Genomic DNA, 115,343 nt, shown 5'->3' with positions numbered 1-115,343 from the left:
TCCCGGCGAGCCCTGGCATCTGCCAACGAAATTTCAGGATATCTCCCCAGCGCCAGCATCTTCTCTTTACCACCGAAGCGATAACGTAGCCGCCAGTATTTAGAACCGTTAGGGTGAACCAGCAAAACCATGCCTTTACCGTCGGTCAGTTTACAGGCTTTTGCTTCAGGCTTAGCCGAACGAACCTTCACATCACTCAGAGCCATGATGAGTATCCTTTCAAGGGTTCTGTGTGGGTACAAACATTATCGAACCGGGATATACTCGTAGATGTACCTACATCAGTATGTTGATGTAGATTGAATCAGGTTTATTTAGGTGAAGTGAAAAATAGTAAACGCCTTGCGGATACTGGATCTCAGACACAAAAAAAGCCGCTCTTAAGCGACTTGATTGCATCATTTGGTGCCGGAGGCCGGACTCGAACCGGCACATCTTTCGATGGTTGATTTTGAATCAACTGCGTCTACCGATTTCGCCACTCCGGCACGGAAGGGATGCGGAAAACGTTGGCAATTATACCGTTACCGCCCGGCCACGCAACCTTAATCCTTCTGGCGCTTCACTGGATGATGAAAAAAGCACCTCCCCCGCCCGGAACCCCGATTATCCCCGGCACCGTACCGCATCGGCAAGCTGAAAAAATAGCCAACTGAGCCGTATCCGATTATGATCCCGCCTGGTTGCTCGTAAATATAAAGGATTATGTTATGTTGCTGCGCCCTGCACTGCCCTTCCCTGCCCGTTCGGGCATTCTCTTTACTGGCTTTCTCACCGGCATCTTGTGGGCCGCGCTGCTGCACTACCAGCCTGACGCCATCTGGACACTGTATGCTCTGGTATTGGTAAGCGGCTTTAACAGCGTGCTGGCCTTTACCGTAACGCGCTTTCGCACTCTTGCGCCCTGGCTATGGGCACTCAGCGTACTGCCGTTCCTCGCCCTGATCACCGGTTGGCTGCACTGGAATTTCGCCACCCGGGACACGGCAAACTTTGCCGTCAGGGTGGGTTCAGTTGTCTTTTTCTGGCTGTTTCTGCTCATGCCCTTTTTGCAGGTGCGCGCTGGCGGTGAAAAAGGCGCGACGGCGATTATCGCCGCGCTGTGGAACAACACCTTCACCCTCGCTGCAACCGCACTGCTGACTGGCCTGTTCTGGCTGTTTTTACTGCTCTGGAGCCAGCTGTTCGGGCTGATTGCCATCCACTGGTTTGATCGGCTGTTTTTTGACAACGTGATTTTCCCGCCGGTGGCTACCGGTATGGCCATCGCAGCGGGTATTGTGCTGTGTCGTAGCCTGCCTGCCGCAGGTGAGGTGTTTCGTCGTTTTGTTACGCTGCTGGCCAGCGCGGTTTTACCCGCGCATGCGTTGATCTCACTGCTGTTTCTCGCCTCTCTGCCCTTTACCGGCCTGGCGATAATTCCCGGCCACCTCTCTACCGCAGTCTTGTTAACCATCATGTCATTAATTATGGCGATATTAACTGCGGTAACCGGCTCGCCAGGCGCGCGGACACTGAACTATCCCGGCTGGCTGGCGAAGTTGATCGGCCTGGCGCAGTGCCTCTCCCCGCTGTTCGTCCTGTTAGCCAGCTATGCGCTCTGGCTGCGCGTTGCACAATATGGCTGGACGATGGATCGTATTCACGCTGCGGTATTGATAGCGCTAATGCTGGTCTGGTCGCTGGGTATTGCCGGATTAACGGGGCGGCGAGCACTTGCTCATAACGACCGACTGAGTGTATTGATGCTGAGCCTGATCGCGCTGTTCTGGCTGCTGTTACACAGCCCGCTACTTGATCCTTATCGTATTACGATTAATCAACAGCGTTCTCAGCTGGAACGCGGCATCAAACATGCAGATACCACCGACCTCTATCTGTTTAGTCAGGCCGGGCGCCGCGGTCATCAGCTGCTGCTGACATTACAGAAGCATCCGCAATGGCTGGACGATGCGCAAGGTACGCGTACCACGCTGGCTCAAATGCTGGCAAGCACCATCCGCCAGCCCCCGGCAGCGCCTGCTGAATCCAAACTGCGTCAGTCTGTTAAGTTACGTCCGGGCAGTATGCCGCTGCCGGAAAGCTGGTGGCAGCGTATGGTCGAAAACAAAGGCTATATGATAAACGGCTGCCTGTTGGAGAGTGCCTTCTGTCTGGCATGGTTGATGGATCTGAATGATGACGGCAGGGCTGAAGTATTGTTATATGACCGTGGCCAGCAAAAAATTCAGGTGTTTGTCTGGCAACAGGAGAGGTGGCAACCGGCAGGAGAGATCACGCCAGCGAGTGATGATAAGGAATTTGCCCGGCTGGCTGAGCACGGCAAGACAGAGACAGTGCAAAAGCCATGGCGGGACCTGCTGCTTAACGGTAAACGTTATCCGGTGCACTATTACGGCGTCGACTAAGCGGAAAGGCGACTTATTCAGTCAGAACCCTTGAGTTAAAATAACCGGGCCAGCCTGCTGGCTGGCCCTTCCTGGTGTTGATGCTTAAAATGGGGCTTATCTGTAAGCAAAGGGATTAGGTAAGCGCGCTATAGCCCTTACGTCCCGCCCATCAGTGATGATGGTCGTAATCGCGCTGCTTAAACTTGTCTTCAACGTTATTCTTTATTTCGCCTGCTTTATTGCTGATTTTATCCGTGACGCCGGGCGTAGAGGTCTTATCTGGCGCCGCGCTCATATTGCCCCGCGTATTCACCCCTTCTGTTGAGGCGGACGCTGCGGGCCGGGTGCCAGTGTCATCGTTAACAGAAGTATTAACCCCACTGCTCAGCATGTCCTGATTGATGGCATTCTGCCCTGTCGCACCGACGCGCTCTGTTGCGCTGGCTGACAGTGCCTGCTCGTTCACCTCTGGCGTGGTTCTGTCGATATCCACCTCCTGACGACGCACGGTATCGTTTACCGTTTCCGTACGCTCGTTAGTATCAGTACGCACTACGACTTCTTCTTTCACATGGGCCGTTTTGTTAATCACCGGCTGCTCATGGGATTCCGCCACTTCCACGGTTTTCTCGGACCAGTCAATATCGCCCAGGTAAGCGGGCTCGTTGATGGCGCGACGGAAAACATCAGCGTGCTGTTCATGCAGCGATACATCTTCAGAGACTTCATCGGTCACGGTATAACGCCGTACCCGCGTTGAGCCTTCACTCACCAGACGTTTACCCACTTCAATCTGCTCTTCTGCCAGACGCAGGATTTCCTCTTCGGACTCATCACCGGTCAGCGAAGTACGCACCGGCTCTACCTGGCGGTCATTGGTTTGTCCGGCAAACTCCCCGCCCACCGGCGGCGCGGCATTTTCGCCGGTCATCAGCTCACGATCGCGGGAATCAGACAGCGAACTCTGCATACGTGACGGCATATCCACTGATTCATGGGAATGCAGGATGGTCATCGCACGCGCCAGTTGCTCTTCTTCGGTACGCAGCGTCAGCACCACACCGCCGGTATCCATGGCGCGCGTATACACATCCGCCTGTTCGTCATCAACGGTATTACCAAACAAACGCTGCCAGATACTGGGATGCCGGATCGCTTTCCCTTCTGACTCTAATTGCTCACCACCGATCAAACTAATGTCCCGATCGGGAAAACCCGCTTTGACGAGATTTCTTTTCGCGGCCTCAGCCTGCATTGCAGAATCGAACAAAGTTACGATTTTTTCATGTGCCATGATCATTCCTCTCAGTTTTAGCGTTACTTACCGATCGCTTTCTTTCTCCACAGTGACATGCTGTTCACGTCGTGTTACCACGTCCTCAAAAGGTACAGACTCCTGCACCTTGCGTATGTGTATCTCTTCCTTAAGCACCAGCTTTCTGACTATCTCAATCTCTTCTTCAACGACCGGGACAATAAGTACCCCGTTTTCTTCCCGTACTTCTGGCATGGACGCTACCTGTTGTGCCTTTGCTACATGCTCAATCTCAACATTTTCCCTGTTCAGCAGCGTACTTACCCTTTCATCATGTTCAGACGTTGAGCGGGTGACGGTGACCCGGCCATCCACAACCTGCCGTTTGCTCAGCGTGACCTGCTCTTCGGCCACCTGGAGCACTTCTTCAGCAGTTTTATTGTGTTCCGGCTGATTCCCCATAATTTCTCCGCTTTATTACAGGAATATTTTTCCCGATAAGTTAAATATTCCCGCCAACTCTGTTTCACAGTAATAATGATAGCCAAAAAAACTGAAAGGCGGAGCAAATAAGATAATTCCTCACCTGAAAACATCATATTTAAATGCAGGAATAAAACTGCAAACTGTTTATTTAATTTCAGAAAAAACCGCCGCCAAAAAACGATAAAAATATTTTAAAATCAGGCTTATAAACAATAAAAAACTGCCAACAGACTGGATAATAGTCACCCATCAGGCCAGCGCCGACCTGGCTTCAGGCCAAAAAAGTTATTATTAACTTTACTTTTCCCAGGACAACTTACAACATTATCCCTACAACAATGAATAAGTATTAAATAATGTTTCCAGCTGAATAAAAGCATTACCGAAACCTGATAACTCTTTGTTATTAACGGCAGCGTAAATAAGCGCAGCCGGTAAATACGATTCTTTATTTTTTGCCACGATACAGAATAATCTCAAAGCAAGCCGGGCCTGCTGACAAAACCTGAACTTTTGCCTCTAAGACTTCTCTTAACCAGGGCTGATAATGATCGTGAAACCTGAGGTAGTGATGAATAACACAACACAACGTATGATTTGGGGATGGGGAGTGGCAGCGGCACTGGTGGCAGGTAGCGCCTCAGCGGCAAGCTGGCAGGATCAACTGAGCAGCGCGGCCGCACAGCTCAGCCAGCAAAACAGCAGCACCACAACGAGCAATACCACTCAGGCCAGCACGCAGACTGGCGGTCTCTCGCTGGGCACGCTTACCGGCCTGCTGAACGGTGGCGACAAGGCAGTGAGCGCCAGTAATATGACCAATGCCGCAGGCGTGCTGCAATATTGCGTCCAGCATAACGTGGTGGATAACAATGTGCAGTCGGTGAAGGATCAGGTGCTGAGCAAGCTCGGCCTCACCACCCCCACTGCCCAGGCGCAGCAGACAGATTACCAGCAGGGCATAGCGGGCCTGTTAAACACCGGTAACGGCCAACAGCTGAACCTGCAGACCCTGAGCAACAGCCAGCTCGGTGAAAAACTGAAAACCAAAGCCTGCGATGTGGTACTGAAGCAGGGTAAAAACTTTATCTCCTGATACCCCGGGATGGCGCGTGCTGCGTCATCCCTTCACCCTCTCCCCGGCACCGCTTTCTCCCGGTTGTGCGGGTTATGACGCATCGCGCCGACGGGCGAAACGTTGCTTAAGCTGCGAGAACAGTCCGCGAAACACCACAATGCCGATAATGATCGCGCCCCAGGTGGCAGTAATGGTGAAAGGATCGAGGCGCAGCAGGTTCAGGCCGCTGGAGATCAACTGCAGAATCACTACCGCCAGCACCACACCAGAGATCCGTCCAAAACCGCCAAACGGACTCACCTTGCCGAGAAACGCAGCCAGCACCGCCACCAGCAGATAAGAGTCGGCGTAACTGGCCTTTACCGAGTTGAGTTGTCCAATCATCACCAGCGAGGTCAGCGCGGCAAAGCTGGAGGAGAAGATATACTGCATCACGGTGATCTTCACCAGGTTAACGCTGGCGTACTGCGCAGCAGTGGGGTTAGAGCCCATCATATACAGGCTGAAGCCAAAGCGCGTCTTGTTTAAAATTACGGAGGCGATGACGCTGGCGATAAGAAACAGGATCAGCGCATTGGGTATACCAAAACTGGCCCCGTTACCGATGCTGAGCAGCGACTCCGGAAAACCGGACAGCGTATAGCCTTTGGTCAGGACCACATTCACCCCGGCGATCAGCGTCATGGTGCCCAGCGTCACCAGGATATCGGGGATCTTCAGCAGGGAAATCAGCAGCCCGTTAACCACCCCCACCAGCACACAGCTCAGAAAACCGAGCAGCACCGCCAGCAGCACCAGTTCGCCGCTGGCCAGCTTCATGCCCTGCGCCGAAATATGTTGCAGGCAGAGCGCGATGATAATGCCGTTGAGGTTGGCGGTAGCAATAATCGACAGGTTAATCCCGCCGGAGAGCATAGAGATCATCATGCCAATCGCCAGCAGACCAATAATCGGCAGCTGATAGGCCATGGAGATCAGGTTCTGGCTGCGGATAAAGCGCTCGCCGTTCAGCAGATACATCAGTACAAATACCGCAATCAATACCAGCCAGAGCGACAGATTATCCACCAGGGCGGCAGTCAGACGCAGGCGCGCAGGCGTATAGGTTTTCATGGATTTGCTCCTCATGGTTCCACCACAACCCGTACCTGGGCCCGTTTCTGACGCAGCAGCTGCAACGCGTTAAGCACCACGCTGAACAGGATCACCAGCCCGGTAAAGACGTTGTAGTAATAAGGAGAGACTTTCAGCAGCGTCAGACTGTTACTCAGGATGGCGAACAGCAGCACCCCGAGCAGCGTCCCCGGCACGCTGCCGCGTCCGCCGGTTACCGATGCACCGCCCAGCACCACAGCAGCGATCACCTGCAACTCCGAGCCGACAATTGAGTTGGGGATTACCGTCTGAACAATGGACACCTGAATGATGCTGGCAAAACCGGAAATGGCACCAACGAAGGTATAGATAAACAGCGTAGTGCGCCGCAGATTAAAGCCGACGCGCTCCGCCGACAGGGCATTGCCGCCCACGGCATAAATGCTGCGTCCCAGCACCGTATGCTTTAAAAACAGATGGAGAAAAATCGCCAGCAGAAACCACAGGCAGGTAATCAGGCTCAGGCCATACCAGGCGCCATTTTCTGCCTGCAGCGGGAAGATCTTTATCTCCGCCAGGCTGAGCAGCGAGGGAGGAATGTCATAGATCAAATCTCCCTGGGTCACCACATAGAGCGCGCCATAAAACAGGCTGTTGGTGGCGATGGTGACGATAATGGCGGTAATGTTGAAATAGTAGATAATCACCCCGTTCAGCAGTCCCATCAGCGCGCCCAGCATCAGGCTGCAGAGGATCGCCAGCCAGATATTGTCCAGCCCGAGCTGCAGGAACCAGAACACCACTACGTACTGCACCACCTGGGCGATCGCGGTAAAGGAGACATCAAAACCGCCTGACAGCAGCACCAGCAGCACGCCGAGCGCGAAAATCCCCAGTACCGTCCAGGACTTCAGCAGGCCGGTGAGATTATCGAAGGTCATAAAGGCGGGGTTAAGGCGGGTGATCACAATCGACAGGATGACGATCAGCACCAGCAGCAGCGTCTCCCTGGCCTTCAGGTATTTCATCACATCCACGGCAACCTCCTCAGGCGGGCATTACAGCTCCAGTTCACGTTGCAGCGTATCGTTATCGATCTCATCGCTCAGCCAGCTTTTGCCCAGCCTGCCGTTCCGCATCATGATGATGCGATCGCAGTTCGCCAGCAGTTCGGGCAGCTCATCCGAGATAAAGATAATGCCCATCCCCTCTGCGGCCCTGGCCTTCACCGTCTGGTAGATATAGCTTTTGGCACCCACATCAATACCTACCGTGGGGCTGTCGAGGATAAATACCTGCGGCTTCATCGCCAGCCACTTCGCCAGCACCACCTTTTGCTGATTGCCGCCGGACAGCATACGCACCGGCTGATCCTGACTGCCATATTTCACCTGCATCGCTTTCAGCAGCCCTTCAACAGTAGCGCGCATCTTGCTGCCGTTCAGCAAACGCAGCGGCGTCAGATAATGATCGAGTGTACAGATCGCCGTGTTGGCCGCGATGCTCTGATCCATCACCAGCCCCTGTGCCAGCCGATCTTCCGGCACATAAGCGATGCCGCGTTTCACCGCATCCTGTATGCTGTTCAGCCGCACCGGCTGCCCGTTCAGACGCACCTCCCCGCTCTGCGCAGGCTCGACGCCAAACAGCGCCATCGCCAGCTCGGTGCGTCCGGCACCCAGCAATCCGGCGATGCCCAGCACTTCGCCTTTATGCAGATCAAAACTGATATCCTGAAAGCTGTTGCGCTTGCTCAGGTTGCGCACGCTGAGCAACACCTCGTTGCTGGCGTAAGAGGCCCGTTTCTCGTAAGTGAGGGCGTAACCCAGCATCTTCGCTTCGATCGCGGCACTGGTGAGCTGCGCGGTGGGCTGACAGTCGATCACCTTGCCATCGCGCATCACGGTGACGCGATCGCAGATCTCCAGCAGCTCATTCAGCTTGTGGCTGATAAAGATAAAGGCGATGCCCTGGCTTTTCAGATGGCGCAGGATGGTAAACAGGTTGTTGATTTCGCTGCGCGTCAGGGCGGTGGTGGGCTCATCCAGAATGATCAGTTTTGACTCGTTCACCAGCGCCCGGGCGATCGCTACCAGTTGCTGTTTGGCGATCGGCAGTTCATCAACGGTGGCATTCAGATCGAGGCGGATCCCCAGCTGATCGAGAATGGCGATCACCTTATCGCGGTAAGCGCTGGCGCGCACCAGCGGCTTTTTCTCGTTCAGCATCTGGCTGATATAGATATTTTCCAGCACCGTCAGGTTAGGAAACAGCGACAGATCCTGATAGATAATGCCGATCCCCTGCTTTCCCGCTTCGATGGCGTTATAGCGCGTGATCGGCTGATTTTTGATGGTGAGAGTGCCGCGATCGCGCGGCAGTACGCCAGCGATGATTTTCATCAGCGTTGATTTGCCGCAGCCGTTTTCCCCCACCAGCCCGTGCACTTCGCCCTGATGGATATCGAAGCTGACATTGTTCAGCGCAGTGACGCCACCAAACTTTTTCGTGACGTTTTCGACTGCCAGAAATTGCATAGTGCTCTCCTGGTGCCCTCCTCCCACAGGCAGGAGGAGGGGAAACGCGATCAGAAGTTATACTGCCCCATATTTTCTTTGGTCACCGTCAGCGGCTTATCAAAAATGATGTTCTGGCCGTTGATCTCCGGCACGCCCAGTCCCGGGATCTCCAGCCCCTGTTTGATCTCATCCCGCTTGCCGTCCAGGATCATTTTGGCGAGATAGGCCATGGCGTAAGAGGCTTCGCCCGGACTCCAGAGGATCGCTTCGGTCATTGAGCCATCCTTCAGGAAGGCGGCACTCTCTTTCGGCGAGGTGGTGCCAATCACCGTCAGTTTGCCGACCAGCCCTTTCTCACGCAGCGCCTGCGCGGCTCCCGGCGCCCCCTGGCTGCCAAACGCCAGCACGCCTTTCAGGTTGGGATAAGTAGAGAGCAGCTCCAGGGTTTTCTGCCGCGACGCGTTGCGGTCTTCGCTCACCGGAAAACGCTCCGCCACCAGCTTCATCTGCGGATACTTCTCTTTCAGCTGCTTAATGGCAGCGTCCGCCCAGATGTTATGCGCCGGTACGGTCAGGGAGCCGACAAAAATGGCAAACTCCCCTTTGCCGCCGGCATGCCTGGCAAACTCATCCATCATGTAACGGCCGAATTTATCGTTTTCGATCATCTCCACATCGAAGTCGGCTCCGGGCTGATTCACCGACTCATGGGTGATCACCACAATTTTTTGCTGGCGGGCGCGGTTAAACACTGGCTCTACCGAGCTGGCGTTATTGGGCACCACCAGCAGCGCATTGGCACCCTGAGAAATGCTGTCTTCGATAATGCGCACCTGCTGCGCTTCATCCGCAGACGCCGGGGCCTGCTGATACGCATCGATATCGAAATCCTTCGCCGCTTTTTTCAGGCCGCTTTCATAATCATTGAACCAGGCGGATCGCAGTTTGGGAATGCCAACCATCGAGTATTGCTCGGCGGCCAGACTCAGCGTAGAGCTGCACAGCGTGGTGACACCAAGCAGCAGCGCCAGCGTAAAAGAGTGTCGCGTTTTCATCAGCTAAATCCTTATCACAGGGAGAAGAGTCAGGCGGGGTAGCGCCGTTCAGGTTCGGGAATTGAGCCGGCATTGCCAATCTCAATGACTGCACCCTGAAAACGTTCCTCGGTGTCGAGGTAATAAAAGACGTCATCGCCAATGTTGCCGCTCTGCACCACCTCATAACCGCGTGCCTGAAAGCGCGCCAGCGCCTGGTCGCAGTCGGCAAAATAGAGCTTGATGTGATGCAGGCCGTAGCCATGCTTCTCAATATATTCGTCGTAGATGCTGTAACCCGAGACCGGCTGCATCAGCTCCATCTGCACGCCATTTACCCAGCAGACGGCAATCTTATAGACATGTTCGGCGGGCTGACCGCGGTAACGCGAGTTAATGATGTTGTGCGGGCCATAGGTATACACATCCCAGGGGCCAATATTGAACGCTTGCCAGTAGTGCTGCATCGCGGCATCAAGGTCAGAGACCAGGTGAGCGACCTGGATAATATCGCCATCTTTCATGCTCAGGTTCTCCCGGTTTAAGCAAATTTATGCGGCAAGCCTTCCAGATTGGTATGGCTGGCTTTCATCGCTTCCATGGAGATGTTGCACTTCTCAATCAACATCATGGTGACGATATCCGTGAAGAGAAACAGCGCCTGTTCCAGCAGGGTGGACATCGGCTGAACAGAGGGGATCTCCTGGTCGCCGCCAAAAATTTGTCCGGGCACGCGTACCGCAAGATCTGCGTACTGTCCATGTTCGTTTTCGGGATGCGCGGTCAGCAGTACGATACGTGCGCCCGCTTCTTTCGCCAGCCGGATAATGTTGAGTTCCACATTGGTGACGGCGCAGTGCACAATCAATAAGTCCCCCTTGCCCAGATAAGGCGAGGTGGTGTCATACACCACATAGCTGTCAAAACCCATATGTTTAAGACGCATGGCGAAACCGCGTACCGACAGCTGCATACGTCCCATGGCATACAGCTGAATGGTTTTCGCCTGACAGATTTCATCCATTAACTGCGCGATCTGCTGCGGATCCACCGCCATCAGCGTGGCGCGGTTCTCGTTAATCACCTTGTCGACAAGATCCTGGTAGTGTGACATGTGAAGTTCCTCAATTGGCTACGGCTACAGAGCAGGAATGGCGCACTGAGTTGACAAATTTATAAAATTATCTGAACGGTAACTCTCCGTTACCTTACGCAACATTTTCCGCCGCTCTTTTGGTTCCGATCACAATAATTCAACATTAAAACGCTGCACTAAAGGAAATGTGGCGAATAAGTGAGCTGAATCACAGGTATTTACGGATCTGCTGCGTTATGTTGCGGGTGATATCAGGACATCAGGCACGTAAAAAAACGCACAATTCTCTGCCGCATGAAATTTACAACCTGGTAATTTTTCTTCCGGATTGTTTTTACTTATTATTTTTATTAATGTATTCCGGCATATTCCCTGATAAGGGCGTCGTAATAACTCCGATAAAAACGGGCGCAAAACAGCAGGTAAAATGACTATGGCAAGATCGGGCAAGCTGGAGCGGATCGTTCAGCAACTTGAACAGCGTATCCGCAGCGGGTACTACAGTCAGGGAGAGCGACTGCCCACGGAAATTAACCTCTGTACCGACTTCGCCGTTTCACGGCCCACCCTGTCGCGCGCACTGGCCCGCCTGCGCGCACAGGGCCTGATCCGCAGTACTCAGGGTTCCGGCCACTATGTCACCTTTGCGGAACACACCGCGCCCGCCTCAGCTGCCGATCCCCTGACGCTGGGGATCCTCTCGCCACGCATGGAAGCCAACGAAAGTGGTTTTCTGTTTGAACAGATTTTTAAATCTATTGCCGCCCTGTCGCAGAGCTTTAATTTCGATCTGGTGTGGAATGGCGTCATGACCCTTGGCGCAGGCGCCACGCGCCAGGCCATCATCAGCAAGATTGATCATGTGATTGAGCGCTATGTACGCAGCAGCGTAAAAGGGGTTTTCTTTATTCCGGTGGAATTTCACCCCTCTGCTGGCGCGATCAACGAGCTGATCCTCAGCCAGCTGGACCGCTACGGCATCGGCGTGGTGCTGCTGGACAGCGATGTGGCGCGCTGGCCTGCGCGCAGCCGCTGGGATCTGATCGGCATCGATAACGTGGCGGCGGGCATGGAAGTGACGCGCCATTTGCTGCAGCAACAGCCCAGACGCATCGACTTCTTGTGTGAACGTTTCTCTGCCAACACCGTCAATATGCGCAGGATGGGCTATCGCCTGGCGCTGCTGGAAGCGGGACTCACCCCCTGCGCGGCCTGGGAGCATGAAGGCGAGCTGCAGGATACGACTTTTGTGCAACACCTGCTGGCCAGCGGCATGCAGGATATCGTCTGTGCCAATGATTTTACCGCCATGAAGCTGCTGGCGGTCTGCGCGCAACAGGGCATCAGGGTGAATGTGGTGGGTTTTGATGACAATGCTTATTCCGCACTGCTTGGCATTCCGTTAACCACCTATAAACAACCTTTTAGCGATATTGCGCGTAATGCCGTTCTCACGCTGCTGAACCGGTTGCAGTATCCGCAGGACAGCGCGTGCCATCTCACCTCACCGGGCGAACTGATTGTACGCGCCTCCTGTGGCGTGCGTCTGCCGACCTGCTGAGGCAAAAGCGCGTATAAAACCTGTCCGCTGCTTTCATTCTCTGCTGCCTTGCCTGTTTATCTCCGCAGAGCAGCGCTATAGTAACTTTTTGCTCACACAGGATGGACAGCATGAAAAGCATCACTTATATCGGCATTTATTTCGACCCTGAGCTGGTGCAGGTGGGCGTCCATCAACCTGACGGGACTTTTAACAGTCACAATTTTGTGTATGACGAAGCGGTGATTGACGAAATTGAAGCCTGGCTCGGCGCTTATCCGGCGGCGACCACTCATATTTGCCTGATCGAAAACGACAGCGCCGTGATGCTGGCGGATGAGCTGGCTGACCGGAATTACCCGGTTTTTCAGATCACCTTTCATCAGTTGCTCGACTGGTTTGCTACCTCGCCGCCTGCTACCCCGGATGGTTCACCGGTGAAAGCGATGATTCGCTATATGCAGAGCGAGAAACCGCCGCGCTATGAATCGCGTACGCCGCAACTGGAAGTCCTGTTTACGTTGCTGGATGAGCTGGAAGCCTTTGAGGATGCCAGCGAAGAGGATGAAGGTAGCCTGCTGGAGCCGGAAACCATCAGCATGTACCGCAAAAAAGGACTGACCATCACGGAAATGGTGGACAGGCGCATGAATGAACTGCATGAGCAGATCCGCGAACACCTGATGCACTACCCGGAACTGATGACGCCGGAACTCTTTCAGGAGTTCTTCCCGGACGTGATTGATGCGCTGGAGCAGCCCAAACACTGATCACGCTGGCGCTGCAATGGCAGACGTAAAAATCTGCCTTTATAGAAGGCGGATTTGATTGCACCCCATAGGGGTGTACCAAAAACCTTAAAAAGCAGTCTCTGCCTGTTCCGTAAGATTCAAATCCAGAGACGATAAGGCAGAGCCAAAACGTATTGATGACTGCGCCCACAGGACGTGGTTTTAAGCTGGCAGTAAAAATCCGCCTTCATAGAAGGCGGCTTTGTTTGCACCCCATAGGGGTGTACCAAAAACCTTAAAAAGCAGTCTCTGCCTGTTCCGTAAGATTCAAATCCAGAGACGATAAGGCAGAGCCAAAACGTATTGATGACCACGCCCGCAGGACGTGGTTTTAAGCTGGCAATAAAAAAGGGGCGAATCGATCGCCCCTTTTCTTTTCTGTTGCGTTACTCGCCGTGCTTCAGCGATTTACGCACTTCCGCTACCTGCGCCGGCGTCACAGCCGGCGCGTTGTTGCTCCAGCCCTGACGCACAAAGGTCGCCAGCTGCGCCACTTCTTCGTCGTTCAGACGCTGACCAAAGCCCGGCATCGCCAGAGTGGATGGCGCTTTGGCCGTGGATGGCTGCTGCGCACCCTGCAGGATGGTGTGAATCAACCCGGCAGGATCTTTTGCATTCACGATGGTCGCCTGATCCAGTTCCGGGAAGATGCCCGGCGCGCCCTTACCGCTGACAAAGTGGCAGGCGCCGCAGTTGTCGAGATAGAGACGCTCTCCTTCTGTCAGGTTTTTCGCGGCGGTCAGCTTCGCTTCCGTTACCTGCGCGGCCTGCATGTCATAGGCCTGCAGCGGCGGGTTGCCGCCCAGGAACTTCAGGTAAGCGGCGATCGCTTTCAGATCGGCATCGGTCATGTGCGAGCTGCTGTGCTCAACCACCGCCTTCATTTCGCCGCCGGTTGCCGCTTTGTCGTTACGCCCGGTCTGCAGATAATCGACGATCTCCTGCTCGCTCCAGCGCGGCAGGCCACGCAGCGACGGTACTTCCCAGTTGTTCAGGCTGCCGCCCGCCAGGAACGCCGCATTGCTGCTGTCGAGCGCTTCTTCGTTCATAGCAAAGCCGCGCGGCGTATGGCAGCTGCCGCAGTGGCCCAGGCTCTCGACAATATAAGCACCGCGATTCACCTCAGCCGAGGCGCCGCCAATCGGCTGGAAAGGTTTCTCTGCGGTAAACGCCCAGTTCCAGAAACGCATGCCCCAGCGCTGGCTGAACGGGAAACTCAGTTTGGTTTCCGGTACCTGCTCTGCGCTCGGCTGCACGCCTTTCATAAAGTAAACGTATAGCGCGTGGAGATCCTCATCGCTGATTTTGGCGTAGGCCGGGTAAGGCATGGCCGGATAGAGACGCGAGCCGTCCGGCAGGATCCCTTTGCGCACCGCATCAGAGAACTGCTGTTCGCTGTAGTTGCCGATACCGTGCGTTTTGTCCGGCGTAATATTGGTGGCGTAGATGGTGCCGAGGTTCGACTCAATCGCCAGTCCGCCTGCGAAATCGGGCTTGCCGGGCAGCGAGTGACACGCCATGCAGTCGCCGAGGCGTGACAGATATTCGCCCCGTTTGATCAGCTGACTCTCATCCTCCGCCTGTGCCTGCAGGGCAAAACCACTGGCCAGCAGCACGGCGCTCGCAACGAATAAAGGTTTCAGATTCAACATTTTCATGCGCTTACACCTGTACCAGTGGGCCGGGGTTTTTCAGATAGTGATCTTTGATCGCCTGTGCTGCCATCAGGGTAATGGCGCCGATGGTATCGGTGGGGTTCGCCTGGAAGTTCTGCGGGAAGGCATTGCCACCCGGAACAAAGACGTTATGCACGTCCCAGCTCTGCAGATAACGGTTCAGCGCAGAGGTTTTCGGGTTATCGCCCATCACCGCACCACCCACGTTATGGGTAGAGACATACTTAGTGATATCGAAGTCGGCACCCATCGGCAGGAAGCTCATGCTCATGCTGTCCGGGTTCAGCTCTTTGGCGATATTGCCCACAATCCCTTTCAGGTACTGCTGCAGGCGCAGTTCGTTCTCTTTCCAGTTAAAAGTCATACGCAGCAGCGGCTGACCGCGATGATCGGTATAGTTCGGATCGAGATCGAGGTAGATATCACGATAAGACTGACAGGTGGTGGTGATGCTGACCTTCATGGAATGGCCATACCACTCTTCCAGCCCCTCTTTCCAGCCAGCGCCCCAGGCCGGCGTGCCTTTCGGCAGTGCAGTGCTGATTGGCGTGCCGGTGGCCTGAGAACTGTGGATCTTCGCCCCGCCGAGGAAGCCCAGCCCCGGACCATCAAAGTTACCCGGTGAGATGTCGTTAAACATCTGGCCGGTGGCACCTGCGGTAGCAAAGGGGTTGAAGTTCTTGTCTTTAAAGAACAGCGTCGCGCCGCCGTTGGAGAGGAACGCGTAGTTACGTCCTACCACACCCTCTTCAGTGATTGGGTTATAAGGCTTGCCAATACCGGAGAGCAGCATCAGGCGCACGTTATAGAGCTGGAAGCTGCTCAGCACCACAATTTTCGCCGGCTGGAAGCACTCGTCGCCATTCTCATCGATGTAGATCACCCCTTTCGCGGTTTTCTTATCATCGTGCAGCACCACTTTGATCACTTCCGCATTCACTTCATAAGAGAAGTTCGGCATACGCTTCAGTGAATCCATAATCGCAGTCTGCGGCGACGCTTTGGAATAGTTCAGGCACGGATACTTACTGCAGTAACCACAGTAGTTACAGGGCGCGATCTGGTTGCCGTACGGATTAGTCCAGGCGCGTGAAACGCAGGCGGACGGGTTCGGGAACGGGTGATAGCCGAGCTTTTTCGCTGCTGCCGCGAACATTTTGGTGTTCAGGGTATCTTCCAGCGCAGGCAGTGGATAAGGTTCTGAGCGCGGGCCTTCAAAGGGATCGCCGCCTTCCAGAATCTGACCGCGCAGGTTGCCGGTGGTGCCGGACTGGCCGCAGATCAACTCAAACTTGTAGTAGTAAGGTTCGATCTCATCCCAGGTGAACGGGAAGTCCATGACGCGCATGTCATCCTGCAGAATGCCCGGCTTGTACGCTTCGTCGACATAGGTTTTCAGCTTGATGTCCGTCGGGGTAGGACGGAGCAGAACGCCGGTCCAGTGCAGCCCCGCGCCGCCTACACCAGTGCCCGGGGCAAAGGCTCCCCACTTACGTGTCGGCAGTGCCGTCTGATCGGTGGTGTAGCGTACGGTGACCGCCATTTCTGCCGGGGTAGCGAACACTTTGTTACGCACGGCGTAGCCATATTCGTCAGCCGGTTTCGGATATGCGAAATCGTCATAGGTGCGGTCGGGGCCGCGCTCCAGCGCACGCACTTCAAGGCCAGCCAGCGCCAGTTCGATGCTCATCAACGAGCCTGCCCAGCCGAGGCCGCAAACAACGACGTCGACTTCTTTTTTTGTAATCTGTGCCATGTTAATCCTGTCTCAAATACCTGATACGGCGAGATTGCGCACTCAGGCGCGCTCGCCTTTAACGCTTACCGGGCCCAGCGGGTAAGGAATGTTGTGCTGTTTTACCCATTCCAGATAACTGGCACGCGCGCCGGGAAAACCGAGGGCGATCCAGGCTTTCATGCCTTTGTTGCCGCCATACATGGGATCGGCCAGATAGCCGTGTTTGGTATTGGAGAGCAGCTGGCTGAAGAAGTGTGAAGCTTTCATGTTGGGTTCGCCGAGGGCAGCGAAATCGATACCGTTCTTGTTGACCTTCGTCAGGGTGTCATCTTTTTCTTGCTGCGACAGGGCATGGAAAGGTTTTTGATACCTCTCCTGACACCACTGGTTCACCAGTTTGATGCCCGTTTTATAGAGCTGCTGCGGGTTATAAGGGATCTGATAACCCAGGGTAGCGGGCGCCTTAATGTCAAAGGGTCCTTGCAGGTAGATCTCCTGACCATAATTTTCATCATGCAACTGTTGATCGATAAAAATCGGTACGTTGGTTTCCAGCGCGCCAGGCGCTTTACCTTTGCCGCCTGCCGGGATCAAACGATCGGTCGCGGCAAGGATAAACTGCCATTCATCAGCACTGAAAAAAATCGGTGTGTAATCGGTTAATTCTGGTGCGGCCATTTCCGCAGCCTGGGCGGCGGTTAAACCTTTAAATACCAGCTCGCCTAATGGCAAAGCCAGTAAGGTCCCCAGTAAGAACTTACGTCTTGAGGTTGGTTTTTGTAGAAGCATTGCCGTACGACTCTCACATGCTATAAAAGTAATGTTTTTGTTAATTATCTAACTCATCGGTAAACAGCCCGGCAATCTTAGGGATACAAAGGTTTCAAAATGTAAAAATAAAATTAAGTATGTATCTGGACAAAAAAATATAATCGTCTGAAAGAGTAGCAAAAGCGGGATAACGACCTGAAGGGAAAGAAATTTCACTTTAATTAAGATAAATATTAGTTTTTTTTATTTAATTAAGCGCTGAAACTCTGCATGTAATAACGGGAAGGGATAGTGTCGCTTACTTATCAATAAAAAAATATCATACTTCCATACCAGATATTATGCCTCGATTTAACATTATATTTACCATATGAAAACATTAAATCAATAATAAGAGAGGCAGCCTATGCATGGTAACGCGCTTAATTTTTATTCTGCGCTCAATAACGGTATATAAAATAAGCGCAGATTGCCGTTATCGGGATCGCTTTCTGGTTAAAAACCCCGCGCGACAGACATAACACCTTGCTATCCTTGAAACACCTTTCCCTGTTCAGAATGGAAGAATGCTATGAGCGCGCCGCTGCTGATTGCTCAAACCCCCGATGTTCAGTTGCATCTGTTACCGCAGATGGCTAACCGTCATGGCCTGATTAGCGGCGCTACCGGCACCGGTAAAACCGTGACCCTGCAAAAGCTGGCCGAATCTTTCTCCCGCGCGGGCGTGCCGGTCTTTATGGCCGATGTGAAAGGCGATCTCAGCGGTGTGGCGACGCAAGGCGAAGCGAGTGAAAAATTGCTGACGCGCCTGCGCGCTATTGGCGTCAGCGACTGGCAGCCGCAGCGCAACCCGGTGGTGCTGTGGGATGTTTTTGGCGAACAGGGCCACCCGCTGCGCGCCACGCTCTCCGATCTGGGCCCCCTGCTGCTGGCGCGCCTGCTGAACCTTAATGAAGTACAGAGCGGCGTACTGCAGATCATTTTCCGCGTGGCTGACGATCAGGGCCTGCTGCTGCTCGACTTAAAAGATCTGCGCGCCATGACGCAATATATTGGCGAAAACGCCAAAGCCTTCCAGACCCAGTATGGCAATATCCACAGCGCGTCGATCGGCGCTATCCAGCGTGGGCTGCTCACGCTGGAACAACAGGGCGCAGAGCACTTTTTTGGCGAGCCCATGCTGGATATCCACGATCTGATGCGTACTGATGAACAGGGGCATGGCTATATCAATATCCTGGCGGCGGACAAACTCTGGCAGATGCCGAAGCTCTACGCCACCAGCCTGCTGTGGCTGCTCGCCGAGCTCTATGAACAGCTGCCGGAAGCGGGCGATCTGGAGAAGCCGAAGCTGGTGTTCTTTTTTGATGAAGCGCATCTGCTGTTTGACGACGCGCCTGCGGTGTTACTCGATAAAATTGAGCAGGTGGTGCGCCTGATTCGCTCCAAAGGGGTCGGCGTCTATTTTATCACCCAGAATCCGGCCGATGTGCCCGATGTGGTGCTCGGCCAGTTGGGCAACCGCGTCCAGCATGCGCTGCGCGCTTTTACCCCGAAAGATCAGAAAGCGCTGAAGACAGCGGCGCAGACCCTGCGCGCCAATCCCGCTTTTGATACCGTCAGCGCGCTGCAGGCGTTGGGCACCGGTGAGGCGCTGATCTCCTTTCTCGACGAGAAAGGTCGCCCCGGCATCGTGGAGCGCGCCATGGTGATTGCCCCCGGCTCGCGCATGGGACCGATCAACAGCGACGAGCGCAACGGCCTGATTAACCACTCTTCCCTCTATGGCAAATATGATACGGCGCTGGATCGGGAATCGGCGTTTGAGCGGCTGCAACAGGGAGTACAGGCGGCCAGTGAACAGGCCAGGGCGCCCGCCGCGCCGGGCGATAAGGTGGCGGTAGACAACAGCGTTCTGAATGGCCTGAAAGAGATCCTGTTCGGCAGTACCGGTCCGCGCGGCGGTAAGCGGGACGGCGTCGTTCAGACCATGGCGAAAAGCGCCACGCGCCAGATCACCCGTCAAATCATTCGTGGCGTGCTGGGTAGCCTGCTCGGCGGTCGTAAGCGTTAAACCAGGCCCAAAAGGACGGCAGTGAAACCGTGGATAAAATAACTGAACTGAAACGCACCAAACGGCTGGCGTTACTGTTGCTGCTGCTGGCGGCAGCCACCTTTATTACGACGCTGTTTCTGCCCGCCAGCTTCTGGGTAAGCGGCGTAAAGGCGATTGCCGAAGCGGCGATGGTCGGGGCACTGGCGGACTGGTTCGCCGTGGTGGCGCTGTTCCGCCGTGTGCCGGTGCCCTTTATCGCTCGTCATACGGCCATTATTCCCCGTAATAAGGATCGCATTGGCGATAATCTGGGGCGCTTTGTCCAGGAGAAATTTCTTGATACCGATTCGCTGCTGGCGCTTATCCGTCGCTACGATCCTTCGCAGATGCTGGCAAGCTGGCTGAACGCGCCGGGCAACGCTGACCGGGTGGGACGTCATCTGATCCAGGTGATGCGCGGTTTTCTCGATCTCACTGACGATGCGCGTATTCAGTTGCTGCTGCGTCGCGCCGTCCACCGTGCGATCGACAAAGCGGATCTGACGCAGTCGGGCGCGCTGATGCTGGAGAGCCTGACCAAAAACAACCGCCATCAGGAACTGCTCGATGCCGCCGTTGAGCAGCTGCTGCGTATTCTGCACAAGCCCGGCACGCGCGAGTTTATTGCCCGCCAGATCGTGCACTGGCTGAAGCGGGAACATCCGCTGAAAGCCAAAGTGTTGCCTACCGAGTGGCTGGGGGAACACAGCGCCGATTTGGTGGCAAATGCGGTGAATACCATTCTGGATGAGGTGGCGCTCGATCAGGGGCATGAGTTTCGCCTCGGTTTTAACCGGGCGGTTGAGCGCCTGATTGTCCGGCTGAAAAGCGATCCCGAGATGGCGCAACGCGCAGAGGTTATTAAATCCTGGCTGAAAGAGGATGAGTCGCTGAATCGCTATATCGGCGAGCTGTGGCAGGACCTGCGCCTCTGGTTAAAGCAGGACCTTAACAGCGAGAACTCCCGGGTTCAGGATAAGGTACGACGCGCCGCACTCTGGCTGGGTGAAAACCTGGCGGCGGACGAAGCGTTACGTCATTCGCTAAATCAGCATCTGGAAGAGGCGGTGCGCAGCATGGCGCCGGAATTTTCCCGCTTTCTGACGCGCCATATCAGCGACACGGTGAAAAGCTGGGACGCAAGCGAGATGTCACAGCAGATCGAGTTGAATATCGGCAAAGATTTGCAGTTTATTCGCATCAACGGCACCCTGGTGGGCGGCACCATCGGGCTGATTCTCTTTCTGCTGTCACAGCTGCCAGCACTGCTGTGAATCCGCTACCCGTTATCTTCTCGCTGACGGAACGCAGGGCTTTTAGCGGGCAGCCAAAACAAGAAACCCCGAATCGTTGAGGGTTCAACTTTTCGGGGTTTTTGTAAGGTGACGCTCTTTTCCCGGGCCTTTAACGCCGCTTCAGCAGCAGGAACAGGCTGATGGCGAAGAACGCGCCGCTGGGCAGAATGGCACCCAGCACCGGCGGTAAGCCATACACCAGGCTGAGCGGGCCGAAAATCTGATCCAGCACGTAGAACAGGAAGCCGAAGCTGATGCCGGTAACCACCCGCACCCCCATCGATACGCTACGCAGCGGGCCAAAAATAAACGACAGCGCCATCAGCATCATCACCGCTACGGAGAGCGGCTGGAAGACTTTCCCCCACATATTGAGCTGATAACGTCCCGCTTCCTGACCGCTCTGCTTCAGGTATTTGCTGTAGTTGTAGAGACCGCTGATCGACAGCGCATCCGGATCCAGCGCCACTACGCCCAGTTTGTCCGGCGTCAGATTGGTTTTCCACTCACCGCGCAGGCTCTGCGATCCGGTAATCTGCTGAGGATTTTTCAGATCGGATTCATCCACCTGCGACAGGGTCCAGCGTTTCTCAGTGGCGTCCCAGATGGCGCTGGCCGCATAGCGCACACTGAGCAGCCGACGCTGATCGTTAAAGTTGTAGATGCTGACGCCATCCAGCTGATCGTTGCCTTTGATACGCTCGATATAGATAAAGCTGTTGCCATCTTTCGCCCACAGGCCATTCTGCGTCGAGACCAGGGAGCCGCCATACAGCTGCTGAGCGCGGTAGTTACGCGCCATCTGCTCCCCCTGCGGCGCAACAAATTCGCCAATCGCCATGGTTAACAGCACCAGGGGAATCGCGGTTTTCATCACGGACAGCGCCACCTGCATACGGGTAAAGCCCGAAGCCTGCATCACGACCAGTTCGCTGCGCTGCGCCAGCATACCCAGCCCCAGCAATGCGCCCAGCAACGCCGCCATCGGAAAGAAGATCTCGATATCTTTCGGCACGCTGAGCAGCGTGTAGTAGCCGGCATCCAGCACGCTATAAGCGCCCTGGCCGGTTTTTCTCAGCTGATCGACAAATTTAATAATACCGGAGAGCGATACCAGCATGAACAAGGTCAGCATGATGGTATTAAAGATGGTTCTGCCGATATAACGGTCAAGTACACCAAACATCAGACTGATCCTCCGCGGCTAAAGCGGGCGCGCAGACGCCGCATCGGCACCGTATCCCACAGGTTCAGCGCCACAGCCAGCAGCAGGTAAGCCCCATTCACCACCCACATCCAGAGGGCCGGATCAAGACGACCTTTTGACGCATTCGACTTCAGTGAGCTCTGGAGCAGGAAAAAGATCAGATAAAGCAGCATCGCGGGCAGCATCGAGAGTACCCGTCCCTGACGCGGGTTCACCACGCTCAGCGGTACCACCATCAGCGCCATAATCAGCACCGAGAAGATCAGCGTAAGACGCCAGTGCAACTCCGCACGGAAAGCGGGGGTCTTATTCTGCAGCAGCGTGGTAAAACTGGACTGCTCAGCATCGTCAGGATCCAGCGTGGCGGTTTTGTAACCGACAATCGCCTGATAATTCACAAAGTCAGTGATGCGGAAATCGCGCAACAGCGCGGTTCCTTCAAAGCGCGTGCCTTTATCCAGCGTCACCACCTGGGAACCATCAGGACGCTGATCCATATGGCCACTGTCCGCCAGCACCACCGACGGACGGGCGTTGCCTTTGGGACGCAGTTGCGCCAGGAACACGTTGCCAAACTGATTGCCCTTCACATCTTCAATGAACAACACCGTGTTGCCGTCGCTGGAGGTCTGAAATTGCCCCGCCGCCAGCGCCGCCGCTCCCGGGTTCGCCCTGGCGTTCTGCGTCACTTCATCCTGATAGCGTGACGACCAGGGGCCGAGCCAGATCACGTTGACCGCCGCCACAGATGCCGTAAACAGCATCAGGATCATGGCCGCTTTTACCAGCACACCTTTACTCAGGCCGCAGGCGTGCATCACCGTGATTTCACTTTCCGTGTAGAGCCGCCCCAGGGTCATCAGGATCGCTAAAAACAGACTGAGCGGTAAAATAAGTTGTGCCATTTCCGGCACGCCGAGCCCTAACAGGGTCAGAACTAAATTTGTCGGGACCTCGCCATCGACTGCTGCCCCCAGAATCCTGACTAACTTCTGACAAAAGAAGATTAATAACAGGATAAACAGGATAGCCAGCTGGCTTTTGAGCGTTTCCCGAACCAGATATCTAATGATAATCACGCTTATTACGCCTGTGAAAACTTGTCTTTTTGCAGGAAAATCGATAGTTTCAACGCTTATTTGCCATTTTTCTTCATCAATGGCGGTCGTCGCAGCTAAAATTGTATGACTAAAGCGTTAGTGTGGTGGAAAAACAACACAATGTCACCCTGACTCATTATGACCGTCTCCGGCTAAATGTCATGGCGCCACGGAGAAATAATGAGTTACGAGCGCGCTACATTCTAGCGACCGCAGCCGCCGTTGTCTTTAAGATTCAGGAGAGTGCATGGAGTTCAGTGTAAAAAGCGGTAGCCCGGAAAAGCAGCGCAGCGCCTGCATTGTTGTTGGCGTCTTTGAACCGCGCCGTCTGTCACCGATTGCCGAACAGCTGGACAAAATCAGCGACGGTTATATCAGCGCCCTGCTGCGCCGCGGAGAACTGGAAGGCAAAGCCGGCCAGACGCTACTGCTGCATCACGTGCCCAATATCCTCTCAGAACGCATTTTGCTGATTGGCTGCGGCAAAGAACGTGAGCTGGATGAACGTCAGTATAAGCAGGTTATCCAGAAAACCATTAATACGCTGAATGATACCGGCTCGATGGAAGCAGTCTGTTTTCTCACCGAACTGCATGTCAAAGGCCGTAACACTTACTGGAAAGTGCGTCAGGCGGTTGAAACCTCCAAAGAGGCGCTTTACAGCTTTGACCAGCTGAAAAGTAACAAAGCCGAGCCGCGCCGTCCGCTGCGTAAGCTGGTGTTTAACGTGCCGACGCGCCGGGAATTAACCAGCGGCGAGCGCGCCATCCAGCATGGCCTGGCAGTCGCCGCCGGCGTGAAAGCGGCGAAAGATCTGAGCAATATGCCGCCGAATATCTGTAACGCGGCCTATCTCGCCTCGCAGGCGCGCCAGCTGGCGGACGCCTGGAGTAAAATCACTACGCGCGTGATCGGCGAACAGCAGATGAAAGAGCTGGGGATGAACGCCTATCTGGCGGTGGGTGCCGGTTCGCAGAATGAATCGCTGATGTCGGTGATTGAGTACAAAGGCAGCCCCGATGCGGAGGCGCGTCCGATTGTGCTGGTGGGCAAAGGGCTGACCTTCGACTCGGGCGGTATCTCCATCAAACCCGCCGAAGCGATGGATGAGATGAAGTATGATATGTGCGGCGCGGCTTCGGTCTACGGCGTGATGCGTATGGTGGCCGAGCTGGATCTGCCGCTGAATGTGGTTGGCGTACTGGCGGGCTGTGAAAATATGCCGGATGGCCGCGCTATGCGTCCGGGCGATATCCTGACCACCATGTCCGGTCAGACGGTCGAAGTGCTGAATACCGATGCGGAAGGCCGTCTGGTGCTGTGTGATGCCCTGACCTACGTGGAACGCTTTGAACCTGAAGTGGTGATTGATGTTGCGACCCTGACCGGTGCCTGCGTGATTGCGCTCGGCCATCATGTCAGCGGCCTGCTGTCGAATCATAATCCGCTGGCGCATGAGCTGATCGGTGCGTCTGAACAGTCCGGCGACCGTGCCTGGCGTCTGCCGATGCTGGACGAGTTTCAGGAGCAGCTGGAGTCCAATTTTGCCGATATGGCCAATATTGGCGGACGTCCGGGGGGCGCGATTACCGCGGCCTGCTTCCTGGCGCGCTTTGCACGTAAATATAACTGGGCGCACCTGGATATCGCCGGTACTGCCTGGCGTTCCGGCAAGGCGAAAGGCGCAACCGGCCGTCCGGTGCCGATGCTGTCACAGTTCCTGCTGAATCGCGCCGGACTGAACGGCGACGACTGAGGTTTTACCTGTGCCTCCGCTACCCTCTTCCACAGGGAGAGGGACGAAGCGAGTCGCCTTCGCCCACAGAACGAACAGACCGGCATCGCTGCCGGTTTTCCCCTCTCCTCCGGGAGAGGGTCGGAGTGAGGAGCAAAGCAACGTTTCCTCATCCATATTCAGAAAAGCAACACCTTAGCGTCAAGGCAACATCATGAAAAACGCCACCTTTTACCTGCTCGATCACGATACGCATGTGGATGGCCTTAGCGCTGTCGAAGCGCTGGTATGCGATCTGGCCGCCATGCGCTGGCGTGAAGGCAAACGCATCCTGATCGCCTGTGAAGATGAGCAACAGGCGATTCGGCTGGATGAAGCGCTGTGGCAGCGCCCGGCGAACGCTTTTGTCCCGCATAATCTGGCAGGTGAAGGGCCGCGCTACGGCGCACCGGTGGAGCTCGCCTGGCCGCAGCGCCGCGGCAACGCGCCGCGCGATCTGCTGATCAGCCTGCTCCCGCAGTTTGCAGATTTTGCTACTGCTTTCCATGAAGTGATAGACTTCGTACCGTTCGAAGAATCTCAGAAACAGCTGGCGCGCGACCGCTATAAAGCCTATCGCAGCGTCGGCTTCCACTTGAATACGGCAACGCCGCCTCAGCCGCAAACGACATAGCAGAAATGGAAAAGACATATAACCCGCAAGATATCGAGCAGCCGCTTTACGAGCACTGGGAAAAGCAGGGCTACTTTAAACCTCATGGCGATACCAGCCAGGAAAGCTTCTGCATCATGATCCCGCCGCCGAATGTCACCGGCAGCTTGCATATGGGTCACGCCTTCCAGCAAACCATCATGGACACCATGATCCGCTACCAGCGTATGCAGGGGAAAAATACCCTATGGCAGGCGGGTACGGATCATGCAGGTATCGCGACCCAGATGGTAGTAGAGCGGAAGATCGCCGCTGAAGAGGGCAAAACGCGCCAGGATTATGGCCGTGACGCCTTTATTGACAAAATCTGGCAGTGGAAAGCGGAATCTGGCGGCACCATTACCCGTCAGATGCGTCGCCTGGGTAACTCCGTGGACTGGGAGCGTGAGCGCTTCACCATGGATGAAGGGCTCTCCAACGCGGTGAAAGAAGTCTTTGTTCGCCTGTATAAAGAGAACCTGATTTACCGCGGCAAGCGCCTGGTAAACTGGGATCCGAAACTGCGTACCGCCATCTCTGACCTTGAAGTGGAAAACCGCGAGTCAAAAGGCTCCATGTGGCACATCCGCTATCCGCTGGCAGATGGCGCGAAAACCGCTGACGGGAAAGATTATCTGGTGGTCGCTACCACGCGTCCGGAAACCCTGCTGGGCGATACCGGCGTTGCGGTAAACCCGGAAGATCCGCGTTATAAAGATCTGATCGGCAAGGACGTGATCCTGCCGCTGGTGAATCGTCGTATTCCCATCGTGGGCGACGAACATGCCGATATGGAAAAAGGCACCGGCTGCGTGAAAATTACCCCGGCCCACGATTTCAACGACTACGAAGTGGGTCGCCGTCATCAGTTGCCGATGATCAACATCCTGACCTTTGACGGCGATATCCGCGAGCGCGCTCAGGTTTACGATACCAACGGTATTGAAAGCGACATCTACAGCGATGAAATTCCGGCAGCTTTCCGGAAAATGGAGCGCTTCGCCGCGCGTAAAGCGATCGTCGCCGCCGTTGAAGATCTTGGCCTGCTGGATGAGATCAAACCGCATGACCTGACCGTGCCTTACGGCGACCGTGGCGGCGTGGTGATCGAACCGATGCTGACCGATCAATGGTATGTGCGCACTGCCCCGCTGGCGAAAGTGGCGGTTGAAGCGGTAGAAAATGGCGACATCCAGTTCGTGCCGAAGCAGTACGAAAACATGTACTTCTCCTGGATGCGTGATATTCAGGACTGGTGTATTTCACGTCAGCTCTGGTGGGGCCATCGTATTCCCGCCTGGTATGACAACGACGGCAACGTCTATGTCGGCCGCAGCGAAGAGGAAGTACGCGCGGAAAACCAGCTGGGCGCGGATGTGGCGCTGCGTCAGGATGATGACGTGCTCGACACCTGGTTCTCTTCCGGGCTGTGGACCTTCTCTACCCTGGGCTGGCCGGAAAACACCGAAGCGCTGCGCACCTTCCACCCGACCAGCGTGCTGGTGAGCGGTTTCGATATCATCTTCTTCTGGATTGCCCGCATGATCATGCTGACCATGCACTTCATCAAAGATGAAAACGGCAAGCCGCAGGTGCCGTTCAAAACCGTCTACATGACCGGTCTGATCCGTGACGAAGAAGGGCAGAAAATGTCCAAGTCCAGGGGGAACGTTATCGACCCGCTGGATATGGTCGATGGTATCTCCCTGGAAGCGCTGCTGGAAAAACGCACCGGCAACATGATGCAGCCGCAGCTGGCGGAAAAAATCCGCAAGCGCACCGAGAAACAGTTCCCGAACGGCATTGAGCCGTCCGGCACCGATGCGTTGCGTTTTACCCTGGCTGCGCTCGCTTCTACCGGTCGCGATATCAACTGGGATATGAAGCGCCTGGAAGGCTACCGCAACTTCTGTAACAAGCTGTGGAACGCCAGCCGTTTTGTGCTGATGAACACGGAAGATCAGGATTGCGGTCAGAACGGCGGTGAGATGACGCTGTCGCTGGCGGATCGCTGGATCCTCAGCGAGTTCAACCGCACGGTGAAAGCCTATCGTGAAGCGCTGGACAGCTACCGTTTCGATATCGCTGCCAACCTGCTGTATGACTTCACCTGGAACCAGTTCTGTGACTGGTATCTGGAGCTGACCAAGCCGGTGATGAGCAATGGCAGCGAAGCTGAGCTGCGCGGTACGCGTCATACGCTGGTAACGGTGCTGGAAGCGCTGCTGCGCCTGGCGCATCCGATCATTCCGTTTATTACGGAAACCATCTGGCAGCGCGTGAAAGCACTGAAAGGCATCAGCGACGACACCATTATGCTGCAGTCTTTCCCGCAGTATGATGCGGCCAATGAAGATGCGGCAGCGCAGGCGGATATCGAGTGGATGAAACAGGCGATCGTGGCGGTACGTAATATCCGTGCTGAAATGAATATCGCGCTCAGCAAGCCGCTGGATGTGCTGCTGCGTAACGCCTCGCCGGACGCTCAGCGTCGCGTAGAGGAAAACCGTAGCTTCCTGGCGCGTCTGGCGCGTCTGGAGAGCCTGACGGTGCTGCCGGCTGGCGAGAAAGGCCCGGTGTCCGTAACCAAAATCGTTGAAGGCGCCGAACTGCTGATCCCGATGGCGGGTCTGGTGGACAAGACGGCTGAACTGGATCGTCTGGCGAAAGAGTTGGCTAAACTCGACGTCGAGATCGAAAAAATCCAGGCGCGGCTGGCTAACGAAGGCTTTGTTGCGCGCGCGCCGGAAGCGGTGGTTGCCAAAGAGCGTGCTCGCATCACCGAGCTGGAACAGTCAAAAGCAAAACTGATTGAACAGCAGGGTGTGATTGCGGCATTGTAAAGCTTCGCCAGCTGTCACGTAATTAACGCTAAGCCGGGCTCGCCCGGCTTTTTCTTTTGGATGAGATATCAATGACGACCAACACTGCAACCCAGCTCGCGCTTCAGATGCGCCCGATTACTGCGGCGGATAATCCCCATATCGCCCGGGTCATCCGCACGGTTTCCGCCGAGTTCGGCCTTACCGCAGACAAAGGTTATACCGTTGCCGATCCACAGCTGGACCAGCTGTTTGAGCTCTACAGTACGGATAACAGCGCCTATTGGATTGTCGAACAGCAGGGGAAGGTAATGGGCGGTGGCGGTATTGCTCCCCTCGCCTGCAGTGCGCCAGATATTTGCGAACTGCAAAAGATGTATTTCTTACCTGACGTGCGTGGCCGCGGGCTGGCGCGTAATCTGGCGTTACGTGCAATGGCCTTTGCTCAGGAGCGCGGCTTCAAACGCTGCTATCTGGAAACCACCGGCAACCTGACGCAAGCGATTAAGCTGTATGAGTCGCTGGGGTTTGAGCATATTGAAAGCGCGCTGGGTTGTACCGGCCATGTGGATTGCGAAGTGAGAATGTTGAAGGTGTTGTAAATAGCCTTTTTAATGGCTTCATTATGATTTTATATTAACCTCAGGTTGGTTGAACCATAATAAGCCATCAGGAAATTCATGCCAGGGAGGCATTATGAATCCTTTTTGTAAAGCCGATCGTGAAGGTTTCCTGTACTGGAACGGAGTGGATTTTTTACACTTCCGGGCCATGCCTGATAATCAAAAATATCTTACTGGCATGAATTACCTTTGGGCCTGTAAATCCTCCTGGCTCGTTTACAATAAAGACCGAATTCTTACAATAGCTACACAAGAGAAAATTCCCGCCATGTTACTGGCGGGCGTTGCGGTTGCTGAAGTTGCTGGAACACCAGAAAGACTAAAAGGATAGGGTGTATTACAGTTCAGACAGTGCATTGAATGCCCCATACGCAAAGATAATTAATGATCTAATGCTGTGTCAGTGGGTGCTGTGGCTATACAATCAGGCGTAGTTGCAAAGACACTGGGGTTGAATCCTGATAACCTTAGTTCTCTTCAACAATTTCAGCTGGCTAATTTTTTATATAATAATGATTTCAACCTTCGCGTAGTTGCTCAGCATTTAAATTATCTTATAAAGTATGATTTTCCCGATTCTGATACAACAAAACTTAGCGAGGCGCAAATTATCCTGGCTGGCTAAAGGTACAATCGAGGCATCCAGCAAAATAAACAGGATTTTATTGATTCCATCAATGCGCCTGAAGGTACACCACAACGGGAGTATAGTTCTTATGGGAGAAGAACCCTGGAGAAACGGAAAACGCTTAACCTTATATCAGCAATTAAAGAATGAAATGGAAAAAGAATCTTTTTATTCTTTATCTATGGGTTATTTTGCGATTTTAACATCGCTTACCTTTCTTACTTTAAAGAAGAACGATACATTGATGGTAATGAAATAAAAACTACCTGTGATGCGTATCGGGTTTTTATGGTTGATGATATCAGAGCATTTACTGCTTCCTTCACGCTGATACTTATATTGCCCTTTATCTTGCCAGTCCTGCGACGCAAGCACGCTACCCGCTGGCTGACACTTGCCATTTTACTGTTACTTCTTTTTTGGTACTGGCGTTTCTTTGGCCGGCTGCAATGGTGTGTCTGAATATACACGCTTAACAACACCATACAGAAAGCAATCAGAACCTGACGTACTATCCTGACATTAAATCCCGTTTGTATTCGTTTCGTTTTCGTGTAAAGCTCAGCCTCTTATTATTTTTCTTATTTTTGTCTGGCTGTGGATCTGATACCCTGGCCTTCCGTGATAAAGGCGATGCGGCTATCAGTAATAACACTCTCTGTATCTCTGCCGGACCCGGCGATGTCCTGAGCTATTATTTACTCAGTGCCTCAACAAACAATTATCAAACCCCCTGGCAGTAGAAACCAATGTAAAACGCCGCTGGCCGGATACCTGTATTCCTTACATGATGAAATATCCAGCGGACTATGATCTGATGTACATATTAAATAACAAAAAATATCGCTTAGCTTTTAAAACCGGCCTGAACGGAGAAATTATCTGGCAGGAGAGGTAACTTACAGCAGGCCTGTTACGCCTGCTGTTTTCGCTGCCATTCAGGAGGCCGTGGTAGCCGCCGCCGCTGTCCATGCCGGGACACCGCTGTGAAAACGCAGCTCATTATCCGGCCCGGAAATCAGTCGGGCTTCGGTTTCGCCAATTTTCTGCACGCGTGGGGCGATATCTTTCGGTGAAATCTGCGCCGCCAGCATCAGGTAATCCTGGTAATGACGCGCTTCCGAACGCAGCAGCGAAATATAAAATTTCTCCAGTTCGGCATCGAGATAGGGTGCCAGGCTGGCGAAACGTTCGCAGGAGCGCGCTTCGATATAAGCACCACAAATCAGCTTATCCACCAGCGTGTCGGGTTCGTGGGTCGTCACTTCCCGCAGCAGGCCTTTGGCATAACGGCTGGCGGTGATCTTCTGATAAGGGATCCCGCGCGCCTGCATAATCTCCCAGACCTGATAAAAATGATGCAGTTCCTCTTTGATCAGCAATACCATTTTTTCCACCAGATCGTCCGCCCATGGCAGTTCGTTGCGTACGATAATGCTCTTCGTCAGATTTTTATGGGCGTTGATAAAATTGCTGTCGCGATCTTCACGGTAGATAAAATCTTCATAGGGCTTCAGCCAGGCAAGGATCGCATCGCCGCTCGGTTTGTCGGCGACATACTTGCGGATAAGCCAGGTTGCGGTTTGCGCGGCTTTCAGCTCGCAGACCATATGATCAGTGAGCAGCAGGGTTAAATTTTCCGGCTGGCGCGCGGCATCAATCCATGCCTGCGGCGTACGGCAGTGGAGAAATTGCCAGATGGGTTCAAGCAGAGCAGCGTAATTCATGGCGTGTATCAGAATCTGAAAAAACAAAAACGCAGGGGCGGCTCAGCGGCCGCCCCGACTGTCAGTGGCGAATACCGTCATCTTCGTCGTCGACGAACTCGTCATCATCGCCATCTTCAGCATCGGGATCTTCAAAATAGGTGCCCCAGCCGTCATAGTCGACGTTGTATTTGCCCGCCAGGTTCACTAACTGCTCCACCTGGGCGTCAATCAGTTCCGGATTGAGCGCCGATTCGCTGAGAATGTCCACGCACATGACCGTGGTGCCATCTTCCAGCTCCAGCTCTTCCGGCTCCGTTACCTCATAGCCCAGTTTGAAAGCATCGACGGCCGCTTTTTCCAGCGAATCGAAATTGTTGCAGGAGAGATGGTGCTCAATAGTATAGAGCGCATCAGGGTCGCTGCCGTCATCCAGCAGTTCCTCAATGATCAGGCGCGTCTCTTCACGCTGCTCTTCCAGCAATTCTTCGTATGCCATGGTGATGTCCTCATGTTCGGCAAATACAGGCGATGTCCTGCAATTATTTTCCCACACTGCCCCGCGCGCCACTACACAAAAGAGAAAGTTTATTTCTGTCGGGGTTGAAAATGCATATTCATACGTTTAAATTGAATTTTAATTCAATTATTCGCTTATCCGGAGCACGCTATGTGTCAGCTTTATCACCGTCATTTCCTCAGACTGCTCGATTTTACCCCTGCCGAGATTGCGCATCTGCTCAGCCTCGCCGCTGAATTGAAACAGGCAAAGAAAAGCGGTCAGGAAACCCAGTATCTGAAAGGGAAAAACATTGCGCTCATCTTCGAAAAAGACTCGACCCGTACCCGTTGCTCTTTCGAAGTTGCCGCTTACGATCAGGGTGCCCATGTGACTTATCTCGGCCCGAGCGGCAGCCAGATTGGTCATAAGGAATCCATTAAGGATACTGCCCGGGTGCTGGGCCGCATGTATGACGGCATTCAGTATCGCGGCTACGGCCAGGAAATCGTCTCCACGCTGGCGGAGTATGCCGGTGTGCCGGTGTGGAACGGCCTGACCACGGAATTCCATCCGACCCAGCTGCTGGCGGATCTGCTCACCATGCAGGAGCACCTGCCCGAAAAACCGCTGCAGGCGATGACGCTGGTTTATGTGGGCGATGCGCGCAATAACATGGGCAATACCATGCTGGAAGCGGCTGCGCTGGTGGGGCTGGATCTGCGCCTGGTGGCGCCAAAAGGCTGCTGGCCCGAGGCGGCGCTGGTGGAAAGCTGTCGCCAGGCGGCAGAAAAAACCGGCGGCAAAATCACCCTTACCGAGCAGATTGCCGAGGGGGTTAAAGGGGCCGATTTTATCTATACCGATGTCTGGGTGTCGATGGGCGAGCCAAAAGCGGTCTGGGAAGAGCGTATCGCGCTGCTGCGTGACTATCAGGTCAACAGCGCCATGCTGGCCCTCACCGGCAATCCACAGGTGAAATTCCTGCACTGTCTGCCCGCTTTTCATGATGACCAGACCACGCTGGGCCGACAGATGGCACAACAGTATGGTTTCCAGGATGGCATGGAAGTCAGCAATGCAGTGTTTGAATCGGAACAGAGCATTGTGTTTGATCAGGCGGAAAACCGTATGCACACCATTAAAGCGGTAATGGTCGCCACCCTGGCTCAGCCGTAATTGCCACCCTCTTCTGCCGAAGGGGGGCGCGCTCACCGGCGACGCAAACGTTTACTTTTTTCGCTTGAAGCAGCACGGCGAATGCGTATAATGCGCCACAATTTGCCGGGAGGAAGCATGCAACAGCAGCGCAGCGTACATCATCACGCCACATCTCGCCTGAACGCAGGCGGCGCGCCTGTTGCTTTTCGTCACCGCATTGATCGTCAGCAAGCCCCTCACGCAGGGGCTTTTTTTTGCCCGCAATCCGGCACGCGTAGAGGAGAGAGACATGGCTAACCCGCTATATCGCAAGCACATTATTTCCATTAACGATCTCAGCCGTGAAGAGCTGGAGCTGGTGCTGCATACGGCCGCGCAACTTAAAGCGCAGCCCCAGCCGGAGCTGCTGCGCCATAACGTGATTGCCAGCTGCTTTTTTGAAGCCTCCACGCGCACGCGCCTCTCGTTTGAAACCGCCATGCATCGTCTGGGCGCTTCGGTGGTCGGCTTTGCCGACGGCAGCAACACCTCGCTCGGCAAAAAAGGTGAGACCCTTGCCGATACCATTTCAGTGATTGGCACCTATGTAGATGCCATTGTGATGCGCCATCCGCAGGAGGGGGCCGCGCGCCTTGCCACCGAGTTTTCTGGCGGCGTGCCCGTTCTCAATGCCGGCGACGGCGCCAATCAGCACCCGACGCAAACACTGCTCGATCTCTTCACCATCCGGGAAACCCAGAGCCGTCTTAACCAGCTGAACGTGGCGATGGTCGGCGACCTCAAGTATGGCCGTACCGTCCATTCGCTCACCCAGGCGCTGGCGAAATTCGCGGGCAACCGCTTCTTCTTTATCGCTCCCGATGCGCTGGCGATGCCAGCCTACCTGACCGATATGCTGGATGAGCAGAATATTCCCTGGAGCCGTCACGACAGCATAGAAGAGGTGATGCCGCAGCTGGATATTCTCTATATGACGCGCGTGCAGAAAGAGCGGCTCGACCCCTCCGAATATGCCAACGTCAAAGCGCAGTTTATCCTGCGTGCCGCCGATTTAGCGGGCGCGCGCGACAACATGAAGGTGCTACATCCGCTGCCGCGCGTGGATGAAATCACCACCGACGTGGATAAAACGCCGCACGCCTGGTATTTCCAGCAGGCGGGCAATGGTATTTATGCACGCCAGGCCCTGCTGGCCCTGGTACTGAATAGCGAACTGGCTCTGTAAGGAGGAACACCGCATGACTCACGATAACAAACTGCAGGTTGAAGCGATTAAATGCGGCACGGTCATCGACCATATTCCGGCGCAGGTAGGTTTCCGCATCCTGTCGCTGTTTCGCCTGACGGAGACCGAGCAGCGCATCACCATCGGCCTGAATCTGCCCTCGCGCGAACTGGGGCGTAAAGATCTGATTAAAATTGAGAATACCTTCCTGACGGAGGATCAAATCAATCAGCTGGCGGTGTATGCGCCGCACGCCACGGTGAATCGTATCGATGAATATGAAGTAGTGGCGAAGCTGTCGCCGACGCTACCGGAGCGCATCGAACGGGTGCTTACCTGCCCGAACAGCAACTGCATCAGCCGCACGGAGCCGGTGAGCTCCAGCTTTGCCGTGAAGGCGCGCGGCGATGAAGTGCACCTCCAGTGTAAATATTGCGAGAAAGCGTTCGCCCGTCATGTGGTGCTGGGTCACTGGTAATCCCTTTTGACCTCCCTATAATGGGGTCCGCGGGCGGTGAAGGCGCCGCCCATTCGGGTTAATCAAGGAGAAGCTATGTCGCGCGAAATCAGTACCGAAAAGGCTCCTGCCGCCATTGGTCCCTATGTACAGGGCGTGGATCTGGGCAGCATGATCATCACCTCCGGTCAGATTCCGGTTGATCCCACCACCGGCAGCGTTGCCGATGATATCACTGCCCAGACGCGGCAGTCGCTGGAGAACGTCAGAGCGATTGTGGAAGCTGCTGGCTTGCAGGTGGGCGATATTGTGAAAACCACGGTCTTTGTAAAGGATTTGAATGACTTCTCCACGGTAAACGCCGCCTATGAAGCCTTTTTCAGCGAGCATAACGCCAGCTTCCCGGCGCGCTCCTGCGTGGAAGTCGCGCGTCTGCCGAAAGATGTCAAAATCGAGATTGAAGCGATCGCGCTGCGTCGCTAACCGCTGCCTTTTCCGCTCTCTCCTGTCAGCGGGAGGGAGCGAGACCACTCCTCTCTCCCGCGCGCTGATATTTTCCGCCTGTTGCCGTGATGCGTTATCGTCCTGATATTGCGCTTCTTCCTGCTGACCGCCCGCAGTTTTTCTCCTGCTTCACTCTGAAATTTGCGTGCCCTGGTTGGCAGTCTGCCTTTCATGGCTAACCTTAGAGATATGAAAATAAGCAGTACGCGAAACTTATTGGCCCGACAGCGGCCCTTTCTACGCAGGCAGGACTGAGCATGATGAACACGCTTCCCTGGTGGCAAAACGGCGTTATCTATCAAATTTATCCCAAGAGCTTTCAGGACACGACCGGAAACGGCACCGGCGATCTGGCCGGGGTGATCCACCGCCTGCCCTACCTGAAAACCCTGGGCGTAGACGCCATCTGGCTTACCCCCTTTTATATTTCGCCACAGGTGGATAATGGTTACGACGTCGCGAACTATACCGCTATCGATCCGCTCTTTGGCACGCTTAACGACTTCGATAATCTGGTCGAACAGGCGCACCGGCACGGGCTGCGGGTAATCCTGGATATGGTGTTTAACCACACCTCAACGCAGCATCACTGGTTCTACGAGGCGCTGAACCGGGAGAGCCCCTATCGTGACTACTATATCTGGCGTGACGGCTCGCCGGGCACCCCCCCGAATAACTGGAAGTCGAAATTTGGCGGCTCCGCCTGGCGCTGGCACCCGGAAAGCGGTCAGTACTATATGCACCTCTGGGCACCGGAGCAGGCCGAACTCAACTGGGAAAATGATCACGTACGCGCCGAGCTGAAACAGATCGTCAACTTTTGGGCCGACCGCGGTATCGACGGTCTGCGTCTTGATGTGATCAATCTGGTATCCAAGCATCAGGACTTTGCCGATGATCCTCATGGCGACGGCTTGCGTTTCTACACCGACGGGCCGCGCATTCATGAGTTTATGCGCGAGATGAGCCGCGATGTCTTCCGTCCACGCGAGCTGATGACGGTAGGTGAAATGTCATCGGCCACACTGGAACATTGTCAGCAATACAGCGACTGGAGCGGTGAAGAGCTGTCGATGGTATTCAGCTTTGATCATGTGGAAGTCGATTTCTGGCAGGGACAGAAATGGACGCTGACGCCGCTCGATCTGGTGGCGCAAAAGGCGATTTTCACGCGCTGGCAACAGGGCATGCATAATCGCGGCTGGAATGCCCTGTTCTGGTGTAATCACGATCAGCCGCGCGTGGTATCGCGCTGGGGCGACGAAGGCGAATATCGGGTCATATCCGCGAAAATGCTGGCCATGACGCTGCACGGCATGCAGGGCACGCCCTATATTTTTCAGGGCGAAGAGCTGGGTATGACCAACCCGCACTTCACGCGCATTATCGATTACCGTGATGTTGAGAGCCACAGCATGTTCGCCGAACTGCGTGCGCAGGGGCGTGACAGCGATAACCTGTTAGCGATTCTCGCCAGCAAATCGCGTGATAATGGACGTACGCCGATGCAATGGGACGCCTCACCCAACGCGGGCTTTACCGAGGGAACGCCGTGGATCGGCATGTGCCCGAATTATGAAAGCATTAATGCCGAGGCGGCGCTGGCTGACCCCGACTCGGTGTTTTATACCTATCAGAAGCTGATCCAGCTGCGCAAAAGCCTGCCCATTCTGACCTTTGGCGATTATCAGGATCTGCTGCCGGAGCATCCCCATCTCTGGTGCTATCGGCGTCACTATGCGCAGCAGAATCTGGTCGTTATCGCCAACTTCAGCGGCGAGGCGCAGACCTGGCACCCGGATCCTTTTAGCGGCAGCTGGGACGTGCTGTTAAGCAATTACCCGGACGCGCATCCTCAGCCCGGGGAGATGATGCTGCGGCCGTGGGAAGCGATCTGGTGGCTGCAAACCCTGCGCTGAACATCTTTCCGACAGCAAGCGCGCTTCCTTGCGCCAGGTCAAACCGCCGCTGATTAATTTGCGCACAAACGCTATATGTGGTGATTACAATCCTTAAAGGCACAATATATTGACTTTAAGGAGAAAGGGCATGGCGAAGCAGGTAGTGAAACGCGATGGCCGCCGCGTCAGTTTTGATGCACAGCGTATTCAGACTACGGTAGAAGCCGCGGCGCAGGCGGTACAGATTGCAGATCGCCGCTGGGGGGCAGAAGTCGCGCGCCGCGTGAGCGAACAGCTGGCGGCGGTTGATGAGGTGGATATTGAGCAGATTCAGCAGGCGGTGGAAAACACCCTGCTGCAGGGGCCTTATCCCGCGCTGACCGCGGCCTGGATCGCCTGCCGCCAGCAACGCGATCGGTGCCGTGATGAGCGCAGCCAGCTGCATCGGGCCATCCGTGGCCTGCTGCTGCAGAGCGACGCCAGGCTGTTAAATGAAAATGCCAATAAAGATGGCAAGGTGATCCCGACACAGCGCGATCTGCTGGCGGGCATCGTCGCCAGACACTATGCGCAACAGCACCTGTTGCCGCCTGACGTGGTCGCGGCGCATGAACGCGGTGAGATCCACTATCACGACCTCGACTACGCGCCCTTTTTTCCGATGTTTAACTGCATGCTGATCGATCTGCACGGGATGCTGAACCAGGGCTTCAATATCGGCAATGCGGAAATCGAACCGCCCCGTTCCATTGCTACCGCAACGGCAGTCACCGCCCAGATCATCGCGCAGGTTGCCAGTCATATTTACGGCGGCACCACGATCAATCGCATTGATGAGGTGCTGGCGCCCTTTGTTAAACTCAGCCTGGCGAAACACCGCGTCGTGGCGCAGCAGTGGCAGATCCCCGATGTGGACGCTTATGCCCACGCACGCACGGAAAAAGAGTGTTTTGATGCTTTCCAGGCGCTGGAGTATGAAATCAACACGCTGCATACCGCCAACGGCCAGACCCCCTTTGTCACCTTCGGTTTCGGCCTCGGCACCGACTGGGCCGCCCGTTTAATCCAGCAGTCCATTCTGCGTAATCGCCTTGTCGGGCTGGGCAAACATCATAAAACCGCGTTGTTTCCCAAGCTGGTGTTTGCCATACGCGACGGGGTTAACCGGCGACCGGGAGATGTGAACTACGACATTAAGCAGCTGGCGTTAAAGTGTGCCAGCAAGCGCATGTATCCCGACATCCTCAATTATGATCGGGTGGTAGAGGTTACCGGTTCGTTCAAAGCCCCGATGGGCTGTCGCAGCTTCCTCGCGCCTTATGAAGAAAACGGCGAACTTATCCACGAAGGCCGCAACAATCTTGGCGTGATCAGCCTGAACCTGCCGCGTATCGCCCTTGAAGCCCGGGGGGATGAGCCGCGCTTCTGGCGTCTGCTTGATGCCCGCCTGGCGCTGGCAAAACAAGCTCTGATGACCCGTATTGCCCGCCTGGAGCATACCAAAGCGCATGTGGCGCCGATTCTCTATATGGAGGGAGCCTGTGGAGTGCGCCTGGCGGCGGATGAGGCGATTGGACCACTTTTTCGCAACGGGCGCGCGTCGCTGTCACTGGGCTATATTGGCCTGCATGAAACCCTCAATGCCCTGAGCGGCGGTGAACACCATCCCTTTGATGATGCGCAACTGCGGAAAAAAGGCGTAGCGATTGTGGCGCATCTGCGACGCGCGGTGGACAGCTGGAAAGCGGAAACCGGCTACGGCTTCAGCCTCTACAGTACGCCGAGCGAAAACCTGTGCGACCGCTTTTGCCGTCTTGATGCCGCACAGTTTGGCCTGATTCCGGGCGTGACGGACAAAGGCTATTACACCAACAGCTTCCATCTCGACGTAGCAAAAAAGGTCAATCCTTACGACAAGATCGATTTTGAAGCCCCCTACCCGGCGCTGGCCAGCGGCGGCTTCATCTGTTACGGCGAATTTCCTGATATGCAGCACAACCTGCAGGCGCTGGAGGATGTCTGGGATTACAGCTATGACCACGTGCCCTATTACGGCACCAATCTTCCCGTCGACGCCTGTTACGACTGCGGCTACAGCGGTGAGTTTACCTGCACCAGCAAGGGTTTTGTCTGCCCTGCCTGCGGCAATCACGACCCGGCGCGCATTTCGGTAACGCGCCGCGTCTGCGGCTATCTCGGCAGCCCGGAGGCCCGCCCGTTTAATGCTGGCAAGCAGGAGGAGGTGAAACGACGCGTCAAACACCTCAGCGCGGGAGCGGCACAATGAATCCGCTCTATTATCATCGCTACTATGATGTCGACATGGTGAACGGGCCGGGCACGCGCTGCACACTGTTTGTGTCGGGCTGCGCGCATCAGTGTCCCGGCTGCTACAACCAGCGCACCTGGCGTGTGGATTCTGGCCAGCCCTTTACGCCGGCGCTGGAGGCGCGGCTGATTGCGGACCTGCAGGATCGCCGCATTCCGCGCCAGGGATTGTCGCTGAGCGGCGGCGATCCGCTTCATCCCTGTAATGTTCCTGCCATTTTGCGCCTGGTGCAGCGGGTACGCAGGGAATGCCCCGGTAAAGATATCTGGCTGTGGACCGGTTATACCCTGGCGGAGTTAACGCTGTCGCAGCGCCGGATCGTCGCAGAGCTGGATGTGCTGATTGATGGCCGTTTTATTGCCGAACAGAAAGATCCTGCTCTGCCGTGGCGCGGCAGCCGTAATCAGGTGATTCATTATCTGCGTTCGCGCGACGCCTGCTGTGCCAGCCGGGGAATATCGGCGGACTCAATAATCGTCACCGCTTCCTGACCGGCTGAAAACGCCGCTGTCATCATCGCTTTTGCCACTGCTTGTGCCGGTACGGCACGCCAGTTGCCGGGCAGCATGCTGAACAGCGGCGTCATCAGGCTCTCGCCGCTGCGTTTCTGACGGCGCTCGCCCAGCAGCAGCGAGGGGCGTATCAGCGTCAGACGTGGCCAGCCCTGATGACGCAGGGCGTTTTCCATTTCGCCCTTCACACGGGAATAGAAAAAGGGGGAGTGCCGGTTAGCGCCATGGGCGCTGACCACCAGCAGATGTTTCGCCCCCAGGCGCAGACCGGTCAGGGCGCTGTCGACCACCAGCGTATAATCAACGTGCAGGAAAGCCTCCCTGCTGCCCGCCTGCTTGCGTGTGGTGCCGAGGCAACAGAAAACCATATCCAGAGCCTGATCCATCGGGCGCAGCACATCAGTAAGATCCTCCTCTATCGGATTGATAACCTTGCGTATTGCCGGCAGTGGGCGGCGTGTTGGCGCGATAATTTCATCCACGCGCGCATCATCAATCAACAGACGCAGCAGGTGAGCGCCGACCAGGCCGGTCGCACCCGTCAGTAATACGCGGTTCATCATAATTCTCCCTCAGCATGGTCGCCGTACAGGCACTCTGATTTAAAAGATAGCTCTGTTTTGCGTACTGAAACGCAACGGTGCAGTGCTGCACCATGACTGTGCTCACAAATTCGCTGTCGGACCGCCAGCACTGGCGCCAGCTCTCTGAATACCTGGCACAACTTCTGCATAGTAGTTAGCAACTTGTATACATGATCGCATACCAGTGAGCTGAATCGGGGGAGAATGAAATGGCTAACCATAACAACGATAAGATCAATACACAGCGTCGCCAGTTGATGAAATATTCTGCACTGGCGCTGGGCGGCATCGCGCTGGGCGGACTGCTGACCAGTCCGGGCGCGCGCGCGGCAGATGAAGAAATCCTGATCGGCTACTGGCCGATTGTCGGAGGTCTGCCGCTCTATGTCGGAATAGAAAAAGGGCTGTTTAAACAGGCGGGGTTGAATGTCCGTGCGGTGAAATTTGCCAGCCCGCAACAAGTGGTGGAGGCGATGATCACCGGGCGCATTCACGGTTGTGCCAACGGCACGGCAACCGGCGCGCTGGGCCTCGGCGCCATCACCAGCCCGGATCTGTTTAAAATCATCTGTTCAAATCCATCCAATGAAAACATGGTGCTGGATGAGTTTCTGGTCCCAACGAACAGCAGCGCGAAAAGCATCGCGGATTTAAAGGGAAAACGCATCGCCTGCGGCCCCGGCATTCAGAACGTCACCATGGCGAAAATCATTCTGGAGAAAAACGGCTTCAGCAATACCAAAGTCATTGAACTGCCGGTCGGACAGCATGCGCCGTCGCTGGCTGCCGGGCAAATTGACGGCGTTTACACCCTGGAGCCTGTCGGCACCGTAGCGCGCATGAAAGGCATGGGCAAAGTGCTGGAAACCGGCGTGATTGCCAGATATGTGCTGGGCGATGCCAGCGCCCCCTGGTTCGGCGGCGCGGCGGCGTTAACCACCCCATTCATTAATGCCAACAAAGCACGGGCGCAAACACTGGCGGACGCCTATGGCGCGGCGGTGACATTTATCCAGCAACAGCCGGAAGAGGCGCGCCAGTTTGTCGCCAGTTATACCGGCATCGACGCAGCGCTGGTAAAAGAGGTGCCGCTGCCAGGTTTTGTCATGTACGACCAGCTCAACGGCGACAATCTGCAGTGGTTCCAGAAGTTCTATGACGTCTTCACCGAGCGCAAAATTTTCAGCAAGCCGCTTGATGTCGCATCTTTAATCTATAAAGCCTGAGGAGAGCAATCATGACCGGACGCTTCAGCCAACGCTTACTGCCCATTGTCGGCCCACTACTTCTGTTTCTGCTCTGGCAAACCGCTGTCAGCGCCCACTGGCTTAATCCGGTTCTGCTCCCCTCGCCCGGCGCGACGCTGAGCTACCTGTCTGGCGCGCTGGTGGATGGCAGCATGAATCAGGATATCAGCGCCACTCTCTATCGCACGCTGATGGCCTTTCTGTTTGCCGCCCTGATTGGCGTGCCGCTGGGCGTGATGCTGGGCAGCAGCGAAAGTTTATACCGCAGCGTAGAGTTCCTTGTGGATTTCTTCCGTTCTACGCCCTCTTCGGCGCTGATCCCGCTCTTTTTGCTGATATTCGGCATTACCGATACCAACAAAATTGCGATTGCCGCTTTTGCCGCCGTGCTGGTGATCCTGTTTAACAGCGCCTACGGCGTCATGAATGCGAAGAAAACGCGCATCATGGCTGCGCAGGTGATGGGCGTCTCGCGCTGGCACATCTTCAAGGACGTAATGTTGATGGAGAGCCTGCCGCAGACCTTTGTTGGCCTGCGCACCGGGGTATCGATGGCGCTGGTCATCGTGATTGTCGCGGAGATGTTTATCGGCTCGGAAACCGGGCTTGGCCATCGCATCATTGATGCCCAGCAGCTGTTTAACATTACCGATATGTACGCCTCGATTCTCATCACCGGCGCGTTTGGTTATTTACTGAATCTGGCCTTCCTGCTGATCGAAAAACGCTGTGTTCACTGGAGTGGTAAAGCATGAAAAATCCTGTTTATCCCAAACCCAATACACACGTCACGATACGTGGTCTGGATAAAACCTTTGCCGGACAGCCGCTTTATCAGAATCTCAATCTGGATCTGCCTAAAGGTAAAATTGTCTCCATCTTTGGTCCTAACGGCTGCGGCAAATCCACCCTGATGAATATGGTGGCCGGGCTGATCCCGATCGATAGCGGCGAGGTTTTATTTGAGGGCAAAACGCTGGCGCAAACCAATATCGGTTATGTGTTTCAGAACTATCGTGATGCGCTTTTCCCCTGGCTCAGCGCCTGGCAAAATATCGCCTATCCGCTGAAACGACACGGCATGGCGGCAGAGGCGGTGAAAAAACGTGTCGCGGAACTGGCCGACATGTTTGATATTCGCTTCGATCTGCAGCGTTATCCCTATGAACTCTCAGGGGGACAGCAGCAGACGGTGTGCATTATGCGTGCGCTCGCGACCGAACCGGAGGTAATGTTTCTGGACGAGCCTTTCTCCGCGCTCGATTTTGAGATGACGCTGTTTATCCGCGATAAACTGCAGCAGGTGCAGCTGGCCACCGGCGTCACCATGCTGATTGTCTCGCACGACCTGGAAGATGCCGTGTTCCTCGCCGATGAGATCCTGTTACTGACCCGACGGCCAACCCAGGTGGCGGAAATCGTGCCCTTCGATTTGCCGCGCCCGCGTACCGCTGAAGTCATGAGTCATCCGGAATTCATTCGCGTGAAAGCGCATACGCTGGAGGTATTTAAACGGGAAATGGCCGCCAGCTAAGCGCAGCGTATCGCCGCCTTGACAACTGCTGGCGCGGAACTCTCTGTTGCCGCCTGACTTGCATTTTCAGCACAGGCGGCCAGGCTTAACAGACGCTTCAGGAGAGTTCGGTAAAGCGCTTCACGTTTAAAGGAGGAGAAAATGAGCAAGAAAGTAGCGGTGTTGATCACCGATGGATTTGAAGACTCAGAATTTACTTCACCCGCTGAGGCCTACAGCAAAGCAGGACATGAAATTGTCACTATTGAGATGGAGGCAGGAAAAACCATCAGGGGCAAACAGGGCAAAGCCGAGGTGAAAATCGATAAGTCTATTGATCAGGTGAGCCCGGCGGAATTTGATGCCTTGTTGCTGCCAGGTGGACACTCACCCGATTCGCTGCGTGGCGACGACCGTTTCGTCAACTTTACCAAAGAGTTTGTTGCCAGCGGCAAGCCGATTTTTGCCATTTGTCACGGGCCGCAGTTGCTGATCAGTGCCAATGGCGTGCGGGGCCGCAAGATGACCTGTGTGAAAGCGATCGCTATCGATCTGCGCAATGCCGGTGCGGATTTTTACGATAAGGAAGTGGTGGTGGATGACGATATTCTGGTCACCAGCCGTACTCCGGACGATCTGCCCGCCTTTAATCAGGAATCACTGCGCATTCTGAATGCATCTTAAGATCTTATTCCCTCTCCTCCGGGAGAGGGAGCTATTCCGCCACCCGCTATTCCCGTCGCCAGACGATTTTCTTGCCAAAGCCGAGCGCATTATCGGTCATTTTTAGCTCATCCAGCACGATTTCCCAGACAGGCGCAGCAAGCTTACGCGCCACCGGGAAGCGTTTCTGGTAAGCGCTACGCGCCTGCTGTTCAGCTTCCCCGCTGAGACGCTGAATGCGGCCACGGTATTGCACGCCTTTAATCAGCAACACCGTTTTGGGCTGGCCATTGATGGTGCCCGCCACCTGCGGGTTAGCCTGCATCAGACTGCCGTGACGCGTTTCCGGCTCCGTCATCAGCCAGAAGGCCATGCGGGGGGCATCAAGCAGGTAAAAACAGTTCGCGCTCCAGATCTCCTGCGCGCTGTGACAGCTCAGTGACAGCACATGCTGTTTTTTCAGATAACGAATCAGATGGGGCAGATCGGACACCATGTTACTCCATGCAGGCAATATCAACCGGGCTGCCAGATAGCCGTCGCGCCTGATCCACGCTACACTCCCGGCAAAAAGATTAAGGGGTTGGTTATGAGTCAGAGCTGGCAGCTCTATATTGTGCGCACCGCCAGCGGCGTACTGTACACCGGCATCACTACCGATGTACCACGACGCGTCGCGCAACACCAGAGCGGTACCGGCGCACGCGCATTACGGGGAAAAGGGCCGCTGACCCTGGTGTTTCATTGTGAGGCGGGCGATCGCGCCAACGCGTCACGTCTGGAGTACCAGGTCAAACAACTCAGTCGTCAGCAGAAGCTGCTTCTGGTTGAGAAACAGCCCCCTTGCGTAGCGGAATGGCTCAGACAAAGCGACTGAAAGGCGCGGAATAGACCACCTCACCTTCCACATCGTTAACTGCACCATCGGCCAGTTTATAGATTTGAAACGCGGCTTCGGCATCCGGCCAGCGACAGCGTAAACCATAGCGCGCCGCCGGTTCAAACCCCAAAGGCTGATAACAGGCAGGATCGCCCAGCACCACCACCGCACTGTAACCAAACTCATTCAGCGCATCGAGACCTTCATAGACCAGCTGCTTGCCGATCCCCTGTCCGCGTACGCTCTCATCCACTGCCAGTGGCGCCAGGGCAACCCAGCCGCGATCTTCACCCTGCACGCTGACCGGACTGAACGCGGCATAGCCTAATACCTGGCCTTCATCGTCAGTGGCTACCATTCCCAGCGTTAACAGACCATCTTCTCGCAGCTGATGTATCAGTTCCGCTTCAGCTGCGGTTGCAAAGCATCGGTGTAACAGGCTATTGATGCTGGCTGCATCTACGCCAATTTCCGTACGAATCAACATGAGACACCTGCGCGCGCCTGTACAGTCGTCGCGTCCTGTTTCGTTCCCGTCCTGCCCGCTGCAGCCAGTGGCTGCACGTCCGTGCCTGACAGTATTAGCCTGGCGTCGGTATAAATGACGTTCATCGGTTTTTCACCTCCAGTCCCGTATCGCCTTGTGTTGCTTGTTGACGATGAAAAAACAGCCTGTTGCTTCCGTTTGTGGTGCAGACAGGCACTGTGCCGGTCATGCCCGGCAGGCAGAAACTGACCAGCCTGTTCCGTAATGCCTTCAGAGACCCACGCTCTGGCGCGTTGCTTCCGGTTACGCCAGGGAACCCCCTGATACCGAGGCGACACCCTTGCAGAAAGTCTAACTCACCTGCAGCTAAAACAGGGCAAAATTGCCAGATTAAGAGTTGTTGCAGGCCATCTTTCTTTTTAATACCAGACGCGAGGTGTAAAGATAACCCCAGAATTCTACCGTCTTTTAACCGCCAGGTCGCCCGTCAGGGGTCTGACACTCACGGCTACCCCGGCAAAAATTTTCACTTATATTGCCACATCCGCGCGTCAGCACCTTTGATGAAATCAATAAACGCGCTTTTGTGACCAGGGAAACAGCGCGCAGCAGCAGGCTTTTGACGCGCACCTCCAGGCCCGGCGTTCCTGTTACGCCTGTCACCAGGGCACATAAAGGCTGGCTGGTTCCGCCTGCATGCCAGCCATCTCAGGCAGAGCCGGGGCAGTATGCCGCCGGAAGGCACAATCAGGCTATATTCCCTCCGCCTTTAGCAGTTTTAATATGCGGAATGATGCGTAATACTGATAGTGCAGGAGGAAAGTGTTCACCTGTGCCATTTATTTACTGGAGTGCCCATGTCTGAAAACAACAATGTTCGCCTCTCCGTACTGGATTTGTCCCCGGTCCCACAAGGTTCTTCGCCGCGCGATGCGTTTCATAACTCGCTGGCATTGGCGCGTCAGGCTGAAACCCTGGGCTTTCACCGCTACTGGCTGGCTGAGCATCACAACATGACCGGCATTGCCAGCGCGGCGACTTCGGTGCTGATTAGCTACCTGGCAGCGAACACGCAAACCCTGCGTCTTGGCTCCGGCGGCATTATGCTGCCGAACCATGCACCGCTGGTAATTGCCGAGCAGTTTGGTACGCTGGAATCCCTCTATCCAGGCCGTATTGACCTTGGCCTTGGCCGTGCGCCCGGTTCCGATCAGCGCACCATGATGGCGCTACGCCGTCATCTCTCCAGTGCCCAGGCGGACAGCTTCCCGGAAGATGTCGCCGAGTTGATTAACTGGTTTGATGCTGCGGAAGGGGAACATCCGCCGGTTCAGCCGGTGCCGGGACTGGGATTAAAGATCCCCGTCTGGTTGCTGGGCTCGAGCCTCTACAGCGCCCAGCTGGCAGCCAAAATGGGCCTGCCGTTCGCCTTTGCCTCCCACTTTGCGCCCGACCTGCTGTTCCAGGCGCTGCATCTTTATCGAGAGCAGTTCCAGCCCTCGGCGCGCCTCGACAAGCCTTATGCCATGGTTTGCATTAACGTAGTGGCGGCTGACAGCGAACGCGACGCCCGTTTCCTGTTCACGTCTATGCAGCAGCAGTTTATTAACTTGCGTCGCGGCAAACCTGGCCCGCTGCCTGCACCAGTGGAAAATATGGATAATCTCTGGTCGCCTTCAGAGCAGTACGGCGTCCAGCAGGCGCTGAGCATGTCAGTGGTCGGAGACAAAGATAAGGTGCGCCATGGTCTGGCGAGCATTATGCGTGAAACGCAGGCAGATGAAATCATGGTTAACGGTCAGATTTATGATCGTGATGCACGTCTGCACTCCTTTGCCCTGGCGATGGAAGCGGCACGCAGCCTCTGAGGCTGTCACTCACAGGCATAAAAAAAGGAGACCCGGAGGTCTCCTTTTTTATCTGCGTTGTTCGGGACGCTGCGCATCCCGGTTCAGCCATCAGATATCGCGACGACGTGGTGCTGCTGCGCCTGCATCGTCACGACGCGGGCCGCGGTTGCCATCACGGCTGAAACCGCCACGACCGCCTTCACGACGCTCTGAGAAACGGCGTCCGCCTTCACGATTACCCTCACGACCACCGCCACGACGCTCGCCGCCGAAGTCACGGCCACCGCCACGACGTTCGCTACGCTCACGCGGCTGCGCATCGCCCAACAGCTGCATATTCATCGGTTTGTTGAGAATACGCGTGCGGGTAAAGTGTTGCAGGATGTCACCCGGCATACCTTTCGGCAGTTCGATAGTGGAGTGCGAATCAAACAGCTTGATGTTACCGATGTAACGGCTGCTGATATCGCCTTCGTTAGCGATAGCACCCACAATGTGACGCACTTCTACGCCATCATCACGGCCCACTTCGATACGGTACAGCTCCATTTCGCCAACGTCACGACGTTCACGACGCGGGCGGTCACCATCACGGCTGTCACGGCCCGGACGACGCTCATCACGCTCGCGGAACTCACGACGCTGCGGACGCGGTGCATCCGGCGGCAGAATCAGCGGACGTTCACCCTGGGCCATTTTCAGCAGTGCTGCGGCCAGCGTTTCCATATCCAGCTCTTCCTGCGGAGCAAGTTGCGCCAGCAGCGCACGATACTGATCCAGATCGCTGCTTTCCAGCTGCTGCTGCACTTTCGCGGCGAATTTTTCCAGACGGCGTTTGCCCAGCAGTTCTGCATTCGGCAGTTCTACTTCCGGAATGGTCAGTTTCATGGTGCGTTCGATGTTGCGCAGCAGACGACGCTCACGGTTCTCAACGAACAGCAGCGCACGACCAGCACGGCCCGCACGACCGGTACGACCGATACGGTGAACGTATGATTCAGAATCCATCGGGATATCGTAGTTCACCACCAGGCTGATACGCTCAACGTCCAGACCACGCGCCGCTACGTCGGTCGCGATCAGGATATCAAGACGACCATCTTTCAGGCGTTCCAGCGTCTGCTCACGCAGTGCCTGGTTCATATCACCGTTCAGCGCTGCACTGTTATAGCCGTTACGTTCCAGCACTTCAGCCACTTCCAGCGTCGCGTTTTTGGTACGAACGAAGATAATCGCCGCATCAAAATCTTCCGCTTCAATGAAGCGTACCAGCGCGTCAGACTTACGACCATACACGGTCCAGTATGACTGGCTGATGTCCGGACGTGTGGTCACGCTGGACTGGATGCGCACTTCCTGCGGCTCTTTCATAAAGCGACGGGTAATGCGACGGATCGCTTCCGGCATGGTGGCAGAGAACAGAGCAGTCTGATGACCTTCCGGGATCTGCGCCATGATGGTTTCGACATCTTCAATAAAGCCCATACGCAGCATTTCATCCGCTTCGTCGAGCACCAGGCCACGCAGGTTGGAGAGGTCGAGTGTACCGCGTTTCAGGTGGTCGAGCAGACGACCCGGAGTGCCCACCACAATTTGCGGGCCCTGACGCAGCGCGCGCAGCTGGACGTCATAACGCTGACCGCCATACAGGGCCAGCACGTTCACGCCGCGCATATGTTTAGAGAAATCGTTACAGGCTTCCGCCACCTGAACCGCCAGTTCGCGGGTCGGTGCCAGCACCAGAATCTGCGGTGCTTTCAGTGACGGGTCGATGTTGTTTAACAGGGGCAAAGCAAATGCCGCTGTTTTGCCACTACCAGTCTGTGCCATACCCAGAACGTCACGCCCTTCCAGCAGATGTGGAATACAGGCAGCCTGAATCGGCGATGGCTTCTCATAGCCCATGTCGTTCAGTGCAGACAGAATGGATTCGTTAAGGCCCAGATCAGAAAAAGTGGTTTGGATATCAGTCATGTAGTACACGTGCCTCTTAGATTGCGGCGGCCAGTCTACATAACTCGACATGAAAATCTTCAATCATTTTCATCGAAAAGTGTGAACCGGCTCAAATTAGAAGTTTCGACGAACAGAAAGGCCCTCATCCCGGAAGATGATGACTTGACCGGTACTTTGGGCAATAAAAGTTCGTCAGCTATTGCTGGTCGGATTCTGATAAATCGTCTTGTGCCTGGCCGAGTTGCGCCAGTTCCAACAATGCGTATCGGTGTTCAACAAAGTTGTTTACATTGTTGGCCACCGCCAGTTTGAACAACGCTTTCGCGTCGTCCTTCTCCCCCAGACTTAGGTAGTACTTACCTAAATAGAAGTTGGTTTCACTGAGATGTTCAGCGAGCGAGGTGTTATCCGTTGTTTCCGCCTTGAGACGTTCCATCAACGTTTTTTCGCTGATGTCGCCCAGGTAGAACTCGACAATATTCCATCCCCATTGATCTCTCACCGCCTTGTCATAACGCTGTTTCAGCGCCACTTCTGCCTTATCGGCATCCATCTCGCGTTCAGCGATATAGAGCCACAGGCTACGGAAAGGATCGTTAGGATCGTCTTGATAAAACGCCAGCAGATCATCTTGCGCTAACTTGTATCGACCGCCGTAATAGAGGGCGATACCACGGTTTAAATGCGCATAGTTGTAAGTTGGATCAAGCTCAAGTACAGAATCAAACGCTTCATAGGCGGCATCAAAATTGCCCGCCTGCGTTAAGTATATACCAAGATAGTTAAATACCTCTGGCATATCGGGTCTGACAGAGAGCGCTTGTGAAAAATCATTTCGCGCCAGTGCTCTCAGACCAAGACTATCATACAACACTCCGCGCTCATATAATAGCTGTGCGCGTTCATCATCGGTCAGGGCGTGACTGGCAAGTATTTGTTCCATGCGCGCCAGAATCACTTCCTGCTGCAGTGTGGGCTGCAAAGGTACTGCCAGAACTTCGTTCTTACGCCAATTGGAGTTGCTGCATCCTGCCAGCGTCAAAGCTGTTGCAACAAAACACCAGCGCAAAAAAGGCTTCATTTCCCACTCCCGAATACAAACATTGGGATGAACATCCTCTCATCCGCCTGCTGTGCACAAGGATTCCTGCCCTCGCGATGACACAAACGCCTCTCCCCGTCAGGCAGGGAGAGGCCAATCAGCTGTTTACTCGGCGTCAGGTGCAGTCACTGCAGCAGTTTCTTCTGCCTGCGGTTTCTGCTCTGTTGCTTCTTTGATGCTAAGACGTACACGGCCCTGACGGTCAACTTCCATCACCTTAACCGGTACTTCCTGGCCCATCTGCAGATAGTCAGTGACTTTCTCTACACGCTTGTCAGCGATTTGAGAAATATGCACCAGACCTTCTTTACCGCCGCCAATCGCAACAAAGGCACCGAAATCAACGATGCGGGTCACTTTACCGTTGTAAATACGTCCCACTTCGATTTCAGCGGTGATCTCTTCGATACGACGAATCGCTTCTTTCGCTTTCAGACCATCAGTCGCCGCGATTTTCACGGTGCCATCATCTTCGATTTCGATCGTTGTGCCGGTCTCTTCGGTCAGCGCACGGATAACCGAGCCGCCTTTACCGATCACGTCTTTGATCTTATCGGCGTTGATTTTAATGGTATAGATGCGCGGCGCGAACTCAGAAATTTCGCCACGCGGCGTACTGATCGCTTGCTCCATCACGCCCAGGATGTGCAGACGGGCACCTTTCGCCTGATTCAGCGCAACCTGCATGATTTCACGCGTGATACCTTCGATTTTGATATCCATCTGCAGCGCGGTTACGCCATCACGACTACCCGCCACTTTGAAATCCATATCGCCGAGGTGATCTTCGTCGCCCAGGATGTCAGACAGTACTACAAACTTCTCGTCTTCTTTCACCAGACCCATCGCGATACCGGCAACGGCAGCTTTGATCGGCACACCCGCATCCATCAGCGCCAGTGAAGCACCACATACGGACGCCATTGACGAGGAACCGTTGGATTCGGTGATTTCCGATACCACACGTACGGTGTAAGGGAATTCGTCGCCTCTCGGCATTACTGCCAGCACGCCACGTTTCGCCAGACGACCATGACCGATTTCACGGCGCTTCGGCGAACCGACCATACCGGTTTCACCCACGGAGTACGGAGGGAAGTTGTAGTGGAACAGGAAGTTGTCAGTACGTTCGCCCATCAGCTCGTCCAGACTCTGCGCGTCACGCGCGGTGCCCAGCGTAGCGGTAACCAGCGCCTGCGTTTCACCACGGGTAAACAGCGCTGAACCGTGAGTACGCGGCAGCACGCCAGTACGCACATCCAGACCACGGATCATATCTTTTTCACGACCATCGATACGCGGCTCGCCGTTCAGGATACGGGTACGTACCACTTTCTTTTCCAGGCTGTGTACGATGTCGCCAATTTCCGCTTCATCCAGGGTTTCATCTTCCGCCAGCAGGGCAGCGATGGTTTCGTCTTTAATGACGCCAACCTGGGTGTAACGCTCTTGCTTGTCTGTGATGCGGTAAGCGTCGCTGATGCGCGCTTCAGCCAGCGCAGATACGCGTGCAATCAGCGCATCGTTTGCCGCTTCTGGCTGCCAGTCCCAACGCGGTTTGCCCGCTTCAGCAACCAGCGCATTGATGTTTTCAATCACCACCTGCTGCTGCTCGTGACCGAACACCACGGCGCCCAACATCTGATCTTCAGTCAGGATATCCGCTTCAGATTCCACCATCAGTACCGCATTCTGCGTACCCGCTACCACCAGATCCAGACGTGAAGTTTTGATTTCGTCTGCGGTCGGGTTCAGCACATACTGATCGTTGATATAACCAACGCGTGCCGCACCGATCGGGCCGTTAAACGGAATACCGGAGAGCGACAGGGCAGCAGAAGCACCGATCATCGCGACGATGTCCGGGTTAACCTGCGGGTTAACGGAAACCACAGTAGCGATAACCTGCACTTCGTTAACAAAACCTTCCGGGAACAGCGGACGCACCGGGCGGTCGATCAGACGCGCAATCAGGGTTTCGCCTTCGCTCGGACGACCTTCGCGACGGAAGAAGCTGCCCGGGATACGGCCAGCAGCGTAGGTACGCTCCTGATAGTTAACGGTCAGCGGGAAGAAGTCCTGACCAGCTTTCGCTTTTTTCTGGCCAACAACGGTAACAAATACTGCGGTGTCATCCATGCTGACCATAACAGCTGCAGTGGCCTGGCGTGCCATCATGCCGGTTTCCAGCGTGACGGTATGTTGACCATATTGGAATTTACGTACGATCGGGTTCAGCAAAATTAAAGTCCTTAACTTCTGGCAGGCCATTTTGCGCCTGCTATGGATTACCGATCTTCAGTTGCATCCTCGCGACTAATGACAACCCTTAACCGCCCCTGCGGTAAAGCCTCTCATTAGCCGCGCGAACCTCTGCAAGCGAAGATCACTCTTAGCAACAATACATGAGTTTGGACCGGATTGCTGCGCATTGCCTGAAAAAAGGGGCCATAAAGGCCCCCTTTTCGCGAAACTCGCACAAATCTGATCGCCAGAGGCGTTTTTTTGCATATTGCGTCAACTACGCCCTTGATCAGATTCTTCAGACTTAGCGACGCAGACCCAGGCTCTCGATCAGGCTGGTGTAACGTGCAACGTCTTTACGCTTCAGGTAGTCCAGCAGCTTACGACGCTGGGAGACCATGCGCAGCAGACCGCGACGGCTGTGGTGATCTTTTTTGTGCTCAGAAAAGTGACCCTGCAGGTGATTGATCTGAGCAGTCAGCAGAGCAACCTGAACTTCAGTTGAACCGCTGTCGTTAGCACCACGACCGTATTTGGCAACGATCTCTGCTTTAGCTTCTACGCTTAGAGACATATTAAACTCCAGTAATAAATGAATGTAAGGGTGCCGATCTCTAATTCAGCAACCCGCTTTAAAGCCGCGCTATTCTACTCTTCACCCGTAGGCAACGCAATCCTCGTCGTCCTCGTCATCTTTCACGCGCCAGCGGCGTTGGCTGCTCAGGTTCACCCCGGTCACGTAGTTAATCTACGCTCCCGGGGATTCACCTGCTTGCCGCCTTGCCGGACACGCGAAAGCTTTAGAGGACTCGTCATCCTTCACGCGCCAGCGGCGTTGGCTGCTCAGGTTCACCCCGGTCATGTAGTTAATCTACACTCCCGGGGATTCACCTGCTTGCCGCCTTGCCGGACACGCGAAAGCTTTAGAGGACTCGTCATCCTTCACGCGCCAGCGGCGTTGGCTGCTCAGGTTCACCCCGGTCATGTAGTTAATCTACACTCCCGGGGATTCACCTGCTTGCCGCCTTGCCGGACACGCGAAAGCTTTAGAGGACTCGTCATCCTTCACGCGCCAGCGGCGTTGGCTGCTCAGGTTCACCCCGGTCATGTAGTTAATCTACACTCCCGGGGATTCACCTGCTTGCCGCCTTGCCGGACACGCGAAAGCTTTAGAGGACTCGTCATCCTTCACGCGCCAGCGGCGTTGGCTGCTCAGGTTCACCCCGGTCATGTAGTTAATCTACACTCCCGGGGATTTATCGGCTTGCCGCCTTGCCGGACACGTGAAAGCTTTAGAGGACTCGTCATCCTTCACGCGCCAGCGGCGTTGGCGGCTCAGGTTCACCCCGGTCACGTAGTTAATCTACGCTCCCGGGGATTCACCTGCTTGCCGCCTTGCCGGACACGCGAAAGCTTTAGAGGACTCGTCATCCTTCACGCGCCAGCGGCGTTGGCTGCTCAGGTTCACCCCGGTCATGTAGTTAATCTACACTCCCGGGGATTTATCGGCTTGCCGCCTTGCCGGACACGCGAAAGCTTTAGAGGACTCGTCATCCTTCACGCGCCAGCGGCGTTGGCTGCTCAGGTTCACCCCGGTCACGTAGTTAATCTACGCTCCCGGGAATTCACCTGCTTGCCGCCTTGCCGGACACGCGAAAGCTTTAGAGGACTCGCCATCTTTCACGCGCCAGCGGCGTTGGCGGCTCAGAAATACACACCAGCAGCGCGGGCAACGCAGAACGTTACGGGGAATCAGACAGGATACTCAACCACCAGACGACGCGGCGCGACGCGACCGTCGGCATCGATTTCAGCCATGCCGATGAACTTACGTTCATCGCCTTCGGTAACCCGTACCAGACCTTCCGACGGTACTCCGGCGGCCTGCACCGGCTGACCCTGCTTAAAGTAGACCGCAACTACCGGCAACAGGTTCACTTCAGGAAAGGCCGAGGCCGGGCTGTCCATCGGCAGCAGCAGCGCGTCGAGCTGCTGACGCGCCGCTTCCTCGTCAGGCTCGTTCTGCAGCAGCGTGTTCAGCTGCTCCAGCGTCACCATCTTTCCAGTCGGATAACGCGCCACCTGTAAACGACGCAGCATAATGACATGGGCGCCACAGCCGAGCTTTTCACCCAGGTCATCAATAATGGTACGGATATAAGTACCTTTGGAGCAGTGAATTTCCAGCTCCAGCTCGTTATCCTGCCAGCGGATGAACTGCAACTCATAAACGGTGATGGGGCGCGCCTCACGCGGCACCTCAATCCCCTGACGCGCATATTCGTAAAGCGGACGTCCCTGATGCTTTAACGCTGAAAACATGGAGGGTACCTGCAGCGTATCGCCACGAAAGCTCTCCAGCGCGCGATCCAGATCCGCCTGAGTGAACGTCAGCGGGCGCTCCTGCACCACGCTGCCATCGGCATCCGAAGTATCGGTACGCTGTCCCAGACGTGCAATCACGCGATAGCGCTTATCGGAATCCAGCAGGTAGCGGGAAAACTTGGTCGCTTCGCCAAGACAAACAGGCAGCATACCGGTTGCCAGCGGATCGAGCGCGCCCGTATGTCCCGCTTTGTTCGCGTTATACAGGCGTTTAACTTTTTGCAGGACGTCATTGGAAGAAGCGCCCTGCGGTTTATCCAGCAGCAGCACGCCATGTACATCACGACCACGACGACGAGGACGGCTCATCAATCCTCCTTGTCTTCGTCCGCAGCTTCCGGTCCCCGGCGCTCAGCATCATTTTTGACCACGCTGGAGACGAGGTTAGACATACGCATCCCTTCAATCAGGGAATTGTCGTAGAAGAAGGTCAGTTCCGGCACGATACGCAAACGCATCGCCTTGCCGAGCAAAGTGCGGATATAGCCAGAGGCTTCTTTCAGCGCTTTTAAGCCGTTTTTTACCGCCTCTTCGTCTTTATCGTTGAGGAAGGTCACAAACACTTTGGCATAGGCAAGATCGCGCGACACTTCTACACCGGAAACGGTGACCATCATCCCCAGACGTGGGTCTTTAATCTCACGTTGCAGGATGATAGCGATCTCTTTCTGCAATTCCTGCGCTACGCGCTGCGGGCGGCCAAATTCTTTCGCCATATTCATATCTCCAAAATAATTCGGGAGGCCAGCGGCCTCCCAAATTGCATCACATGCGATGACGATTACTCGATAGTGCGTTTGATTTCAATGATTTCAAACACTTCGATCATGTCGCCGGTACGGACGTCGTTGTAGTTCTTCACGCCGATACCACACTCCATGCCGTTACGCACTTCGTTAACGTCATCCTTAAAGCGACGCAGCGATTCCAGTTCACCTTCATAAATCACTACGTTGTCGCGCAGCACGCGAATCGGATTGTGGCGTTTAACAATACCTTCGGTCACCATACAACCCGCGATGGCGCCAAATTTCGGCGATTTGAACACGTCGCGCACTTCAGCCAGACCGATAATCTGCTGTTTGTACTCCGGTGCCAGCATCCCGCTCATCGCGGCTTTCACTTCGTCGATCAGATTATAGATGACAGAGTAGTAACGCAGATCCAGGCTTTCTGCTTCGATAACGCGACGCGCAGAGGCATCCGCACGGACGTTGAAGCCGAGGATAATCGCGTTGGAGGCTGCAGCCAGCGTCGCATCGGTTTCGGTGATACCCCCCACGCCTGAGCCAACAATCTTCACCTTCACTTCGTCGGTAGAGAGTTTCAGCAGCGAGTCGGAGATCGCTTCTACAGAACCCTGAACGTCCGCTTTCAGCACGATGTTCAGCTCGGAAACTTCGCCTTCGGTCATGTTGGCGAACATGTTTTCCAGTTTCGATTTCTGCTGACGCGCCAGTTTAACTTCGCGGAATTTGCCCTGACGATAAAGGGCGACTTCACGCGCTTTCTTCTCGTCACGAACCACGGTGGCTTCGTCACCGGCTGCCGGCACGCCAGACAGACCCAGAATCTCAACCGGAATAGACGGACCCGCTTCCAGCACTTCATGGCCTAACTCATCACGCATCGCACGCACACGGCCATATTCAAAGCCGCACAGCACGATGTCGCCTTTGTTCAGCGTCCCTTCGCGCACCAGCACGGTAGCAACCGGACCACGACCTTTGTCGAGGAACGATTCAATCACCACGCCGCTGGCCATGCCCTGACGTACTGCGGTGAGTTCCAGCACTTCCGCCTGCAGCAGGATGATTTGCAGCAAGTCGTCGATACCGGTACCCGCTTTCGCCGAGACGTTAACGAACATGTTTTCGCCGCCCCACTCTTCCGGAATAATACCGTACTGGGTCAGTTCGTTTTTCACGCGATCCGGATCGGCTTCTGGCTTATCGATTTTGTTCACCGCTACCACTACCGGTACGCCCGCCGCTTTCGCATGCTGGATCGCTTCGATGGTCTGTGGCATCACGCCGTCGTCCGCTGCAACCACCAGGATAACGATATCCGTCGCCTGCGCACCACGCGCACGCATCGCGGTAAACGCGGCGTGGCCCGGGGTGTCGAGGAAGGTGATCATGCCGTTTTCGGTTTCTACATGGTAAGCACCGATATGCTGGGTAATGCCGCCCGCTTCGCCAGAGGCGATTTTGGTCGAGCGGATGTAGTCCAGCAGCGAGGTTTTACCGTGGTCAACGTGACCCATGATGGTCACGACAGGCGCACGTGATTCCGGGGCTGAGGTACCGCCAGTATCACGGTCGCTCATAACAGATTCTTCCAGCTCGTTTTCGCGGCGCAGGATCACTTTATGACCCATCTCTTCAGCCACCAGCTGTGCGGTTTCCTGATCGATAACCTGGTTGATGGTTGCCATCGCACCCATTTTCATCATCACTTTGATGACCTGGGAGCCTTTTACCGCCATTTTGTTTGCCAGCTCGGCAACGGTAATGGTTTCACCAATCTGCACGTCACGGTTCACTGCCTGCGCTGGCTTGTTAAAGCCCTGCTGCAGTGAACTTGGCTTGCGGTGTTTGCCGCCCTTGCCGCCACGAATTGCCGCACGTGCTTCTTCACGGTCGGTTTTCGCTTCAGAGTGCTTATTGCCTTTTTTCGCCGGGCGGGCCGCTTTCGCGGTACGGGTACGGCCACGACCGCCTTCTACTTCGCGATCGTTTTCATCTTCGGCCTGGCGCGCATGCTGCGAGGTCGTGACGTGATAGTCACTGGTATCTTCTTCGACCGGTTTTTCCCACTCGGCGGCTTTCTCTTCCGCCAGACGACGCGCTTCTTCAGCGACACGGCGTGCGTCTTCTTCCAGCTTGCGACGCGCTTCTTCTTCCGCTTTACGCTTCAGTTCAGCCGCTTCCGCTTCGCGACGGGCTTTCTCGGACTGCGCAGCCTTGGTCATTTCGTCGGTTTGTTGATTGGTCACTTTATCATTTTCCGCTGCTACACGCTTCGCCTTGTCGGCGGCTTCGCGCCTGGCTTTTTCATCGGCTTCACGTTGCGCTTTTTCTTCAGCTTCGCGTCTGGCTTTCTCTTCGGCCTCGCGACGCGCCTTTTCTTCCGCTTCACGCTGCGCCTGCGCTTCTGCTTCCGCCTGAGCCTGCAGCTCTTCGGCATCACCTTTCACATAGGTACGTTTTTTGCGGACTTCGATTTGCACCGATTTACTTTTACCCCCGGTGCCAGGAATATTCAAGGTGCTACGCGTTTTACGCTGCAGCGTTAATTTGCCTGAACCGGCATTACCATGCTCGCGATTCAGGTGAGACAGTAAGGTTTCTTTCTCATGCTGGGTCACAGAGTCGTTTTCAGACTTGCGGATCCCCGCATCAGCAAATTGCTGTACCAGGCGATCAACCGGGGTCTGAATTTCTGCGGCCAGCGATTTTACGGTTACATCTGTCGTCATGCTGTTCCTTCCTGTTATTATGCGTCATCGCCGAACCAGCAAATATTGCGAGCGGCCATAATCAGCGCGCCGGCTTTTTCATCATCAAGCCCTTCAATATCCGTCAGGTCGTCAACACCTTGCTCAGCGAGATCTTCCAGCGTAGCAACGCCTTTCGCTGCAAGGCGGAACGCCAGCGCACGATCCATGCCATCGAGATTCAGAAGATCCTCAGCGGGCTCCTGATTACCACGACTCTCTTCTTTCGCCAGCGCCAGGGTGGTTAACGCATTTTTTGCTCGTTCACGCAGGGCTTCAATCGTCTCTTCGTCGAGGCCTTCAATTTCCAGCAACTCGTTAAGCGGCACATAAGCCAGCTCTTCCAGCGTAGAGAAGCCCTCTTCCACCAGTACGGTGGCAAACTCTTCGTCGATATCGAGGTGTTTGGTGAACATATCGATCGCTGCATGGGCTTCGGCCTGATGTTTAGCCTGCAGATCGTCGACGGTCATCACGTTCAGCTCCCAGCCACTCAGCTGTGAAGCGAGACGCACGTTTTGGCCATTGCGGCCGATCGCCTGAGCCAGATTCCCGGCTTCTACAGCGATATCCATCGTGTGGTTATCTTCATCGACCACAATTGACGCCACGTCGGCCGGGGCCATGGCGTTAATCACAAACTGTGCCGGATTGTCGTCCCACAGCACAATATCAATACGCTCGCCGCCCAGCTCGCTGGAAACCGCCTGAACACGCGCACCACGCATCCCAACGCAGGCACCGACCGGATCGATACGCTTATCATTGGTTTTCACAGCAATTTTAGCGCGAGAACCCGGATCGCGGGCAGCCGCTTTAATCTCAATCACTTCTTCGCCGATTTCCGGCACTTCGATACGGAACAGTTCGATCAGCATTTCTGGTTTTGAACGCGTCACAAACAGCTGCGCGCCTCGGGCTTCCGGGCGGACGGCATAGAGCACGCCGCGAATACGATCGCCTGGGCGGAAGTTTTCACGCGGCAGCATATCTTCGCGCACGATGACCGCTTCAGCATTGTTGCCGAGATCAAGGGTAATATTGTCGCGATTGACCTTCTTCACCACGCCGGTGATGATCTCTCCTTCCTGCTCGCGGAACTGATCAACCACCATCGCACGTTCAGCTTCGCGCACTTTCTGCACGATAACCTGTTTCGCGGTCTGGGTGGTGATGCGGTCAAAGGTGACAGATTCAATCTGATCTTCAACATAATCGCCCAGATTGAGCGCTTCATCTTCATAGCGGGCCGCATCCAGCGTGATCTCGCGCGTCGGCTGCGTCACCTCTTCCACGATCTGCCAGCGACGGAAAGTATCAAAGTCGCCGCTTCTGCGATCGATACTTACGCGTACATCAATTTCTTGCTCATATTTCTTCTTGGTGGCTGTTGCTAAAGCGCTCTCCAGCGCCTCGAAGATTTTTTCGCGCGGCAGGGCTTTTTCGTTAGAAACGGCTTCTACAACAGCTAAGATCTCTTTATTCATCCTGGTTAGCCTCAATCCGGACTTTTAAAAGTGGGGGACCAGGTTCGCTTTCTGAATATTACTCAGCGCGAACACTTCATCATTACCCTCAACGGTCACCGTCACCATTTCGCCTTCCACAGACTTAATGATGCCCTGCCATTTACGGCGGTTCTGAACGGCCATACGCAGCACCAGGCTCACTTCCTCACCGATAAACCGCGCATAATGTTCAGCGGTAAACAGAGGACGATCGAGGCCCGGCGAGGAAACTTCAAGGTTATAAGCCACGGTAATGGGATCTTCCACATCAAATACCGCGCTTACCTGGTGACTAACATCAGCACAATCGTCGACAGTGATACCATCTTCACTATCAATATAGATGCGCAGAGTTGATGTACGACCACGAACGAATTCAACACCGACCAGTTCGTAGCCAAGCGCTTCTACCGGAGCTGATACCAACTCTGTCAATTTTTGCTCTAATGTGGACAAGCCTGCCCCCCCAAGACATAAAAAAAGGGCCTATAGCCCAGTGTTATGATTTGCTGATAACAAAAAACCCCGAAAATTCGGGGCTTTTTATGACTGGACCCTGTACGCCGCATTGCGGCTCGGCACACAATCCAGAAGAATTTTTTTTCAAAATTCACTGAAATGCGCCCGTCGATGCATACAGTATATTTCAAAAAGAACTCTAAGGGAAAGTGGTTGCGGGGGCCGGATTTGAACCGACGACCTTCGGGTTATGAGCCCGACGAGCTACCAGGCTGCTCCACCCCGCGTCCGAAAACGTGGCGAATAATACGCCGAACTTGCAATAAATGCAAGTGATACTGAGATTTGGTACCGAGGACGGGACTTGAACCCGTAAGCCCAATCGGGCACTACCACCTCAAGGTAGCGTGTCTACCAATTCCACCACCTCGGCACTTTACTGACCGCGACCGGTAATGTGTCACGTCGCAAGCATGACGATGTTACTGCGGGATATCGCTGCCCGGCGTTACCGGTTTAGCAGGCTGCGTCTGTTCAGACTGAGCCGGCGCAGAAAGATTTTCCCACTCGCTTCCTTTCGACGCTTTATTGCTGTTCAGATTACCCAGAATCAGGCTGATGATGAAGAACAGCGTCGCCAGCACTGCGGTCATACGAGTCATGAAGTTGCCAGACCCGGTGGAACCGAACAGCGTTGCAGATGCGCCTGCACCGAATGAGGCTCCCATATCAGCGCCTTTACCTTGCTGCAGCATGATCAGACCTACAAGGCCAATTGCCACAATAAGGAAAACTACCAAAAGAGCTTCGTACATAATCAACCTGTTTCCTTGCACGATAATCGCACAGTTAAAGCTTCAACCAGTATCGATGGAGAGTATCGTCATCACCCATCGGAAGCGGGTGTGAATACTAACCAAAGGCGTAACCCTCTGCAAGCGCAATTTTCACCTGCACGATCGATTGCAGAAAAAAGCGCCAGGGCGGTGATTTAACAGGCGGTAAGGAGAAAACGTCCTGCCGCCTGTGTAGTCATTAAACGGCTTTGACCGCATCCGCGATACGATGGGCCAGCGCGGTCACCTGCGCTTCATCCTCCCCTTCTACCATGACGCGAATCAATGGCTCGGTGCCCGATTTACGCAGCAGCACGCGTCCGCGTCCCGCCAGGTCTTTTTCCACCTCGGCAGCCACGGCTCTTACCGCATCGGTTTCCAGCGGATCGGAAGCGCCGCTGAAGCGCACGTTCACCAGCACCTGCGGCAGCAGTTTCATGCCGCTGCAGAGATCGTGCAGACTCATATGATTACGCACCATCGCAGTAAGTACTTGCAAACCTGCCACAATGCCATCGCCCGTGGTAGTTTTATCCAGCAGAATGACATGACCGGAATTTTCCGCGCCAAGACGCCATTTTTTCTCCTGCATCATCTCCATCACATAGCGGTCGCCTACTTTCGCCCGGGCAAACGGGATCCCCAGCTGTTTCAACGCCAGCTCGAGTCCCATATTACTCATCAGCGTGCCCACTACGCCGCCGCGCAGCTGCCCCTGGCGCAATTGCTCACGGGCAATAATATAGAGAATCTGATCGCCATCGACCTTATTGCCAAGATGATCCACCATCATGATGCGGTCGCCGTCGCCGTCATAAGCGAGGCCAAGATGCGCTTTCTCTTCCAGCACGCGCTCCTGCAGCATTCTCAGGTCGGTGGCGCCGCAGGCTTTGTTAATATTCATGCCGTCAGGCTGGGTGGCGATAGCGATCACCTCAGCGCCCAGTTCACGCAGCACATTCGGTGCGATGTGATAGGTGGCGCCATTGGCGCAGTCCACCACGATCTTCAGCCCGTTCAGGTCCAGCTCGCTGGGAAAGGTGCCTTTGCAAAATTCGATATAGCGACCGGCGGCGTCAACAATACGGGTTGCGCGTCCCAGTTCTGCCGATTCCACACAGGTAATGGGTTTTTCCATCTCCCGTTCAATCGCCTCCTCCACTTCGTCCGGCAGCTTGGTGCCCTCGGTGGAGAAAAATTTAATGCCGTTGTCATCAAACGGGTTATGGGAGGCCGAGATCACGATACCGGCTTCGGCACGGAAAGTTCGCGTCAGATAGGCAATGGCAGGCGTAGGCATCGGGCCGGTAAACGCGGCGGTCAGACCGGCGGCAGCGAGCCCCGCCTCCAGCGCCGATTCCAGCATGTAGCCTGAAATGCGCGTGTCTTTACCGATAATAATTTTTTTCGAGCCGTGACGCGCCAGCACTTTGCCTGCCGCCCAGCCCAGCTTCAGCACAAAGTCAGGGGTGATTGGCGCTTCGCCCACTTTGCCTCGGATGCCATCTGTACCGAAATATTTACGCTTACTCACTTGATTATCCTTTTGCTCTCCGTGTCGCTTCGACAACTCGCATCGCTTCGACCGTTTCTTTTACGTCATGCACGCGAATGATTTGCGCGCCCTGCATAGCTGCGATCACCGCACAGGTCAGGCTGCCGGTTAAGCGTTGTGAAGGACCGACATTCAGCAGCTGCCCAATCATCGATTTACGCGACATCCCCACCAAAAGCGGCAGGCCAAAATGGTGAAAGCTCTCCAGATGGGCCAACAGCGCATAGTTGTGGTTGAGATTCTTACCGAAACCAAAGCCGGGGTCGAGCAGCAGATGCGCTTTTTTGATGCCTGCCGCTTCGCAACGGGCAATTTGCTGAACGAAGTAAGCGTCTACGTCGCTGACCACATCGTCATAGGACGGCGCCTGCTGCATGGTGCGTGGCTCGCCCTGCATATGCATCAGGCACACCGGCAGATCGATCTCCGCTGCTGCCTCCAGCGCGCCGGGCGCCGAGAGCGAGCGAATGTCGTTAATAATGTGAGCGCCCACTCGCGCCGCTTCGCGCATCACTTCCGGTTTCGAAGTATCCACCGAGATCCAGATCTCAAAACGCTGCGCAATCGCCTCCACTACCGGAATCACGCGCGCCAGCTCCTCATCCACGCTGACCTCATCCGCACCAGGACGCGTCGATTCTCCGCCCACGTCGATGATGGTCGCACCGGCATTGACCATCTCATTGGTGTGCGTCAGCGCTTCCACCAGCGACTGATGTTTACCGCCATCCGAGAAGGAGTCCGGCGTGACATTAAGAATGCCCATCACATGGGGATAAGAGAGATCGAGATAGGAATCACGAGCATACAGCTTCATGGCTGGCGTCTCCTTGCAGTAAGTCAGCGAAAAACAGATATAAAAAACCCCGGGCCAGCCGGGGTTTCAGATTAATGCACAGCACGATTTATTTGTCGAACTGCTCAGACATGGTGTTGCCCGGGTTCGGCGTACGCGGCTCATCAACCGGACGTGGCGCCTTCGGCGTACCGCTGTTGTCTGAATTGTTGCTGCTGCCCGGCTCTTCCCAGCCCGCTGGTGGACGAACTTCGCGGCGCGCCATCAGGTCGTCGATTTGCGGGGCATCAATGGTTTCATACTTCATCAGCGCATCTTTCATCGCATGAAGGATGTCCATATTTTCGTTCAGAATACGGCGTGCACGCTGGTAGTTGCTGTCGATCAGATGTTTTACTTCCTGGTCGATAATACGTGCCGTTTCGTCAGACATATGTTTTGCCTTGGCAACGGAGCGTCCGAGGAAGACTTCGCCCTCTTCTTCCGCATACAGCAACGGACCCAGTTTTTCCGAGAAGCCCCACTGCGTCACCATATTGCGCGCCAGGTTAGTGGCCACTTTGATGTCGTTGGAGGCGCCGGTAGAAACGTGTTCCGGACCGTAAATGATCTCTTCCGCCAGACGACCGCCGTACAGCGTAGAGATTTGACTCTCCAGTTTCTGACGGCTGGCGCTGATGGCATCCCCTTCCGGCAGGAAGAAGGTCACACCCAGCGCACGGCCACGCGGAATAATTGTCACTTTATGCACCGGATCGTGTTCCGGCACCAGACGACCAATAATCGCATGACCCGCTTCGTGATAGGCGGTTGACTCTTTCTGCGCTTCCGTCATCACCATGGAGCGACGTTCCGCACCCATCATGATTTTGTCTTTCGCTTTCTCGAACTCAACCATCGAGACCACACGCTTGTTACCACGCGCGGCAAATAGCGCAGCTTCGTTCACCAGGTTAGCCAGATCGGCCCCGGAGAAGCCCGGCGTACCACGGGCGATAATCGCCGCATCGATATCGGTCGCCAGCGGCACACGACGCATATGCACTTTCAGAATTTGCTCACGTCCGCGCACGTCCGGCAGACCTACCACCACCTGACGGTCAAAACGACCTGGACGCAGCAGCGCCGGGTCCAGCACGTCAGGACGGTTAGTGGCCGCGATAACGATAATGCCTTCGTTACCTTCAAAGCCGTCCATCTCTACCAGCATCTGGTTCAGCGTCTGCTCACGTTCATCATGACCACCGCCTAAACCGGCGCCACGCTGACGACCGACCGCATCAATCTCATCGATAAAGATGATACAGGGCGCCGCTTTCTTCGCCTGTTCGAACATGTCACGCACACGGGATGCACCGACACCCACAAACATTTCCACGAAATCAGAACCGGAGATAGTAAAGAATGGCACTTTCGCTTCGCCAGCGATCGCTTTTGCCAGCAGCGTTTTACCGGTACCTGGCGGGCCCACCATCAGCACGCCTTTCGGAATCTTACCGCCCAGTTTCTGGAAACGGCTCGGCTCACGCAGGTATTCAACCAGTTCGCCCACTTCCTCTTTCGCTTCGTCACAGCCCGCGACATCGGCAAAAGTGGTCTTAATCTGGTCTTCGGTCAGCATGCGGGCTTTACTCTTGCCGAAAGACATCGCGCCCTTACCACCGCCGCCCTGCATCTGCCGCATAAAGAAGATCCACACGCCAATTAACAACAGCATCGGGAACCAGGAGATAAAGATAGAAGCCAGCAGGCTCGGCTCTTCCGGCGGTTCGCCGACCACTTTGACGTTTTTAGTCAAAAGGTTATCCAGTAACTTGGGATCGTTGACAGGAATATAGGTCGTGTATTTATTACTGTCTTTTTTGGTAACGTTAATCTCACGCCCATTAATACGTGCCTCGCGGACCTGATCCTGATTCACTTCCGACAGGAAGGTTGAATAATCAACCCTACGGCCATTCGACTCGCTGGGCCCAAAGCTCTGGAATACTGACATCAGCACGACCGCGATGACTAACCAGAGAATCAGGTTTTTCGCCATGTCACTCAAGGGATTAACCTCATATTACAACTGTGTTAACAGACAGCGTAGGGTACTATAGTTTGCGCCCTGTCGCTACAATGTACACTTCGCGCGAACGTGATCGCGAAGCGTCCGGCTTACGAATTTTTACTTTCGTAAACAGGGAGCGAATTTCCCGCAGGTATTCATCGAAGCCATCTCCCTGAAACACTTTCACCACAAAACTGCCGCCAGGCGCCAGAATATCCCGGCACATTTCCAGCGCCAACTCTACCAAATACATCGACCGGGGAATATCTACGGCAGGTGTACCGCTCATGTTGGGTGCCATATCTGACATGACAACCTGAACTTTCTGGTCGCCCACACGCTCAAGCAGCGCGTTGATGACCGACTCTTCACGAAAATCACCCTGAAGAAAATCAACGCCGACAATGGGATCCATCGGTAAAATATCACAGGCAATGATGCGCCCGCGCGATCCAATTTGCTGGACCACATACTGCGACCAGCCACCGGGTGCCGCACCCAGATCTACCACGGTCATACCGGGCTTGAACAGCTGGTCGCCCTGCTGGATTTCCTCAAGTTTAAACCAGGCGCGCGAACGCAACCCTTTTTTCTGTGCCTGTTGCACATATTTATCGCTAAAGTGTTCCTGAAGCCAGCGGCTTGAACTGGCCGAACGCTTTTTACCTGTCATAATTTTTCCAACTAAATCTTCATCGCAGCGATAAATCGTTACGCAAAAGGTTGCGTTGATTTGGTGATATACCCGAGATGGCGGTAGAATGACCCGTTTTCAATCCCAAAGTAAGCAAATAATACGATGAATCTGAGTACCAAACAAAAACAGCACCTGAAAGGCCTCGCCCATCCCCTCAAGCCGGTTGTCATGTTAGGCAACAATGGCCTGACTGAAGGCGTCCTGGCTGAGGTCGAACACGCGCTTGAACACCACGAACTGATCAAGGTGAAAATCGCCACCGAAGATCGGGAAACCAGGCAGCTGGTCGTTGAGGCTATCATACGTGAAACCGGTGCCTGTAATGTTCAGGTCATCGGCAAAACGCTGGTGCTGTATCGCCCTGCAAAGGAGCGCAAGATTACGCTTCCGCGTTAATCTCAGGCGAACCTGTCAGATGTTGGGCAGAGAAAGTGCCATGCCCCCGCACGGGATAAAAGGCCGCAACGCGGCCTTTTTCCTATCTTTACAATTGAGATCAACGCATTTTAAAGCGTAGCAATATCTTAAAGGTATTCTACCTTTAAAATCTCATATTCGACATCGCCGCCCGGGGTTTTAATGATGGTGACGTCATCAACCTCTTTGCCCACCAGCCCGCGCGCCATCGGCGAGTTCACAGAAATCAGATTTTGTTTAAAATCCGCTTCGTCATCGCCCACGATACGGTAAGTCGCTTCTTCATCCGTTTCGGTATTTAGCACCGTCACGGTTGCGCCAAAGATCACGCGCCCCGTATTGGGTATTTTGGTGACATCGATCACCTGCGCGTTCGACAGTTTGGCTTCGATCTCCTGAATACGCCCTTCGCAAAAGCCCTGCTCTTCACGTGCGGCATGGTATTCCGCATTCTCTTTTAAATCGCCGTGCTCGCGCGCTTCAGCGATAGAAGCAATGATGCGTGGGCGCTTTACGTTTTTCAGCTCGTGCAGCTCTTCACGCAGCTTCTCTGCGCCCCTTAACGTCATCGGAATCTGATTCATTTTTACTCCTCGTCATCTGTCCTGTTTAAACGGTGTCATCCTGACCGGTGACTGCAGAAAAAAGCGTTCTGCGACGCGTTCCCCTGTTTTTGCAAACAAAAGAATCCTGACCCGGAACAGGTTCCGGGTCAGGGTAGGGTTTTGCAATTTGATACGTATTTTACCGCAGAGTTCCCTGTGGGTCATCGTTTACTTTGCACCGCTCCGGGACGTAGTATTGACGGCTTCATCCGTCAGTTACCGCGAGATTATGCGATTTTCACGACTTGTTACCGGATTAACCTGTGCGTTTATGCTGCAGGCACAAGCAGCTTCCGTTGAGGAATACATGCAATATCTGCCAGCCGGCGCCAGTCTGGCGCTGATGGTGCAGAAAGTGGGCGCATCGACCCCGATAATTGACTATAACGGCCGGCAAATGGCGCTACCCGCCAGTACCATGAAAGTGATTACCGGCCTGGCGGCCCTGCTGGAACTGGGCGGCGATTACCGTTTTCAGACCACCCTGGAGACCAAAGGGGCGGTAAGCGACGGCACGCTGGATGGCGATCTGGTGGCGCGCTTTGGCGGCGATCCTACTCTGACCCGCCAGCATATCCGCAATATGGTGGCGGCGTTAAAAAAGCAGGGGATTAACCATATCAACGGCAACCTGGTGATCGATACCTCGGTCTTTGCCAGCCATGATATGGCCCCAGGCTGGCCGTGGAATGATATGTCCCAGTGCTTCAGCGCCCCCCCGGCCGCCGCGATTGTTGACCGCAACTGCTTTTCAGTATCGCTCTACAGCGCCAGCTCGCCGGGTGAAACCGCCTTTGTGCGTATCGCCTCTTACTATCCTGCACATATGTTCAGCCAGGTGCGCACCGTGGGGCGCAACAGCGGCGAAGGACAATATTGCGAACTGGATGTGGTGCCAGGCGAGCTGAACCGCTACACCTTAACCGGTTGTATCCGTCAGCGTGCGGAACCGCTGCCGCTGGCGTTTGCGGTTCAGGATGGCGCGGCATGGGCGGGCGAGATCCTGCGCGCTGAACTGCGTCAGGCGGAGATTGACTACAGTGGTCATCTGCTGCGTCAGACGCAGGTCACCTCCCCGGCCACGGTACTGGCGTCAACGCAATCAGCGCCCCTGCACGATCTGCTGAAAACTATGCTGAAAAAGTCCGACAATATGATTGCAGACACGGTGTTCCGTACCATCGGCGCCCACTACTTTAAAGTGCCCGGCACCTGGCGCGCTGGTTCGGACGCCATTCGCCGCATTCTGAAAGAAAAAGCGGGAATCGAGATGGGCAACAGTATTCAGGTGGATGGCTCCGGACTGTCGCGTCATGACCTGATTGCGCCGGAAACCATGATGCAGGTATTGCAATATATTGCGAAAAACGATCAGACGCTGAACTACATCTCGATGCTGCCGCTGGCGGGTTACGATGGCACGCTGCGCTATCGCGGTGGCCTGCATGAAGCGGGCGTTGACGGCAAAGTCTCGGCGAAAACCGGCTCGCTGCAGGGCGTCTACAATCTGGCGGGCTTTATCACTACCGCCAGCGGCGCACGCGTGGCTTTTGTGCAGTTCCTGTCTGGTTATGCCGTGCCGCCGCAGAATCAGCGCACGCGTCGGGTGCCGCTGGTGCGTTTTGAGAGTCGTCTCTATAAAGATATCTATCAGAACAACTGACAACCGCTCAGCCGGAAACGCAATAGCGGGCTGAATGCCCGCTATTGCTCCATGAATCCCCCGTCAGAAGTGGGTATTCAGGCTGACGTAGTAGGTGCGTCCGGACTCGTTATAGGTATTAGCGCCTGCGCCATACATATACGCCTGGGTATTGGCATTGCCGGTGGTTTGCGCATTCCCCTGACGGAAATGGCGTTTATCGAACAGGTTGTCGACGCCCAGGGTAACGCTGGCGTTCTTATTGACATCCCAGGTGCCGCTCAGTCCGACGATGGAGTAAGGGCTCACCTGGTCTTTCTCACTGCCGCTCACCGCTTCCCCTTTATAGTTGTACTTCTTCGGCACCTGCTTGCCGTACCAGGTCAGGGTAGTTTGTAGCGACAGCGCCTCCGTGGTCTGCCAGCTCAGCGTCGAGTTCAGCGTATATTCCGGGATAATCGACAGCCGATCGCCGGTCTGCTTGTTCTTACTCTGCAGCATGTAAGTCAGGTTGTTATTCCACTGCACAGTTTCAGAGATCGGCATATTGAAAGTGCCTTCCAGCCCTTCCACCACCGCTTTCGGCACGTTTTCCCATTTATACACATCGGTAGTGCCGGTCACAGAGGTGCCGCCCGGCAGGTAGCCCGCTTCGATCTTGTCGCGATAGTCGTTACGGAACCAGGTAACGCCCGCCTGATAGCCCTCGTGCTTCCACTCCAGTCCGACCTCTTTATTGATGCTGCTCTCCGCTTTCAGATCCTCATTGCCGATCAGGTAGCAGGCTCCGGCGCTGGCGGCACAGCCCTGACCGCGGCTGTAAAGCACATAGTTGGGGTTGGTCTGATACAGGCTGGGCGCCTTATAGGCGCGGGCGATGCCCAGCTTCAGGGTTACCTCATCGCCTAATCCCTGCGACAGGTTCAGCGACGGGCTCCAGTTATTGCCGACAATTGAGTGGTGATCGAAGCGCAGCCCCGGCACCAGCACGGTGCTGTCGGTCAGCTCCATATTATCTTCTGCGAACAGCGAGAAAATTTCCGCCTGTGAATAGGGGCTGCGGTTGTTACTGGCGATGCCCTCAATCCCTCCCCCGGCCAGCGCCTGGGTATTGGAAGAAGGATCTTTCATGCGCTGCTGGTTCCACTCGGTACCCAGCGTCGCCATCTGGTTGACCCCGAACTCAAAAGGAATGCTGACTTCGCTGTGCAGCAGCACATCATCCAGCTGAATGGTAGCGAAGCTGTCGTCAGAGAAGATCCCTTCCGTGCCGCCTGCCAGGCCTTCGTTCAGCCGTGAGTTGCGGGTCTTTTCATACTGAGCATAGGTGTTGGTGCTGACGCCATTGTCCCAGGCGCCGATCCAGGTAACAGCAAAGTTCTGGCGATAAAGGCGGTTCGTCTCTTCACCATATTTGCTCTTCACCAGCGCGCTGGTGTTGGTGTTCTGCGTATCGCCCGCGTACAGATTGCCCTGACGGCTGTAGCCCGCTTCGAACTCCAGTGTCTGCATCGGCGCAAAGGCCCAGCGCAACAGAGCATTGATATCTTTATTCACCACCCCTTCGCGACCGGCAGGAACGGTATCGGCATAGCTGCCGGTACGCAGCGACTGATGGCCCTGGTTGATGAACTGCGCATCCGCCTGGGTTTTGGCCAGTCCGCCATACAGCCGGAAGCTGACATCCTCTCCCAGCGGGCCGTTCAGGCTGAAGTTGGTGCGCCGGGTCGATCCCTCTTCCTTATGCTGCGGCACGTTGTAATAGCTGTTCCAGCTGCCGTGCCAGGCATCGCTCTCTTTTTTGGTAATGATATTCACCACGCCCCCGGCTGCGCCACTACCGTAACGCGCCGCGGCCGGCCCGCGGATCACCTCGATGCGCTCGATCATCTCTGGCGGCACCCAGCTGCTGTCGCCGCGCGTATCGCGCTCGCCGCGCCAGCCCAGGCGCACAGAGTTACGGCTGGTTACTGGTCGGCCATCGATCAAAATCAGGGTATTTTCCGGCCCCATACCGCGAATATCGATCTGGCGGTTGTTACCGCGCTGGCCGCTGGTGGAGTTGCCGGTCAGATTGACGCCTGGCATGGTGCGGATAATTTCAGACACGTCACGGGCCGGAGGGCGCTTTTTGATCTCCTGGGCGGTGATGGTCGACACCCCCGGTGCCTGCAGATTCTGTTCAGCAGCCGTGACCAACAGGGTACCGCCGCTGGCGTCTACCGTGTCTTCGGCATTGCTGGCTGCGGCGCGGGCAGAGGTGGGGACAACCGCTGCAGCGAGTCCCAGTTCAAACAGAATGGCGAATGATAAAGGTGAAAGCTTTTTCATTATATGCGTTCCTGGTGAGCCGGCAGCGCAAGCTGAAGTCAGGCGCTGGCGAGCCGGTGAAAAATCCCTGTACTTTGTGTTTATCCCGTTACTTTCGCACCTTTCCTGTGCCAGCCTGTACAGCGCACAAAGCGCAACGACGGCTGTACGGGACAGCTCCCCGAAGGAGCGGAAACACCCTATTGCAAATGAAAATAATTATCAATAGTATTATCTATCAACCTTGTGACGCGATTGTAATGTGTAAAACGGCTGATGGTGCCTATGACGTGGTTAAACGATGAGACTGGCAGTGACGCCTGGTGGCAGGAGCAGCAACAGCGCGGGATTCCGCTAATCGAAAACGCCAGTGATGACACCTGCCGGGTGACCTTTTTCTGGCGCGATCCCGAAGGCAGTGAAGCGACCTCCACCATCAGGCGCGTCTGGATCAATATTACCGGCGTGACCGATCATCATCAGCCCACGCCGCCACAATCGCTGCAACGCATCGCACAGCGCGATGTCTGGTACTGGCAGACCCACCTCCCGGCCGACTGGCGCGGCAGCTACTGTTTAATGCCGGATAAACAGGCGGAAAATTTCAGCGGTCAGCCTGATATTTATGCCCTGCGCAACTGGTGGCGCACAAAATTCCTCACCGCCCAGGCCGATCCGCTTAACCCGCTGCGCAGCTGGTCGGCCGGACGCGGCATGCCGGTTTCGCCGCTGCATATGCCGCAGGCGCCGGACCAGCAGCTCTGGCAGGCAGTGGATGAAGGACGCGCGCCAATGCTGCCGCTGCGCCATTATCAGTGGCAGAGCGAGCGCCTCGGTAATCGCCGTTCGGTGTGGATCTACTGCAGCGGCGATGCGCAGCCGGAAAGCCGGCCGCTGGCGATTCTGCTTGATGGTCAGTTCTGGGCGCATACGATGCCCGTCGCCTGGCCGCTTCAGCAGCTCACTGCTGCCGGTCAGCTGCCGCCGGCGGTCTACCTGATGATCGACATTATCGATCGCGACCAGCGCAGCCACGAACTTCCCTGTAACGCCGACTTCTGGCTGGCGATTCAGCAGGAACTGTTGCCACAGGTGCAGCAGTGGACTCCCTTTAACCCGGCGGCGGCGACCACGCTGGTTGCCGGTCAGAGCTATGGCGGCCTGGCGGCAGTGTATGCGGCCCTCCACTGGCCGCAGCAGTTTGGCTGCGCCATCAGCCAGTCCGGCTCGTTCTGGTGGCCGTCGCGCGCAGAGGCGCGGGGCTGGCTGATCCAGCAGCTGGAGGACGGCGTGCCAACCCCGACGCCGCTGCGCTTCTGGCTGGAAGCGGGCCGTCGCGAACGCCTGATTCTGCAGGCTAACGAGATTCTGCAGCAACAGCTGACTGACGCCGGGCATCAGGTCAGCTATCACCCGGTCGAAGGCGGTCACGATGCGCTCTGCTGGCGCGGCGGCCTGCTGAACGGACTGAAAGCCCTGTGGCAACCCCTTTGAATTTATCTCGCCCACGGCTTGTGGGCAGGAGAGAGGCATGGAAAATCTCAACCCCTTTGACGATCCGCAACAGCACTGTTACGTGCTGATCAATACCCGGCAGCAGTACAGCCTGTGGCCTGCCTTCAGCACCATTCCCCACGGCTGGCAGCCGGTATTCGGCCCGCAGCCGCAGCCGGACTGTCTGGCCTGGCTGGAAGAAAACTGGCGCGATGTTCGCCCGGCGTCAACGCAGGAGACACGTTCATGACAAACTCCCCGCTCTCTTGTCCGGTACCGAATCCGCACAAGCTGCCGCTGGTGGCCGCCCAGCCTGGCATCTGGGTCGCCGATCAACTGACGAAATACCCTAATGCCTACGCGGTCGCTCACTTCATCGAGTTGCGGGGCGCGATTGACCCCAGGCTGCTGGCGAACGCCATCGTGGCAGGGATGCAGGAAGCCGATACCCTGAACATGGCCTTTGGCGAACAGGATGGCGAACCGGTGCAGTGGCTGGCGCCGCAGCAGTTTACCCCGCCGGAGGTGATCGATCTGCGCCAGGAGGCCGATCCGGACGGGGCGGCGCGTGCCCTGATGCGCCAGGATATGGCAGGCGATCTGCGTGTGCTGAGCGGCGCGCCGCTCTGGCATCACAAGCTGCTGCGCCTCGGCGACAATCACTGGTACTGGTATCAGCGCTACCATCATCTGGTGGTCGACGGCTTCAGCTTTACCGCCCTGACGCGCCGCATCGCCCACCTGTACAGCGCACAAGCGCGCGGCGAGACGCCAGAGCCCACGCCCTTTGTGCCCTTTAGCGAGGTGGTAGAGGAGTATCAGCGTTACCAGCAATCCTCTAGCTGGCAACGCGATGCTGACTTCTGGCGGGAAAAAGGTGCCCGGCTACCCCCGCCGGTGACGCTCTCCGGCCTGCCGCTGACCGGCCAGAGCGCTACGACGCATCTGCTGCGCCAGACGCTGACGCCTGACAGTCAGGCTTTCCGTACGCTGGTTAACGCCTTGCAGGCGCAACAGCTCAGCGCTGCCGATATCGCCTTTGCGCTGGTGGCGCTCTGGCTGGCGCGCCTCAGCGGCCAGTACGATTTTGCCGCCGGTTTTATTTTTATGCGCCGTATCGGTTCCGCTGCGCTCTGTGCCACCGGTCCGGTGATCAACGTATTGCCGATGGCGGTGCACTATCATCCGGCACAGCCGCTGGCCGAACTGGCACGTCAGCTGGCGGCTGAAGTGAAAAAGATGCGCCGTCATCAGCGTTATGATGCCGAGCAGGTACAGCGCGATCTTGGCCGTCACGGCGACAGCGATCCGCTCTACGGGCCGGTCATCAATCTGAAGATGTTCGACTATCAGCTCGATTTCAACGGCGTCACCGGCATTACTCACCAACTCGCCTCCGGTCCGGTACGCGATCTGGAGATCGCTATCTATATCAGCGAACAGGGCGAGCTGACGCTGGAACTGCTGGCGAACGCGGAACGTTATGATGCGGCGACGCTGACGCAACATGCTCACCGCTTTGACCTGCTGCTGGCCCAGCTGGCGCAGCAGCCAGCGCGCCCGTGTGGCGAATTGGGGCTGCTGACCACAGCGGAACAGCAGCAGCTGCAGACGGTTAACCAGACCGCCATGCCGATCCCGGCAGAAACCCTGGGGAGCCTGCTGGTACAACAGGCGGCCCGTACGCCTGATGCCCCTGCACTGGCGGATGAGCAGCAACAGCTGACTTACCGCGAAATGCAGCAGCAGGTGCAGGCGCTGGCGCAACAGCTGATCGCCCGCGGCGTGGGCCGCGGTGATATTGTGGCGGTGGCGGTGCCGCGCTCGGTCTGGCTGTCGCTGGCGTTACAGGCGATTGTCAGTGTTGGGGCGGCTTATCTGCCGCTGGATACCGGCTATCCCGATGAGCGTTTGCAGCTGATGCTGGAAGATGCCGCACCGAAGCTGCTGATCACCACCGGTACGCTGGCTGCCCGTTTCGCGGCGATCGGCCCGGTGGCGCAATACCATTACGCGGCGCTACTGCCGACAGCGGACATCGCCCCGTTTCTGCCATACGCGCGTCCACAGGATGGCGCCTATCTTATCTACACTTCCGGCTCCACTGGTCGTCCCAAAGGGGTGCTGGTCGGCCATCAGGCGATCGTGAATCGCCTGTTGTGGATGCAGGCGAGCTATCCGCTCGCTGCAGACGATGTGGTGCTGCAGAAAACGCCATGCAGCTTTGACGTCTCGGTGTGGGAATTTTTCTGGCCGCTGATCGTCGGCGCACGGCTGGTAATGGCACCGCCGGAAGCACATCGCGATCCCGAGGCGTTACAGCAGCTGTTTACCCGTTATCAGGTAACTACCACGCATTTTGTCCCCTCGATGCTGGCCGCCTTTGTCGCCGCGCTGCAGGATGAAGAGGCCGTCGCCGCCTGTCGCACCCTGCGCCGCGTGTTCTGCAGCGGCGAAGCGCTGCCGGTGGATCTCTCCCGCCAGTGGCAGCAGCTGACCGGTGTGGCACTGCATAATCTCTATGGTCCGACCGAAGCCGCGGTTGATGTCAGCTTTTATCCCGCCTGCGGCGAGGCGCTGGCTGAGGTCAGCGGTGCCAGCGTGCCCATCGGCTTCCCGGTATGGAATACCGGCCTGCGCATTCTCGATGCGTATCTGCAACCGGTGCCGCCAGGAGTGGCAGGCGATCTTTACCTCACCGGCATTCAGCTGGCGCATGGCTATCTGGATCGCCCCGGCCTGACCGCCAGCCGCTTTGTGGCCGATCCCTGGGGCGACGGCACGCGCATGTACCGCACCGGCGACGTGGCGCGCTGGCTGACAAACGGGGCTGTCGAGTATCTGGGACGCAGCGACGATCAGCTGAAAATACGTGGACAGCGCATTGAGCTGAATGAGATCGACCATGCGCTGGCCGCCCTGCCTGGCGTTGAGCAGGCAGTCACGCACGCGGTGGTGCTGGGCAGCGGTGCACAGCAGGGCGATGCCCGTCAGCTGGTGGGTTATGTGGTCGCCAGCGCGCCGCTGGACAGCGAGGCACTGCGTGACGCCCTCAGTCAGCGTCTGCCGGCTCATATGGTGCCGGTGGCGATTGTGCAACTGGAGGCGCTGCCGCTCAGCAGCAACGGCAAGCTGGATCGCAAAGCGCTGCCGCTGCCGCAGGCCACGGCTTCCGGCCCGGTACGCGCGCCAGCGGCCGGCCTGGAGAGCGATCTGGCCGCCGCCTTCTGCGCTCTGCTGGAGCGGGATAGCGTCACTGCTCAGGATGATTTTTTCGCCCTCGGCGGCCACTCGCTGCTGGCGATGCGGCTGGCGGCACGCCTGCGACGCGATCTGCAGCAACCGGTTTCGGTAGGTCAGATCATGGTGGCCTCCACGGTGGAAAAACTGGCGGCGCTGCTCAGCGATGAACAGGCCGCGCATCAGCGCGCCGGTTTTGAGCCGGTGCTGCCGCTGCGGCGCGCCTCAGGGCCAACCCTGTTCTGCTTCCATCCGGCCTCCGGCTTTGCCTGGCAGTTCAGCATCCTGCAGCGTTACCTGGATCCCCACTGGTCGCTGACCGGCATTCAGTCGCCGGATCGCCAGGGACCGCTCAGCCAGAGTCAGAGCCTTGACGAAGTGTGTGAAGCGCACCTGCAAACACTGCGCCGCTTACAGCCCCATGGCCCCTACTATTTCCTGGGCTACTCACTGGGGGGCACCCTGGCGCAGGGCATTGCCGCACGGCTGGAAGCGGCAGGCGAAAGCGTCGCTTTCCTGGGCCTGCTCGATACCTGGCCGCCAGAAACGCAAAACTGGGATGCGAAGCGCGGCGTGAATGTGCTGGATCCGGCGGTACTGGAAGAAGTGAATCGCGAACGCGAACAGTTTATTGCCGCTCAGCGCCGTCAGGCGGGGGAAGAGCTGGAAGAGATGTTCGACGCGATTGAAGCCAACTACGCCAGCTCGGTACGTCTGCTGGCAACGGCGCGCAGCGCACGCTTCCACGGCCGCGCCACGCTGTTTCTGGCGCAGCAGACGCAGCAGCCGGGTCAGGATGCGCGTCGCGCCTGGGCACCTTATGTCGGCGAGCTGGAGGTCTGGCCGCTGGACTGCGCCCATGTGGAGATCATTTCACCGCGCATTTTTGCGCAGATCGGCCCACGGTTGCAGCAGATCCTGGCGGCGCTGTAAAACGAAAGGGCGCCCCGGGCGCCCTTTTCTTCAGCCTGGCCGCCCCAGCGGCACAATCATCGGCGTATGTGCAACCGGATCTTCCACGATCACGCAGCGCAGTCCGTACACCTGTTCGATCAGTTCAGGGGTAACAATCTCTGCCGGTTTGCCCTCCGCCACTATCTTCCCGTTACGCATTGCAATCAGGTGGGTGGCGTAACGACAGGCGTGGTTCAGGTCATGCAGTACCACCACCAGCGTGCGGCCATGCTGCTGATTCAGATCGCGCATCAACTCCAGCAGCTCAATCTGATGGGTGATATCGAGCCAGGTGGTGGGTTCATCCAGCAGCAGCAAGGGGGTTTCCTGCGCCAGCACCATGGCTATCCAGACGCGCTGACGCTGACCGCCGGAGAGGGTATCCACGCTCTGCTGCGCCAGATCGGCCACCCCGGTGGCCTGCATCGCCTGCGTCACCGCCGCTTCATCTTCCGCACGCCAGCGGCCAAACAACGGCTGATGCGGATAGCGGCCACGCGCGACCAGTTCGCTGACGGTGATCCCCGCGGGCGCGCTGGAACTTTGCGGCAGCAGACCAAGACGGCGCGCCACCTCTTTGGTAGGATAGCGGGCAATCGCCTGACCATCCAGCCACACCTGACCCTTTAACGGCGTAAGCAGCCGACTCAGGGTACGCAGCAGGGTCGACTTGCCGCAGGCGTTGGGGCCGATAATGACCGTCAGCTCACCGTCCGGAATGGTCACCGACAGATTCTCTGCCACCCGCTTTTTCTCATAGCCGAGGGTCAGCTGTTCCGCCTGTAGCCGTGAAGTGATTTCCGTCATTGACGCCGCGCCTCCCGCACCAGTAAAGCCATCAGATAAATGCCGCCCAGGCTGACGGTTATCACGCCAACCGGCAACTGCCAGGGTAAAAAGAGATGCTGTGCCGCGTAGTCGGCGGCGATCAGCAACAGCGCGCCACACAGGCCTGCCAGCGGCAGCGCGCCCCGGACGCCGCCACTGAGACGACGGGCAATCTGCGGCGCCAGCAGCGCGACAAAAGAGATGGGCCCCACCAGCGCGGTAGAGGCCGCCGTCAGCACCACTCCCGCCAGCATCAGCCAGAGACGGCTGCGCTCGACCGCGACGCCGAGGGCGCAAGCGGTATCATCGCCCATCTCCATCAGACGCATACGCCGTGCTAACAGCAGCGTTACGCCCAGCGCCAGCAGCAGGGTCAGGATCACCGGCGGCGTTTTCGCCCAGGTAATGCCGTTCAGCGAGCCGGCGCTCCACAACCCGGCACTCAGCGCTGCCTCGAGCGAAGCACTGATAATCAGCCAGCTGTTCAGCGCCATCAACAGCGCACGCACGCTGATGCCGACGATAATCAGCCGGAAAGTTTCTACCCCGTTGCGCCACGCCAGCAGATAAACCAGCGCGGCGGTGATAATACCGCCTGCCAGCGCGGCGGCGGTCATTCCCTCAATGTTTTGCTGAAACAGCACCAGCGCCACCAGTACGCCGCTGTAAGCACCGGTATTAAAACCGAGAATATCGGGACTGCCGAGAGGATTGCGCAGCAGCGACTGGAAGATTGCGCCGCTGACGCCCAGCGCCGCGCCGATCAGCAGCGCCATAGTGACGCGCGGCAGTCGCCATTCGGTGACAATCAGCGTGATATTGCGCGGCGCCTCGGCCGTCAGCAATTGCCAGAGCTGGTCAGCGCTCACCGGCAGCGTGCCGCGGCTCAGCCCCCAGTAAGCAAACAGCAGACAGGCGGCCAGTAGCCATAGCGTATGAAAAGCGAGACGTCGGTTCATGCGCGACGCCTTCCCGTTTCACGTCGTACCAGCAGGATCAGCACCGGCGCGCCAAGAAAGGCGGTGACTATGGAGACGCGTAGCTCACCGGCGACCAGCAAACGCCCCACAATGTCCGCCGTCAGCAGCAGACAGGGCGTCAGCAGCAGGGTTCCGGCCAGCAGCCAGCGATGATCATTTCCCATCAGCCAGCGCGCCAGATGCGGCGCCATCAGCCCCAGAAAAGCGATGGGACCGACGGCGGCCGTGGCCGCACCGCACAGCAGCGCGATCGCCAGCAGGCCCACCAGTTGCGTACGTACCACGCGTGTCCCCAGCGCGGTGGCTAAATCACCGCCCATGCTCAGGCTGTTAAGGGAGCGGGCCAGCGCCAGCGCCAGCAGGCTGCCCAGTAAAACCGCCGGCGTGACCGTACGCAGCACCGGCAAGCTGCGAATATCGAGCGAGCCGCTGTGCCAGAAGCGCAGATGATCGTAAATCTCAGGGTTTAGCAGTGACAGACCGGAGGTGAGCCCCTCCAGCACTGCGGCCAGCGCCACGCCCGCCAGCGTCAGACGCACCGGATTGACGCGCCCGCCACCCAGCGCGCCGGTTAACGCCACCAGTAACGACGCCAGCAATGCGCCGCTAAAGGCGAAGCCGAGCCAGTCAGCAGGGGTATCAGCATCAAACAGTGCAATGCCCAGCACCACGGCAAATCCCGCTCCGGCATTAATGCCCAGGATACCGGGATCCGCCAGCGGATTGCGCGTCAGCGTTTGCATCAGGGCACCGGCCAGGCCGAGCGCCGCACCGGCCAGCAGCCCCGCCAGTGTGCGCGGCAGGCGCGCTTCGTGCACAATAACGCAGTCAGCGCTACTGCAGGACGAAGAAAAGGCGTTGAGCACATCAGAAAGGGCGATCGATTTCGCTCCCAGCATCAGGCTGAGAGCGATAAGAAGCAACAGCAGAATCCCTGAACCTGCCAGTGCGCGAATCTGGCGCATAGCGTTTAAACCTTCACTGATCGACGACGTTGCAAGCGGACAAAGCAATTGATAATGCGACTTGTTATCATAATTACTCGTATTGGTTTATGTTATCATGAGTTGCCAGACCGATCTTTATGATTTCACAAACAATTGCGCCAGACGCGTTAACAGATTGCTGGCGCTGTAATAATCGAGGCGGAAGGTATCTGCGCCCAGCGCATACACCTGCTTTTGCTGTACCGCCGCCGTTTGCGCCAGGAACGGATTGTTCAGCACCGACCGGGCCGTTTTCTCTTCGGCGGCAAACAGCAGATAACTGTTGCCGTTCAGTCCGCTGGCCAGATTTTCCCCGGACAGCTGAATAATATCTTTACGCTGACCCATGCTGTGGCCCTGTTGCAGCGAGGCAGGCGGGATCGCGAGCGTAAAGCCGAGCTGCTGCAGTAGTTTTCCCTGCGCCGATTCCCCGGTCCAGAGATTCACCGCCCGACCGTCGCCATTCCACACCATCGCCGAAACCGGCTGCGGCGGCAGGGTCAGTTTCTGCTTTAATTCCGCCGCACGCGCTGCAAAATCCTGAATGCGCGCCGCAGCCTGCGCTTCGTGACCGGTGACCTGTCCCAGTAGCGTGACCAGTTGCTGCCAGCTTTTATCGTCATAGTTCACTACCAGCGTCGGCGCGATGGTGGAGAGCTGATCTACCAGCTTCAACGCAGAATCATTGCCGGTAGCGCTGACGATAATCAGATCGGGCGCTTCCGCCGCCACCGCTTCGGCGTTCGGTTCGCCAATATACAGACGCTTAACGCCGCGCTGCTGCGCCACATCGCCCCACTGTCGAAAGAAGCCCTGCGCATTGGCGACACGGCCGTTTGGCGCCGTCGCGCCGCTGGCCACCACCGGCGCATCAATCGCCAGCAGCGAGCCGGTAAGGGTCACGCTGGTGGAAACGATACGTTCTGGCACCCGTTCCAGCGTCAGGGTTCCGTTGGCTCCCTGCACCTGACGCGGCCAGCTGCCCGCGGCTTGTGCCGGAAAGCAAATGGCAGACAAAAGCAGAAAAATAGCGCCGATCGCGCCGATATTGCTCTGTTTAATCATAAATTCCCTACCTGTTATTTCTGTATTTTGTTCCTAACAGATTCTGCTGGTTTTGCTGGCTTACACAGGGAAAACACCGCGAATTTATTGACACTTGATCTGAATCGACGTAGGTTACAGCACCACAATACAAATGATAATCATTATTAGTTCTCTTATCATTTAAGGTGGGATTATGGTGGAAACCGTGACGTTTGAAAATGGATCGCTGCAGGATTTCTCCGCGCTTTGTCGCGGTTTTGTGTTTACCTCCCCCTGGCGTGGGCTGTCAACGCAGGGCTGCTACGCCGCATTAACCACACCGGTAACGGATGGTGAACGGCTGAATGGCACATTTCAACAGCAGCTACAGCAGCAGTTTGCCGCCGCAAAGCGCGATGGCATCGCCCATCCGATTGTTGCCGGGGCGATCCCTTTTGATGTCAGCCAGCCTGCGGCGCTGTTTATACCGCAATCCCACCGTTTTTTCCGATGCGCCGATCTGCTGGCCGCACTGCCGGACACTTGTTCTGACCTGCCCGCTGTTATCCAGCGTAGCGCCCTGCCGGAACATGACAGCTTTACCGGGATGGTGGCACAGGCGGTGGCGGCCACGCAGCGTGGTGACCTGGATAAAGTCGTGCTGTCACGACTACTGGATATTATCACAGCAGAGCCGGTGGAAAGCGCCGCGCTGATGCAGCGCATCATGATACAGAATCCCAACAGCTATCACTTTCATCTGCCGCTGCCGCAGGGGGGCACCCTGCTGGGTGCCAGCCCGGAATTGCTGCTGCGTAAACAGGGAGCGCAATTCAGCTCCTGTCCGCTGGCCGGCTCTGCGCGTCGTGAGGCAGAGTGCGCGCGCGACCGGGCGGCGGGCGAAACCCTGCTGCATTCAGCAAAAGATCGCCACGAACATCGCCTGGTGACCGATGCGATGCGCAGCGTGTTACAGCCGCGCAGTCGCCAGCTTTCCGTGCCGGATGAACCTTCGCTGCTGACTACCGCCACCTTATGGCATCTTGCTACGCATATTGAGGGCGAAGTCCGGGACGCGGCGGAAAATGCCCTGTCGCTGGCGTGCCTGCTGCATCCGACCCCGGCCCTGAGCGGCTTCCCTCATCAGCAGGCGCAGCAGCTGATTGAGCAGCTGGAACCTTTTGAACGTGGGCTGTTTGGCGGCATCGTGGGCTGGTGCGATGAAGAGGGGAACGGCGAATGGGTCGTGACCATTCGCTGCGGCACGATTCAGGAAACCCGGGTACGCTTATTTGCCGGGGCTGGCATCGTGGCCGATTCGCAACCTGAATCAGAATGGCGTGAAACCGGTGTCAAGCTTGACACTCTGTTACGTGCCTTTGGACTGCAATAAAGGAAACATCATGACGATACCCTATTACCGCTGGCCCGACGATCTGGCCGCGCGCTATCGTGAAAAAGGTTACTGGCTGGATCTGCCGCTGACCGACATCCTCGATCAGCAAAAAGAGAACGATAACATCGCCGTGATTGATGGCGATCGTCAGTTTACTTATCGTCAGCTGGCCACTCTGAGCGACAATCTCGCCGCCGCCCTGCAGCGACGTGGCCTGCAGGCAGGCGACACCGCGCTGGTGCAGTTAGGGAACGTCGCCGAGTTTTATCTGACCTTTTTCGCCCTGCTGAAAATCGGTGTCGCGCCGGTCAACGCGCTCTTCAGTCATCAGCGTACAGAACTGAACGCCTATGCCACACAGATTGAACCGGCCCTGCTGATCGCCGACCGTGAACACGCCCTGTTCCGGGATGAGGCTTTTACTGACGCGCTCTGCGCTGCGCATCCGTCGCTGCGCCATGTGCTGTTGCGTAACGCGTTACAGCACGAAAACAGTCTGGAAGCGCTGCTGCAGGAAAGGGTAACGGACTTCAGCGCTACGCCGTCCGCAGGCGATGAGGTCGCCTTCTTTCAGCTTTCCGGCGGCAGTACCGGCACGCCCAAGCTGATCCCGCGTACTCACAACGATTACTATTACAGTATTCGCGCCAGCGTAGAGATTTGCGGCGTCACGGCCCGCACCCGTTATCTGATCGCCCTGCCCGCCGCCCATAATTTTCCGATGAGTTCGCCCGGCGCGCTCGGAGTGTTCTGGGCCGCTGGCCAGGTGGTACTGGCCGCCGATCCCAGCGCCACGCTCTGTTTCCCGCTGATTGAAAAGCATCAGATTACCGATACCGCACTGGTGCCCCCGGCCGTCAGCTTATGGCTGCAGGCCATCAGCGAATGGGGTAGCAACCAACAACTCGCCTCGCTGAAACTGTTGCAGGTTGGCGGCGCGAAACTGGGTGAAAGCCTGGCGGCGCGTATTCCCGCTGAGATTGGCTGCCAGCTGCAGCAGGTTTTCGGCATGGCGGAAGGCCTGGTAAATTATACCCGCCTCGATGACGATCAGACCATCATTCTGACCACTCAGGGCCGCCCGATCTCAGAGGATGACGAAGTCTGGGTGGCAGATGAAAACGGCAATCCGCTGCCGCCCGGAGAGACGGGGCGTCTGATGACGCGCGGCCCCTATACATTCCGGGGTTACTACAAGAGCCCGGAGCACAATGCCACCTGCTTTGACGCCAACGGCTTTTACTGTTCCGGCGATCTGATCGAAATGACGCCGGAAGGCTATATCAAAGTACAGGGACGCGAGAAGGATCAGATTAACCGTGGCGGTGAAAAAATTGCGGCGGAAGAGGTAGAAAACCTGCTGCAACGTCATCCGGATGTGATCCATGCGGCGCTGGTCTCCATGTCAGACGATCTGATGGGCGAAAAGAGTTGCGCCTTTATTGTGGCGCGCCAGCCGATTAAAGCGGTGGCGCTGCGCCGTCATTTGCGTGAACTGGGCGTGGCCGAGTTCAAGCTGCCCGACCGTATCACCTGCGTAGATGCCCTGCCGCTGACTCCGGTCGGCAAGGTAGATAAGAAACGTCTGCGCCAACAGCTTGCCGAGCAACAGGCGCAAGCATGACCTGTTCAGGAGAAATTATGGCTATTCCAAAACTGACCTCATATTCGTTACCGACCGCCAGCGAGCTGCCCGCCAATAAAGTCAAATGGGCTTTCGAGCCGGCGCGTGCTGCGCTGCTGATTCATGACATGCAGGCCTATTTCCTGAATTTCTGGGGCGAAGAGAGCCCGCTGGTGCAACAGGTGGTGGAGAATATCGTCCGTCTGCGTCGCTACTGTAAGGCGCAGGGCATTCCGGTGTTCTATACCGCCCAGCCGAATCAGCAGAGCGATGAAGATCGCGCCCTGCTGAATGATATGTGGGGACCGGGCCTGAACAAACACCCGGAGCAGCAGAAGATTATCGGGGCGCTGACGCCTGATGACGATGATCAGGTGCTGACCAAATGGCGCTACAGTGCTTTTCACCGCTCGCCGCTGGAGTCGATTCTGCAGGAGATGGGCCGCGATCAGTTGATCATCACCGGAGTCTATGCCCATATCGGCTGCCTGACCACGGCCACGGACGCTTTTATGCGCAACATCAAGCCCTTTATGGTGGCGGACGCGCTGGCGGATTTCAGCCGCGACGAGCATATGATGGCCCTGACCTACACTGCAGGCCGGAGCGGCAAAGTGGTGATGACCGCCGATCTGATGCCGCTGCCGCTGAGCAAAGATGAGCTGCGGGGGTTGATCCTGCCGCTGCTGGAAGATGACGACGTCCCGGAAGATGATGAGAACCTGATCGACTACGGCCTCGATTCAGTGCGCATGATGGCGCTGGCGGCGCGCTGGCGTCAGGTGCATAACGATATCGACTTTGTCAGCCTGGCGAAAAATCCCAGTATTGATGGCTGGTGGGCGCTGCTGTCACGGGAGCTGCAGAAATGAGCCAGTACCAGGACTTCCACGGTAAAATCGTCTGGGTGACCGGCGCAGCGCAGGGCATCGGCTACCACACCGCGCTGGCCTTTCATCAGGCGGGCGCGCAAGTGATCGGATTTGATCTGCGTTTCCACGACAATCAGGGTTACCCCTTCATCTGCCATACGCTGGATGTTGCAGATGCGCACCAGGTCAAAACCCTGTGTCAGCGCCTGCTGGCTGAGCAGCCGCGTCTGGATGTGCTGGTCAACGGTGCCGGGATTCTGCGCATCGGTGCCACCGACGAACTGCCTCCTGAAGAGTGGCAAGCTTGCCTCGCGGTCAATGCGGGCGGCGCTTTTAATCTGTTTCAGCAGACGCTACCGGTGTTCCGCCAGCAGCGCGCCGGAGCGATCGTGACTATCGCCTCAAACGCCGCCCACGCGCCGCGTATCGGCATGTCCGCCTATGGCGCATCCAAAGCGGCGCTGCGTAGCCTGTGCCTGACCGTGGGGCTGGAAATGGCCCCTTATGGCGTACGCTGCAATATCGTCTCGCCAGGTTCCACTGATACCGAAATGCAGCGCAGCCTCTGGCATACGCCCGACGCCGAGCAGGCGATGATTAACGGCTTTCCCGAGCAGTACAAGCTGGGTATCCCGCTGCGGAAGATCGCTCAACCGCAGGAGATCGCCGCCACCGTGCTGTTCCTCGCCTCGGATCTGGCCAGCCACATCGTGATGCAGGATATCGTGGTCGACGGCGGCGCGACGCTGGGGGCCTGACCGATGAGCGCCATCTGGAAACGTACCCTGACCCTGGAGCAGCTGAATGCGCTGGGGGAGAACTCGTTAGTGGCCCATCTGGGCATTTACTTCACCGCCATCAATGCGGAGAGCCTGGAAGCAACCATGCCGGTTGATGCCCGCACCCGGCAGCCTTTTGGTCTGTTGCATGGCGGCGCGTCAGTGGTGCTGGCGGAGTCAATGGGCTCAATTGCCGGTTATCTCTGCGTCGAAGAGGGCAAAAGCGTGGTCGGCATTGAAGTCAACGCCAGCCACCATCGCGCTGTCTCCAGCGGCGAAGTACGTGGAATCTGTCGGCCTTTGCACCTGGGCGCACGCAACCAGACATGGCAGATCGAGATCCGCAACGCGCGCGATCAGCTGTGCTGCAGCGCCCGTCTGACCGTGGCAGTGATGGGCTAAGCGCAATAAAAAAGGCGGCATCGCTGCCGCCTTTTTTGTCTGATTAACGCTGGTAAATAATTTCGACGCCTTCGTCGTCATCTTCATCCCAGTCGTCATCCCACTCTTCGTCTTCCTCAACCTGCGCGTTCTCCATCGCTTCACGATGGTAGTCATCCCACATAAACTGGGCTTTCTCCGGCTTCTTCTCTTCCTCTTCCGCTTCTTTCGGATGGGCGATAATGAAGCTCATCACATCCCAGCACAGCGCATTGACGCCATCGCGGCTGGCCGCAGAGATCAGGTAGTACTTATCTTCCCAGCCCAGCGCTTCGGCAATCGCTTTGGCGCGCGTTTCCGCTTCCTCGCGGCTCAGCAGGTCAGTTTTGTTAAACACCAGCCAGCGCGGCTTCTGGTAAAGCTTTTCGCTATATTTTTCCAGTTCACCGAGGATGATGCGGGCATTTTCTACCGGGTCCGACTCATCAATCGGCGCAATGTCGATCAGATGCAGCAGAACGCGACAGCGCTCCAGATGTTTCAGGAAGCGAATCCCCAGGCCGGCACCTTCCGCTGCGCCCTCGATCAGGCCAGGGATATCCGCTACCACAAAGCTTTTTTCGCTGTCCATACGCACCACGCCCAGACTCGGGACCAGGGTGGTAAAGGGATAGTCAGCCACTTTCGGTTTCGCTGCCGAAACGGCGCGGATAAAGGTCGATTTCCCGGCGTTCGGCAGACCGAGCATACCGACATCGGCCAGCAGCATCAGCTCCAGCTGCAGCTCGCGCTTCTCGCCCGGCGTACCCATGGTTTTCTGACGCGGGGTACGGTTCACAGATGATTTAAAACGGGTGTTGCCCAGGCCGTGCCAGCCCCCTTTCGCTACCATCAGCTTTTGCTCATGGCGGGTCATATCGCCCAGGGTTTCGCCCGTGCCCTGGTCAATGACACGGGTACCGACCGGTACTTTAATCACCACATCTTTCCCGCGTTTACCGGTACAGTCACGGCTCTGGCCGTTCTGTCCACGTTCAGCACGGAAAGCTTTTTCGAAGCGATAATCAATCAGGGTGTTGAGGCTTTCGTCAGCCACCAGGTAAACATCACCACCGTCGCCGCCGTCGCCGCCATCAGGTCCGCCCTTCGGAATATATTTTTCCCGGCGAAAGCTGACGCAGCCGTTACCACCATCACCTGCGACTACCAGAATTGTCGCTTCATCAACAAACTTCATTTTCTTTCTCCGTCACACTAACGTCCGCACTTGCACTCTGCGCTGGCGGACGGGTCCGCCAGGGTCTTCTGCGCTGACCGGCGGCGGATAAAACAGGACTGGCCGAGGGCCAGATGTACATTAAGTGTACAGCAATCTGCTACGCAAAACCCTTTTTCCCGACCTTTGGCAGCAGAAAGTAAAAAGCCCCGCAGCTTTGCGGGGCTTCGATTCGTTTCTCAGGCTCTGATCAAAGAGCCCGGGTCACGACAACCTTACTCAGCAACGATGCTGACATATTTACGGTTGTTCGGACCTTTGATTTCGAATTTTACTTTGCCGTCGGTGGTAGCAAACAGGGTGTGGTCACGACCACAACCTACGTTGGTACCGGCGTGGAATTTAGTGCCACGCTGACGAACGATGATGCTACCAGCCAGAACGGCTTCGCCACCGAAACGTTTTACACCCAGACGTTTTGCATTGGAGTCACGACCGTTACGAGTCGAGCCACCAGCCTTTTTATGTGCCATTTGTCAGATCTCCTCTTAGGCGCTGATGCCAGTGATTTTCACATCAGTAAACCACTGACGGTGGCCCTGCTGCTTACGGTAGTGTTTACGACGACGAAACTTAACGATTTTGATTTTTTCGCCGCGACCGTGAGCAACCACTTCTGCTTTGATCACACCGCCTGAAACCAGTGGCGCGCCGATTTTCACGTCTTCGCCATTAGCAATCATCAGAACCTGATCAAACTCGATGGTTTCACCGGTTGCGATGTCCAGCTTTTCCAGGCGAACGGTCTGACCTTCGCTTACTCGGTGTTGTTTACCACCACTTTGGAAAACCGCGTACATATAAAACTCCGCTTCTGCGCTTGCCTTTCTGTTTATCAGGCGGCGCGATAAAATATTCACAATAGGGCGCGAATTCTACGCAAAACTCCTGGAGAAGACAAGAGCACTTTGCACTCTCTTGCAGAAAAAAAACACAGGCTGAACGCAAACGTTCCTCAACCCGATTTTTCAAGTACAATCAGTATCAGATAACCTGAACTCACGCTGGGTAAAACCCATCACCCTGGCCGAAAACGAGTCATAGCTGAACAGACGAATGAACTTAGAACAGATAAATGAATTAACCGCGCAGGATATGGCGGCCGTCAACCAGACCATCCTTGACCAGCTGAATTCAGATGTTTCGCTCATCAACCAGTTGGGATATTACATCATCAGCGGCGGCGGCAAGCGCATACGCCCGATGATCGCCGTCCTCTCTGCACGGGCGCTGGGTTATGAGGGCAACCTGCATGTCACGAATGCGGCGCTGATCGAATTTATCCACACGGCGACCCTGTTACATGACGATGTTGTGGATGAATCTGATATGCGTCGCGGCAAAGCCACGGCGAACGCCGCCTTTGGCAATGCTGCCAGCGTACTGGTCGGCGATTTTATTTATACGCGTGCTTTCCAGATGATGACCAGCATGGGATCGCTGCGTATTCTCGCCCTGATGTCGGAAGCAGTGAATGTGATCGCTGAAGGTGAAGTGCTGCAGCTGATGAACTGCAACGATCCTGACATCACGGAAGAGAGCTACATGCGCGTCATTTACAGCAAGACCGCGCGTCTGTTTGAAGCCGCCTCGCAGGCCTCTGCCATCCTCGCCGACGCGACAGAGGCGCAGGAGAAGGCGTTACAGGACTATGGCCGCTATCTGGGCACCGCGTTTCAGCTGATTGACGATCTGCTCGATTACAGCGCCGACGGCAAAACGCTGGGTAAAAACGTCGGCGACGATCTGAGCGAAGGCAAACCTACCCTGCCGCTACTGCACGCTATGCGTCATGGATCACCGGAGCAAACGGCAATGATCCGTCAGGCGATTGTCGACGGTAATGGCCGTCACCTGCTGGAGCCGGTACTGGCCGCAATGCAGCAGAGCGGCTCGCTGGAATGGACGCGCAAACGGGCTGAAGAGGAGGCGGATAAAGCCATTGCCGCGCTGAAAGCGCTGCCGGAAACCCCCTGGCGTAGCGCGCTGGAGTCACTGGCGCACATGTCGGTACAGCGCGAATTTTAACCCTCCACGGAGCACAGGATGTGCTCCCGCGTTCTGTTTCCCTTCCTCTTTTTCCCGCTTACATCAGTTGCAAAACTTTTGCGGAGCTATGCTCACTTCTGCAGCTGATCACAAATTTTACTGGAAACTTATGGAAATGTTTTGCTATAAAAATCCTGTAGTTTCCAGTTTAAGTCAAAAACTGGCGTACAGTACCACCAGGGATTAATAATGACAGGGAGGAAATCTGCTATGTATGCAGGAAAAGAGGACTGGCATCCGGCGGATATCATTGCCGCATTACGTAAAAAAGGCACCTCGCTGGCAGCCGTCTCTCGTCAGGCGGGGCTCAGTTCATCCACGCTGGCGAATGCGCTGTCACGCCCATGGCCTAAAGGAGAGTGGATCATTGCGGAAGCGATCAATATCCATCCCTCAGAGATCTGGCCCAGCCGCTATTACGATCCGGTAACGAAACGCCTGCTGGATCGCAAAAAATTGATCCGATCCGTGCGTAACCGCGGGGCTGGAAAACCCGGCACGCCTTAAAACGTGAAGGCTGCGTTCGTTGTGTCGATCCCGCAGCTGCCCGCCAGGTTGGCTGGCGACATAAAAAATGGCCGGAAAATCCGGCCATTTTTTCTTACGAGGCGAGCGACAAACCGTTATTCGCCGCTGACACGCTCGATATTGGCGCCCAGCGCTTTCAGTTTATCTTCAATGCGCTCATAGCCACGATCGATGTGATAAATGCGATCCACCAGCGTTGTGCCTTCGGCAATACAGCCCGCCAGGACCAGACTGGCGGAGGCGCGCAGATCGGTAGCCATCACCTGGGCCCCTGACAGCTTCTCAACGCCATAACAGATAGCGGTGTTGCTCTCGATTTCCGCATGCGCCCCCATACGAATCAGCTCAGGGATATGCATAAAGCGGTTTTCGAAAATGGTTTCCGTAATCACCCCGGTGCCTTCAGCGACCAGGTTGAGCAGGGTAAACTGCGCCTGCATATCGGTCGGGAAGCCAGGATGCGGTGCCGTACGCACGTTGACCGCTTTGGGCCGCTGACCGTGCATATCCAGGCTAATCCAGTCTTCGCCCACTTCAATATCTGCACCGGCATCGCGCAGCTTGGCCAGCACTGCGTCCAGCGTGTCTGGCTGCGTATTACGGCACACTACTTTGCCGCCGGAAATCGCTGCTGCCACCAGGAAGGTCCCGGTTTCAATACGGTCCGGCACAACGCGATACACCCCGCCGCCCAGACGCTCAACGCCTTCGATGGTGATTTTATCGGTGCCTGCGCCGCTGATTCTGGCACCCAGCGTATTCAGGAAGTTGGCGGTATCGACAATTTCCGGTTCACGCGCGGCGTTTTCGATGATGGTCGTCCCGGTAGCCAGCGTCGCGGCACTCATAATGGTAACAGTGGCGCCCACGCTGACCTTATCCATGACGATATGCGCGCCTTTCAGGCGGCCATCCACTGAGGCTTTGACATAGCCCTCTTCCAGCTTGATCTCAGCACCCAGTTGTTCCAGTCCGACGATATGCAGATCGACCGGACGTGCGCCGATAGCACATCCTCCCGGCAGCGATACCTGACCCTGACCGAAACGTGCGACCAGCGGCCCCAGCGCCCAGATAGAAGCGCGCATGGTTTTCACCAGTTCATAAGGGGCGCAGAAGATATTGACCGCACTGGCATCCACATGCACCGAGCCATTACGCTCAACCTTCGCACCCAGCTGGCTCAGCAGCTTCATGGTGGTATCGATGTCTCGCAGCTTGGGAACGTTCTGGATTTCTACCGGCTCTTCCGCCAGTAGCGCAGCAAACAGAATAGGCAGCGCGGCGTTTTTCGCCCCGGAAATGGTTACTTCACCACTCAGACGGGTGGGACCTTGTACACGAAATTTGTCCATTAACACGGCTCTCAATTAACAATCAAAAATGCAGTTGCCCGCCTCAGACGAGCGCGCCACGCCGACAGCTTAGAAACCGTTAAGTTTACGGTCTCGAGCCCACTCAGCGGGCGTATAAGTTTTGATGGAGACGGCATGAATACGGTTATCCGCAATAAACTCCATCAGGGGGGCGTACACCGCCTGCTGTTTTTTTACCCGGCTCAGTTCGCCAAACATTTCGCCCACGGCAATCACCTGAAAATGGCTGCCATCGCCGCTGACATGGACTTCTTCTAATGGCAGTGCCTGCATCAGCACAGCCTGAATTTCACTGTTTTCCATTCGCTCTTTGCTTCACTTGATAATAATCAGGCAGACATATTAGTGGAAAGCGCATGACTCTTAAACATGCAAAAGCCCCTGCGGGAAACAGGGGCTTTGGGAAACCGCCAGGCTTTTACGCGTTTTTATCTGCAGAAACAATGATCTGCTGCAGATTGTAAAGCGTAATCAGCGAAAGCAGTTTATCGGTAATGCCGCTGAAACAGGGCGCTTTGCCCTGCCTGCGGGCCATTTCAAGCAGATGCACCAGCAGCGCAAGGCCAGCAGAGTCGACACGATCCAGCGCCGAAACATCAATGATATCGGCCTGCGCCATCACGCTTTCCCGCTGCTCCCACAACGGCTGCAGCGTGTCGCGATCTAACATCCCACTCAGATGCAGCCTGTTCTCCTGCAACTGCCAGCGTAAGGGTTCGCTCATTATTGCTGTTGACCCAGGGTGATCGGCTGTGCAGCAGATTTTTTCAACTGCGCTGTCAGACCCTCAATACCTTTGGTACGCAGCAGATCGCCCCACTCGTTCTGTTTGGTGGTGATCATACTGACCCCTTCGGCGATCATATCGTAAGCCTGCCAGTCGCCGGTGCGGCTGTTTTTACGCCACTGGAAATCCAGGCGCACGGGCGGACGACCATTGGGATCGACGATGGTGACGCGGATAGCGATAATATTGGCATCGCCCAGCGCCTGCTTCGGTTGAATCTGATAGGTCTGGCCGTGGTAGAGCGCCAGCGCCTGACCATACGCCTGAGCCAGATAATCGCTGAACGCGCTGAAGTAAGCTTCACGCTGTGCCGGCGTCGCCTCGCGGTAATAGCGGCCTAACACCAGCGCCCCGGCGTATTTGATCTGGACATAAGGCAGCAACTCCTGACGCACAATCTCGCGCAGATAGTTGGGGTCCTGTTTGATTTTCGGCTGCTCATTTTTCAGGCGCGTAAAAGTCTTTTCTGCCGCCTCATTCATCAGCTGATAAGGATCGCTTTGATCGGCAGCCTGCGCCGCCAGCGGCGCAATAGCCAGCATGGCAATCAAAAATAAACGTCTCAACATTCTGTTTTACCTCTTAAGGTTGCTCGGGCGCGGCGGGTGCGCTGGTAGCATCTGGCGCTTGCTGCCCGTTCTCTTTTTTATCGTCGCCGCTCTTATACAGGAACTGCCCAATCAGGTCTTCCAGTACGATTGCCGACTTGGTATCACGTAGCGTATCGCCATCTTTCAACATCGACGATCCTAATTCAGGATCGTCGAAACCCAGGTTTAGCGCCAGAAATTGCTCGCCTAAAAGCCCCTGGGTACGGATAGCCAGCGAGCTGGTATCCGGGATCATGTTGTCATAACGCTCACTGATCGCCATGGTGATATGCGGTGCCAGTGATTTGGGATCGAGCGAAATGTCGGTGACCCGACCAATCACCACACCACCGATTTTGACCGGCGAGCTGACTTTCAGGCCGCCAATGTTGTCAAAGGTAGCGTTGAGCTCCCATGTCGGTTCAGTGCCCACTGATTTCAAGTCCGCTACGCGCAGACAAAGAAACAGCGCGGCAATCAGCGCCAGCAGCAGAAAGACGCCCACCCAGATTTCGTTTTTTTTGCTTTGCATTGTTTCAGTTCCCAAACATCAGTGCCGTCAGCACAAAATCCAAACCGAGTACCGCCAGCGAGGCGTGTACCACGGTGCGCGTCGTTGCCCGGCTAATCCCTTCAGAAGTCGGGATGGCATCATAGCCGTTGAACAGGGCAATCCAGGTGACCGTCACGGCAAAGACCGCACTCTTAATCACACAGTTAACAATATCCGCGCGAAAATCGACCGCGTTCTGCATCGCTGACCAGAAGAAGCCCGGATCGATACCTTTCCAGCTCACGCCAACCAGCGCCCCGCCGCCAATACCGACCGCCGTAAAGATCAGCGTCAGCAGCGGCATACTGATAAAACCCGCCCAGAAGCGCGGCGAGACCACCCGGCGTAGCGGATCCACCGCCATCATCTCCATGCTGGAGAGTTGCTCGGTGGCTTTCATCAGGCCGATTTCCGCCGTCAGCGCAGAGCCGGCGCGGCCGGCAAACAGCAGCGCCGTCACTACGGGCCCCAGCTCACGCAGCAGCGACAACGCGACCAGCATGCCGAGACTGGTTTCCGCGCCGTAAGTATTGAGCACCAGATAGCCCTGCAGCCCAAGCACCATGCCGATAAACAGCCCGGAAACCATAATGATCAGCAGCGACAACACGCCCACGCTGTAAAGCTGCCTGACCAGCAGCGGTGTATGCTTGCGAAAGGCGGGAATTCCCACCAGCGCGTGAAACAGCATTAAACCTGCGCGACCAAAAGTGGCGCAGGTTTCAATTCCCCGACGTCCGAGCGACGCCAGTGCCTGTAGCACCATCAGTTCACCTTCTCCCTGCGCTGATTAAATCAGTAAGGTAATCCCCGGCCGCGTAGCGGAAAGGGACGGGACCGTCTGCGTGCCCGTCAATAAACTGACGCACGCGCGGATCGGGATTTGCCCGCAACTGCGGCGCGCTCCCTTGCGCAATGATTTTTTGCCCGGCCACGATATAAGCATGGTCGGCAATGCTCAACACCTCCGGCACGTCATGCGATACCACAATGCAGGTCAGGCCCAGCGAGTGATTGAGTTCATCGATCAGCTTCACCAGCACGCCCATGGTGATGGGATCCTGGCCGACAAAGGGCTCATCGAACATGATCAGTTCCGGCTCCAGCGCAATCGCGCGCGCCAGCGCAACGCGCCGCGCCATACCGCCAGACAGCTCAGCGGGTTTCAGATAGGCCGCGCCGCGCAGGCCCACCGCTTCCAGTTTCATCATAACAGTGCTGTGCAATAACGGCGGCGGAAGTTTTGTATGCTCGCGCAACGGCCAGGCGACGTTTTCATAGACCGTTAAGTCGGTAAACAGCGCGCCTGACTGGAACAGCATGCTCATTTTTTTGCGCGCTTCATACAGTTTTGAGCGCGACAGCCCAGGGATATTTTCGCCGCGAAACCAGATTTCGCCCCGATCGGGCTGCAACTGTCCGCCGATCAGACGCAACAGGGTGGTTTTACCGATACCGGAAGGCCCCATAATGGCAGTGACTTTGCCAGCAGGTACCGTCAGCGAAATATCATCGAAAATCTGGCGCTCACCGCGTGAAAAACTCACGCCACGAACTTCCACCAGATTCGTTTGCTGCTGAATCATGATTACCTCTCATGCGGATCGGGCCGCTGAATAACCTGACGATGTTAGCCTGATCCCGCTTAATGCACGATAGTTTTACAGAAACTTACTGCTCAGTTGTGGCGAAAACGGCCATTAAATTTACTTTTGTCGCGCAGAGGGTCAAAATCAGCGGCTGTTTGTTTATCCGGAACCTGAAATCCTGCCCGCAAAGCTCGCTGGTGAGGATACCTACGCAAGGATTTTTCATGTTCGTTGCTACCGCCCTGCTGATCATCGGTTTGATTTTACTGGCTTATGGTGCCGATCGTCTGGTGTTCAGCGCGTCGATATTATGTCGTTCGTTCGGGATACCGCCGCTGATTATCGGCATGACGGTGGTCAGCATCGGCACTTCGCTACCGGAAATCATTCTCGCCTTTTCCGCCGCCCAGCATGGCCAGATGGATATTGCGGTCGGCACCGCGCTGGGGTCGAACATCACTAATATTTTGCTGATTCTCGGCGGCGCAGCGTTATTACATCCACTGACGGTTCATTCTAATCTGATTCGGCGCGAACTGCCGCTGATGCTGCTGGTTTCCCTGCTGAGCGGTCTGATGCTGTTTGATAATCAGCTCAGCCGTCTGGATGGTCTTGGCCTGCTGGCTATCGCCGCGCTCTATCTACTGATCATTATCAGCATTGCGCGCCGCGCCGAACAGCATCATAACGATATCCTGACGCGCGAGCAGCTTGCGGAGCTGCCGCGAGAAGAGACAGGCAATACGGTCGCCTTTCTCTGGCTGGCGATGGCGCTGCTGATTATGCCGATCGCCACGCGCATGGTAATCGACAATGCCACCGCTTTTGCCGACTATTTTGGCATCAGTGAACTGGTGCTGGGGCTGACGCTGATCGCGGTTGGTACCAGCCTGCCGGAGCTGGCGACGGTTATCGCCGGTGCCCTGAAAGGCGAAGATGATATCGCTATCGGCAATCTGATCGGCGCCAACATTTATAATATTGCTATTGTACTCGGCCTGCCGGCGCTGGCCCACCCTGCCAGCGTTGACGTTTACGCCTTCGCACGCGATTACTGGGTGATGTTAGTGGTTAGTACCTTGTTTGCCCTGATCTGTCTGCAGCGCAAACGACGCATCGGCCGACGCGCGGGCGCTATTCTGCTGGGCGGCTTTATCGTGTGGGTCCTGCTGCTCTGGCTACACCCTGCATTTATTGATGGATAAAAAGGACACGCTTGTCATGTCATCTTATATACCTGAGCCAGGTTTCGATTTTCAGCAGGCGGGGAAAACCGTTCTGCGTATTGAGCGCGAAGGACTGGAACAGCTCGATCAATATATCAATGAAGATTTCGTCCGCGCCTGCGAAATGATTTTTGCCTGTCAGGGCAAAGTGGTGGTGATGGGCATGGGCAAATCGGGCCATATTGGCAAGAAAATGGCCGCGACCTTTGCCAGCACTGGCACGCCCGCCTTTTTTGTCCATCCGGCGGAAGCGAGCCATGGCGACCTGGGCATGGTGAGCGCCAGCGACGTGGTGATCGCGGTGTCGAACAGCGGCGAATCCAATGAGATTCTGGCGCTGATCCCGGTTCTGAAACGCCTGAAGGTGCAGCTGATCTGCATCACCAGCCGCGCCGAAAGCGCCATGGGACGGGCGGCGGACGTACATCTGTGCGTGAAAGTGCCGCAGGAAGCCTGCCCGCTCGGCCTGGCGCCTACCACCAGCACCACGGCAACCCTGGTAATGGGGGATGCACTGGCTGTGGCGCTGTTAAAAGCGCGCGGCTTTACCGTAGAGGATTTCGCCCTCTCCCACCCCGGCGGCGCGCTGGGCCGTAAGCTGCTGCTGCATGTCAGCGATATTATGCACAGCGGCGATGAGATCCCGCACGTCACCCGGGACGCCTCGCTGCGTGACGCGCTGCTGGAAATTACGCGGAAAAATCTGGGTATGACGGTGATTGTCGACGATCTGATGAAGATCGAAGGCATTTTTACCGATGGCGATTTACGCCGCATCTTTGATATGGGCATTAATTTCCAGACCGCCAGCATTGCGCAGGTGATGACGCCGGGCGGTATTCGCGTCCGTCCCAATACGCTGGCCGTGGATGCCCTGAACCTGATGCAAAACAAAAATATCACCGCCCTGCTGGTGGCCGATGACGATCATCTGCTCGGTGTGGTACATATGCACGACATGCTGCGCGCCGGCGTCGTCTGAACAGGAAAAGAGAATGAGTGAACTGTTAACCGTTGAGACTTGCTACGGTCCGGTCAGCGCCGAGGTGATGAGCCGGGCCAGCCAGATTCGATTGCTGATTTGCGATGTCGACGGCGTGATGTCCGACGGTTTGATCTACATGGGCAACAGCGGCGAAGAGCTAAAAGCCTTTAATGTACGTGACGGCTACGGTATTCGTTGCTTACTGACCTCAGAAGTCGAAGTCGCTATTATAACCGGCCGCAATGCCAGGCTGCTGGAAGACCGCTGTAAGACCCTGGGTATTACACATCTTTACCAGGGACAATCGGATAAGCTTTTGGCCTTCCGGGAACTTCTGGATAAACTGTCATTAGCAGCCCATGAAGTGGCGTACATTGGAGATGATCTGATCGACTGGCCAGTCATGGCCGAAGCAGGCCTGAGTGTCGCGGTGGCGGATGCGCACCCGATATTGCTGCCGCGCGTGCATTATGTCACCCGTATTGCGGGTGGCCGCGGGGCGGTTCGTGAAATTTGCGATCTGATTTTACTGGCTCAGAATAAATTTGAGGATGCCAAAGGGCAATCGGTATGAGTAAAAGCAGGCGTTGGATAACGCTGATTCTGGCACTAATTGCCCTGATACTCATTGGCTGGAATCTTACCAGCCAGGATGAGACGCAAACGCCGATCGCCAGCAGCGATCAGGAGCCAACTTACACCAGCGAGCAGTCGAATACCGTGGTCTATAACCCGACAGGTGGCCTGGCGTACAAGCTGGTCTCAGAGAAAGTGACTTATTTCTCTGCCGGGGAAGTCAGCTGGTTCGATAATCCTGTCATGACCACCTACGACGAGAATAAAGTGCCAACCTGGTCGGTACGGGCAGATAAAGCGAAGCTGACCAACGATCGTATGCTTTATCTCTACGGACACGTTGAGGTGAATACGCTGACGCAGGATTCGCAGCTTGAGCGCATTAAGACAGACAATGCGCAGGTCAATCTCGTCACTCAGGATGTCACTTCCGACGATCAGGTCACGCTTTATGGCCGTAGCTTTAACTCTACCGGCATGAAAATGCGCGGCAATTTACGAACCAAAAATGCCGAGTTAATTGAAAAGGTCAAAACTTACTATGAAATCCAAAATGAACAAACGCAGCCTTAAGCTTCTGTTGGCAAGCGCACTGCTGGTCAGCAGCGTGCCGGTGCTGGCGGTGACCGGTGACTCGGACAAACCCGTTAATATTGATTCAGAGAACCAGGCGTTGGATCTGCAAGGCAATATCGCGACCTTTACCGGCAATGTTATCGTTACCCAGGGCACCATTAAGATCACCGCCGATAAAGTGGTGGTGACACGTCCGGGCGGCGACAGCAATAAAACCATTGTGGATGCCTGGGGTAAGCCCGCCACCTTCTACCAGATGCAGGATAACGGCAAACCAGTGCAGGGCCACGCGGCGAAACTGCATTACGAACTGGCAAAAGATTTTATTGAACTGACAGGCAACGCTTACATCGAGCAGCTGGACAGCAATATCAAAGGCGACCGCATCACCTATCTGGTTAAAGAGCAGAAAATGCAGGCTTACAGTCAGGGTCAGAGCAAACGCGTGACCACCGTGCTGGTGCCGTCGCAGCTACAGGATAAAAACCGCGCGTCCAACAGCCAACAAAAGAGTAACTGATTTCTATGGCCACACTAATCGCAGAAAATCTGGCGAAGGCGTATAAAGGCCGTCGCGTAGTAGAGGATGTTAGCCTGCAGGTGAGCTCCGGCGAAATCGTTGGCCTGCTGGGTCCCAACGGTGCCGGTAAAACCACCACTTTCTATATGGTAGTGGGCATCGTGCCGCGTGATGCGGGTCGCATTGTGATCGATAACGATGATATCAGCATTCTGCCGCTGCATGCGCGCGCGCGCCGCGGTATCGGCTATCTGCCGCAGGAAGCTTCGATTTTCCGCCGCCTGAGCGTCTATGACAACCTGATGGCGGTGCTGCAGGTGCGTGACGACCTGAGCGAAGAGCAGCGTCAGGATCGCGCCAAAGAGCTGATGGAAGAGTTTCATATCGAGCATCTGCGTGACAGCATGGGTCAGGCGCTTTCCGGCGGCGAACGACGCCGCGTCGAGATTGCGCGCGCGCTGGCCGCCAATCCCAAGTTTATTCTGCTGGATGAACCTTTTGCCGGCGTGGATCCCATTTCGGTAATCGACATCAAAAAAATCATCGAGCACCTGCGCGACAGCGGTCTGGGCGTGCTGATCACCGACCATAACGTACGTGAAACCCTCGCAGTATGTGAACGCGCTTATATCGTCAGCCAGGGCCGTCTGATTGCGCACGGCTCCCCTGACGAAATACTTGTCAATGAACAAGTTAAGCGCGTTTATTTGGGCGAAGAGTTCAGACTCTGATAAGGTGTCGTTACTCACGAAGTTTGCTTAGGAAATGCTATCCTGATTATGAAGCAAGGTTTGCAACTCAGGCTCAGCCAACAGCTGGCGATGACCCCACAGTTGCAGCAAGCGATTCGCTTGTTGCAACTTTCCACGCTTGAACTTCAGCAGGAACTTCAACTGGCGCTGGAAAGCAATCCGCTACTTGAACAGGCAGAACTTCACGACGAAGTCGATACCCAGGAATATCAGGAGAATGAAGCGCTGGACACCCGGGAAGCGCTGGAGCAGAAGGATATGCCGGAAGAGCTGCCCTTAGATGCCACCTGGGATGAGATTTATACCGCCGGGACCCCTTCCGGTACCGGGACCGATTACCAGGATGACGAACTGCCGATCTATCAGGGGGAGACAACGCAGACACTGCAGGATTACCTGATGTGGCAGGTGGAACTGACGCCCTTTACCGATACCGATCGGGCGATCGCCACCTCTATTGTCGATGCCATTGACGATACCGGCTACCTGACGGTCTCGCTTGAAGAGATTCGTGACAGCATTGGTAACGAAGAGCTGACGCTGGAAGAAGTGGAAGCGGTGCTGAAGCGTATTCAGCGTTTCGACCCAATTGGCGTAGGCGCGCGCGATCTGCGCGATTGCCTGTTAGTGCAGTTGTCGCAATATCCGGCCGGGATGCCGATGCTGACTGAGGCGCGCCTGATCGTCAGTGAGCATCTTGATCTGCTGGCAAATCACGATTTCCGCAGCCTGATGCGCGTCACTCGGCTCAAGGAAGAAGTATTGAAAAATGCCATGATGCTGATCCAGTCGCTGGATCCCCGTCCGGGTCAGTCGATTAACACCAGTGAGCCGGAATATGTTATTCCCGATGTGCTGGTACGCAAAATCGGCACGCGCTGGACGGTGGAACTGAATGCCGACAGCTTGCCGCGTCTGCGCATCAACCAGCACTATGCGGCGATGGGCGGAACAGCGCGCAACGACAGCGACAGCCAGTTTATTCGCAGTAATCTGCAGGAAGCCAAATGGCTGATCAAAAGTCTGGAGAGCCGCAATGAGACGTTGCTGAAGGTGACCCGCTGTATTGTTGAACAGCAACAGGCCTTTTTTGAGCAGGGCGAAGAGTATATGCGCCCGATGGTGCTGGCTGATATCGCTCAGGCGGTAGATATGCACGAATCGACCATCTCACGCGTCACCACCCAGAAGTACTTACACAGCCCGCGCGGCATTTTTGAACTGAAATATTTTTTCTCCAGTCATGTGAATACCGAAAGCGGTGGCGAAGCCTCGTCGACGGCCATTCGCGCGCTGGTGAAGAAGCTCATCTCAGCGGAGAATCCCGCTAAGCCCTTGAGCGACAGCAAACTGACCTCCATGTTATCTGAACAAGGGATTATGGTGGCACGACGTACCGTCGCCAAATATCGCGAGTCTTTATCTATCCCGCCATCGAACCAGCGTAAACAGTTGGTTTGACAGAACTGAGAAGGAAGACCTATGCAGCTAAATATCACTGGGCAACGCGTTGAAATCACAGAGCCACTGCGTGATTTCGTCACTAATAAATTTGCCAAACTGGAACAATATTTTGATCGGATAAATCAGGTTTATATTGTTCTGAAGGTGGAAAGGGTCATGCAGGTAGCGGAGGCTACCCTTCATGTCAACGGCGGCGAGCTGCACGCCACCTCGGAAGCGGAAGATATGTATGCCGCCATTGACGTGTTGATCGATAAGCTCTCCCGTCAGTTGACCCGGCATAAAGACAAACTGAAACAACACTAACCTTCACGCTTGCACAGAGGCCAGCCGAAGTTATGCCTCTGGATAACAGGATGGGGCGTCGCAATCGCCCCGTTTTGCCATCTGTGCAAGCGCCAACAGGTCTTTGCTTTTCCTGCTATAAAGCGCGTAAAGTGGAAGATCCTCGCGGCCCGGTGAACATGCAAGTGAATCGATATGAACAATGATCTGACACTGGAATTGAGCACAGTACTTACGCCAGACTGCACGCGTAGCGGCGTACACTGCCAGAGTAAAAAACGCGCGCTGGAAATTATCAGCGAACTGGCAGCCAGAGAGCTCAATCTGCCTCACCAGACAATCTTTGAAGCCATCCTGACCCGTGAGCGGATGGGCAGTACCGGTATTGGTAGCGGTATCGCCATCCCCCATGGCAAGCTGGAGGCGGATACGTTGCGCGCTGTCGGCGTCTTTATCAGCCTCGACCAGCCTATCGCCTTTGATGCGGTAGATAATCAGCCGGTAGATCTGCTGTTCGCCCTGCTGGTGCCTGCGGATCAATGTAAAACCCACCTGCATACCTTGTCGCTGGTGGCGAAGCGTCTGGCGGATAAAACAATTTGTCGCCGCCTGCGCACTGCTCAAAGTAATGAGGAGCTTTACGCCATCATTACCGGAACTCAGGAAGAACAACCTTAAGCGCATGGCACTTTTACCGACGTTGCTGTCGGTTTAAACGGGGGAAGATGAGATGGTGCTGATGATCGTTAGCGGTCGTTCAGGCTCAGGAAAATCAGTCGCGCTGCGCGCGCTGGAGGATATGGGGTTTTATTGCGTCGATAACCTGCCAGTGGTGCTACTGCCGGAACTGGCTAACTCCTTAGTTGAACGTAACATCTCTGCCGCCGTCAGCATTGATGTGCGTAATATGCCGGAATCCCCGGAGATTTTTGAAAATGCCCTGAATAATCTGCCCGGGGCGTTCTCTCCGCAGCTACTGTTTCTTGATGCCGATCGTAATACGTTAATTCGCCGTTACAGCGACACGCGCCGCTTACATCCGCTGTCCAGTAAGAACCTCTCGCTGGAGAGCGCCATCGATGAAGAGAATACGTTGCTGGAGCCGCTACGCTCCCGTGCCGATTTGATCATTGATACTTCGGAGATGTCAGTCCATGAACTGGCAGAGATGCTGCGTACCCGTCTGCTGGGCAAACGGGAACGGGAACTCACCATGGTGTTTGAATCTTTTGGCTTCAAGCATGGTATTCCGATTGATGCCGACTATGTCTTTGACGTCCGTTTTCTGCCGAACCCGCACTGGGATCCGAAATTGCGACCGATGACCGGTCTCGATCGCCCGGTTGCCGCCTTCCTCGATCGTCATACCGAGGTGCATAATTTCATTTATCAGACGCGCAGCTATCTGGAACTCTGGCTGCCCATGCTGGAAACCAATAACCGCAGCTACCTCACTGTTGCCATCGGCTGTACCGGCGGTAAGCATCGCTCGGTGTATATTGCCGAGCAGCTGGCCGACTATTTCCGTTCGCGCGGTAAAAATGTACAGTCCCGCCACCGTACGCTGGAAAAACGCAAAACATGACCGTCAGGCAGACTGTTGAGATTAAAAACAAGCTGGGCATGCACGCCCGCCCGGCGATGAAGCTGTTTGAGCTGGTGCAAAGCTTTGATGCAGAAGTCCTGCTGCGTAATGAAGCGGGCACCGAGGCGGAGGCCAGCAGCGTGATTGCCCTGTTGATGCTCGACTCCGCGCAGGGAGGCCACATCGAAATTGAAGCCAGTGGGCCGCAAGAGGCAGAAGCCCTGGCGGCGGTCATCGAGCTGTTTGAAGCGGGCTTTGACGAAGAGTAGCCCTCTGCAGCTGGCCGAGCCAGCAACCCATGCGTTTTTCAGTTCTGATGCAGCTTATGTCGCGTCAGGTAACCTTCACCGCCAATCTGACGCATCTGACGCATAATCCACTGCTGACGCTGGCGAATATAGCCTGACGGGGCATCTGCGTGAAAACGGATGGGATTCGGCAGCACTGCCGCCAGTAACGCCGCATCCGCTATAGTAAGCTGACGGGCGGACTTGTGAAAATAGCGCTGCGCTGCCGCTTCGACGCCAAAAATGCCGTCGCCGAACTCGGCGATATTCAGATAAACCGTCAGGATACGCCGTTTGGTCCAGACCGTTTCGATTCCCAGCGTTAAGCCCGCCTCCAGTCCTTTCCGCACCCAGCTGCGGCCATTCCAGAGAAACAGGTTTTTCGCCGTCTGCTGCGAAAGCGTAGAGGCCCCGCGCATCCGTTCCCCGTCACTGTTCCCCAGCACAGACTCAATAGCTGCAAGGTCAAATCCCCAGTGCTGAGGAAAGGTTTGATCTTCAGAGGCAATCACCGCCAGCGCCATCCAGGGAGAAATCTCCTCCATGCTCACCCAGTCTGAGTGGGCGACATACTCAAAACGGCCACTCAGCCATGCGTTAAGTTGTCTTTCCACCATGACGCTGGAAAAAGGTACGGGTAAAAAGGCAAACAATACAATGCCCAGCGCCCATATCCCCACCAGCGCCAGCAGCAGCCGTGCGACAATGCGTCTGATACGTAGCCAGGGACTCCCTTTACGCTTACTCATACAATTATCTCTTACCCGTTTCATGCATTAATCAATTGCTCTCTGTGACCGCGCCATTTTTGCCTGAGTCAGGCAAAGTCATGATGATTAATTCATCAATCATTAGTTAGTAACTAATACATTTTCACACAGGAACAGTAAATCTGCTTACCACATCAAAGACTTCCGCAGTTTAGGAACCGGTTCCATTGCCTTGAGCAGAAAAATACATTTTAAGCTAAATACTTAACTATTTGTGATAAGCCCATGATTAAATCATTCGCCTGGCTTAACAATGTATTCGAAGTAACCTCAGTATGGCTTAATGACGATTCATCTTAACCTGCAGTTTATGCAATTTTGTACGCCATGCTTTACTGGCATCGCGGTGTGATTAAACAAAAAAAAGCGGATGAATTTGCAAGATCGATTGTTAAAAACGCAGTAAAAAAAAATTTACAGCTGCTTTCCAAAACGTTTTGGATACACCCGCCCTGACGCCTGTTTATTGTTTTATTTTCATTAACTTAAAGCAAAAAAAGGCCGGAGTTTTTGCGGTCACGCGATTTTATCGGCACTCTGATGATGAAAAGTTGCGCAACCAGGTCAATATGGAGAAAAAACAGCTATAATTGGATAAAAAAAGAGCAACGCAACACATAATGTGATTCCTTACTTGACTGTATCATCAAATTAATGTTTTCTGTATTTAAACGCTGCTCAACATCACACATCTTAATGAATCTTGACACAACAAAAGTGCGATTTGCTAAGATGTTATGTAAGCGTTAACCAATACCATGCTGCTGCTCGCGATATAACTCTTCGAGAATAGCAACAGCAACCTTTTTCCCTGGTGTTGGCGCAGTATTCGCGCACCCCGGTTTCGACTGGGGTCATTTTTTTTCTGCTCCGCGCGATTTTTCCGCTTCTTTTACCCAGTCACGCAATACCTCGACATCATGACGCCAGTCCTGCTTCAGCTCGTCGATCCACTCCTGTACGTTATCCCACCATGCCGGCAGTTCCGGGCTTTGAATCTGTTTCGCCAGCTGCTGCAAATGCTGTAACCCCACCGAGCCTGCTGCACCTTTGATTTTATGCCCCTCTTCGGCAATCCCTTTCTGGTCGCGCGCCATCATGTTCGAGTCCAGCACCTCCAGGTAGGCAGGCATCATTTGCTCAAACATCGCCAGGCTCTGATGGATCAGTTCCGGCCCTACCAGTTCAAGGTATTGTTCCAGCATCGGCAAATCGAGTAGCGACAGCTGGTTTTCATCCAGTAGCGACACACTCTCGCTCTCTTCCGGCTGCGCCTGATAATCCCAGTATTTTTTGATCATGGCGGTCAGTGCCGGCACTGCCAGCGGCTTACTCAGCACATCATCCATGCCTGCATCCAGATACTCTTTTTTATCCCGCAGCACGTTGGCGGTGAGCGCCACCAGCGGCGGCAACATTTCCCCCTGATGACGCTGATGAATGGCGCGTGAGACATCCAGACCGGTCATATCCGGCAGCTGAATATCCAGCAGCACCAGATCAAATTCGCGTGGATCAAACATCGCCAGAGCATCGGTGCCGTTCATCGCTACCTCGACGCTGCAGCCCAGTTTCTCCAGCACCGAACGGGCAACAATCACATTTAGCTCAATATCTTCCACCAGCAGCACATGCAGCGCCGGCAACGGCATCGGATCCTCCTGATCTTCATCCTCGCTCTCGTCCGCCAGGCAAGGCGCTTTAATCAGCACGGTAAAGCAGGAACCCTGGCCCGGCGCACTCTGCACGGTAATATCGCCGCCCATCGCCTGCGCCAGTCTGCGCGATACGGCCAGGCCGATGCCGGTGCCGGTTGCCGGTTTGCCGCCGTGCTGATCTTTCACCTGGTAGTACATGGCAAAGATTTTATCCTGCTCATCCTGGGGGATGCCCATGCCGGAATCTTCCACCTCAAAGCGCAGCGTTTCATCCTGCTCCCAGGCGACGCGTACCACAATTTCGCCCTGCTGGGTAAATTTCACGGCATTGCCGATCAGGTTCCACAGGATCTGACGCAGACGGGTGCCATCGGCACAGATTTTGTGAGGCAGCGGCAGCTGTGGCGACATCACAAACTTCAACCCTTTTGGCTGTGCCAGCAGCGCGGAGATATTTTCCAGTTCAGCCAGGAAGCTGACAAAGTCGAGCGGCTGATTATCCAGCTGCACCTTACGTCGCTCTATTTTGTCCATCTCAATCACGTCATTAAAGATATTTCCCAGCGTGATGGCGGAGACATGAATCGTTTTCAGGAACTTCAGCTGCTCCTGATTCAGATCGGTATCCAGCAGGATACGGCTGAGGCCAACGATGCCATTAAGCGGCGTACGCAGCTCGTGGCTGATCGTTGAGATAAAGGTGGTCTTCTCGCGGCTGGCATTCTCCAGCGCGTCCTGATAGCGCTTACGTTCAGTAATATCACGGCCAAAGCCCATCAGTCCGCTGCGTTTACCTACGCGGTCGTAATAAGGCACCTTACGGATTTCGAAACAGGCCTTACGCCCGTCAGGATATTGCAGCCACTGCTCGTAAGTGAGCGCCACGTTGTGGCGAAAAACTTTTTCGTCTGTTTCCAGCACTTTGCTCGCCGTCTCGTCGTCATAGATATCGCGCGGCGTCAGGCCAATCAGCTGTTTCTCGCTTTTCCCGGTGAGCAACTCCATGGCGCGATTGCAGCCAGAGAATTGCTTGTCGATATTGCGATAAAAAACCAGGTCCGGTGAAGCATCAAGGAAGGAGCGCAGAAATGAAGATTGCTGTTCCAGCTCGATCTGCGCCTGTTCGCGGCGCGCCATCTCTTCACGCAGCTTGTCCATCACCTGTTTGCGCGCGTCTTCCGCTTTAATACGGTCGGCAATCTCCTGGTTGAGCTGACTGATGGTCTCTTTCATCTGTTGATTAAGCTCAAGGTCGCGGGTGCGCATCTCCTCCAGCTTATCCACCAGCCGCGCCAGCCGCTGACGCGACTCTTCCAGTTGATCGACCACCACGGAAAGAAAATAGACCGCCCAGGGGGTAATCAGCAGCCCAAAGAAGATGGAGCGCACCATGTCGATACTTTCGACATGTCCACGCAGCACCATGGTGACGGCCATCTGCACCACCATAGCCAGCACCACCAGCGCTGATGCCAGCAGCAGTGAAAAACGCACCAGCCCCAGCTTGACCATCAAATCGACGTAGTACTGGGCTAACAGACGAATTTGTTTCATAGTGACTCCTGGCTGAAAAACGTCCCTATCATAACGTAAATCGTCTGCCAGCGGGTCAGCCAGCGCAGCCGCATCAACGTCGCCCGACGCGCGTGACGCCCTTGTAAGCCACGCGTCACGCCAGGCGGTAAAACGCTTGACTAATTTTGTCAACTGCATAATCTGAAAGCCCGTCTGAACGCGCGATTAACGCTACATATAACGCTAATCAGAACCATGGCTCTCTTCAGGGTCAGGGCCTTGCATTTTCTTTCGCATACTCATGCATCTTTTCTGAAAATTTAATCAGTTTTTTCACGATTAATTTTTCTAATGAAGACTGGCAATTTGATTCAAATATGCTGATATAAGAAAAACAGATACATCCTGCGCCTCACCACGAGCAAACAGCATATCATGCTACAAAATCCCATGGCGCCAGCATGGTTCAGAGATATGGCCGCTGCCCAACAGTGAGTCAGTTCACATTTCTGTGGCCCGCTCTGTCGGGTCTATTGTCTTCCAATATGGATCAAAATCTTTTATAAACAACAATATAAGCCAACCAGGCGCGAATAAATCACAACCAGGTACGCTATTTGACCTGCGTACGCTTTCCCGATAAGTTGGGATTCCGCTGGAAGCTTTCTGGACGGGTGGTCCATCCGTCATATTTATGCAGTAACAGAGATTCCCCCTGTAACAAGTCCAAGACGCTTGTGACACCGACGCCAACGGCCAAACAGACAAGGGGCGACCATGGATGCCGCGCATGATGCGCTAACCCGTCGCTATACCCTTTCTGCGCCTGACCGCCGACGCTTGCGGGAATCCACAGAGCCTGGGGAGGTTCACTGAAATGTTGTATGACAAATCCCTTGAAAAGGATAACTGTGGTTTCGGCCTGATCGCCCATATAGAAGGCGAACCTAGCCACAAGGTAGTGCGTACCGCCATTCATGCACTGGCCAGAATGCAACACCGTGGCGCGATCCTTGCTGACGGCAAGACCGGCGACGGCTGTGGTCTGTTATTACAAAAACCTGACCGCTTTTTCCGCGTGGTGGCCGAAGAGAAAGGCTGGCGCTTAGCGAAGAATTACGCTGTCGGCATGATTTTCCTCAGCAACGATGAGCAGCAGGCTCAGGCAAGCCGCCGCGTGGTAGAAGAAGAAGTGCTGCGCGAAACCCTCTCCGTGGTGGGCTGGCGCGACGTGCCGGTGAATCAGGACGTACTAGGGGAGATCGCCCTCTCCTCCATGCCGCGCATCCAGCAGCTGTTTATTAACGCGCCTGCCGGCTGGCGTACACGCGATATGGAGCGTCGTCTCTATATGGCCCGTCGCCGCATTGAAAAGCGCATGGAGCTGACCGACGACAAAGAGTTCTACATCTGTAGCTTCTCCAACCAGGTCAATATCTATAAAGGTCTGTGTATGCCGGCTGACCTGCCGCGCTTCTACCTGGACCTGGCGGATCTGCGTCTGGAATCGGCTATCTGTCTTTTCCATCAGCGATTTTCTACCAATACCGTGCCGCGCTGGCCGCTGGCGCAGCCGTTCCGCTATATGGCACACAACGGCGAGATCAATACCATTGCCGGTAACCGTCAGTGGGCGCGTGCGCGTGCCTATAAATTTAATACGCCGCTGATCCCCGATCTGCAAAGCGCCGGTCCCTTTGTCAACGAAACCGGCTCTGACTCCAGCTCCATGGATAATATGCTGGAGCTGTTTCTGAACGGTGGGATGGACCTGATCCGTGCGATGCGTCTGCTGGTGCCGCCAGCCTGGCAAAACAACCCGGATATGGATCCTGAGTTGCGCGCCTTCTTCGACTTCAACTCGATGCATATGGAGCCCTGGGATGGCCCGGCAGGCATCGTGATGTCCGATGGCCGCTACGCAGCCTGTAACCTTGATCGTAATGGTCTGCGTCCGGCGCGCTACGTGATTACCAAAGACAAACTGATCACCTGCGCCTCTGAAGTAGGCATCTGGGACTATCAGCCTGACGAAGTGGTCGAGAAAGGCCGCGTAGGACCGGGCGAACTGATGGTCATCGATACCCGTATCGGGCGTATCCTGCATTCCGCAGAAACGGACAACGATCTGAAAAGCCGCCATCCCTATAAAGAGTGGATGGAGAAAAACGTTAAGCGTCTGGTGCCGTTTGAAGATCTGCCGGACGATCAGGTGGGCAGCCGCGAGCTGAACGACGTCCAGCTGGCAACTTATCAGAAGCAGTTCGCTTACAGCAGCGAAGAGCTGGATGGCATCATCCGCGTGCTGGGCGAAAACGGGCAGGAAGCAGTAGGCTCCATGGGTGACGACACCCCCTTTGCCGTGCTCTCCAGCCGCCCGCGTATCATTTACGATTACTTCCGCCAGCAGTTTGCTCAGGTGACCAACCCGCCTATCGATCCGCTGCGTGAGAATCACGTGATGTCGCTGGCGACCAGCATAGGTCGTGAGATGAACGTCTTCTGTGAAGCGGAAGGTCAGGCGCACCGCGTCAGCTTTAAATCGCCCATCCTGCTCTGGTCTGACTTTAATCAGCTGACCTCACTGGAAGGCGAATATTATCGCGCCGATACGCTGGATTGCACCTTCGATCCGGCGCAGGAGACACTGGAACAGACCATTCATCGTCTGTGTGATGAAGCGGAAAACATGGTACGCAACGGCACCGTACTGCTGGTGCTCTCTGACCGCGCCATCAGCGAAACGCGCCTGCCGGTGCCTGCGCCGATGATTGTGGGTGCGGTGCAGACGCGTCTGGTTGATAAAAACCTGCGCTGTGACGCTAACATCATCGTGGAAACCGCCAGCGCGCGCGATCCCCACCACTTTGCCGTGCTGCTGGGCTTTGGCGCGACTGCCATTTATCCTTACCTGGCCTACGAGTCGCTGGCGAAAATGGCTGACAGCAACGTGATCGAAAAAGATTATCGCTCACTGATGCTGAACTACCGTAACGGCATCAACAAAGGCCTGTATAAGATCATGTCCAAAATGGGCATCTCTACCATCGCCTCGTATCGTTGCTCGAAACTGTTTGAAGCGGTAGGTCTGCATGCCAACGTCTCCAGCCTCTGCTTCCAGGGCGTGGTCAGCCGTATCAGCGGCGCCAACTTCGCTGACTTCCAGCAGGATCTGGTGAATCTGGCGAAACGCGCCTGGCTACAGCGCAAACCGCTGGATCAGGGCGGCCTGCTGAAATATGTCCACGGTGGCGAGTATCATGCCTATAACCCGGACGTGGTAGGAACGCTGCAGCGCGCCGTACAGAGCGGCGCATACAGCGATTATCAGCAGTATGCGAAGCTGGTGAATGAGCGTCCGGTGGCGACCCTGCGTGATTTGCTGGAGCTGCAGCCGGGGACGCAGCCCGTCAGCATTGATGAGGTCGAACCCGCCAGCGAGCTGTACAAACGCTTTGATACTGCCGCAATGTCTATCGGTGCACTGAGTCCGGAAGCGCATGAGTCGCTGGCTGAAGCGATGAACAGCCTCGGCGGCTACTCCAACTCCGGCGAGGGCGGCGAAGATCCGGCGCGCTACGGCACCAATAAAGTGTCCCGTATCAAGCAGGTGGCATCGGGCCGTTTCGGCGTAACGCCGGCCTACCTGGTCAACGCTGACGTGATTCAGATTAAGGTGGCTCAGGGTGCCAAGCCGGGCGAAGGCGGTCAGCTGCCAGGGGATAAAGTGACCCCTTATATCGCGAAACTGCGCTATTCGGTGCCGGGCGTCACGCTGATTTCCCCGCCGCCGCACCACGATATCTACTCTATCGAGGATCTGGCCCAGCTGATTTTTGACCTGAAGCAGGTCAACCCGAAAGCGATGATTTCCGTGAAGCTGGTGTCTGAGCCAGGCGTGGGCACTATCGCTACCGGCGTTGCCAAGGCCTATGCGGATCTGATTACCATTGCCGGCTATGACGGCGGTACAGGCGCCAGCCCGCTCAGCTCCGTGAAATATGCGGGCTGTCCGTGGGAGCTGGGACTGGTGGAGACCCAGCAGGCGCTGGTTGCCAACGGTCTGCGTCACAAAATCCGTCTGCAGGTGGATGGCGGTCTGAAAACCGGACGCGATATTATCAAGGCGGCGATTCTGGGCGCGGAGAGCTTTGGTTTCGGCACTGGTCCGATGGTGGCGCTGGGCTGTAAATACCTGCGAATCTGCCATCTCAACAACTGTGCAACCGGCGTGGCAACCCAGGATGAGAAGCTGCGTAAGAACCATTACCACGGCCTGCCATTCAAAGTAACCAACTACTTTGAATTTATTGCGCGGGAAACGCGTGAAATCATGGCGGAACTGGGCGTGAAGCGCCTGACCGACCTGATTGGCCGTACCGATCTGCTGAAAGAGCTTGACGGTTTTACCGCCAAACAGCAGAACCTGGATCTGTCATCACTGCTGAAAACCGCGACGCCGATGCCGGGTAAAGCGGTGTACTGCACCGAAGACAACCCGCCGTTTGATAAAGGCGAGCTGAACAAAGCGCTGTACGAGCAGGCGATGCCGTATGTCGAAGCGAAGCAGAGCAAAACCTTCTACTTTGACATCCGTAACACCGACCGTTCAGTGGGCGCGACGCTCTCCGGGGCAATCGCGGCCATTCATGGCGACCAGGGGCTGGCGGGCGATCCTGTCCGCGCCTTCTTCACCGGCACCGCGGGCCAGAGCTTCGGCGTCTGGAATGCGGGCGGCGTTGAACTGACGCTGACCGGCGATGCCAACGACTACGTCGGTAAAGGAATGGCAGGCGGCGTGCTGGCGATTCGTCCTCCGGTAGGCTCCGCCTTCCGCAGCCATGAAGCGACCATCGCCGGTAACACCTGCCTGTATGGCGCGACGGGCGGTAAGCTGTTTGCCGCAGGCCGCGCGGGCGAGCGCTTCGCGGTGCGTAACTCCGGTGCGATTACCGTGGTAGAAGGCATTGGTGATAACGGCTGCGAATATATGACAGGCGGTATCGTCTGCGTTCTGGGCCGCACCGGCGTGAACTTTGGTGCAGGGATGACCGGCGGTTTTGCCTATGTTCTGGATGAAGATGGCGAATTCCGTAAACGCGTTAACCCGGAACTGGTAGAAGTACTGAATGTCGATGAGCTGGCGATCCATGAAGAGCATCTGCGTGGACTGATTACCGAGCACGTACAGCATACCCGCTCATCACGTGGCGAAGAGATCCTGGCTAACTGGCCAGCCTGGTCAGCTAAATTCGCGCTGGTTAAACCGAAGTCCAGCGATGTCAAAGCATTGTTGGGTCACCGTAGCCGTTCCGCAGCTGAGCTGCGGGTGCAGGCGCAGTAAGAGGTCACGATGAGTCAGAACGTTTATCAATTTATCGACTTGCAGCGCGTTGATCCGCCAAAAAAACCGCTCAGCATTCGGAAAATTGAGTTTGTAGAAATTTATGAGCCCTTTTCGGGCAGCCAGGTAAAAGCGCAGGCTGACCGCTGTCTGGATTGCGGCAACCCCTATTGCGAATGGAAGTGTCCGGTCCATAACTACATCCCGAACTGGCTGAAGCTGGCCAACGAAGGGCGCATTATGGAAGCGGCAGAGCTTTCTCATCAGACCAACAGCCTGCCGGAAGTGTGTGGACGCGTCTGCCCGCAGGATCGCCTGTGTGAAGGCTCCTGTACGCTGAATGCCGAGTTCGGCGCGGTCACCATCGGTAACATTGAGCGCTATATCAACGATAAAGCGATGGAGATGGGCTGGAAGCCCGATCTCTCTCATGTGAAACCGACCGGTAAACGCGTAGCGATTATTGGTGCTGGTCCGGCGGGCCTCGCCTGTGCTGATGTGCTGACGCGTAACGGTGTCAAAGCGGTAGTGTACGATCGTCATCCGGAAATCGGCGGTCTGCTGACTTTTGGTATCCCCTCTTTCAAGCTGGAAAAAGAGGTGATGATCAAACGCCGCGCACTGTTCACGGAGATGGGCATTGAGTTTCAGTTGAATACAGAAGTGGGCCGCGACGTGCAGCTGAGCGACCTGCTGAGCAGCTATGATGCGGTGTTCCTTGGCGTCGGCACTTATCAATCGATGCGTGGCGGCCTGGAAAATGAAGATGCGCCAGGTGTCTATGACGCGCTGCCGTTCCTGATTGCCAATACCCGCCATACCATGGGCTTTGCGCCGCAGGATGACCAGCCTTACGTCAGCATGGAAGGCAAGCGTGTCGTGGTACTGGGCGGTGGCGATACCGCGATGGACTGCGTACGTACTTCGATTCGTCAGGGCGCGATGCACGTGACCTGTGCCTACCGTCGTGATGAAGAGAGCATGCCGGGTTCCAGACGCGAAGTGAAAAATGCGCGTGAAGAGGGTGTCGAGTTCCAGTTCAATCTGCAACCGCTGGGCATTGAGCTGAATGCCAATGGCCGGGTCAGTGGTGTGAAGATGGCGCGCACCGAAATGGGTCAGCCAGATGCGGCAGGTCGCCGTCGGGCAGAAATCGTGCCGGGATCCGAGCACGTGCTGCCTGCGGATGCGGTCGTGATGGCGTTTGGTTTCCGTCCGCACAAGATGGAATGGCTGGCCGATTTCAGCGTTGAGCTCGATCAGCAGGGACGTATCATTGCGCCGGAAGGCAATGAGATCGCCTTCCAGACCAGCAACCCGAAAATTTTCGCTGGCGGCGATGCCGTACGCGGTTCGGATCTGGTGGTTACCGCTATTGCCGAAGGTCGTAAAGCGGCTGAAGGCATCATGGATTATTTAGAGGTATAAGCCCGCGCATCTGTCACGGTTTATGCACGCGAAAACGCTTCTCCCGTCAGGGAGAGGCGTTTTTTTATGGCCATATGGCAGTGGTTGACGGCGGGGCCTGCAGCTTGCTGTCGGCGTAAAAAACCTTCCGTTACGCTGTAGATAACGGAAGGTTGCGTTGTAGCCGACAGAGTGATGAAAGGTTATTTCACCACACGCAGCGAAGGACGTCCGCCACGCGGCGGGGGTTCATCATCCGGCGAGTGATCCTCATCGCTGGCATTGTCCGGGCGATCGCCATCAATCACCGACATGACCGTCTCATCCTGGTCCGCAGATTCTTCCAGCTCCGCACGTTCATAAGCCGGTTCCGGCTCGAACATGGTGCCTGCGCCGTTTTCACGAGCGTAAATAGCCAGGATCGCCGCCATCGGCACAGTCACCTGGCGCGGCACGCCACCGAAACGGGCATTAAAGCGCACCTGATCGTTGCCCAGATCCAGGTTACCGACCGCGCGCGGCGCGATATTCAACACGATCTGTCCATCACGCGCATACTCCAGCGGCACCTGTACCCCCGGCAGATTAATATCCACCACCAGATGCGGGGTAAGTTGGTTATCAAGCAGCCAGTCGTAGAACGCGCGTAGCAGATAAGGACGACGTGCGGTAAGTTGAGACATTTCCATACATTAGCCCCGGGATTGCAGGCGCATTTCACGTTCTGCTTCGGTTAATGAAGCCAGGAAAGAGTCACGTTCAAACACGCGGTTCATATAGCCTTTCAGCTCTTTGGAGCCGGCACCGGTCAGTTCAATGCCCAGTGAAGGTAAGCGCCACAGCAAGGGTGCCAGATAGCAATCCACCAGGCTGAACTCTTCGCTCATAAAGAATGGCGTACGGGCAAACAGCGGCGCAATCGCCAGAATCTCTTCGCGCAACTGCTTACGGGCTGTTTCCGCTTCCTGACCGCTGCTGTTTTCTACGGTGCGCATCAGGCTGTACCAGTCCTGCTCAATACGGTGCATCATCAGGCGGCTTTCACCACGGGCCACCGGGTAAACCGGCATCAGTGGCGGGTGTGGGAAGCGCTCGTCAAGGTATTCCATGATGATGCGCGATTCATACAGCGTCAGTTCACGATCTACCAGTGTCGGCACGGTGCGATACGGGTTGAGGTCAATCAGATCCTGCGGCAGGTTATCCGTTTCCACCTGCTCGATCTCCACGCTGACACCTTTTTCGGCCAGTACGATACGAACCTGATGGCTGAAAATGTCAGTCGGACCAGAAAACAGCGTCATTACCGAACGTTTGTTGGCAGCGACAGCCATGTAAACCTCCAAGTTTGTTCAAAAAAATACTGCGAATAGCCAACCACACGGCGACTCACCTGCTAACGGACTCGCACGCAGCCAGCGTTTCCGGCATTGCCTGCCATCCCGACAGGATTTTTGCGCGCAACACCCCAGCTTACGGGCACAAAGTGTCAGTCAGTTTACCAGATTTTAGGCAGTTTGTGGGGCACGGGATGAAGATTTGCGGGCAAAAGCGGATAGAGTACGCGTTTTTCTCTGCTCATTGAGAGAAAGCACGAAAAGTAAAAATCCGCCTTCATAGAAGGCGGCTTTGATTGCACCCCATGGGGGGGTACCAAAAACCTTAAAAAGCAGTCTCTGCCTGTTCCGTAAGATTCAAATCCAGAGACGATAAGGCAGAGCCAAAACGTATTGATGACCACGCCCGCAGGACGTGGTTTTAAGCTGGCAATAAAAAACCCGCCGAAGCGGGTTTTTCGTGCCAATAGTCTCTGCCGAAGCAGAAGCCATTAACGTTTG

107 protein-coding genes and 3 tRNA genes (2 of these 110 only partly in view) are annotated in these 115,343 nt (G+C 55.8%); 52 read left to right on the top strand and 58 right to left on the bottom strand.

What is annotated here, in order from left to right:
* Together E0E17_RS09605 and E0E17_RS09600 are read right to left on the bottom strand one after the other, a co-directional pair.
* Positions 1-206 carry the 5' portion of a tyrosine-type recombinase/integrase gene (locus E0E17_RS09605; protein WP_130833784.1) on the bottom strand. It extends 865 nt beyond the left edge of the window, so the window shows 206 of its 1,071 coding nt (coding positions 1-206); it begins with the start codon at positions 204-206; its stop codon lies beyond the left edge, outside the window.
* 197 nt (positions 207-403) lie between these two features.
* Positions 404-488: transfer RNA gene (locus tag E0E17_RS09600), tRNA-Leu, on the bottom strand.
* Between the two features lie 222 nt (positions 489-710).
* On the opposite strand from E0E17_RS09600, the gene E0E17_RS09595 reads away from it, so the two are divergent.
* Positions 711-2,408, top strand: coding sequence for a DUF4153 domain-containing protein (locus tag E0E17_RS09595; protein WP_130833782.1), 1,698 nt, complete (start codon positions 711-713; stop codon positions 2,406-2,408).
* Between the two features lie 151 nt (positions 2,409-2,559).
* Here E0E17_RS09595 and E0E17_RS09585 read toward each other — a convergent pair whose 3' ends face one another.
* Positions 2,560-3,684, bottom strand: coding sequence for a YsnF/AvaK domain-containing protein (locus E0E17_RS09585; protein ID WP_237680769.1), 1,125 nt, complete (start codon positions 3,682-3,684; stop codon positions 2,560-2,562).
* 27 nt (positions 3,685-3,711) lie between these two features.
* The gene (locus tag E0E17_RS09580) at positions 3,712-4,107 is read right to left on the bottom strand and encodes a DUF2382 domain-containing protein (protein WP_130833778.1); all 396 of its coding nucleotides are present in this window, start codon (positions 4,105-4,107) and stop codon (positions 3,712-3,714) included.
* Between the two features lie 595 nt (positions 4,108-4,702).
* Here E0E17_RS09580 and E0E17_RS09575 point away from each other — a divergent pair.
* A complete protein-coding gene (locus tag E0E17_RS09575; protein WP_130835507.1) occupies positions 4,703-5,227 on the top strand; it encodes a YjjA family protein in 525 nt (174 codons plus the stop codon).
* Between the two features lie 72 nt (positions 5,228-5,299).
* Here E0E17_RS09575 and E0E17_RS09570 read toward each other — a convergent pair whose 3' ends face one another.
* From E0E17_RS09570 to E0E17_RS09545, 6 genes are read right to left on the bottom strand one after another with little or no spacing between them, the layout of a single operon-like run.
* The gene (locus tag E0E17_RS09570; protein WP_130833776.1) at positions 5,300-6,322 is read right to left on the bottom strand and encodes an ABC transporter permease; all 1,023 of its coding nucleotides are present in this window, start codon (positions 6,320-6,322) and stop codon (positions 5,300-5,302) included.
* A gap of 11 nt (positions 6,323-6,333) precedes the next feature.
* On the bottom strand, positions 6,334-7,332 hold the full coding sequence (locus tag E0E17_RS09565) for an ABC transporter permease (RefSeq protein ID WP_130835506.1): 999 nt from the start codon (positions 7,330-7,332) through the stop codon (positions 6,334-6,336).
* A 30-nt stretch (positions 7,333-7,362) separates the two neighbouring features.
* Positions 7,363-8,841: a sugar ABC transporter ATP-binding protein gene (locus tag E0E17_RS09560; protein ID WP_130833774.1), complete on the bottom strand. Its 1,479-nt coding sequence runs from the start codon at positions 8,839-8,841 to the stop codon at positions 7,363-7,365.
* Between the two features lie 50 nt (positions 8,842-8,891).
* Positions 8,892-9,878, bottom strand: coding sequence for an autoinducer 2 ABC transporter substrate-binding protein (locus E0E17_RS09555; protein ID WP_130833772.1), 987 nt, complete (start codon positions 9,876-9,878; stop codon positions 8,892-8,894).
* A 29-nt stretch (positions 9,879-9,907) separates the two neighbouring features.
* Positions 9,908-10,381, bottom strand: a complete 474-nt coding sequence (locus tag E0E17_RS09550) for a VOC family protein (protein ID WP_130833770.1) — start codon at positions 10,379-10,381, stop codon at positions 9,908-9,910.
* Positions 10,382-10,398: 17 nt separating this feature from the next.
* Positions 10,399-10,971 (bottom strand): SIS domain-containing protein, encoded by a 573-nt coding sequence (locus tag E0E17_RS09545; RefSeq protein WP_130833768.1) that lies wholly within the window; start codon positions 10,969-10,971, stop codon positions 10,399-10,401.
* A 409-nt stretch (positions 10,972-11,380) separates the two neighbouring features.
* On the opposite strand from E0E17_RS09545, the gene E0E17_RS09540 reads away from it, so the two are divergent.
* Together E0E17_RS09540 and E0E17_RS09535 are read left to right on the top strand one after the other, a co-directional pair.
* Positions 11,381-12,514 (top strand): GntR family transcriptional regulator, encoded by a 1,134-nt coding sequence (locus E0E17_RS09540; RefSeq protein ID WP_130833766.1) that lies wholly within the window; start codon positions 11,381-11,383, stop codon positions 12,512-12,514.
* A gap of 110 nt (positions 12,515-12,624) precedes the next feature.
* Entirely contained in the window at positions 12,625-13,263 is a 639-nt protein-coding gene (locus E0E17_RS09535) for a hypothetical protein (RefSeq protein ID WP_130833764.1), read from the top strand.
* Between the two features lie 407 nt (positions 13,264-13,670).
* Here the strand turns inward: E0E17_RS09535 and E0E17_RS09530 are convergent, their stop codons facing one another.
* The 3 genes from E0E17_RS09530 to E0E17_RS09520 are packed head-to-tail and all read right to left on the bottom strand — an operon-like array spanning position 13,671 to position 17,487.
* Entirely contained in the window at positions 13,671-14,942 is a 1,272-nt protein-coding gene (locus E0E17_RS09530) for a c-type cytochrome (RefSeq protein ID WP_130833762.1), read from the bottom strand.
* Positions 14,943-14,946: 4 nt separating this feature from the next.
* Positions 14,947-16,716, bottom strand: coding sequence for a GMC family oxidoreductase (locus tag E0E17_RS09525; RefSeq protein WP_130833760.1), 1,770 nt, complete (start codon positions 16,714-16,716; stop codon positions 14,947-14,949).
* A gap of 42 nt (positions 16,717-16,758) precedes the next feature.
* Positions 16,759-17,487 carry a gluconate 2-dehydrogenase subunit 3 family protein gene (locus E0E17_RS09520; protein WP_130833758.1) on the bottom strand — a complete coding sequence of 243 codons (729 nt, stop codon included), beginning with the start codon at positions 17,485-17,487 and terminating at the stop codon, positions 16,759-16,761.
* A gap of 553 nt (positions 17,488-18,040) precedes the next feature.
* On the opposite strand from E0E17_RS09520, the gene E0E17_RS09515 reads away from it, so the two are divergent.
* Both E0E17_RS09515 and E0E17_RS09510 read left to right on the top strand, forming a co-directional pair.
* Positions 18,041-19,543, top strand: a complete 1,503-nt coding sequence (locus tag E0E17_RS09515) for a helicase HerA-like domain-containing protein (protein ID WP_130833755.1) — start codon at positions 18,041-18,043, stop codon at positions 19,541-19,543.
* 29 nt (positions 19,544-19,572) lie between these two features.
* The gene (locus tag E0E17_RS09510) at positions 19,573-20,838 is read left to right on the top strand and encodes a DUF445 domain-containing protein (RefSeq protein ID WP_130833753.1); all 1,266 of its coding nucleotides are present in this window, start codon (positions 19,573-19,575) and stop codon (positions 20,836-20,838) included.
* Positions 20,839-20,968: 130 nt separating this feature from the next.
* On the opposite strand, the gene lptG is transcribed toward E0E17_RS09510, so the two are convergent.
* Together lptG and lptF are read right to left on the bottom strand one after the other, a co-directional pair.
* On the bottom strand, positions 20,969-22,045 hold the full coding sequence (gene lptG / locus E0E17_RS09505; protein ID WP_130833751.1) for an LPS export ABC transporter permease LptG: 1,077 nt from the start codon (positions 22,043-22,045) through the stop codon (positions 20,969-20,971).
* On the bottom strand, positions 22,045-23,145 hold the full coding sequence (gene lptF / locus E0E17_RS09500) for an LPS export ABC transporter permease LptF (protein ID WP_130833749.1): 1,101 nt from the start codon (positions 23,143-23,145) through the stop codon (positions 22,045-22,047). The genes lptG and lptF overlap by 1 nt, the downstream gene beginning before the upstream one ends.
* A gap of 268 nt (positions 23,146-23,413) precedes the next feature.
* Between lptF and pepA the strand changes: the two genes are divergently transcribed.
* The 8 genes from pepA to E0E17_RS20610 all read left to right on the top strand — a co-directional run bounded on the left by pepA (position 23,414) and on the right by E0E17_RS20610 (position 30,127).
* Entirely contained in the window at positions 23,414-24,922 is a 1,509-nt protein-coding gene (pepA, locus tag E0E17_RS09495) for a leucyl aminopeptidase (RefSeq protein WP_130833747.1), read from the top strand.
* Between the two features lie 193 nt (positions 24,923-25,115).
* Positions 25,116-25,574, top strand: a complete 459-nt coding sequence (locus tag E0E17_RS09490) for a DNA polymerase III subunit chi (RefSeq protein ID WP_130833745.1) — start codon at positions 25,116-25,118, stop codon at positions 25,572-25,574.
* 5 nt (positions 25,575-25,579) lie between these two features.
* Complete coding sequence (locus tag E0E17_RS09485) at positions 25,580-28,435, top strand: valine--tRNA ligase (protein WP_130833743.1); 2,856 nt, start codon at positions 25,580-25,582, stop codon at positions 28,433-28,435.
* 71 nt (positions 28,436-28,506) lie between these two features.
* On the top strand, positions 28,507-29,016 hold the full coding sequence (locus E0E17_RS09480; protein ID WP_130833741.1) for a GNAT family N-acetyltransferase: 510 nt from the start codon (positions 28,507-28,509) through the stop codon (positions 29,014-29,016).
* 94 nt (positions 29,017-29,110) lie between these two features.
* The gene (locus E0E17_RS20550) at positions 29,111-29,368 is read left to right on the top strand and encodes a hypothetical protein (protein WP_337587005.1); all 258 of its coding nucleotides are present in this window, start codon (positions 29,111-29,113) and stop codon (positions 29,366-29,368) included.
* A 66-nt stretch (positions 29,369-29,434) separates the two neighbouring features.
* Positions 29,435-29,662 carry a hypothetical protein gene (locus E0E17_RS20545; protein WP_337587004.1) on the top strand — a complete coding sequence of 76 codons (228 nt, stop codon included), beginning with the start codon at positions 29,435-29,437 and terminating at the stop codon, positions 29,660-29,662.
* A 91-nt stretch (positions 29,663-29,753) separates the two neighbouring features.
* A complete protein-coding gene (locus E0E17_RS20420) occupies positions 29,754-29,924 on the top strand; it encodes a hypothetical protein (RefSeq protein WP_237680839.1) in 171 nt (56 codons plus the stop codon).
* Entirely contained in the window at positions 29,843-30,127 is a 285-nt protein-coding gene (locus E0E17_RS20610; protein ID WP_369408703.1) for a DUF2645 family protein, read from the top strand. The genes E0E17_RS20420 and E0E17_RS20610 overlap by 82 nt, the downstream gene beginning before the upstream one ends.
* A 476-nt stretch (positions 30,128-30,603) precedes the next feature.
* On the opposite strand, the gene miaE is transcribed toward E0E17_RS20610, so the two are convergent.
* The gene (gene miaE / locus E0E17_RS09465; RefSeq protein ID WP_130833739.1) at positions 30,604-31,392 is read right to left on the bottom strand and encodes a tRNA isopentenyl-2-thiomethyl-A-37 hydroxylase MiaE; all 789 of its coding nucleotides are present in this window, start codon (positions 31,390-31,392) and stop codon (positions 30,604-30,606) included.
* Positions 31,393-31,453: 61 nt separating this feature from the next.
* A complete protein-coding gene (gene rraB, locus E0E17_RS09460; protein WP_130833737.1) occupies positions 31,454-31,870 on the bottom strand; it encodes a ribonuclease E inhibitor RraB in 417 nt (138 codons plus the stop codon).
* A gap of 171 nt (positions 31,871-32,041) precedes the next feature.
* On the opposite strand from rraB, the gene argF reads away from it, so the two are divergent.
* The 7 genes from argF to nrdG all read left to right on the top strand — a co-directional run bounded on the left by argF (position 32,042) and on the right by nrdG (position 39,938).
* On the top strand, positions 32,042-33,049 hold the full coding sequence (gene argF / locus E0E17_RS09455; RefSeq protein WP_130833735.1) for an ornithine carbamoyltransferase: 1,008 nt from the start codon (positions 32,042-32,044) through the stop codon (positions 33,047-33,049).
* A 271-nt stretch (positions 33,050-33,320) separates the two neighbouring features.
* Entirely contained in the window at positions 33,321-34,256 is a 936-nt protein-coding gene (gene pyrB / locus E0E17_RS09450; protein ID WP_130833733.1) for an aspartate carbamoyltransferase, read from the top strand.
* Between the two features lie 13 nt (positions 34,257-34,269).
* Positions 34,270-34,734 carry an aspartate carbamoyltransferase regulatory subunit gene (pyrI, locus tag E0E17_RS09445; protein ID WP_130833731.1) on the top strand — a complete coding sequence of 155 codons (465 nt, stop codon included), beginning with the start codon at positions 34,270-34,272 and terminating at the stop codon, positions 34,732-34,734.
* Between the two features lie 75 nt (positions 34,735-34,809).
* Positions 34,810-35,196: a 2-iminobutanoate/2-iminopropanoate deaminase gene (ridA, locus tag E0E17_RS09440; RefSeq protein ID WP_130833729.1), complete on the top strand. Its 387-nt coding sequence runs from the start codon at positions 34,810-34,812 to the stop codon at positions 35,194-35,196.
* 278 nt (positions 35,197-35,474) lie between these two features.
* Positions 35,475-37,136 (top strand): alpha,alpha-phosphotrehalase, encoded by a 1,662-nt coding sequence (gene treC / locus E0E17_RS09435; protein ID WP_130833727.1) that lies wholly within the window; start codon positions 35,475-35,477, stop codon positions 37,134-37,136.
* 130 nt (positions 37,137-37,266) lie between these two features.
* Entirely contained in the window at positions 37,267-39,405 is a 2,139-nt protein-coding gene (gene nrdD, locus E0E17_RS09430; protein ID WP_130833725.1) for an anaerobic ribonucleoside-triphosphate reductase, read from the top strand.
* Positions 39,402-39,938, top strand: a complete 537-nt coding sequence (gene nrdG, locus E0E17_RS09425; RefSeq protein ID WP_130833723.1) for an anaerobic ribonucleoside-triphosphate reductase-activating protein — start codon at positions 39,402-39,404, stop codon at positions 39,936-39,938. Before nrdD ends, nrdG begins: the two co-directional genes overlap by 4 nt.
* On the opposite strand, the gene E0E17_RS09420 is transcribed toward nrdG, so the two are convergent.
* Positions 39,863-40,519, bottom strand: a complete 657-nt coding sequence (locus E0E17_RS09420) for an NAD(P)H-binding protein (protein WP_130835504.1) — start codon at positions 40,517-40,519, stop codon at positions 39,863-39,865. The two genes, nrdG and E0E17_RS09420, sit on opposite strands and share 76 nt — an antisense overlap.
* Positions 40,520-40,752: 233 nt before the next feature.
* Between E0E17_RS09420 and E0E17_RS09415 the strand changes: the two genes are divergently transcribed.
* The 4 genes from E0E17_RS09415 to E0E17_RS09400 all read left to right on the top strand — a co-directional run bounded on the left by E0E17_RS09415 (position 40,753) and on the right by E0E17_RS09400 (position 43,987).
* Complete coding sequence (locus tag E0E17_RS09415; protein ID WP_130833721.1) at positions 40,753-41,769, top strand: ABC transporter substrate-binding protein; 1,017 nt, start codon at positions 40,753-40,755, stop codon at positions 41,767-41,769.
* An 11-nt stretch (positions 41,770-41,780) separates the two neighbouring features.
* Entirely contained in the window at positions 41,781-42,545 is a 765-nt protein-coding gene (locus E0E17_RS09410) for an ABC transporter permease (RefSeq protein ID WP_130833719.1), read from the top strand.
* Positions 42,542-43,324, top strand: a complete 783-nt coding sequence (locus tag E0E17_RS09405) for an ABC transporter ATP-binding protein (RefSeq protein WP_130833717.1) — start codon at positions 42,542-42,544, stop codon at positions 43,322-43,324. Before E0E17_RS09410 ends, E0E17_RS09405 begins: the two co-directional genes overlap by 4 nt.
* A gap of 141 nt (positions 43,325-43,465) precedes the next feature.
* Entirely contained in the window at positions 43,466-43,987 is a 522-nt protein-coding gene (locus tag E0E17_RS09400) for a type 1 glutamine amidotransferase domain-containing protein (protein ID WP_130833715.1), read from the top strand.
* A gap of 46 nt (positions 43,988-44,033) precedes the next feature.
* Here the strand turns inward: E0E17_RS09400 and E0E17_RS09395 are convergent, their stop codons facing one another.
* Entirely contained in the window at positions 44,034-44,459 is a 426-nt protein-coding gene (locus E0E17_RS09395) for a YhbP family protein (protein ID WP_130835503.1), read from the bottom strand.
* 96 nt (positions 44,460-44,555) lie between these two features.
* Here E0E17_RS09395 and E0E17_RS09390 point away from each other — a divergent pair, with 96 nt between their 5' ends.
* Positions 44,556-44,843: a GIY-YIG nuclease family protein gene (locus tag E0E17_RS09390; RefSeq protein ID WP_207302050.1), complete on the top strand. Its 288-nt coding sequence runs from the start codon at positions 44,556-44,558 to the stop codon at positions 44,841-44,843.
* Here E0E17_RS09390 and E0E17_RS09385 read toward each other — a convergent pair.
* Complete coding sequence (locus E0E17_RS09385; RefSeq protein ID WP_130833711.1) at positions 44,827-45,333, bottom strand: GNAT family N-acetyltransferase; 507 nt, start codon at positions 45,331-45,333, stop codon at positions 44,827-44,829. The two genes, E0E17_RS09390 and E0E17_RS09385, sit on opposite strands and share 17 nt — an antisense overlap.
* A gap of 857 nt (positions 45,334-46,190) precedes the next feature.
* On the opposite strand from E0E17_RS09385, the gene E0E17_RS09380 reads away from it, so the two are divergent.
* Complete coding sequence (locus tag E0E17_RS09380; protein WP_130833709.1) at positions 46,191-47,201, top strand: luciferase-like monooxygenase; 1,011 nt, start codon at positions 46,191-46,193, stop codon at positions 47,199-47,201.
* 90 nt (positions 47,202-47,291) lie between these two features.
* On the opposite strand, the gene E0E17_RS09375 is transcribed toward E0E17_RS09380, so the two are convergent.
* From E0E17_RS09375 to rlmE, 17 genes are all read right to left on the bottom strand, one after another.
* The gene (locus E0E17_RS09375) at positions 47,292-49,157 is read right to left on the bottom strand and encodes a DEAD/DEAH family ATP-dependent RNA helicase (protein WP_130833706.1); all 1,866 of its coding nucleotides are present in this window, start codon (positions 49,155-49,157) and stop codon (positions 47,292-47,294) included.
* Positions 49,158-49,173: 16 nt separating this feature from the next.
* Positions 49,174-49,230, bottom strand: a complete 57-nt coding sequence (gene yrbN, locus E0E17_RS20670; RefSeq protein WP_500812374.1) for a protein YrbN — start codon at positions 49,228-49,230, stop codon at positions 49,174-49,176.
* 105 nt (positions 49,231-49,335) lie between these two features.
* Positions 49,336-50,220 carry a lipoprotein NlpI gene (gene nlpI, locus E0E17_RS09370; protein WP_130833704.1) on the bottom strand — a complete coding sequence of 295 codons (885 nt, stop codon included), beginning with the start codon at positions 50,218-50,220 and terminating at the stop codon, positions 49,336-49,338.
* A 126-nt stretch (positions 50,221-50,346) separates the two neighbouring features.
* On the bottom strand, positions 50,347-52,482 hold the full coding sequence (gene pnp / locus E0E17_RS09365; RefSeq protein ID WP_130833702.1) for a polyribonucleotide nucleotidyltransferase: 2,136 nt from the start codon (positions 52,480-52,482) through the stop codon (positions 50,347-50,349).
* A 307-nt stretch (positions 52,483-52,789) separates the two neighbouring features.
* The gene (gene rpsO, locus E0E17_RS09360; RefSeq protein ID WP_010615981.1) at positions 52,790-53,059 is read right to left on the bottom strand and encodes a 30S ribosomal protein S15; all 270 of its coding nucleotides are present in this window, start codon (positions 53,057-53,059) and stop codon (positions 52,790-52,792) included.
* 1,178 nt (positions 53,060-54,237) lie between these two features.
* A complete protein-coding gene (gene truB / locus E0E17_RS09355; RefSeq protein ID WP_130833700.1) occupies positions 54,238-55,179 on the bottom strand; it encodes a tRNA pseudouridine(55) synthase TruB in 942 nt (313 codons plus the stop codon).
* Positions 55,179-55,586 carry a 30S ribosome-binding factor RbfA gene (gene rbfA, locus E0E17_RS09350; RefSeq protein ID WP_130833698.1) on the bottom strand — a complete coding sequence of 136 codons (408 nt, stop codon included), beginning with the start codon at positions 55,584-55,586 and terminating at the stop codon, positions 55,179-55,181. Before rbfA ends, truB begins: the two co-directional genes overlap by 1 nt.
* 65 nt (positions 55,587-55,651) lie before the next feature.
* Positions 55,652-58,351, bottom strand: coding sequence for a translation initiation factor IF-2 (gene infB / locus E0E17_RS09345; RefSeq protein WP_130833696.1), 2,700 nt, complete (start codon positions 58,349-58,351; stop codon positions 55,652-55,654).
* A 17-nt stretch (positions 58,352-58,368) separates the two neighbouring features.
* On the bottom strand, positions 58,369-59,856 hold the full coding sequence (nusA, locus tag E0E17_RS09340) for a transcription termination factor NusA (RefSeq protein ID WP_130833694.1): 1,488 nt from the start codon (positions 59,854-59,856) through the stop codon (positions 58,369-58,371).
* A 24-nt stretch (positions 59,857-59,880) separates the two neighbouring features.
* Entirely contained in the window at positions 59,881-60,333 is a 453-nt protein-coding gene (rimP, locus tag E0E17_RS09335; protein WP_130833692.1) for a ribosome maturation factor RimP, read from the bottom strand.
* 213 nt (positions 60,334-60,546) lie between these two features.
* Positions 60,547-60,623: transfer RNA gene (locus tag E0E17_RS09330), tRNA-Met, on the bottom strand.
* A gap of 59 nt (positions 60,624-60,682) precedes the next feature.
* A tRNA-Leu gene (locus E0E17_RS09325) sits at positions 60,683-60,769 on the bottom strand.
* A 49-nt stretch (positions 60,770-60,818) separates the two neighbouring features.
* Entirely contained in the window at positions 60,819-61,151 is a 333-nt protein-coding gene (gene secG, locus E0E17_RS09320) for a preprotein translocase subunit SecG (RefSeq protein WP_130833690.1), read from the bottom strand.
* A 220-nt stretch (positions 61,152-61,371) separates the two neighbouring features.
* Positions 61,372-62,706: a phosphoglucosamine mutase gene (gene glmM / locus E0E17_RS09315; protein ID WP_130833688.1), complete on the bottom strand. Its 1,335-nt coding sequence runs from the start codon at positions 62,704-62,706 to the stop codon at positions 61,372-61,374.
* Positions 62,707-62,710: 4 nt separating this feature from the next.
* A complete protein-coding gene (gene folP, locus E0E17_RS09310; RefSeq protein ID WP_130833686.1) occupies positions 62,711-63,544 on the bottom strand; it encodes a dihydropteroate synthase in 834 nt (277 codons plus the stop codon).
* 88 nt (positions 63,545-63,632) lie between these two features.
* Positions 63,633-65,564, bottom strand: coding sequence for an ATP-dependent zinc metalloprotease FtsH (gene ftsH / locus E0E17_RS09305; RefSeq protein WP_130833684.1), 1,932 nt, complete (start codon positions 65,562-65,564; stop codon positions 63,633-63,635).
* Positions 65,565-65,619: 55 nt separating this feature from the next.
* On the bottom strand, positions 65,620-66,249 hold the full coding sequence (gene rlmE, locus E0E17_RS09300) for a 23S rRNA (uridine(2552)-2'-O)-methyltransferase RlmE (RefSeq protein ID WP_130833682.1): 630 nt from the start codon (positions 66,247-66,249) through the stop codon (positions 65,620-65,622).
* 126 nt (positions 66,250-66,375) lie between these two features.
* On the opposite strand from rlmE, the gene yhbY reads away from it, so the two are divergent.
* On the top strand, positions 66,376-66,669 hold the full coding sequence (yhbY, locus tag E0E17_RS09295) for a ribosome assembly RNA-binding protein YhbY (RefSeq protein WP_130833679.1): 294 nt from the start codon (positions 66,376-66,378) through the stop codon (positions 66,667-66,669).
* A 128-nt stretch (positions 66,670-66,797) separates the two neighbouring features.
* Here the strand turns inward: yhbY and greA are convergent, their stop codons facing one another.
* The gene (gene greA, locus E0E17_RS09290) at positions 66,798-67,274 is read right to left on the bottom strand and encodes a transcription elongation factor GreA (protein ID WP_130833676.1); all 477 of its coding nucleotides are present in this window, start codon (positions 67,272-67,274) and stop codon (positions 66,798-66,800) included.
* A gap of 250 nt (positions 67,275-67,524) precedes the next feature.
* Here greA and dacB point away from each other — a divergent pair, with 250 nt between their 5' ends.
* Positions 67,525-68,958 carry a serine-type D-Ala-D-Ala carboxypeptidase gene (dacB, locus tag E0E17_RS09285; protein WP_130833674.1) on the top strand — a complete coding sequence of 478 codons (1,434 nt, stop codon included), beginning with the start codon at positions 67,525-67,527 and terminating at the stop codon, positions 68,956-68,958.
* Positions 68,959-69,021: 63 nt separating this feature from the next.
* Here the strand turns inward: dacB and E0E17_RS09280 are convergent, their stop codons facing one another.
* Entirely contained in the window at positions 69,022-71,268 is a 2,247-nt protein-coding gene (locus E0E17_RS09280; protein ID WP_130833672.1) for a TonB-dependent siderophore receptor, read from the bottom strand.
* Between the two features lie 255 nt (positions 71,269-71,523).
* Here E0E17_RS09280 and fes point away from each other — a divergent pair, with 255 nt between their 5' ends.
* Genes fes through E0E17_RS09265 form a run of 3 tightly spaced genes read left to right on the top strand, consistent with a single transcriptional unit; the run spans position 71,524 to position 76,914 of the window.
* Positions 71,524-72,741, top strand: a complete 1,218-nt coding sequence (gene fes, locus E0E17_RS09275) for an enterochelin esterase (protein ID WP_130833670.1) — start codon at positions 71,524-71,526, stop codon at positions 72,739-72,741.
* A gap of 37 nt (positions 72,742-72,778) precedes the next feature.
* A complete protein-coding gene (locus tag E0E17_RS09270) occupies positions 72,779-72,991 on the top strand; it encodes an MbtH family protein (protein ID WP_130833668.1) in 213 nt (70 codons plus the stop codon).
* A complete protein-coding gene (locus E0E17_RS09265; protein ID WP_130833666.1) occupies positions 72,988-76,914 on the top strand; it encodes an enterobactin synthase subunit F in 3,927 nt (1,308 codons plus the stop codon). The genes E0E17_RS09270 and E0E17_RS09265 overlap by 4 nt, the downstream gene beginning before the upstream one ends.
* 30 nt (positions 76,915-76,944) lie before the next feature.
* Here E0E17_RS09265 and E0E17_RS09260 read toward each other — a convergent pair whose 3' ends face one another.
* From E0E17_RS09260 to fepB, 4 genes are all read right to left on the bottom strand, one after another.
* Entirely contained in the window at positions 76,945-77,742 is a 798-nt protein-coding gene (locus E0E17_RS09260; RefSeq protein WP_130833664.1) for an ATP-binding cassette domain-containing protein, read from the bottom strand.
* Positions 77,739-78,722 carry an iron-enterobactin ABC transporter permease gene (gene fepG / locus E0E17_RS09255; protein WP_130833662.1) on the bottom strand — a complete coding sequence of 328 codons (984 nt, stop codon included), beginning with the start codon at positions 78,720-78,722 and terminating at the stop codon, positions 77,739-77,741. Before fepG ends, E0E17_RS09260 begins: the two co-directional genes overlap by 4 nt.
* Positions 78,719-79,708 carry a Fe(3+)-siderophore ABC transporter permease gene (fepD, locus tag E0E17_RS09250; protein ID WP_130833660.1) on the bottom strand — a complete coding sequence of 330 codons (990 nt, stop codon included), beginning with the start codon at positions 79,706-79,708 and terminating at the stop codon, positions 78,719-78,721. The genes fepG and fepD overlap by 4 nt, the downstream gene beginning before the upstream one ends.
* Before the next feature lie 117 nt (positions 79,709-79,825).
* Positions 79,826-80,794: a Fe2+-enterobactin ABC transporter substrate-binding protein gene (fepB, locus tag E0E17_RS09245; RefSeq protein WP_130833657.1), complete on the bottom strand. Its 969-nt coding sequence runs from the start codon at positions 80,792-80,794 to the stop codon at positions 79,826-79,828.
* Positions 80,795-80,969: 175 nt separating this feature from the next.
* Between fepB and E0E17_RS09240 the strand changes: the two genes are divergently transcribed.
* The 5 genes from E0E17_RS09240 to E0E17_RS09220 are packed head-to-tail and all read left to right on the top strand — an operon-like array spanning position 80,970 to position 85,828.
* The gene (locus E0E17_RS09240; RefSeq protein WP_130833654.1) at positions 80,970-82,148 is read left to right on the top strand and encodes an isochorismate synthase; all 1,179 of its coding nucleotides are present in this window, start codon (positions 80,970-80,972) and stop codon (positions 82,146-82,148) included.
* A gap of 10 nt (positions 82,149-82,158) precedes the next feature.
* The gene (locus E0E17_RS09235; RefSeq protein WP_130833652.1) at positions 82,159-83,775 is read left to right on the top strand and encodes a (2,3-dihydroxybenzoyl)adenylate synthase; all 1,617 of its coding nucleotides are present in this window, start codon (positions 82,159-82,161) and stop codon (positions 83,773-83,775) included.
* A gap of 17 nt (positions 83,776-83,792) precedes the next feature.
* On the top strand, positions 83,793-84,647 hold the full coding sequence (locus tag E0E17_RS09230) for an isochorismatase family protein (RefSeq protein WP_130833650.1): 855 nt from the start codon (positions 83,793-83,795) through the stop codon (positions 84,645-84,647).
* Positions 84,644-85,405 (top strand): 2,3-dihydro-2,3-dihydroxybenzoate dehydrogenase, encoded by a 762-nt coding sequence (gene dhbA, locus E0E17_RS09225; protein ID WP_130833648.1) that lies wholly within the window; start codon positions 84,644-84,646, stop codon positions 85,403-85,405. Before E0E17_RS09230 ends, dhbA begins: the two co-directional genes overlap by 4 nt.
* Before the next feature lie 3 nt (positions 85,406-85,408).
* Entirely contained in the window at positions 85,409-85,828 is a 420-nt protein-coding gene (locus E0E17_RS09220; protein ID WP_130833646.1) for a hotdog fold thioesterase, read from the top strand.
* A gap of 43 nt (positions 85,829-85,871) precedes the next feature.
* Here the strand turns inward: E0E17_RS09220 and cgtA are convergent, their stop codons facing one another.
* From cgtA to rplU, 3 genes are all read right to left on the bottom strand, one after another.
* Complete coding sequence (gene cgtA, locus E0E17_RS09215; protein WP_130833644.1) at positions 85,872-87,044, bottom strand: Obg family GTPase CgtA; 1,173 nt, start codon at positions 87,042-87,044, stop codon at positions 85,872-85,874.
* A gap of 254 nt (positions 87,045-87,298) precedes the next feature.
* Positions 87,299-87,556 (bottom strand): 50S ribosomal protein L27, encoded by a 258-nt coding sequence (gene rpmA / locus E0E17_RS09210; protein ID WP_130833642.1) that lies wholly within the window; start codon positions 87,554-87,556, stop codon positions 87,299-87,301.
* 15 nt (positions 87,557-87,571) lie between these two features.
* Positions 87,572-87,883, bottom strand: coding sequence for a 50S ribosomal protein L21 (gene rplU / locus E0E17_RS09205; protein WP_013507673.1), 312 nt, complete (start codon positions 87,881-87,883; stop codon positions 87,572-87,574).
* A gap of 256 nt (positions 87,884-88,139) precedes the next feature.
* On the opposite strand from rplU, the gene ispB reads away from it, so the two are divergent.
* Both ispB and E0E17_RS09195 read left to right on the top strand, forming a co-directional pair.
* Positions 88,140-89,111, top strand: coding sequence for an octaprenyl diphosphate synthase (gene ispB, locus E0E17_RS09200; RefSeq protein ID WP_130833640.1), 972 nt, complete (start codon positions 88,140-88,142; stop codon positions 89,109-89,111).
* 231 nt (positions 89,112-89,342) lie between these two features.
* Positions 89,343-89,639, top strand: coding sequence for a helix-turn-helix domain-containing protein (locus E0E17_RS09195; RefSeq protein ID WP_130833637.1), 297 nt, complete (start codon positions 89,343-89,345; stop codon positions 89,637-89,639).
* A 116-nt stretch (positions 89,640-89,755) separates the two neighbouring features.
* On the opposite strand, the gene murA is transcribed toward E0E17_RS09195, so the two are convergent.
* The 7 genes from murA to mlaF form a co-directional block, all read right to left on the bottom strand.
* A complete protein-coding gene (murA, locus tag E0E17_RS09190; RefSeq protein ID WP_130833635.1) occupies positions 89,756-91,015 on the bottom strand; it encodes a UDP-N-acetylglucosamine 1-carboxyvinyltransferase in 1,260 nt (419 codons plus the stop codon).
* 69 nt (positions 91,016-91,084) lie between these two features.
* The gene (ibaG, locus tag E0E17_RS09185; protein ID WP_130833633.1) at positions 91,085-91,339 is read right to left on the bottom strand and encodes a BolA family iron metabolism protein IbaG; all 255 of its coding nucleotides are present in this window, start codon (positions 91,337-91,339) and stop codon (positions 91,085-91,087) included.
* Positions 91,340-91,454: 115 nt separating this feature from the next.
* Positions 91,455-91,760, bottom strand: a complete 306-nt coding sequence (mlaB, locus tag E0E17_RS09180) for a lipid asymmetry maintenance protein MlaB (RefSeq protein ID WP_130833631.1) — start codon at positions 91,758-91,760, stop codon at positions 91,455-91,457.
* Positions 91,760-92,392: a phospholipid-binding protein MlaC gene (gene mlaC, locus E0E17_RS09175; RefSeq protein ID WP_130833629.1), complete on the bottom strand. Its 633-nt coding sequence runs from the start codon at positions 92,390-92,392 to the stop codon at positions 91,760-91,762. Before mlaC ends, mlaB begins: the two co-directional genes overlap by 1 nt.
* A 13-nt stretch (positions 92,393-92,405) precedes the next feature.
* Positions 92,406-92,945 (bottom strand): outer membrane lipid asymmetry maintenance protein MlaD, encoded by a 540-nt coding sequence (gene mlaD / locus E0E17_RS09170; RefSeq protein WP_130833627.1) that lies wholly within the window; start codon positions 92,943-92,945, stop codon positions 92,406-92,408.
* 4 nt (positions 92,946-92,949) lie between these two features.
* Positions 92,950-93,732, bottom strand: a complete 783-nt coding sequence (gene mlaE, locus E0E17_RS09165; RefSeq protein ID WP_130833625.1) for a lipid asymmetry maintenance ABC transporter permease subunit MlaE — start codon at positions 93,730-93,732, stop codon at positions 92,950-92,952.
* 4 nt (positions 93,733-93,736) lie between these two features.
* Positions 93,737-94,552: a phospholipid ABC transporter ATP-binding protein MlaF gene (gene mlaF, locus E0E17_RS09160; RefSeq protein WP_130833623.1), complete on the bottom strand. Its 816-nt coding sequence runs from the start codon at positions 94,550-94,552 to the stop codon at positions 93,737-93,739.
* 227 nt (positions 94,553-94,779) lie between these two features.
* On the opposite strand from mlaF, the gene E0E17_RS09155 reads away from it, so the two are divergent.
* From E0E17_RS09155 to npr, 11 genes are all read left to right on the top strand, one after another.
* Complete coding sequence (locus E0E17_RS09155; RefSeq protein WP_130833621.1) at positions 94,780-95,760, top strand: calcium/sodium antiporter; 981 nt, start codon at positions 94,780-94,782, stop codon at positions 95,758-95,760.
* 16 nt (positions 95,761-95,776) lie between these two features.
* Entirely contained in the window at positions 95,777-96,763 is a 987-nt protein-coding gene (kdsD, locus tag E0E17_RS09150; protein WP_130833619.1) for an arabinose-5-phosphate isomerase KdsD, read from the top strand.
* A gap of 13 nt (positions 96,764-96,776) precedes the next feature.
* A complete protein-coding gene (gene kdsC, locus E0E17_RS09145) occupies positions 96,777-97,340 on the top strand; it encodes a 3-deoxy-manno-octulosonate-8-phosphatase KdsC (RefSeq protein ID WP_130833617.1) in 564 nt (187 codons plus the stop codon).
* Entirely contained in the window at positions 97,337-97,915 is a 579-nt protein-coding gene (gene lptC / locus E0E17_RS09140) for an LPS export ABC transporter periplasmic protein LptC (RefSeq protein WP_130833615.1), read from the top strand. The genes kdsC and lptC overlap by 4 nt, the downstream gene beginning before the upstream one ends.
* A complete protein-coding gene (gene lptA / locus E0E17_RS09135; RefSeq protein ID WP_130833613.1) occupies positions 97,884-98,438 on the top strand; it encodes a lipopolysaccharide ABC transporter substrate-binding protein LptA in 555 nt (184 codons plus the stop codon). Before lptC ends, lptA begins: the two co-directional genes overlap by 32 nt.
* A gap of 5 nt (positions 98,439-98,443) precedes the next feature.
* Positions 98,444-99,169 carry an LPS export ABC transporter ATP-binding protein gene (gene lptB, locus E0E17_RS09130; protein ID WP_130833611.1) on the top strand — a complete coding sequence of 242 codons (726 nt, stop codon included), beginning with the start codon at positions 98,444-98,446 and terminating at the stop codon, positions 99,167-99,169.
* 48 nt (positions 99,170-99,217) lie between these two features.
* Positions 99,218-100,651 (top strand): RNA polymerase factor sigma-54, encoded by a 1,434-nt coding sequence (rpoN, locus tag E0E17_RS09125; RefSeq protein ID WP_130833609.1) that lies wholly within the window; start codon positions 99,218-99,220, stop codon positions 100,649-100,651.
* Positions 100,652-100,672: 21 nt separating this feature from the next.
* The gene (hpf, locus tag E0E17_RS09120) at positions 100,673-100,960 is read left to right on the top strand and encodes a ribosome hibernation promoting factor (RefSeq protein ID WP_130833607.1); all 288 of its coding nucleotides are present in this window, start codon (positions 100,673-100,675) and stop codon (positions 100,958-100,960) included.
* Between the two features lie 174 nt (positions 100,961-101,134).
* Positions 101,135-101,617 (top strand): PTS IIA-like nitrogen regulatory protein PtsN, encoded by a 483-nt coding sequence (gene ptsN / locus E0E17_RS09115; protein WP_130833605.1) that lies wholly within the window; start codon positions 101,135-101,137, stop codon positions 101,615-101,617.
* 52 nt (positions 101,618-101,669) lie between these two features.
* Positions 101,670-102,524 (top strand): RNase adapter RapZ, encoded by an 855-nt coding sequence (gene rapZ, locus E0E17_RS09110; protein ID WP_130833603.1) that lies wholly within the window; start codon positions 101,670-101,672, stop codon positions 102,522-102,524.
* Positions 102,521-102,793 carry a PTS phosphocarrier protein NPr gene (npr, locus tag E0E17_RS09105; RefSeq protein ID WP_130833601.1) on the top strand — a complete coding sequence of 91 codons (273 nt, stop codon included), beginning with the start codon at positions 102,521-102,523 and terminating at the stop codon, positions 102,791-102,793. The genes rapZ and npr overlap by 4 nt, the downstream gene beginning before the upstream one ends.
* Before the next feature lie 38 nt (positions 102,794-102,831).
* Here npr and mtgA read toward each other — a convergent pair whose 3' ends face one another.
* Together mtgA and arcB are read right to left on the bottom strand one after the other, a co-directional pair.
* The gene (gene mtgA, locus E0E17_RS09100; protein ID WP_130833599.1) at positions 102,832-103,560 is read right to left on the bottom strand and encodes a monofunctional biosynthetic peptidoglycan transglycosylase; all 729 of its coding nucleotides are present in this window, start codon (positions 103,558-103,560) and stop codon (positions 102,832-102,834) included.
* A gap of 875 nt (positions 103,561-104,435) precedes the next feature.
* Positions 104,436-106,793, bottom strand: a complete 2,358-nt coding sequence (gene arcB, locus E0E17_RS09095; protein ID WP_130833597.1) for an aerobic respiration two-component sensor histidine kinase ArcB — start codon at positions 106,791-106,793, stop codon at positions 104,436-104,438.
* A gap of 838 nt (positions 106,794-107,631) precedes the next feature.
* Between arcB and gltB the strand changes: the two genes are divergently transcribed.
* Complete coding sequence (gltB, locus tag E0E17_RS09090) at positions 107,632-112,098, top strand: glutamate synthase large subunit (protein WP_130833594.1); 4,467 nt, start codon at positions 107,632-107,634, stop codon at positions 112,096-112,098.
* A gap of 9 nt (positions 112,099-112,107) precedes the next feature.
* Complete coding sequence (locus E0E17_RS09085; RefSeq protein WP_130833592.1) at positions 112,108-113,526, top strand: glutamate synthase small subunit; 1,419 nt, start codon at positions 112,108-112,110, stop codon at positions 113,524-113,526.
* Positions 113,527-113,708: 182 nt separating this feature from the next.
* Here E0E17_RS09085 and sspB read toward each other — a convergent pair whose 3' ends face one another.
* The 3 genes from sspB to rpsI all read right to left on the bottom strand — a co-directional run.
* Positions 113,709-114,194 carry a ClpXP protease specificity-enhancing factor gene (gene sspB / locus E0E17_RS09080; RefSeq protein ID WP_130833590.1) on the bottom strand — a complete coding sequence of 162 codons (486 nt, stop codon included), beginning with the start codon at positions 114,192-114,194 and terminating at the stop codon, positions 113,709-113,711.
* 3 nt (positions 114,195-114,197) lie between these two features.
* Positions 114,198-114,839 carry a stringent starvation protein SspA gene (gene sspA, locus E0E17_RS09075; RefSeq protein ID WP_130833588.1) on the bottom strand — a complete coding sequence of 214 codons (642 nt, stop codon included), beginning with the start codon at positions 114,837-114,839 and terminating at the stop codon, positions 114,198-114,200.
* Positions 114,840-115,333: 494 nt separating this feature from the next.
* A protein-coding gene (gene rpsI, locus E0E17_RS09070) for a 30S ribosomal protein S9 (protein WP_130833586.1) crosses the window boundary here: on the bottom strand, positions 115,334-115,343 show its 3' end. The gene runs 383 nt beyond the window's last position; 10 of the gene's 393 nt are visible here — the last part of the coding sequence; its start codon lies off the right edge, out of view — the gene reads right to left on this strand; its stop codon occupies positions 115,334-115,336.

It is taken from the genome of [Erwinia] mediterraneensis (assembly GCF_900604315.1).
Lineage (GTDB): Bacteria > Pseudomonadota > Gammaproteobacteria > Enterobacterales > Enterobacteriaceae > Pantoea > Pantoea mediterraneensis_A.
The sequence above is the reverse complement of the archived record's forward strand: the minus strand, read 5'-3'. Positions and strand labels throughout refer to the sequence as shown.

What these genes read in the sequence shown, in the direction of transcription:
- E0E17_RS09595 (WP_130833782.1), top strand. Translation starts at nt 711, where the DNA reads ATGTTGCTGCGCCCTGCACTGCCCTTCCCTGCCCGTTCGGGCATTCTC.
- E0E17_RS09585 (WP_237680769.1), bottom strand. Translation starts at nt 3,684, where the DNA reads ATGGCACATGAAAAAATCGTAACTTTGTTCGATTCTGCAATGCAGGCT.
- E0E17_RS09580 (WP_130833778.1), bottom strand. Translation starts at nt 4,107, where the DNA reads ATGGGGAATCAGCCGGAACACAATAAAACTGCTGAAGAAGTGCTCCAG.
- E0E17_RS09575 (WP_130835507.1), top strand. Translation starts at nt 4,703, where the DNA reads ATGAATAACACAACACAACGTATGATTTGGGGATGGGGAGTGGCAGCG.
- E0E17_RS09570 (WP_130833776.1), bottom strand. Translation starts at nt 6,322, where the DNA reads ATGAAAACCTATACGCCTGCGCGCCTGCGTCTGACTGCCGCCCTGGTG.
- E0E17_RS09565 (WP_130835506.1), bottom strand. Translation starts at nt 7,332, where the DNA reads ATGAAATACCTGAAGGCCAGGGAGACGCTGCTGCTGGTGCTGATCGTC.
- E0E17_RS09560 (WP_130833774.1), bottom strand. Translation starts at nt 8,841, where the DNA reads ATGCAATTTCTGGCAGTCGAAAACGTCACGAAAAAGTTTGGTGGCGTC.
- E0E17_RS09555 (WP_130833772.1), bottom strand. Translation starts at nt 9,878, where the DNA reads ATGAAAACGCGACACTCTTTTACGCTGGCGCTGCTGCTTGGTGTCACC.
- E0E17_RS09550 (WP_130833770.1), bottom strand. Translation starts at nt 10,381, where the DNA reads ATGAAAGATGGCGATATTATCCAGGTCGCTCACCTGGTCTCTGACCTT.
- E0E17_RS09545 (WP_130833768.1), bottom strand. Translation starts at nt 10,971, where the DNA reads ATGTCACACTACCAGGATCTTGTCGACAAGGTGATTAACGAGAACCGC.
- E0E17_RS09540 (WP_130833766.1), top strand. Translation starts at nt 11,381, where the DNA reads ATGACTATGGCAAGATCGGGCAAGCTGGAGCGGATCGTTCAGCAACTT.
- E0E17_RS09535 (WP_130833764.1), top strand. Translation starts at nt 12,625, where the DNA reads ATGAAAAGCATCACTTATATCGGCATTTATTTCGACCCTGAGCTGGTG.
- E0E17_RS09530 (WP_130833762.1), bottom strand. Translation starts at nt 14,942, where the DNA reads ATGAAAATGTTGAATCTGAAACCTTTATTCGTTGCGAGCGCCGTGCTG.
- E0E17_RS09525 (WP_130833760.1), bottom strand. Translation starts at nt 16,716, where the DNA reads ATGGCACAGATTACAAAAAAAGAAGTCGACGTCGTTGTTTGCGGCCTC.
- E0E17_RS09520 (WP_130833758.1), bottom strand. Translation starts at nt 17,487, where the DNA reads ATGCTTCTACAAAAACCAACCTCAAGACGTAAGTTCTTACTGGGGACC.
- E0E17_RS09515 (WP_130833755.1), top strand. Translation starts at nt 18,041, where the DNA reads ATGAGCGCGCCGCTGCTGATTGCTCAAACCCCCGATGTTCAGTTGCAT.
- lptG (WP_130833751.1), bottom strand. Translation starts at nt 22,045, where the DNA reads ATGTTTGGTGTACTTGACCGTTATATCGGCAGAACCATCTTTAATACC.
- pepA (WP_130833747.1), top strand. Translation starts at nt 23,414, where the DNA reads ATGGAGTTCAGTGTAAAAAGCGGTAGCCCGGAAAAGCAGCGCAGCGCC.
- E0E17_RS09490 (WP_130833745.1), top strand. Translation starts at nt 25,116, where the DNA reads ATGAAAAACGCCACCTTTTACCTGCTCGATCACGATACGCATGTGGAT.
- E0E17_RS09485 (WP_130833743.1), top strand. Translation starts at nt 25,580, where the DNA reads ATGGAAAAGACATATAACCCGCAAGATATCGAGCAGCCGCTTTACGAG.
- E0E17_RS09480 (WP_130833741.1), top strand. Translation starts at nt 28,507, where the DNA reads ATGACGACCAACACTGCAACCCAGCTCGCGCTTCAGATGCGCCCGATT.
- E0E17_RS20550 (WP_337587005.1), top strand. Translation starts at nt 29,111, where the DNA reads ATGAATCCTTTTTGTAAAGCCGATCGTGAAGGTTTCCTGTACTGGAAC.
- E0E17_RS20420 (WP_237680839.1), top strand. Translation starts at nt 29,754, where the DNA reads ATGGGAGAAGAACCCTGGAGAAACGGAAAACGCTTAACCTTATATCAG.
- miaE (WP_130833739.1), bottom strand. Translation starts at nt 31,392, where the DNA reads ATGAATTACGCTGCTCTGCTTGAACCCATCTGGCAATTTCTCCACTGC.
- rraB (WP_130833737.1), bottom strand. Translation starts at nt 31,870, where the DNA reads ATGGCATACGAAGAATTGCTGGAAGAGCAGCGTGAAGAGACGCGCCTG.
- argF (WP_130833735.1), top strand. Translation starts at nt 32,042, where the DNA reads ATGTGTCAGCTTTATCACCGTCATTTCCTCAGACTGCTCGATTTTACC.
- pyrB (WP_130833733.1), top strand. Translation starts at nt 33,321, where the DNA reads ATGGCTAACCCGCTATATCGCAAGCACATTATTTCCATTAACGATCTC.
- pyrI (WP_130833731.1), top strand. Translation starts at nt 34,270, where the DNA reads ATGACTCACGATAACAAACTGCAGGTTGAAGCGATTAAATGCGGCACG.
- ridA (WP_130833729.1), top strand. Translation starts at nt 34,810, where the DNA reads ATGTCGCGCGAAATCAGTACCGAAAAGGCTCCTGCCGCCATTGGTCCC.
- treC (WP_130833727.1), top strand. Translation starts at nt 35,475, where the DNA reads ATGATGAACACGCTTCCCTGGTGGCAAAACGGCGTTATCTATCAAATT.
- nrdD (WP_130833725.1), top strand. Translation starts at nt 37,267, where the DNA reads ATGGCGAAGCAGGTAGTGAAACGCGATGGCCGCCGCGTCAGTTTTGAT.
- nrdG (WP_130833723.1), top strand. Translation starts at nt 39,402, where the DNA reads ATGAATCCGCTCTATTATCATCGCTACTATGATGTCGACATGGTGAAC.
- E0E17_RS09420 (WP_130835504.1), bottom strand. Translation starts at nt 40,519, where the DNA reads ATGAACCGCGTATTACTGACGGGTGCGACCGGCCTGGTCGGCGCTCAC.
- E0E17_RS09415 (WP_130833721.1), top strand. Translation starts at nt 40,753, where the DNA reads ATGGCTAACCATAACAACGATAAGATCAATACACAGCGTCGCCAGTTG.
- E0E17_RS09410 (WP_130833719.1), top strand. Translation starts at nt 41,781, where the DNA reads ATGACCGGACGCTTCAGCCAACGCTTACTGCCCATTGTCGGCCCACTA.
- E0E17_RS09405 (WP_130833717.1), top strand. Translation starts at nt 42,542, where the DNA reads ATGAAAAATCCTGTTTATCCCAAACCCAATACACACGTCACGATACGT.
- E0E17_RS09400 (WP_130833715.1), top strand. Translation starts at nt 43,466, where the DNA reads ATGAGCAAGAAAGTAGCGGTGTTGATCACCGATGGATTTGAAGACTCA.
- E0E17_RS09390 (WP_207302050.1), top strand. Translation starts at nt 44,556, where the DNA reads ATGAGTCAGAGCTGGCAGCTCTATATTGTGCGCACCGCCAGCGGCGTA.
- E0E17_RS09385 (WP_130833711.1), bottom strand. Translation starts at nt 45,333, where the DNA reads ATGTTGATTCGTACGGAAATTGGCGTAGATGCAGCCAGCATCAATAGC.
- E0E17_RS09380 (WP_130833709.1), top strand. Translation starts at nt 46,191, where the DNA reads ATGTCTGAAAACAACAATGTTCGCCTCTCCGTACTGGATTTGTCCCCG.
- E0E17_RS09375 (WP_130833706.1), bottom strand. Translation starts at nt 49,157, where the DNA reads ATGACTGATATCCAAACCACTTTTTCTGATCTGGGCCTTAACGAATCC.
- nlpI (WP_130833704.1), bottom strand. Translation starts at nt 50,220, where the DNA reads ATGAAGCCTTTTTTGCGCTGGTGTTTTGTTGCAACAGCTTTGACGCTG.
- rpsO (WP_010615981.1), bottom strand. Translation starts at nt 53,059, where the DNA reads ATGTCTCTAAGCGTAGAAGCTAAAGCAGAGATCGTTGCCAAATACGGT.
- truB (WP_130833700.1), bottom strand. Translation starts at nt 55,179, where the DNA reads ATGAGCCGTCCTCGTCGTCGTGGTCGTGATGTACATGGCGTGCTGCTG.
- rbfA (WP_130833698.1), bottom strand. Translation starts at nt 55,586, where the DNA reads ATGGCGAAAGAATTTGGCCGCCCGCAGCGCGTAGCGCAGGAATTGCAG.
- infB (WP_130833696.1), bottom strand. Translation starts at nt 58,351, where the DNA reads ATGACGACAGATGTAACCGTAAAATCGCTGGCCGCAGAAATTCAGACC.
- nusA (WP_130833694.1), bottom strand. Translation starts at nt 59,856, where the DNA reads ATGAATAAAGAGATCTTAGCTGTTGTAGAAGCCGTTTCTAACGAAAAA.
- secG (WP_130833690.1), bottom strand. Translation starts at nt 61,151, where the DNA reads ATGTACGAAGCTCTTTTGGTAGTTTTCCTTATTGTGGCAATTGGCCTT.
- folP (WP_130833686.1), bottom strand. Translation starts at nt 63,544, where the DNA reads ATGAAGCTGTATGCTCGTGATTCCTATCTCGATCTCTCTTATCCCCAT.
- ftsH (WP_130833684.1), bottom strand. Translation starts at nt 65,564, where the DNA reads ATGGCGAAAAACCTGATTCTCTGGTTAGTCATCGCGGTCGTGCTGATG.
- rlmE (WP_130833682.1), bottom strand. Translation starts at nt 66,249, where the DNA reads ATGACAGGTAAAAAGCGTTCGGCCAGTTCAAGCCGCTGGCTTCAGGAA.
- yhbY (WP_130833679.1), top strand. Translation starts at nt 66,376, where the DNA reads ATGAATCTGAGTACCAAACAAAAACAGCACCTGAAAGGCCTCGCCCAT.
- greA (WP_130833676.1), bottom strand. Translation starts at nt 67,274, where the DNA reads ATGAATCAGATTCCGATGACGTTAAGGGGCGCAGAGAAGCTGCGTGAA.
- dacB (WP_130833674.1), top strand. Translation starts at nt 67,525, where the DNA reads ATGCGATTTTCACGACTTGTTACCGGATTAACCTGTGCGTTTATGCTG.
- E0E17_RS09280 (WP_130833672.1), bottom strand. Translation starts at nt 71,268, where the DNA reads ATGAAAAAGCTTTCACCTTTATCATTCGCCATTCTGTTTGAACTGGGA.
- fes (WP_130833670.1), top strand. Translation starts at nt 71,524, where the DNA reads ATGGTGCCTATGACGTGGTTAAACGATGAGACTGGCAGTGACGCCTGG.
- E0E17_RS09270 (WP_130833668.1), top strand. Translation starts at nt 72,779, where the DNA reads ATGGAAAATCTCAACCCCTTTGACGATCCGCAACAGCACTGTTACGTG.
- E0E17_RS09265 (WP_130833666.1), top strand. Translation starts at nt 72,988, where the DNA reads ATGACAAACTCCCCGCTCTCTTGTCCGGTACCGAATCCGCACAAGCTG.
- E0E17_RS09260 (WP_130833664.1), bottom strand. Translation starts at nt 77,742, where the DNA reads ATGACGGAAATCACTTCACGGCTACAGGCGGAACAGCTGACCCTCGGC.
- fepG (WP_130833662.1), bottom strand. Translation starts at nt 78,722, where the DNA reads ATGAACCGACGTCTCGCTTTTCATACGCTATGGCTACTGGCCGCCTGT.
- fepD (WP_130833660.1), bottom strand. Translation starts at nt 79,708, where the DNA reads ATGCGCCAGATTCGCGCACTGGCAGGTTCAGGGATTCTGCTGTTGCTT.
- fepB (WP_130833657.1), bottom strand. Translation starts at nt 80,794, where the DNA reads ATGATTAAACAGAGCAATATCGGCGCGATCGGCGCTATTTTTCTGCTT.
- E0E17_RS09240 (WP_130833654.1), top strand. Translation starts at nt 80,970, where the DNA reads ATGGTGGAAACCGTGACGTTTGAAAATGGATCGCTGCAGGATTTCTCC.
- E0E17_RS09235 (WP_130833652.1), top strand. Translation starts at nt 82,159, where the DNA reads ATGACGATACCCTATTACCGCTGGCCCGACGATCTGGCCGCGCGCTAT.
- E0E17_RS09230 (WP_130833650.1), top strand. Translation starts at nt 83,793, where the DNA reads ATGGCTATTCCAAAACTGACCTCATATTCGTTACCGACCGCCAGCGAG.
- dhbA (WP_130833648.1), top strand. Translation starts at nt 84,644, where the DNA reads ATGAGCCAGTACCAGGACTTCCACGGTAAAATCGTCTGGGTGACCGGC.
- E0E17_RS09220 (WP_130833646.1), top strand. Translation starts at nt 85,409, where the DNA reads ATGAGCGCCATCTGGAAACGTACCCTGACCCTGGAGCAGCTGAATGCG.
- cgtA (WP_130833644.1), bottom strand. Translation starts at nt 87,044, where the DNA reads ATGAAGTTTGTTGATGAAGCGACAATTCTGGTAGTCGCAGGTGATGGT.
- rpmA (WP_130833642.1), bottom strand. Translation starts at nt 87,556, where the DNA reads ATGGCACATAAAAAGGCTGGTGGCTCGACTCGTAACGGTCGTGACTCC.
- rplU (WP_013507673.1), bottom strand. Translation starts at nt 87,883, where the DNA reads ATGTACGCGGTTTTCCAAAGTGGTGGTAAACAACACCGAGTAAGCGAA.
- ispB (WP_130833640.1), top strand. Translation starts at nt 88,140, where the DNA reads ATGAACTTAGAACAGATAAATGAATTAACCGCGCAGGATATGGCGGCC.
- E0E17_RS09195 (WP_130833637.1), top strand. Translation starts at nt 89,343, where the DNA reads ATGTATGCAGGAAAAGAGGACTGGCATCCGGCGGATATCATTGCCGCA.
- murA (WP_130833635.1), bottom strand. Translation starts at nt 91,015, where the DNA reads ATGGACAAATTTCGTGTACAAGGTCCCACCCGTCTGAGTGGTGAAGTA.
- ibaG (WP_130833633.1), bottom strand. Translation starts at nt 91,339, where the DNA reads ATGGAAAACAGTGAAATTCAGGCTGTGCTGATGCAGGCACTGCCATTA.
- mlaB (WP_130833631.1), bottom strand. Translation starts at nt 91,760, where the DNA reads ATGAGCGAACCCTTACGCTGGCAGTTGCAGGAGAACAGGCTGCATCTG.
- mlaC (WP_130833629.1), bottom strand. Translation starts at nt 92,392, where the DNA reads ATGTTGAGACGTTTATTTTTGATTGCCATGCTGGCTATTGCGCCGCTG.
- mlaD (WP_130833627.1), bottom strand. Translation starts at nt 92,945, where the DNA reads ATGCAAAGCAAAAAAAACGAAATCTGGGTGGGCGTCTTTCTGCTGCTG.
- mlaE (WP_130833625.1), bottom strand. Translation starts at nt 93,732, where the DNA reads ATGGTGCTACAGGCACTGGCGTCGCTCGGACGTCGGGGAATTGAAACC.
- mlaF (WP_130833623.1), bottom strand. Translation starts at nt 94,552, where the DNA reads ATGATTCAGCAGCAAACGAATCTGGTGGAAGTTCGTGGCGTGAGTTTT.
- E0E17_RS09155 (WP_130833621.1), top strand. Translation starts at nt 94,780, where the DNA reads ATGTTCGTTGCTACCGCCCTGCTGATCATCGGTTTGATTTTACTGGCT.
- kdsD (WP_130833619.1), top strand. Translation starts at nt 95,777, where the DNA reads ATGTCATCTTATATACCTGAGCCAGGTTTCGATTTTCAGCAGGCGGGG.
- kdsC (WP_130833617.1), top strand. Translation starts at nt 96,777, where the DNA reads ATGAGTGAACTGTTAACCGTTGAGACTTGCTACGGTCCGGTCAGCGCC.
- lptC (WP_130833615.1), top strand. Translation starts at nt 97,337, where the DNA reads ATGAGTAAAAGCAGGCGTTGGATAACGCTGATTCTGGCACTAATTGCC.
- lptA (WP_130833613.1), top strand. Translation starts at nt 97,884, where the DNA reads ATGAAATCCAAAATGAACAAACGCAGCCTTAAGCTTCTGTTGGCAAGC.
- lptB (WP_130833611.1), top strand. Translation starts at nt 98,444, where the DNA reads ATGGCCACACTAATCGCAGAAAATCTGGCGAAGGCGTATAAAGGCCGT.
- rpoN (WP_130833609.1), top strand. Translation starts at nt 99,218, where the DNA reads ATGAAGCAAGGTTTGCAACTCAGGCTCAGCCAACAGCTGGCGATGACC.
- hpf (WP_130833607.1), top strand. Translation starts at nt 100,673, where the DNA reads ATGCAGCTAAATATCACTGGGCAACGCGTTGAAATCACAGAGCCACTG.
- ptsN (WP_130833605.1), top strand. Translation starts at nt 101,135, where the DNA reads ATGAACAATGATCTGACACTGGAATTGAGCACAGTACTTACGCCAGAC.
- rapZ (WP_130833603.1), top strand. Translation starts at nt 101,670, where the DNA reads ATGGTGCTGATGATCGTTAGCGGTCGTTCAGGCTCAGGAAAATCAGTC.
- npr (WP_130833601.1), top strand. Translation starts at nt 102,521, where the DNA reads ATGACCGTCAGGCAGACTGTTGAGATTAAAAACAAGCTGGGCATGCAC.
- mtgA (WP_130833599.1), bottom strand. Translation starts at nt 103,560, where the DNA reads ATGAGTAAGCGTAAAGGGAGTCCCTGGCTACGTATCAGACGCATTGTC.
- arcB (WP_130833597.1), bottom strand. Translation starts at nt 106,793, where the DNA reads ATGAAACAAATTCGTCTGTTAGCCCAGTACTACGTCGATTTGATGGTC.
- gltB (WP_130833594.1), top strand. Translation starts at nt 107,632, where the DNA reads ATGTTGTATGACAAATCCCTTGAAAAGGATAACTGTGGTTTCGGCCTG.
- E0E17_RS09085 (WP_130833592.1), top strand. Translation starts at nt 112,108, where the DNA reads ATGAGTCAGAACGTTTATCAATTTATCGACTTGCAGCGCGTTGATCCG.
- sspB (WP_130833590.1), bottom strand. Translation starts at nt 114,194, where the DNA reads ATGGAAATGTCTCAACTTACCGCACGTCGTCCTTATCTGCTACGCGCG.
- sspA (WP_130833588.1), bottom strand. Translation starts at nt 114,839, where the DNA reads ATGGCTGTCGCTGCCAACAAACGTTCGGTAATGACGCTGTTTTCTGGT.